The 115,343-nt window shown below is 45.6% G+C and carries 113 protein-coding genes and 3 pseudogenes (1 of these 116 running past the window's edge); 51 read left to right on the forward strand and 65 right to left on the reverse strand.

Annotated features, from left to right (window positions below; genetic code table 11):
• Both JGK07_RS09195 and JGK07_RS09200 read left to right on the forward strand, forming a co-directional pair.
• Window positions 1–180: hypothetical protein (locus tag JGK07_RS09195; protein WP_293212107.1), on the forward strand; the 180-nt coding region annotated here is incomplete at its 5' end.
• A gap of 282 nt (window positions 181–462) precedes the next feature.
• Entirely contained in the window at window positions 463–804 is a 342-nt protein-coding gene (locus tag JGK07_RS09200; RefSeq protein ID WP_293203199.1) for a low temperature-induced protein, read from the forward strand.
• A gap of 399 nt (window positions 805–1,203) precedes the next feature.
• On the opposite strand, the gene JGK07_RS09205 is transcribed toward JGK07_RS09200, so the two are convergent.
• Window positions 1,204–2,220, reverse strand: coding sequence for a sulfate/molybdate ABC transporter ATP-binding protein (locus tag JGK07_RS09205; RefSeq protein ID WP_293180814.1), 1,017 nt, complete (start codon window positions 2,218–2,220; stop codon window positions 1,204–1,206).
• A gap of 566 nt (window positions 2,221–2,786) precedes the next feature.
• Here JGK07_RS09205 and argC point away from each other — a divergent pair.
• Window positions 2,787–3,845, forward strand: coding sequence for an N-acetyl-gamma-glutamyl-phosphate reductase (gene argC / locus JGK07_RS09210; protein WP_293224711.1), 1,059 nt, complete (start codon window positions 2,787–2,789; stop codon window positions 3,843–3,845).
• 448 nt (window positions 3,846–4,293) lie between these two features.
• Here the strand turns inward: argC and eno are convergent, their stop codons facing one another.
• Complete coding sequence (eno, locus tag JGK07_RS09215) at window positions 4,294–5,583, reverse strand: phosphopyruvate hydratase (protein ID WP_363319160.1); 1,290 nt, start codon at window positions 5,581–5,583, stop codon at window positions 4,294–4,296.
• Between the two features lie 293 nt (window positions 5,584–5,876).
• Here eno and JGK07_RS09220 point away from each other — a divergent pair, with 293 nt between their 5' ends.
• Entirely contained in the window at window positions 5,877–6,794 is a 918-nt protein-coding gene (locus JGK07_RS09220) for a calcium-binding protein (protein WP_293217869.1), read from the forward strand.
• A gap of 140 nt (window positions 6,795–6,934) precedes the next feature.
• Here the strand turns inward: JGK07_RS09220 and JGK07_RS09225 are convergent, their stop codons facing one another.
• From JGK07_RS09225 to JGK07_RS09240, 4 genes are all read right to left on the reverse strand, one after another.
• Window positions 6,935–7,567, reverse strand: coding sequence for a hypothetical protein (locus tag JGK07_RS09225; RefSeq protein ID WP_293180826.1), 633 nt, complete (start codon window positions 7,565–7,567; stop codon window positions 6,935–6,937).
• A 339-nt stretch (window positions 7,568–7,906) separates the two neighbouring features.
• Window positions 7,907–8,557 (reverse strand): nucleoside triphosphate pyrophosphatase, encoded by a 651-nt coding sequence (locus JGK07_RS09230; RefSeq protein ID WP_293180829.1) that lies wholly within the window; start codon window positions 8,555–8,557, stop codon window positions 7,907–7,909.
• Between the two features lie 174 nt (window positions 8,558–8,731).
• Window positions 8,732–9,292, reverse strand: a complete 561-nt coding sequence (gene psbP, locus JGK07_RS09235) for a photosystem II reaction center PsbP (protein ID WP_293180832.1) — start codon at window positions 9,290–9,292, stop codon at window positions 8,732–8,734.
• Window positions 9,293–9,431: 139 nt separating this feature from the next.
• Window positions 9,432–9,644 (reverse strand): chlorophyll a/b-binding protein, encoded by a 213-nt coding sequence (locus JGK07_RS09240; protein ID WP_293154096.1) that lies wholly within the window; start codon window positions 9,642–9,644, stop codon window positions 9,432–9,434.
• Between the two features lie 314 nt (window positions 9,645–9,958).
• Here JGK07_RS09240 and JGK07_RS09245 point away from each other — a divergent pair, with 314 nt between their 5' ends.
• Window positions 9,959–10,585 (forward strand): hypothetical protein, encoded by a 627-nt coding sequence (locus JGK07_RS09245; protein ID WP_293290834.1) that lies wholly within the window; start codon window positions 9,959–9,961, stop codon window positions 10,583–10,585.
• Between the two features lie 153 nt (window positions 10,586–10,738).
• On the opposite strand, the gene larB is transcribed toward JGK07_RS09245, so the two are convergent.
• The 9 genes from larB to trmD form a co-directional block, all read right to left on the reverse strand.
• Entirely contained in the window at window positions 10,739–11,524 is a 786-nt protein-coding gene (larB, locus tag JGK07_RS09250; protein WP_293180839.1) for a nickel pincer cofactor biosynthesis protein LarB, read from the reverse strand.
• A 168-nt stretch (window positions 11,525–11,692) separates the two neighbouring features.
• The gene (locus JGK07_RS09255; protein WP_293241748.1) at window positions 11,693–13,465 is read right to left on the reverse strand and encodes an ABC transporter substrate-binding protein; all 1,773 of its coding nucleotides are present in this window, start codon (window positions 13,463–13,465) and stop codon (window positions 11,693–11,695) included.
• Window positions 13,466–13,586: 121 nt separating this feature from the next.
• Complete coding sequence (locus JGK07_RS09260; protein WP_293274530.1) at window positions 13,587–14,159, reverse strand: PIN domain-containing protein; 573 nt, start codon at window positions 14,157–14,159, stop codon at window positions 13,587–13,589.
• The gene (locus tag JGK07_RS09265) at window positions 14,137–14,685 is read right to left on the reverse strand and encodes a hypothetical protein (RefSeq protein ID WP_293241741.1); all 549 of its coding nucleotides are present in this window, start codon (window positions 14,683–14,685) and stop codon (window positions 14,137–14,139) included. The genes JGK07_RS09260 and JGK07_RS09265 overlap by 23 nt, the downstream gene beginning before the upstream one ends.
• Before the next feature lie 68 nt (window positions 14,686–14,753).
• Window positions 14,754–15,233: a 2-C-methyl-D-erythritol 2,4-cyclodiphosphate synthase gene (gene ispF, locus JGK07_RS09270; RefSeq protein ID WP_293224703.1), complete on the reverse strand. Its 480-nt coding sequence runs from the start codon at window positions 15,231–15,233 to the stop codon at window positions 14,754–14,756.
• A gap of 236 nt (window positions 15,234–15,469) precedes the next feature.
• A complete protein-coding gene (locus tag JGK07_RS09275; protein ID WP_293180854.1) occupies window positions 15,470–15,649 on the reverse strand; it encodes a hypothetical protein in 180 nt (59 codons plus the stop codon).
• A 1-nt stretch (window position 15,650) separates the two neighbouring features.
• A complete protein-coding gene (locus tag JGK07_RS09280; protein ID WP_293180857.1) occupies window positions 15,651–16,217 on the reverse strand; it encodes a zeta toxin family protein in 567 nt (188 codons plus the stop codon).
• Between the two features lie 244 nt (window positions 16,218–16,461).
• Complete coding sequence (locus JGK07_RS09285) at window positions 16,462–17,844, reverse strand: DUF1517 domain-containing protein (RefSeq protein WP_293180860.1); 1,383 nt, start codon at window positions 17,842–17,844, stop codon at window positions 16,462–16,464.
• Window positions 17,845–17,915: 71 nt separating this feature from the next.
• Window positions 17,916–18,590, reverse strand: coding sequence for a tRNA (guanosine(37)-N1)-methyltransferase TrmD (gene trmD, locus JGK07_RS09290; protein ID WP_293180863.1), 675 nt, complete (start codon window positions 18,588–18,590; stop codon window positions 17,916–17,918).
• 322 nt (window positions 18,591–18,912) lie between these two features.
• Between trmD and JGK07_RS09295 the strand changes: the two genes are divergently transcribed.
• Window positions 18,913–19,806, forward strand: coding sequence for a cyanophycinase (locus tag JGK07_RS09295; protein WP_293181166.1), 894 nt, complete (start codon window positions 18,913–18,915; stop codon window positions 19,804–19,806).
• A 340-nt stretch (window positions 19,807–20,146) separates the two neighbouring features.
• Window positions 20,147–22,858 carry a cyanophycin synthetase gene (gene cphA / locus JGK07_RS09300; RefSeq protein WP_293206473.1) on the forward strand — a complete coding sequence of 904 codons (2,712 nt, stop codon included), beginning with the start codon at window positions 20,147–20,149 and terminating at the stop codon, window positions 22,856–22,858.
• Between the two features lie 115 nt (window positions 22,859–22,973).
• Here cphA and JGK07_RS09305 read toward each other — a convergent pair whose 3' ends face one another.
• Together JGK07_RS09305 and JGK07_RS09310 are read right to left on the reverse strand one after the other, a co-directional pair.
• Window positions 22,974–23,192 (reverse strand): type II toxin-antitoxin system HicA family toxin, encoded by a 219-nt coding sequence (locus JGK07_RS09305; RefSeq protein ID WP_293180869.1) that lies wholly within the window; start codon window positions 23,190–23,192, stop codon window positions 22,974–22,976.
• Window positions 23,189–23,392, reverse strand: a complete 204-nt coding sequence (locus tag JGK07_RS09310) for a type II toxin-antitoxin system HicB family antitoxin (protein ID WP_293181169.1) — start codon at window positions 23,390–23,392, stop codon at window positions 23,189–23,191. The genes JGK07_RS09305 and JGK07_RS09310 overlap by 4 nt, the downstream gene beginning before the upstream one ends.
• Before the next feature lie 270 nt (window positions 23,393–23,662).
• On the opposite strand from JGK07_RS09310, the gene JGK07_RS09315 reads away from it, so the two are divergent.
• Window positions 23,663–24,682: a type IIL restriction-modification enzyme MmeI gene (locus JGK07_RS09315; RefSeq protein WP_293191109.1), complete on the forward strand. Its 1,020-nt coding sequence runs from the start codon at window positions 23,663–23,665 to the stop codon at window positions 24,680–24,682.
• Here the strand turns inward: JGK07_RS09315 and JGK07_RS09320 are convergent.
• Window positions 24,674–25,939: a transposase gene (locus JGK07_RS09320; protein ID WP_293191107.1), complete on the reverse strand. Its 1,266-nt coding sequence runs from the start codon at window positions 25,937–25,939 to the stop codon at window positions 24,674–24,676. The two genes, JGK07_RS09315 and JGK07_RS09320, sit on opposite strands and share 9 nt — an antisense overlap.
• 21 nt (window positions 25,940–25,960) lie before the next feature.
• Here JGK07_RS09320 and JGK07_RS09325 point away from each other — a divergent pair.
• From JGK07_RS09325 to JGK07_RS09345, 5 genes and pseudogenes are all read left to right on the forward strand, one after another.
• Window positions 25,961–26,109 (forward strand): annotated as a pseudogene (locus JGK07_RS09325) (transposase); the annotation flags it as partial.
• Between the two features lie 374 nt (window positions 26,110–26,483).
• The gene (locus tag JGK07_RS09330; protein WP_293191105.1) at window positions 26,484–26,669 is read left to right on the forward strand and encodes a hypothetical protein; all 186 of its coding nucleotides are present in this window, start codon (window positions 26,484–26,486) and stop codon (window positions 26,667–26,669) included.
• 50 nt (window positions 26,670–26,719) lie between these two features.
• The gene (locus tag JGK07_RS09335; protein ID WP_293180881.1) at window positions 26,720–26,944 is read left to right on the forward strand and encodes a DUF2281 domain-containing protein; all 225 of its coding nucleotides are present in this window, start codon (window positions 26,720–26,722) and stop codon (window positions 26,942–26,944) included.
• Window positions 26,944–27,326: pseudogene (locus tag JGK07_RS09340) on the forward strand (type II toxin-antitoxin system VapC family toxin). The gene JGK07_RS09335 and the pseudogene JGK07_RS09340 overlap by 1 nt, the downstream one beginning before the upstream one ends.
• The gene (locus tag JGK07_RS09345) at window positions 27,301–27,654 is read left to right on the forward strand and encodes a XisI protein (protein WP_293180884.1); all 354 of its coding nucleotides are present in this window, start codon (window positions 27,301–27,303) and stop codon (window positions 27,652–27,654) included. Before JGK07_RS09340 ends, JGK07_RS09345 begins: the two are co-directional and overlap by 26 nt.
• Window positions 27,655–27,702: 48 nt before the next feature.
• On the opposite strand, the gene JGK07_RS09350 is transcribed toward JGK07_RS09345, so the two are convergent.
• From JGK07_RS09350 to JGK07_RS09375, 6 genes are all read right to left on the reverse strand, one after another.
• On the reverse strand, window positions 27,703–28,089 hold the full coding sequence (locus JGK07_RS09350; RefSeq protein WP_293191103.1) for a DUF433 domain-containing protein: 387 nt from the start codon (window positions 28,087–28,089) through the stop codon (window positions 27,703–27,705).
• Window positions 28,090–28,212: 123 nt separating this feature from the next.
• Complete coding sequence (locus tag JGK07_RS09355; RefSeq protein WP_293191100.1) at window positions 28,213–29,241, reverse strand: nucleotidyl transferase AbiEii/AbiGii toxin family protein; 1,029 nt, start codon at window positions 29,239–29,241, stop codon at window positions 28,213–28,215.
• Window positions 29,242–29,262: 21 nt separating this feature from the next.
• Window positions 29,263–29,652 carry a hypothetical protein gene (locus JGK07_RS09360; RefSeq protein ID WP_293191098.1) on the reverse strand — a complete coding sequence of 130 codons (390 nt, stop codon included), beginning with the start codon at window positions 29,650–29,652 and terminating at the stop codon, window positions 29,263–29,265.
• Between the two features lie 4 nt (window positions 29,653–29,656).
• Complete coding sequence (locus JGK07_RS09365; RefSeq protein ID WP_293180893.1) at window positions 29,657–30,001, reverse strand: hypothetical protein; 345 nt, start codon at window positions 29,999–30,001, stop codon at window positions 29,657–29,659.
• Between the two features lie 170 nt (window positions 30,002–30,171).
• Window positions 30,172–31,380, reverse strand: a complete 1,209-nt coding sequence (gene cbiE, locus JGK07_RS09370; protein ID WP_293206467.1) for a precorrin-6y C5,15-methyltransferase (decarboxylating) subunit CbiE — start codon at window positions 31,378–31,380, stop codon at window positions 30,172–30,174.
• Between the two features lie 20 nt (window positions 31,381–31,400).
• The gene (locus JGK07_RS09375) at window positions 31,401–31,898 is read right to left on the reverse strand and encodes a GNAT family N-acetyltransferase (RefSeq protein WP_293180899.1); all 498 of its coding nucleotides are present in this window, start codon (window positions 31,896–31,898) and stop codon (window positions 31,401–31,403) included.
• Window positions 31,899–32,140: 242 nt separating this feature from the next.
• On the opposite strand from JGK07_RS09375, the gene JGK07_RS09380 reads away from it, so the two are divergent.
• A complete protein-coding gene (locus JGK07_RS09380) occupies window positions 32,141–32,881 on the forward strand; it encodes a hypothetical protein (RefSeq protein WP_293206465.1) in 741 nt (246 codons plus the stop codon).
• 225 nt (window positions 32,882–33,106) lie between these two features.
• Here JGK07_RS09380 and JGK07_RS09385 read toward each other — a convergent pair whose 3' ends face one another.
• The 7 genes from JGK07_RS09385 to JGK07_RS09415 form a co-directional block, all read right to left on the reverse strand.
• Window positions 33,107–33,454, reverse strand: coding sequence for a zinc ribbon domain-containing protein (locus tag JGK07_RS09385; protein ID WP_293241737.1), 348 nt, complete (start codon window positions 33,452–33,454; stop codon window positions 33,107–33,109).
• 55 nt (window positions 33,455–33,509) lie between these two features.
• Window positions 33,510–34,658, reverse strand: a complete 1,149-nt coding sequence (locus JGK07_RS09390; RefSeq protein WP_293241734.1) for a transposase — start codon at window positions 34,656–34,658, stop codon at window positions 33,510–33,512.
• 373 nt (window positions 34,659–35,031) lie between these two features.
• Window positions 35,032–36,024: a serine protease gene (locus JGK07_RS09395; protein ID WP_293196814.1), complete on the reverse strand. Its 993-nt coding sequence runs from the start codon at window positions 36,022–36,024 to the stop codon at window positions 35,032–35,034.
• Between the two features lie 32 nt (window positions 36,025–36,056).
• On the reverse strand, window positions 36,057–37,751 hold the full coding sequence (locus tag JGK07_RS09400; protein WP_293241731.1) for a serine protease: 1,695 nt from the start codon (window positions 37,749–37,751) through the stop codon (window positions 36,057–36,059).
• A 20-nt stretch (window positions 37,752–37,771) separates the two neighbouring features.
• Window positions 37,772–38,317 (reverse strand): COP23 domain-containing protein, encoded by a 546-nt coding sequence (locus JGK07_RS09405; protein ID WP_293196816.1) that lies wholly within the window; start codon window positions 38,315–38,317, stop codon window positions 37,772–37,774.
• Window positions 38,318–38,778: 461 nt separating this feature from the next.
• Window positions 38,779–39,879, reverse strand: a complete 1,101-nt coding sequence (locus JGK07_RS09410) for a serine/threonine-protein kinase (RefSeq protein WP_293196817.1) — start codon at window positions 39,877–39,879, stop codon at window positions 38,779–38,781.
• Between the two features lie 364 nt (window positions 39,880–40,243).
• Window positions 40,244–42,004: a serine/threonine-protein kinase gene (locus JGK07_RS09415; protein WP_293241728.1), complete on the reverse strand. Its 1,761-nt coding sequence runs from the start codon at window positions 42,002–42,004 to the stop codon at window positions 40,244–40,246.
• Between the two features lie 540 nt (window positions 42,005–42,544).
• Between JGK07_RS09415 and JGK07_RS09420 the strand changes: the two genes are divergently transcribed.
• The 3 genes from JGK07_RS09420 (at window position 42,545) to JGK07_RS09430 (ending at window position 44,906) form a co-directional block, all read left to right on the forward strand.
• Window positions 42,545–43,975 carry a form I ribulose bisphosphate carboxylase large subunit gene (locus JGK07_RS09420; protein ID WP_293154026.1) on the forward strand — a complete coding sequence of 477 codons (1,431 nt, stop codon included), beginning with the start codon at window positions 42,545–42,547 and terminating at the stop codon, window positions 43,973–43,975.
• Between the two features lie 135 nt (window positions 43,976–44,110).
• Window positions 44,111–44,524 carry a chaperonin family protein RbcX gene (locus tag JGK07_RS09425; protein WP_293154023.1) on the forward strand — a complete coding sequence of 138 codons (414 nt, stop codon included), beginning with the start codon at window positions 44,111–44,113 and terminating at the stop codon, window positions 44,522–44,524.
• A 46-nt stretch (window positions 44,525–44,570) separates the two neighbouring features.
• Window positions 44,571–44,906, forward strand: a complete 336-nt coding sequence (locus tag JGK07_RS09430) for a ribulose bisphosphate carboxylase small subunit (RefSeq protein ID WP_293154020.1) — start codon at window positions 44,571–44,573, stop codon at window positions 44,904–44,906.
• Between the two features lie 150 nt (window positions 44,907–45,056).
• Here JGK07_RS09430 and JGK07_RS09435 read toward each other — a convergent pair whose 3' ends face one another.
• From JGK07_RS09435 to JGK07_RS09445, 3 genes are all read right to left on the reverse strand, one after another.
• The gene (locus JGK07_RS09435) at window positions 45,057–45,692 is read right to left on the reverse strand and encodes a restriction endonuclease subunit R (RefSeq protein ID WP_293180908.1); all 636 of its coding nucleotides are present in this window, start codon (window positions 45,690–45,692) and stop codon (window positions 45,057–45,059) included.
• Window positions 45,693–45,839: 147 nt separating this feature from the next.
• Complete coding sequence (locus JGK07_RS09440) at window positions 45,840–46,073, reverse strand: hypothetical protein (RefSeq protein ID WP_293180911.1); 234 nt, start codon at window positions 46,071–46,073, stop codon at window positions 45,840–45,842.
• 10 nt (window positions 46,074–46,083) lie between these two features.
• On the reverse strand, window positions 46,084–47,307 hold the full coding sequence (locus JGK07_RS09445; protein ID WP_293180914.1) for a hypothetical protein: 1,224 nt from the start codon (window positions 47,305–47,307) through the stop codon (window positions 46,084–46,086).
• Window positions 47,308–47,561: 254 nt separating this feature from the next.
• Here JGK07_RS09445 and JGK07_RS09450 point away from each other — a divergent pair, with 254 nt between their 5' ends.
• On the forward strand, window positions 47,562–47,828 hold the full coding sequence (locus tag JGK07_RS09450; RefSeq protein ID WP_293180917.1) for a hypothetical protein: 267 nt from the start codon (window positions 47,562–47,564) through the stop codon (window positions 47,826–47,828).
• 84 nt (window positions 47,829–47,912) lie between these two features.
• Here JGK07_RS09450 and JGK07_RS09455 read toward each other — a convergent pair whose 3' ends face one another.
• From JGK07_RS09455 to JGK07_RS09470, 4 genes are all read right to left on the reverse strand, one after another.
• Window positions 47,913–48,287: a hypothetical protein gene (locus JGK07_RS09455; protein WP_293180920.1), complete on the reverse strand. Its 375-nt coding sequence runs from the start codon at window positions 48,285–48,287 to the stop codon at window positions 47,913–47,915.
• 289 nt (window positions 48,288–48,576) lie between these two features.
• Window positions 48,577–49,074, reverse strand: coding sequence for a 2TM domain-containing protein (locus JGK07_RS09460; protein ID WP_293180923.1), 498 nt, complete (start codon window positions 49,072–49,074; stop codon window positions 48,577–48,579).
• Window positions 49,061–49,276 carry a hypothetical protein gene (locus JGK07_RS09465; protein WP_293290836.1) on the reverse strand — a complete coding sequence of 72 codons (216 nt, stop codon included), beginning with the start codon at window positions 49,274–49,276 and terminating at the stop codon, window positions 49,061–49,063. Before JGK07_RS09465 ends, JGK07_RS09460 begins: the two co-directional genes overlap by 14 nt.
• Before the next feature lie 104 nt (window positions 49,277–49,380).
• Entirely contained in the window at window positions 49,381–50,979 is a 1,599-nt protein-coding gene (locus tag JGK07_RS09470; RefSeq protein ID WP_293224691.1) for a PQQ-binding-like beta-propeller repeat protein, read from the reverse strand.
• A 126-nt stretch (window positions 50,980–51,105) separates the two neighbouring features.
• On the opposite strand from JGK07_RS09470, the gene JGK07_RS09475 reads away from it, so the two are divergent.
• The 7 genes from JGK07_RS09475 (at window position 51,106) to JGK07_RS09505 (ending at window position 63,456) form a co-directional block, all read left to right on the forward strand.
• The gene (locus tag JGK07_RS09475; RefSeq protein WP_293290838.1) at window positions 51,106–53,184 is read left to right on the forward strand and encodes a thioredoxin domain-containing protein; all 2,079 of its coding nucleotides are present in this window, start codon (window positions 51,106–51,108) and stop codon (window positions 53,182–53,184) included.
• A 513-nt stretch (window positions 53,185–53,697) separates the two neighbouring features.
• On the forward strand, window positions 53,698–54,897 hold the full coding sequence (locus JGK07_RS09480) for a glycosyltransferase (RefSeq protein WP_293180935.1): 1,200 nt from the start codon (window positions 53,698–53,700) through the stop codon (window positions 54,895–54,897).
• A 224-nt stretch (window positions 54,898–55,121) separates the two neighbouring features.
• Complete coding sequence (locus JGK07_RS09485; RefSeq protein ID WP_293191067.1) at window positions 55,122–56,438, forward strand: glycosyltransferase; 1,317 nt, start codon at window positions 55,122–55,124, stop codon at window positions 56,436–56,438.
• 264 nt (window positions 56,439–56,702) lie between these two features.
• Window positions 56,703–57,935, forward strand: a complete 1,233-nt coding sequence (locus tag JGK07_RS09490) for a glycosyltransferase (protein ID WP_293274518.1) — start codon at window positions 56,703–56,705, stop codon at window positions 57,933–57,935.
• Complete coding sequence (locus JGK07_RS09495) at window positions 57,932–58,723, forward strand: ABC transporter permease (RefSeq protein ID WP_293180947.1); 792 nt, start codon at window positions 57,932–57,934, stop codon at window positions 58,721–58,723. The genes JGK07_RS09490 and JGK07_RS09495 overlap by 4 nt, the downstream gene beginning before the upstream one ends.
• Complete coding sequence (locus JGK07_RS09500) at window positions 58,724–60,796, forward strand: Wzt carbohydrate-binding domain-containing protein (protein WP_293180950.1); 2,073 nt, start codon at window positions 58,724–58,726, stop codon at window positions 60,794–60,796.
• A gap of 173 nt (window positions 60,797–60,969) precedes the next feature.
• Window positions 60,970–63,456 (forward strand): sulfotransferase, encoded by a 2,487-nt coding sequence (locus tag JGK07_RS09505; RefSeq protein ID WP_293191063.1) that lies wholly within the window; start codon window positions 60,970–60,972, stop codon window positions 63,454–63,456.
• A 287-nt stretch (window positions 63,457–63,743) separates the two neighbouring features.
• Here JGK07_RS09505 and JGK07_RS09510 read toward each other — a convergent pair whose 3' ends face one another.
• The 8 genes from JGK07_RS09510 to JGK07_RS09545 all read right to left on the reverse strand — a co-directional run bounded on the left by JGK07_RS09510 (window position 63,744) and on the right by JGK07_RS09545 (window position 69,631).
• On the reverse strand, window positions 63,744–64,964 hold the full coding sequence (locus tag JGK07_RS09510; RefSeq protein WP_293191061.1) for an NAD(P)/FAD-dependent oxidoreductase: 1,221 nt from the start codon (window positions 64,962–64,964) through the stop codon (window positions 63,744–63,746).
• A 7-nt stretch (window positions 64,965–64,971) separates the two neighbouring features.
• A complete protein-coding gene (locus tag JGK07_RS09515) occupies window positions 64,972–65,340 on the reverse strand; it encodes an aspartyl protease (RefSeq protein WP_293191059.1) in 369 nt (122 codons plus the stop codon).
• On the reverse strand, window positions 65,337–65,654 hold the full coding sequence (locus JGK07_RS09520) for a hypothetical protein (protein WP_293191057.1): 318 nt from the start codon (window positions 65,652–65,654) through the stop codon (window positions 65,337–65,339). Before JGK07_RS09520 ends, JGK07_RS09515 begins: the two co-directional genes overlap by 4 nt.
• A 69-nt stretch (window positions 65,655–65,723) precedes the next feature.
• On the reverse strand, window positions 65,724–67,631 hold the full coding sequence (gene dxs / locus JGK07_RS09525; RefSeq protein WP_293206449.1) for a 1-deoxy-D-xylulose-5-phosphate synthase: 1,908 nt from the start codon (window positions 67,629–67,631) through the stop codon (window positions 65,724–65,726).
• A gap of 464 nt (window positions 67,632–68,095) precedes the next feature.
• Complete coding sequence (locus JGK07_RS09530) at window positions 68,096–68,263, reverse strand: DUF4926 domain-containing protein (protein WP_293180968.1); 168 nt, start codon at window positions 68,261–68,263, stop codon at window positions 68,096–68,098.
• Between the two features lie 365 nt (window positions 68,264–68,628).
• Window positions 68,629–68,778, reverse strand: a complete 150-nt coding sequence (locus JGK07_RS09535; RefSeq protein WP_293180971.1) for an HNH endonuclease — start codon at window positions 68,776–68,778, stop codon at window positions 68,629–68,631.
• Window positions 68,779–68,807: 29 nt separating this feature from the next.
• Window positions 68,808–69,128, reverse strand: coding sequence for a hypothetical protein (locus JGK07_RS09540; protein WP_293180974.1), 321 nt, complete (start codon window positions 69,126–69,128; stop codon window positions 68,808–68,810).
• 194 nt (window positions 69,129–69,322) lie between these two features.
• The gene (locus tag JGK07_RS09545) at window positions 69,323–69,631 is read right to left on the reverse strand and encodes a hypothetical protein (protein ID WP_363319155.1); all 309 of its coding nucleotides are present in this window, start codon (window positions 69,629–69,631) and stop codon (window positions 69,323–69,325) included.
• Window positions 69,632–69,672: 41 nt separating this feature from the next.
• Between JGK07_RS09545 and JGK07_RS09550 the strand changes: the two genes are divergently transcribed.
• The 5 genes from JGK07_RS09550 (at window position 69,673) to JGK07_RS09570 (ending at window position 72,664) form a co-directional block, all read left to right on the forward strand.
• The gene (locus tag JGK07_RS09550; protein WP_293180977.1) at window positions 69,673–69,882 is read left to right on the forward strand and encodes a helix-turn-helix transcriptional regulator; all 210 of its coding nucleotides are present in this window, start codon (window positions 69,673–69,675) and stop codon (window positions 69,880–69,882) included.
• 13 nt (window positions 69,883–69,895) lie between these two features.
• A complete protein-coding gene (locus JGK07_RS09555) occupies window positions 69,896–70,108 on the forward strand; it encodes a helix-turn-helix transcriptional regulator (RefSeq protein ID WP_293180980.1) in 213 nt (70 codons plus the stop codon).
• A 10-nt stretch (window positions 70,109–70,118) separates the two neighbouring features.
• Window positions 70,119–70,274: a hypothetical protein gene (locus tag JGK07_RS09560; protein WP_293180983.1), complete on the forward strand. Its 156-nt coding sequence runs from the start codon at window positions 70,119–70,121 to the stop codon at window positions 70,272–70,274.
• Window positions 70,275–70,884: 610 nt separating this feature from the next.
• A complete protein-coding gene (locus JGK07_RS09565; protein WP_293180986.1) occupies window positions 70,885–72,519 on the forward strand; it encodes an MBL fold metallo-hydrolase in 1,635 nt (544 codons plus the stop codon).
• Window positions 72,509–72,664 (forward strand): hypothetical protein, encoded by a 156-nt coding sequence (locus JGK07_RS09570; RefSeq protein WP_293180989.1) that lies wholly within the window; start codon window positions 72,509–72,511, stop codon window positions 72,662–72,664. Before JGK07_RS09565 ends, JGK07_RS09570 begins: the two co-directional genes overlap by 11 nt.
• Window positions 72,665–72,797: 133 nt before the next feature.
• Here the strand turns inward: JGK07_RS09570 and JGK07_RS09575 are convergent, their stop codons facing one another.
• Window positions 72,798–73,109, reverse strand: a complete 312-nt coding sequence (locus JGK07_RS09575; RefSeq protein ID WP_265236321.1) for a DUF6679 family protein — start codon at window positions 73,107–73,109, stop codon at window positions 72,798–72,800.
• A gap of 242 nt (window positions 73,110–73,351) precedes the next feature.
• Here JGK07_RS09575 and JGK07_RS09580 point away from each other — a divergent pair, with 242 nt between their 5' ends.
• Window positions 73,352–73,546, forward strand: a complete 195-nt coding sequence (locus JGK07_RS09580) for a hypothetical protein (protein WP_293180997.1) — start codon at window positions 73,352–73,354, stop codon at window positions 73,544–73,546.
• A gap of 655 nt (window positions 73,547–74,201) precedes the next feature.
• Here JGK07_RS09580 and tatA read toward each other — a convergent pair.
• A complete protein-coding gene (gene tatA / locus JGK07_RS09585) occupies window positions 74,202–74,399 on the reverse strand; it encodes a twin-arginine translocase TatA/TatE family subunit (RefSeq protein ID WP_293181000.1) in 198 nt (65 codons plus the stop codon).
• A gap of 302 nt (window positions 74,400–74,701) precedes the next feature.
• Between tatA and JGK07_RS09590 the strand changes: the two genes are divergently transcribed.
• Window positions 74,702–75,439 carry a phycocyanobilin:ferredoxin oxidoreductase gene (locus JGK07_RS09590; protein ID WP_293155731.1) on the forward strand — a complete coding sequence of 246 codons (738 nt, stop codon included), beginning with the start codon at window positions 74,702–74,704 and terminating at the stop codon, window positions 75,437–75,439.
• Window positions 75,440–75,649: 210 nt separating this feature from the next.
• A pseudogene (locus JGK07_RS09595) lies at window positions 75,650–75,754 on the forward strand (ABC transporter ATP-binding protein); the annotation flags it as partial.
• Between the two features lie 186 nt (window positions 75,755–75,940).
• Here JGK07_RS09595 and JGK07_RS09600 read toward each other — a convergent pair.
• Together JGK07_RS09600 and JGK07_RS09605 are read right to left on the reverse strand one after the other, a co-directional pair.
• Window positions 75,941–76,852 carry a hypothetical protein gene (locus JGK07_RS09600; protein WP_293181003.1) on the reverse strand — a complete coding sequence of 304 codons (912 nt, stop codon included), beginning with the start codon at window positions 76,850–76,852 and terminating at the stop codon, window positions 75,941–75,943.
• 405 nt (window positions 76,853–77,257) lie between these two features.
• On the reverse strand, window positions 77,258–77,401 hold the full coding sequence (locus JGK07_RS09605; RefSeq protein ID WP_293181006.1) for a hypothetical protein: 144 nt from the start codon (window positions 77,399–77,401) through the stop codon (window positions 77,258–77,260).
• Between JGK07_RS09605 and JGK07_RS09610 the strand changes: the two genes are divergently transcribed.
• Entirely contained in the window at window positions 77,381–79,438 is a 2,058-nt protein-coding gene (locus tag JGK07_RS09610) for a DNA polymerase III subunit gamma/tau (protein ID WP_293181009.1), read from the forward strand. The genes JGK07_RS09605 and JGK07_RS09610 overlap by 21 nt on opposite strands.
• A gap of 324 nt (window positions 79,439–79,762) precedes the next feature.
• Here the strand turns inward: JGK07_RS09610 and JGK07_RS09615 are convergent, their stop codons facing one another.
• The 5 genes from JGK07_RS09615 to tig all read right to left on the reverse strand — a co-directional run bounded on the left by JGK07_RS09615 (window position 79,763) and on the right by tig (window position 84,922).
• Entirely contained in the window at window positions 79,763–80,542 is a 780-nt protein-coding gene (locus JGK07_RS09615) for a GNAT family N-acetyltransferase (RefSeq protein ID WP_293191047.1), read from the reverse strand.
• A gap of 19 nt (window positions 80,543–80,561) precedes the next feature.
• Window positions 80,562–80,852, reverse strand: coding sequence for a hypothetical protein (locus JGK07_RS09620; protein ID WP_293290841.1), 291 nt, complete (start codon window positions 80,850–80,852; stop codon window positions 80,562–80,564).
• Between the two features lie 78 nt (window positions 80,853–80,930).
• Window positions 80,931–82,274, reverse strand: coding sequence for an ATP-dependent protease ATP-binding subunit ClpX (gene clpX / locus JGK07_RS09625; protein WP_293155744.1), 1,344 nt, complete (start codon window positions 82,272–82,274; stop codon window positions 80,931–80,933).
• A 9-nt stretch (window positions 82,275–82,283) separates the two neighbouring features.
• Window positions 82,284–82,973 carry an ATP-dependent Clp endopeptidase proteolytic subunit ClpP gene (gene clpP, locus JGK07_RS09630; RefSeq protein ID WP_293181015.1) on the reverse strand — a complete coding sequence of 230 codons (690 nt, stop codon included), beginning with the start codon at window positions 82,971–82,973 and terminating at the stop codon, window positions 82,284–82,286.
• Between the two features lie 527 nt (window positions 82,974–83,500).
• Entirely contained in the window at window positions 83,501–84,922 is a 1,422-nt protein-coding gene (gene tig, locus JGK07_RS09635) for a trigger factor (RefSeq protein WP_293191043.1), read from the reverse strand.
• Window positions 84,923–86,035: 1,113 nt separating this feature from the next.
• On the opposite strand from tig, the gene JGK07_RS09640 reads away from it, so the two are divergent.
• From JGK07_RS09640 to JGK07_RS09665, 8 genes are all read left to right on the forward strand, one after another.
• A complete protein-coding gene (locus tag JGK07_RS09640) occupies window positions 86,036–87,082 on the forward strand; it encodes an aspartate-semialdehyde dehydrogenase (RefSeq protein WP_293181021.1) in 1,047 nt (348 codons plus the stop codon).
• A 239-nt stretch (window positions 87,083–87,321) separates the two neighbouring features.
• Window positions 87,322–88,215, forward strand: coding sequence for a 4-hydroxy-tetrahydrodipicolinate synthase (gene dapA / locus JGK07_RS09645; protein ID WP_293181024.1), 894 nt, complete (start codon window positions 87,322–87,324; stop codon window positions 88,213–88,215).
• A 317-nt stretch (window positions 88,216–88,532) separates the two neighbouring features.
• Window positions 88,533–90,428 carry a ribonuclease J gene (locus tag JGK07_RS09650; protein WP_293181027.1) on the forward strand — a complete coding sequence of 632 codons (1,896 nt, stop codon included), beginning with the start codon at window positions 88,533–88,535 and terminating at the stop codon, window positions 90,426–90,428.
• A gap of 252 nt (window positions 90,429–90,680) precedes the next feature.
• The gene (locus tag JGK07_RS33155; protein WP_363319154.1) at window positions 90,681–90,815 is read left to right on the forward strand and encodes a helix-turn-helix domain-containing protein; all 135 of its coding nucleotides are present in this window, start codon (window positions 90,681–90,683) and stop codon (window positions 90,813–90,815) included.
• Window positions 90,754–91,020: a hypothetical protein gene (locus JGK07_RS33160; protein WP_363319161.1), complete on the forward strand. Its 267-nt coding sequence runs from the start codon at window positions 90,754–90,756 to the stop codon at window positions 91,018–91,020. The genes JGK07_RS33155 and JGK07_RS33160 overlap by 62 nt, the downstream gene beginning before the upstream one ends.
• An 81-nt stretch (window positions 91,021–91,101) precedes the next feature.
• Window positions 91,102–91,812, forward strand: coding sequence for a transposase (locus tag JGK07_RS33165; protein WP_363319694.1), 711 nt, complete (start codon window positions 91,102–91,104; stop codon window positions 91,810–91,812).
• 582 nt (window positions 91,813–92,394) lie between these two features.
• Window positions 92,395–93,804, forward strand: coding sequence for an extracellular solute-binding protein (locus tag JGK07_RS09660; RefSeq protein ID WP_293181030.1), 1,410 nt, complete (start codon window positions 92,395–92,397; stop codon window positions 93,802–93,804).
• Between the two features lie 3 nt (window positions 93,805–93,807).
• Complete coding sequence (locus JGK07_RS09665) at window positions 93,808–96,060, forward strand: ATP-binding protein (RefSeq protein ID WP_293181033.1); 2,253 nt, start codon at window positions 93,808–93,810, stop codon at window positions 96,058–96,060.
• A 384-nt stretch (window positions 96,061–96,444) separates the two neighbouring features.
• On the opposite strand, the gene JGK07_RS09670 is transcribed toward JGK07_RS09665, so the two are convergent.
• From JGK07_RS09670 to JGK07_RS09680, 3 genes are all read right to left on the reverse strand, one after another.
• A complete protein-coding gene (locus JGK07_RS09670; RefSeq protein WP_293181036.1) occupies window positions 96,445–96,720 on the reverse strand; it encodes a MoaD/ThiS family protein in 276 nt (91 codons plus the stop codon).
• Window positions 96,721–96,815: 95 nt separating this feature from the next.
• Window positions 96,816–98,114, reverse strand: a complete 1,299-nt coding sequence (gene thrC / locus JGK07_RS09675) for a threonine synthase (RefSeq protein WP_293181039.1) — start codon at window positions 98,112–98,114, stop codon at window positions 96,816–96,818.
• 411 nt (window positions 98,115–98,525) lie between these two features.
• Window positions 98,526–98,786, reverse strand: a complete 261-nt coding sequence (locus tag JGK07_RS09680; protein WP_293181042.1) for a MoaD/ThiS family protein — start codon at window positions 98,784–98,786, stop codon at window positions 98,526–98,528.
• Between the two features lie 498 nt (window positions 98,787–99,284).
• Between JGK07_RS09680 and JGK07_RS09685 the strand changes: the two genes are divergently transcribed.
• Window positions 99,285–99,572: a hypothetical protein gene (locus tag JGK07_RS09685; RefSeq protein ID WP_293129162.1), complete on the forward strand. Its 288-nt coding sequence runs from the start codon at window positions 99,285–99,287 to the stop codon at window positions 99,570–99,572.
• 764 nt (window positions 99,573–100,336) lie between these two features.
• On the opposite strand, the gene JGK07_RS09690 is transcribed toward JGK07_RS09685, so the two are convergent.
• A complete protein-coding gene (locus JGK07_RS09690; protein ID WP_293241715.1) occupies window positions 100,337–101,713 on the reverse strand; it encodes a cytochrome P450 in 1,377 nt (458 codons plus the stop codon).
• An 89-nt stretch (window positions 101,714–101,802) separates the two neighbouring features.
• The gene (locus JGK07_RS09695; protein ID WP_293181050.1) at window positions 101,803–102,408 is read right to left on the reverse strand and encodes a hypothetical protein; all 606 of its coding nucleotides are present in this window, start codon (window positions 102,406–102,408) and stop codon (window positions 101,803–101,805) included.
• A gap of 816 nt (window positions 102,409–103,224) precedes the next feature.
• On the opposite strand from JGK07_RS09695, the gene JGK07_RS09700 reads away from it, so the two are divergent.
• The 5 genes from JGK07_RS09700 to JGK07_RS09720 all read left to right on the forward strand — a co-directional run bounded on the left by JGK07_RS09700 (window position 103,225) and on the right by JGK07_RS09720 (window position 108,294).
• Complete coding sequence (locus tag JGK07_RS09700; protein WP_293181053.1) at window positions 103,225–103,803, forward strand: COP23 domain-containing protein; 579 nt, start codon at window positions 103,225–103,227, stop codon at window positions 103,801–103,803.
• Between the two features lie 23 nt (window positions 103,804–103,826).
• Window positions 103,827–104,474, forward strand: a complete 648-nt coding sequence (locus tag JGK07_RS09705) for a serine protease (RefSeq protein ID WP_293217803.1) — start codon at window positions 103,827–103,829, stop codon at window positions 104,472–104,474.
• Window positions 104,475–104,476: 2 nt separating this feature from the next.
• Window positions 104,477–105,715, forward strand: coding sequence for a COP23 domain-containing protein (locus JGK07_RS09710; RefSeq protein ID WP_293241709.1), 1,239 nt, complete (start codon window positions 104,477–104,479; stop codon window positions 105,713–105,715).
• Window positions 105,716–105,750: 35 nt separating this feature from the next.
• Window positions 105,751–105,987 (forward strand): hypothetical protein, encoded by a 237-nt coding sequence (locus tag JGK07_RS09715; RefSeq protein WP_293201035.1) that lies wholly within the window; start codon window positions 105,751–105,753, stop codon window positions 105,985–105,987.
• Window positions 105,988–106,080: 93 nt separating this feature from the next.
• Window positions 106,081–108,294, forward strand: a complete 2,214-nt coding sequence (locus JGK07_RS09720) for a phosphoketolase (protein ID WP_293241706.1) — start codon at window positions 106,081–106,083, stop codon at window positions 108,292–108,294.
• A gap of 257 nt (window positions 108,295–108,551) precedes the next feature.
• Here the strand turns inward: JGK07_RS09720 and JGK07_RS09725 are convergent, their stop codons facing one another.
• The 3 genes from JGK07_RS09725 to JGK07_RS09735 all read right to left on the reverse strand — a co-directional run bounded on the left by JGK07_RS09725 (window position 108,552) and on the right by JGK07_RS09735 (window position 110,632).
• Window positions 108,552–109,640, reverse strand: a complete 1,089-nt coding sequence (locus JGK07_RS09725) for a tetratricopeptide repeat protein (RefSeq protein ID WP_293181068.1) — start codon at window positions 109,638–109,640, stop codon at window positions 108,552–108,554.
• Between the two features lie 320 nt (window positions 109,641–109,960).
• Window positions 109,961–110,215 (reverse strand): hypothetical protein, encoded by a 255-nt coding sequence (locus tag JGK07_RS09730; RefSeq protein ID WP_293181071.1) that lies wholly within the window; start codon window positions 110,213–110,215, stop codon window positions 109,961–109,963.
• 123 nt (window positions 110,216–110,338) lie between these two features.
• The gene (locus JGK07_RS09735) at window positions 110,339–110,632 is read right to left on the reverse strand and encodes a hypothetical protein (protein ID WP_293181074.1); all 294 of its coding nucleotides are present in this window, start codon (window positions 110,630–110,632) and stop codon (window positions 110,339–110,341) included.
• A 475-nt stretch (window positions 110,633–111,107) separates the two neighbouring features.
• Here JGK07_RS09735 and JGK07_RS09740 point away from each other — a divergent pair, with 475 nt between their 5' ends.
• Entirely contained in the window at window positions 111,108–112,040 is a 933-nt protein-coding gene (locus JGK07_RS09740; RefSeq protein WP_293181077.1) for a LysR family transcriptional regulator, read from the forward strand.
• A gap of 164 nt (window positions 112,041–112,204) precedes the next feature.
• On the opposite strand, the gene JGK07_RS09745 is transcribed toward JGK07_RS09740, so the two are convergent.
• Window positions 112,205–112,852, reverse strand: a complete 648-nt coding sequence (locus JGK07_RS09745) for a Uma2 family endonuclease (protein WP_293181080.1) — start codon at window positions 112,850–112,852, stop codon at window positions 112,205–112,207.
• A 132-nt stretch (window positions 112,853–112,984) separates the two neighbouring features.
• The gene (ispD, locus tag JGK07_RS09750; RefSeq protein ID WP_293181083.1) at window positions 112,985–113,677 is read right to left on the reverse strand and encodes a 2-C-methyl-D-erythritol 4-phosphate cytidylyltransferase; all 693 of its coding nucleotides are present in this window, start codon (window positions 113,675–113,677) and stop codon (window positions 112,985–112,987) included.
• 170 nt (window positions 113,678–113,847) lie between these two features.
• Between ispD and JGK07_RS09755 the strand changes: the two genes are divergently transcribed.
• Window positions 113,848–114,810, forward strand: coding sequence for a glycosyltransferase family 9 protein (locus JGK07_RS09755; RefSeq protein ID WP_293181175.1), 963 nt, complete (start codon window positions 113,848–113,850; stop codon window positions 114,808–114,810).
• Between the two features lie 382 nt (window positions 114,811–115,192).
• A protein-coding gene (locus tag JGK07_RS09760) for a hypothetical protein (RefSeq protein WP_293181086.1) crosses the window boundary here: on the forward strand, window positions 115,193–115,343 show its 5' portion. The gene runs 29 nt beyond the window's last position; only the first 151 of its 180 coding nucleotides appear in the window; its start codon is at window positions 115,193–115,195; the stop codon falls past the right edge of the window.

The following is a 115,343-nucleotide window of genomic DNA, read 5'->3' on the forward strand; positions in this document are numbered from 1 at the left end:
ACAACAGCCGTTTTATTGAGGAGCCCAATGATGGGAAACTATCACGTTCCGTTTTGGAGAGCAGTGGAGGGGGCGACTCCTTCACTGACTTTAATTATTCTGAGAAAAGTAGCCAGTAAGTTAGGTGTAAGCTTAAACCAACTGGGTAGACGGTCTTTGACGACTCCCAGCGAGAGTTAGACTTTGGGTATTACCTAAATCTACTTTGTCCGCAGAATCTCAGTGGCGTTGACTCCCTGAGAGTGTCAACTATCGGAAGACACAAAGCCCAAATATTCCCTGAGAAAGATTTCATAACCCCGTTATTTAAGCTAAATATTAATTAGCTCAAATTAACTGATTGCCACTGCTGATTCAAGTGGCTTTTATCAAACTTGAGTTAAAGATTGTGCAGAAATTGAGTTAAATTCAGCCTGTTAACAATCTCAACGATCAAAACTTCTAAATACGGAGAAATTTTGTATGTCTTTTATCAGCTTTAACCTCCCAGTCAAGCGTTTAGTTCGCAGTTTAATAGTTGTTTGTTTTTGTGCATTGATGTTTGTTTCCAATGCTTTCACAGCTTTTGCCGTTACCAGCAGCCCCACCAAAGGTGAAGCTCAACTTTTGGGGATTGAGAAAGAAGCTCAAAAAGCTGTTTTGAAAGACCCGATGTCTCTGGAAGAAACTCAGAAAAAAGCTAATGAAGGGATTAATGAAGTTCAGGGAGATGCTGACAGCGAGAAGATGAAAAATCCTTCTAATACAAGCGCGACATCCTTTGAGCAACAAGTCAAAAAGGCTGTCAGCAAAATCAAAGACTAATTGGGCAGCTAAGCTGTTGTGCATTTAAACTGTATGTCAAGAAATAATTCAAGTCTTGTGGGATGGGCTTCTAGCCCGTCCCGAATATGCAATTGAAATGCACGACAGGTCCTTATTTTTTTGTGTCCGATATCAATTTAGCTCTAGTTTGAAGAATTGAGATCAGAGTGTTTGATCGTTCGGAATGCGAGTCCGCATCGGGAGCATCTCAGTTTTGCATTTATATATAGTGCGAGCTTAAGAGCTCGCGTATTGTACAACTCGCGAGCTCTTAAGCTCGCACTATAATAAAAAAAATGCTTTTTACAAAAATGAGATGCTCCCGTCCGCATCCATTACGCTTGACTAAAGTCCTTACTACAAACCAATTTTATGGTGTTGTTCTCAGAGGATATGATATCAGATAGAATAATAAAGTGGAAATGACTTGGCATCTTTCGGCTTGACGAACACTCTTTGCTGCGGCTGCAACTGCAAGTTATCGAATCTTTCTCTTGTCAAATTAGCATTCAGCACTTGACCGTCATCTAAGGTTAATTCCACCTGAATTTCCCATCCCAAATGAATCAAGCGACTGATTCTTGCCGGCACTGTTGCACTATTTTCGGTAGTTTCAATTACTACGTCGTGAGGGCGCAAGAAAATTTCTGGGTTGGCTGAGTCAAAGCCGTTGTCTTGAAACATTCTCGAACTGCTGGGCAAGACATTCACAGGCCCGATAAAACTCATGACGAATGCACTAGCTGGATGGTCGTAAATTTCTGCGGGTGTGCCTACTTGTTCGATTTTACCTTTATTCATTACTGTAATTCGATCGGCAACTTCCATCGCTTCTTCTTGGTCGTGCGTCACAAAGACTGTGGTAACGTGCACTTCGTCGTGGAGTCTTCGCAACCAAGCGCGCAAATCTTTGCGGACTTTGGCATCGAGAGCTCCAAAAGGTTCGTCTAGCAGTAACACTTTTGGTTCCACAGCCAGGGCTCTGGCGAGGGCTACCCGCTGACGCTGGCCTCCTGAAAGTTGCGACGGGTATCTGTCGCCCAATCCTCCCAATTGGACTAAATTTAACAATTCTTCTACGCGGGATTTGACTTTCGTCGGTGGAGTTTTCTGAATTTCCATGCCGAAAGCAATATTTTTTCGCACTGTCATGTGCTTGAATAGCGCGTAGTGCTGAAACACAAATCCAATTTTGCGGTCTTGGACGCTAGTATTGGTGGCATCTTGGCCTGTCAGCCAGATTTTGCCGGAGTCGGGCATTTCTAAACCTGCAATCAGTCGCAGCAGGGTGGACTTGCCGGAACCAGACGGGCCCAGCAGTGCGACTAGAGAACCTGATTCAATTTTCAAGCTGACTCGATCGAGTGCTTGGAAACTGCCAAACTGTTTTGATACGTCTTCTACAACTATTCCCATAGGAAATTCGGCAACGGATGAGTGTAATGGATTTAACGGATGTTGAGCTTTGAGGTTCGAGGAAAGAGCGAAAAAAGTTAATCCCCGGTTTATGGATAGATTTATGTAAGATTTTATAGCACGATCGCACATCCGTTGCTTAATTTTAGGGTTTTGGCGATCGCACATCCGTTTTTAGATAGGAGATTTTAGATTTGAGATTGACTCTGGAAGATTCAATGCGAGTCTGAAATTTTGGCCTCTCCACCACAGCCCTGCGGGACTTTGTATTGGTTTTTGGGCGGAGTCAATCGATTTTAGATTTTAGATTTTAGATTTTAGATTGAGCCCACGGATAAATTCGGGGGAAGAGAGGATTTTCGATTTTCGATTTGGGATTGATTCCACGGATAAATCACGTGGCGGGTACCACCGTTGAAATTCTTGGTCAAACACCGGAAAATTTACAAAAATCCACGTCAATAACAAAACAACACAATTATTTACCACCAAAGTTGGCGTTTGGTACTACAATGCAGCAAAAGTTCAAGCGTTTTTGACTTCAAAGGCTGAGGGGATAAAGGAAAATGGGAGATGTTAGACCTGTGCCTGTAGGCATAGTTGGCGCTTCAGGTTATGGCGGCGTACAACTGGTGCGGCTGCTGGCGGATCACCCAGCGGCAGAAGTAGTGTATGTAGGCGGGGATAGCAGTGCGGGAAAACCTTTTTCCAGCCTTTATCCGCATCTGACTAACTGCATTGATTTGACTATTGAGGCGATCGACCTAGATAAAATAGCGGCAAAATGTGAAGTTGTGTTTCTGTCGCTGCCGAATGGTTTAGCTTGCCAAATGGCACCGACGCTGATTGAAGGCGGCTGCAAAGTTTTGGATTTGTCGGCTGACTACAGATTTGAAAATCTGGACACTTACAAAGCTTGGTACGGCGGCGAGCGATCGGACTCTGCTTTAGCTGCAACGGCTGTTTACGGTTTGCCAGAATTGTATCGCGATCGCATTAAAGACGCTCAATTAGTAGGCTGTGCCGGCTGCTACGTCACTGCTAGTTTATTAGCCCTGGCCCCCTTACTCAAACAAGGTCTGATCGAGCCAGAAACAGCAATTATCGACGCCAAATCAGGATCTTCGGGAGGGGGCCGCAAAGCCGAAGTTAATCTGTTGTTGGCAGAAGCTGACAATTCGATCGGCGCTTACGGGGTAGGCCGCCACCGCCACACCCCAGAAATTGAGCAAGTTTGCAGCCATTTGGCCGGACAAGATATCAAAGTCCAATTTACTCCCCACTTGATGCCGATGGTGCGGGGAATTCTGGCAACTGTTTACGCAAATTTGCGCGATCCGGGATTAGTGCGGGAAGATTTAATTACAATTTTCACCGCTTTTTACCGCAATTCTCCTTTGGTAAAAGTGTTACCGGCTGGGGTTTATCCGCAGTCAAAATGGGCTTGCGGCACGAATCTTTGTTACATCGGCGTGGAAGTCGATCCGCGCACTGATAGGGTAATTGTGATGTCGGCGATCGACAATTTAATTAAAGGTCAAGCCGGTCAAGGCATCCAGTGCATGAACTTGATGATGGGCTGGGAAGAAACTTTGGGTTTACCTCAATTGGCTTTCTATCCGTGATTATGGGGCATGGTAATTGGTAATGGGGATCAGTGTCAACTTAAGTTTGAAACCATTGATAAATCTCGTTTGTAGCTTAGTCTCGATCCCCCTAAATCCCCCTTAAGAAGGGGGACTTTGAATGCTTCTTGTCCCCCCCTTCTCAAGGGGGGCTAGGCAGGGTGGTTTTATTGTCGTCACACAAATTAGGTACGTAGTTGCGCTTAAGCGCTCTTTATAAGATTAGGAAAGAGCGCTTAAGCGCAACTACGTACCTTCGCCCAAGCGCGAGCCAATCTTTGAGCGATAATTTTGGTAGTTTCAGATTTCTTTTCCCGACAATAAAACCACCCTGCTTCTCAAGGGGGGCTAGGGGGGATCGAGCCTTGGTGGTAAACAGCCATGTGTGACTACGTTTGACCTGGTTGTTGACACCAATTCCCAATTCCCAATTACCCATTACCAAATTTTATTTGGGCCCGTAACCGATCGCACCAGCATAAATTGCCCGATCGCCCAATTCGTCCTCAATCCGCAATAAACGGTTATACTTAGCAACCCGTTCGCTGCGGCACAGAGAACCAGTCTTGATTTGACCGGCGCGAGTCGCTACGGCTAAATCAGCAATTGTAGTATCTTCAGTTTCACCCGAACGGTGGCTGATTACCGATCGATAGCTGTTGCGCTTCCCTAAGTCGATCGTATCCAAAGTCTCAGTCAAAGAACCAATTTGATTCAGCTTAATCAAAATCGAATTGCTAGCTTTCAAATCAATCCCTTTTTGCAAGCGCGTGCGATTAGTAACAAACAAATCGTCACCCACCAATTGAACTCTGCTACCCATTTTCTGAGTTAGCGCCACCCAACTATCCCAATCGTCTTCGTGCAAACCATCTTCAATGGAAACGATCGGATATTGTCCAACCAAACCATCCAAATAATCGATTAATTCTGCTGGCGAATGAGCCACACCGTCATAGGTGTACTTCCCATCTTTGTAAAATTCGCTAGCAGCAACATCCAAAGCCAAAGCAACTTGTTCACCCGGTTTGTAGCCAGCTTTTTCAATTGCCATCATTAACAAATCCAAAGCTTCCTGATTGGAACCCAAATTAGGAGCAAAACCGCCTTCATCGCCAACACCAGTCAGCAAATTTTTGTCTTTCAAGACTTTAGCCAGACTAGCAAATACTTCTGCACCCCAGCGCAAAGCTTCCTTAAAAGAAGGTGCTCCCACCGGTACAATCATAAACTCTTGAATGTCTACGTTGTTGTCGGCGTGGGAACCGCCGTTGATGACGTTCATCAAAGGCACTGGTAAAACGTTAGCCAAAGCGCCACCCAAGTAGCGGTAAAGGGGTATTTGTAAAGTCTCGGCGGCCGCCTTTGCTGTGGCTAGGGAGACTCCGAGAATGGCATTAGCGCCGAGGTTAGACTTGTTGGGGGAACCGTCCAAGTCAATCATAGTGCGATCGATTAATGGTTGGTCGATCGCATCCAGATTAGCCAAAGCGGGAGCAATTTTGTGTTCGACGTTAGCAACCGCTTTCAAAACTCCCTTACCACCGTAACGTTTTTTGTCATCGTCGCGGAGTTCGTGGGCTTCAAAAGAGCCTGTAGACGCGCCGCTGGGCACTTGGGCGAGTCCGACAACACCATTGGCTAGATACACTTCAGCTTCGATGGTAGGGCGGCCGCGGGAGTCGAGGATTTCTCTGGCTTTGATAGATTCGATCGCAGTGTCTTGCATATTAACGATTCCTGACTTTGCTCAAGGTTTGATGACATTTGGCAGTCTGTCGGTTCTCCCACACTGACTGCTGACGGGTAATAGAGTACGCGATCCCGAGAATTATTGGCGCAGAGTTCAAAATATTTGCGGATTTGGGCTACATCCAAGTGTCAATAAGCTGTACTTGTTGAATATAAGTGGTAAATTTTGACAGTCATTTGATTTGTTTAACCGCAAATACACGCACATTTGTTAATTGGAACATTTATTAAAATAAGACTGTCTAGAAAGTTCATATCAATCAATCAGGGAAAACTTAAATGTTAGAAACAAATCTCGGAACAGTTAAAGCCTCAGCTATCGACTCCGATCGAATTATTCCCGATCCACCAAACATCAGATTACTCACAGGGCCTTTGCCAAATCCTAGCGATCCCAACTTTTTCGACCTTACTCCCAACAACGATACAGTTCAATTAGCCAACGGAATTCTCCGCAACACTCCCGGAGGTTTGCGAGCCTTAGCAGGCGACGATTTTGTCCGAGGTTCCGGTGGTGCGGAACTGATGAATGGGAATGGGGGCGCAGATACTTTAATCGGAGGTTGTGGCAATGATACTATTCGCGGCGGTCAAGATTTTGACATACTGTACGGAGAATGTGGCAACGATATTCTCAGCGGCAATCAAGGCAATGATTACGCCTATGGAGGCACGGGAAATGATTTTGTTAGAGGTGGCCAAGGCAGTGATGCTTTAGTAGGAGAAAGTGGCAACGATACTCTAATCGGTGATGCTGGAATTGACAGACTTTGGGGAGGAGAAGGCGCAGATTTGTTTGTCCTAAGAAGAGAGTCGGGAGCAACTTCGGGGGAATTTGGTTCAGATCAACCACGTCCTGCTGGGACTTTTCCTGCTAACGTAGAGCAAGTGCCTGCGGATTTTATTCTTGACTACAATCCAGCGCAAGGTGATGTAATCGGATTGGCGGGAGGACTGACGCGAAATGATATTGTTTTAACGGAAAAGTTTTTAACAATTGGTGATGCGAGAGATTACGCGAGCAGTGGCCCTGTTCCTCCGGGAACGATTCAAACTGCTGATTTTAGATTTCTGGATACTAAGGCGACGGTGATTCGGGAAGCTAGCACCGGCAATATCTTGGGCTTGGTGAAAGATGTTTCGCCGAGTCAACTTCAATTTACCTCTGTGTCTGATAGTGCGATCGCCTTTGGATAGGATTTGTGAAAAAAACCCGGTTTATTAGATGGTCGCGAGTGCCCAGAAACCGGGTTTTTACGAAAATTGTTGGTGACAGCGTAGAAACTCAAAAAAACCCGGTTTCTTAGATTATGCACGGGTGGTCAGAAACCAGGTTTTTATGGACTCGTATCGAGAGGCTTTTTAAGTTTCAGCTTAACATTGGTTCCTTTTTTAAGGACAACTTCACCACCAGGACTAGACAAGACATAAGCCGTTGCTGCTGCACCCCCAGCTAAAGTACCATGCTTGAATTTCGCTTTATCACCAACGAATTTACCGGCCACTGCTCCAGCTAAAATAATGCCAGCATTCTGAACAAACTTGCCTTTGGTTTTGGTTTCTACCTGAGTATTTACTAAGGTAACATCAAGGGGAGCGGCTGCACCATTTGCGAGTTTAATGTCATCAAAAACTAGATGCAAACTCGCTTTTTTGCCTTTAGCTGCTTTGACGACATCTTCCAGATGTCCCTGAATCACGGCATCTTTAAGAGTTTTATCTCCTCCTTTGACTCGCAGAGTAAAACGCTCGTTGTTGCGGTTTTTACCCGTGGATAAATCTTGTTGGAGAATGGTATCAAAACTGGTTCCAGCAGGGATGGCCGCTGCCTGATTTTTTAGCTTACCGGAACTAGCGTTGCTTTGGTTAGCCGGAGCAGAAGTTTTGCCGATCGGCTCGTTTGACTTCTGACAAGCAACAGCGTTACTGAGTAATACGGCACTCAGTAGTAAGGGCATTAACTTTTTCATCGTTTTTTTCTTCAATTCAATAGGCTATAAGAATCAGATTATGCTAAAAATAGCCAACGCGAACATAAAAAAAGCGATATTTTACTAAATTTTTGGGCGATCGCCAAGGGAGCATCTCAGTTTTGCATTTATTATTATAGTGCGAGCTTAAGAGCTCGCGTATTGTACAATACGCGAGCTCTTAAGCTCGCACTCAAAGAAAAAACGCTTTTTACAAAAATGAGATGCTCCCATCGCCAACCATACATGACTACTTATTTTTGACAAATAAATGCTTCTATCGTATATACAGCAAACGATTTAGACTGCCTAACTACCGCGACAGGGGGTAAGTTCCGTTTAAGATTGCCAGAAATCTGCCACATCATATCCCATGTCGCGGAGCATTTGCCGCAGCAAAGGCAAACTCAAACCAATCACATTGGTATGACAACCTTCGATTTTTTCCACAAAAAAGCCGCCTTTGCCTTCGAGTGCAAAACAGCCAGCACAGGCGAGAGGTTCTCCCGTAGCGACATAAGCAGCAATTTGACGCGAGGTAACTTCCGCAAAATAAACTTTTGTAACTTGACAGCGAATGAGCGATCGATCCATTGCCACATCAAAGCTATCAAATCTCGTATCAATTAAAGCATGACCCGTATAAAGTTCGCCAACTTTACCGCGCATTTTTTGCCAGCGCGAGATTGCTTCGTCGGCATCCTTGGGTTTGCCGTGAATTTCACCATCAATGACCAAAATTGAATCGCATCCTAACACTACACACGATTTGGGATTGGGGATTTGCGGGTGAGAATTAGCCAGCAAAAAACTAGCTACAGCGTCAGCTTTTCCTTCTGCTAAAACCTGCACTAATTTAGTAGCATCCCTCATTTTTATTTGCCCTTCATCAAAGTCGCTGGGGCAAATCACAGCTTGAATGCCTGCATTGCTTAGCAGGCTGCGGCGCGCGGGAGAAGCTGAGGCTAATACAAAAGTTGGAGTTTTCATAAGTTAAGAAGTCAGTTGACAGTTGACAGTTGACAGTTGACAGTTGACAGTTGACAGTTATTATTTGTCATTAGTTATTTGTTACCAATAACCTTCCAGGCTCTACCTCCAATGACCAATGCCCAATGCCCAATGCCCAATGCCCAATGCCCACTGTCAAATTACTTTTTAACCCTAATAAACAGAGAAAGATTTAACAACTTTCTCAAAAGCTTCTTTGACTTTCGGCCAGCGTTCTTCGGTAGTGGAAACGTTCAGGGTAAATAGTTTGCCACGGCTGACTGCTACGCTAGCTAAGTTGTGCCGTTGTTGGTTTGGGAGTTTGACGGCGTATTCTAAAATGTAATAGTTTTTCGATCGCGATTCCCGACTTTCTGCATTGACTAATTCAGCTTCGCGGCCGGAATCAGCCGGGGCGATCCTCTTCGAGGGCTTCGCTAACGCACTTTTACTAAGCTTGTATCCCACATCCGTCGGCGTGCCCAAATCTGCGAGAGTTTTGTTCCCAGCCACTGGACTGATGACCACGCTGACATTCTCAGTTTGCTGGATCAAATCGCGGAACACCACATCGGGCCCGTTAGAAACTGCGATCGGCAACCAGCCGTTAGGATAAAGAAATTGATAGCCGTCGCCAGTATCAACGTAGCTTTTGAGTCCGGTAGCTACAGAGACACAACCGGTCAAGCTGAGAGAGAAAACCACCAGAAGTATTGCTGCAATTCGTTTGAGCATTATTTTTACAAGTACCGTAACACTAAAATATTTAATTTAAATTGTCTCATCAAACCTTGCAAAAATAGTTAAGCTATGGATCGCCAATTGTGTATTGTTGGCAAGCCATAGCCGTACAGTTTAATTTTAAACAAAGTTATTACAGGTTAGTTAGCCAGCTAATCAGTCCGTGCTTGGTAGAAACTTCTAAAGCCAAGAGAGAAACAAAACCAATCATGGCAAGTCGGCCGTTCAAGCGTTCTGCGTAGGGTGTAAAGCCTGTGCGGGCTTCATCGTCAATGTATACTTTGGGCTCGATCGCAAAATTGTTCATTTTACCGTCGTTGTCAAGTAGTAAGCCTCTGTCAGCCATGTCAGTGTCCTAAGTTGTTTTTGGTGTAATGTAAACTAATGTAACAGACTTATGAAGAGATGTAAAGGATTATGAGTTTTTTTTTCAAAGTCGCGACTCAGATACCAGTTTCCCCCAAAAATCCAACGGGCTGACAAGCTCGAAACCCCTATAGAATAAGTAATTCCCAACCTAAAATCTCAAATCTTAAATCTCCAATGGCATGACTGTAGACAGTAGACTCACGGCCCCGGAGGGGGGAGGATAGAGTTGAGAGGCGCAAAAATCGATGGTGTGGCAAATCCCAGTCTGGGTTTGACGAAAATAGTGGAAGAATGGAGGAAAAATTTATGCGGGCCAGTCTGGAAATGCGGTGGTTTTATAGCGGTGCGCTGCCAAAACCGATCGGGCAATGGTTTGGAAGCGAGAGTCTGGGCGGGTATCTATCCCCGCCTGAAGAGCGAGAAGATTTATATTTGCTGATACCTAGTTGCGACTACTTGGGAGTAAAACTGCGCGGGAAAAATTTACAAGTAAAGTGGCGGCAGGAAGAATTGGGGGTGATGCAGTTCGGCAACCGCTGGGAAGGCAAAGTCGAGAAATGGCTGAAGTGGATATGTGCCGACACGATGGCGCCACTACCGGCGGATATGATGGCGACTGGAAAGTGGGTAAAGGTGAAAAAAAAGCGAGCCCAGCGTCTTTACCAAGTTTCTGCCCCGGGCGTGCTGATGTCTGTGCCTGTCGAAGCCCCAATTCCCCAAGGCTGTATTGTAGAAATTACTCAGTTAAATGTTAACGGCACTGCGTCGTGGACTTTGGGATTTGAAGCGTTTGGTAGCGAAGGTTTTTTGACCGAAAGTCTGGAAACAGTAGCTAATTGGACGAGCAAAAGTTATCAGGCGCAAAAGTTGAAAGCTGAGGATTCTTCGGGTTATCCGATTTGGCTGGCTGGTAAGTAATATCAAATCCCTTTGAATCATACCGCCTGTATTCTTTAGTTCTCATCTGTTGGGACGAAAAATAAGACGGCGGTTGAAACCGCGTCTACACAAACTAAGTCCGCCTCCGCGGACTGAAGAAAATAACGCAATTTTAACCGCCCGGTCTTTCTTCTATTCGCCTTCTCCTATTCTCCCCACTTTGGCAGAAGTTCTGAGAATTTGACAAGCCAAAATCGCCGCCCCAAACCCATTATCAATATTAACCACACCCACACCAGCCGCACAAGAATTGAGCATAGTTAAAAGAGGAGCAATCCCGCCAAAACTCGCGCCGTAGCCTACACTCGTCGGCACAGCAATCACCGGACAATCCGCCAAACCTGCAACCACACTCGCCAAGGCACCTTCCATACCCGCAACCGCAATCAACACATCAGCATCATCAATTACGTGGCGATTACTTAGCAAGCGGTGAATGCCGGCAACTCCCACATCCCACAAACGCCGAACCCCAAAACCGCAGAGTTCCGCAGTCACAGCCGCTTCTTCCGCCACAGGCAAATCCGCTGTTCCAGCACTGATAATAGTCACTGTACCCGGATGCTGGGGAGTGGAGGATTTATCAGAAATTGCACAAATTCGAGCTGTTTGGTAGTAGCACAAGTCGGGTATTTTTTGCTGCAATTTCTCAAAAACCTCTGGTTCAATTCGCGTCGCCATCACCGCAGGATTTCGGCCGCGCATCGCCCCGATAATCTCAACAATTTGGTCTGGCGTTTTTCCGGGGCCCCAGATGACTTCGGGAAAACCGGTTCTTAAGGTGCGGTGGTGGTCAATTTTGGCAAAATCGCCGACTTGTTCAAAGTCAAAATGCTTTAATTTGTCCAAAGCTGCGATCGGGCTAACATCGCCCGCCGCCACAGATTCGAGTAACTTCTGTAAAATTTCAGGTTCCATGAACTAATGATATCTTCTGGGCTCAAACAACACTTAAGATGGGTTCGTAGTAAGGACTTCAGTCCTTCTTTCTGAGGACTAAAGTCCTCACTACTTAAGATGGGTTCGTAGTAAGGACTTTAGTCCTTCTTTCTGAGGACTAAAGTCCTCACTACGAACCAATAATGACTATTCTGCAATTTTCAGTTCATACAAATTCCAGAAAGCACCGCCGAGAGCACTATAGCGAATTCCCGAAACGCGATCGCGCACCGCCTCAAAAGTCAGCGGATTCACCATATAAATAAAAGGCACTTGTTCCGCGATAATCCGCTGCGTCTCCCCATACAGTTCCTTGCGCTTCGCCTCGTCAAGCTCCTGAGAAGCCTTCACATACAAGTCATCAATTTTCTGCTCCCAGTCGTAAACTTCCCGACCTTTAATCGGCGGTTCTCCAGCTTGCGGGCCCTGGTTGAAACTGTGCAAAGTCCCCTTGACTGACCAAATATTGTAACCGCTGTGCGGTTCAGTACCTCCGGTAAAACCGCCGAGGTAAGTATCCCAATTTTTAGTCAGGCGCAGCTTTTCCACATAAGTGTTAAAACTCAGGAACTGCGTATCAACTTCCATCCCCAGTTTACCCAAATCTTGCTTAATTTGCGTTCCCATTTGCTCCCGCACTTTTTTGCCTGCGGCCATCAACAAAGTAAACCGCACTTTGTTGCCCTCAGCATCCAACAATTCGCCGTTACTATTATACTTGAATCCTGCACTTAACAGTAACTCTTTCGCTTTTTCCAGATTGTAACTGTAAGTTTTTAATCCCTGTTCTGGAGACAAGTAGAACGGACTTTGCGCGGGTATCGGCGAATGTAGTGGTGCGCCCAGCCCGCGATAGATATTGTTAGTCATGGCGTCGCGGTTCATGCCATAGGCGATCGCCTGTCGAAACTCCTTACTCAAAAACCACTTAGACTTAATCGGGTCTACAAACGGCTGATTTTGAGCGTTACGCCCCTTATTCAGATTGAAACACATAAACACGCTGCCAGTGTCCGGGCCGCCGTTGAATATCGTATATTTGCCGCGTTTTTCCTCTCGTTTCAGCAGCGGAAACACCTCCGGCTGCACGTCCAGAGTATCCAAATCGCCCGATCGAAAATTCAGCAGTTGATTGTCAGTATTTTCGATAATTTGCCAAACAATTTGCTGGATGTAAGGTTGACTGTTATTCTCTGTATCTTTGCGCCAAAAATAGGGATTTCGTTCCAAAACAACGCGCTGGTTGGGAGTATAGCTCAGCATTCGGTATTGGCCGTTACCGACAATTTTTTTGGGGTCAGTATCCGTACCCCAAGCAGACAGGAATTTAGGCTTGCCGTCTGCCTCTGTCTGGGTGGCAGCTTCCTGCAAGATATGAGCTGGTAAAATCGGTATTCCCCCAGCAAATCTAATAAAAGGAGCAAAAGGTTCTGGCACTGAAAATTCAATGCGGCGGCTGTCAATTTTTTTGAGTTTTGGTAATTGACGGCTGATGCCAACTCTCAGATTATCTTTCAAGCCGCTAGGAATTTTTTCATTGAAATAAATCTTTTCATAGCTGAATATAATATCATCAGTTGTCATCGGTTCGCCGTCCGACCATTTCAATCCTTCTCGCAGGGTGAAGACAATCTTTTTGCCATCTTTAGAAACTTCCCAGGATTCAGCTAAACCGGGTTCTAGTTTCGATGTCACCCCGTTTTCGTTGAGCAATCCCTCGTACATATAGCCAAACACGCTGTATGCAGACTGATTTAGCGGGTAGTTGAAGGTGGCCGGGCCGCTGGGGGTGGGAACGACGAGTCTGTTTGCTAATTGCGATCGCACTGGAGTGCACGCAGAGAGAGTTAGGATAGCAATTGCAGCGAGACAAACAGCTAGCCATCGGCGCTTTGAATGTAAAATAGCGGAAATTTTCATAATTATTTACCAAAAAATATGGTTTCGCATCCGGGCTTATAGCGACAGCGCCCAAATCCCTCATATAAACAGCCCTGTCAACTGTCAACTGTCAACTGTCAACTGTATCACCTGCGTGCAATTATGATTGAGATTGTAGCCAACCTAGAAAGTTTTTAGTGACAGAGAAATACTTTGTAATCCCCGCCTCTCGCAAAACATCTTGAACTTTCGACAGACCAAATTCTTTGACGTTACCGCTGAGAAATACTTTGGTTTCTGTGGAATGCGATCGCGCATGACTGAGAATACAGTGTAAAATCAAATTGTCTGTTGGGTCTTTTTTGATAATAGGTCTGTTTAAACTTGCTTGAATAATCTCTGAATTTAATACAATCATTTCGGCATTTTCTGACATCAGAGAAATTGCTTCTCGCAACCGCAATTCAATTTCATCTATTCGTTCGAGATAGTAAACTAATGACTCTTCTAGGTAAAAAGATAGAGATGTGGCGTGTTCAGATGTCACATCTCGCTTTGTTTCGCTAATTTGACGGCTTAGCTGTTCCTTAAAAGAGTTTTGTCGCTTCAGCTCGTCCTCGAAAGCTGACCACGCCTCCATATAACAAACGGTGGGTATGACTAACTGAACTGATGAGGACAAATCTCTGAGCAACATAATTGCTTCAGCCTCACGTCCTGTAGCAATACTCATCAGAAAGTTGGTCTCGATATATATAATTGCCACCTAATTCCACTCCTGATTTTGTTGTTCCACCTGCGAGTAATGGCAGCAAACCGATGGCTGCTATTTGTTCTGATGCTGGCGGACTTTCTGATTTCCAGTTATAATCTAAGTCATGCAGCCACGATTCAATCAGCCCCTCAATGGTACGTTCAAAGATCCATTTACTGCCAAAACTCGGCATATAATAGCGACATATTTCACCAGTATTGAGAGTGCAAACAGGCTCCGATAAATTCACACCATCCCATTTAAAAATCAGAATTTGTTCCGCGTCAACAAACATAGCATAGGGAACAATCGCGTTTCTTTCAGACAGCTTAGCTAACACAGCTTTCAGCCAATCGATCGCGCGATTGACAATTTTCTGTTTTGCGTCTGCTTCTTGAGCTTGAATAATTTCAACCTCGATCAGCACGACTATGCGATCGTCCTTATCCAACGCGATGACATCCGCGTCTACAGGAAATTGTAATTCCCAGGTGTCAGTGTCCATGATTTCAGGCTTCCTAGCGATTTTGGATTAAAGAATTGACTCCACGATCAATTTTAGATTGTAGAGTTCTATTTTTTGCCCAGCAAAACTACAGCATAGGCTGCAATTCCTTCCTCTCTCCCCACGGGCCCTAACTTTTCGTTGGTAGTAGCTTTGATGGCAACTTGGTCTGGTTTTAATTGTAGGACAGCAGAAAGGCGATCGCACATTTGCTTAATATGCGGTTTCAGCTTCGGACGTTCGGCGACAACCACCGAGTCAATATTGCCAATTTCCCAGCCTTTATCTAATATTAACTGATTGACTTGTGCCAGCAACACGAGACTGTCTGCACCTTTCCATTTTGGGTCAGTTGGCGGGAAATACAGGCCGATATCTCCCAAACTGAGAGCTCCCAGCATCGCGTCCATGATAGCGTGGGTGAGTACGTCTGCGTCGCTGTGTCCTAATAAGCCTAATTCGTGGGCAATGTGGACGCCACCGAGGATCAAGGGGCGTTCTGGAACTAAGCAATGAATGTCGTAGCCGTTACCGATGCGGATGTTCATGTCATTCAGTTGACAGTTGACAGTTGACAGTTGACAGTTGACTTCGGAGGGGCCACCTTTACCTAGAAGTCCGAGGATTGGAGTAATGAATAATCTGATTTTAATTTTTCCAGATCGGGGTTTGGGCTTTAAACCAATTCTTTTTGGTGAATTTTAGGTGGCTAAAAAGCAGACAGTAGAGTATTATGTCATAGTCTGTGTGGATATGAGTAGGTTTTTTGGGCGACTGACTTGTTTTATGTTTCGGGCGATATTGGAGGAATGCGATCGGCTGTTAAAATTACTACTTTCCCATCTTCCCACACAGCAATAGATTCACCTAATTTGCGGTGTCTTTCAATAGCTGCTGCAACTGCCGCTTTCACTCCAACATTAATCTTTGTAGATAAAAGTTGTCTTGGTTTTGATTGTTTCATTTTATTTTTGAGTTATTTGATTCCAGCTTTCAATATTATAGATTATCTGTTCTTCCTCGATACTCCCTTCTGCTACTAACTGAGCCGTTTCGTGAGAGTTGTCATAGATAATCCAATTGTCGCACAGTGGCAAATACAGAGCTATCAAATTTCGCAGTCCTCTGTCATAGCGGCGGCGGATAACATCTTCTGGGATAGAATGACCGCCGCTAGCTACCCGTCGGGCTACTCTTGCTACGGCCAGTTCGGGCGATCGCAGCCAAAAGTAAATTAGGTTAATTGTATAATCTTTTGTTTTACAACTTCTGAGAAAAGTTGCAAAGCTACGGGCTGCTAGAGTAGTCTCAAAAGCAAAATCAGTTCCAGAATTAGATAGTGTTTGCAGTCTTTCTAGCATGATTCGTCCGGCGGTAATCGCTACCGACTCGGGATTGAATGGCGAAAGTGCAGCCGCAATCGCGTCTGCATTGACATATTCAAAACAGTCGAGAAAATTGGGCAATAAACTCATTGATGCAGTGGTTTTGCCGGAACCGTTAGCGCCACCAATTATGTAAAGATTCGGCATAAGTTTAGCATAAATTAATCAGGCAGGACTTAGGTTTTGTATGGTGCGTAGCTTGCACCTTATATCATTTTGACAAAAGATTGCTATACAATAAATAAAGTTGTGTTTGTTTGTCAAACTATTGTGGTCAGGTGCGTCGCTCTTAAATTGTCGATATGTAACTAGGAATTGTTCGTGGCGACACACCCTACGACCACTTTAAGCTGCGGTATATCTATCAATCAAAGATTGATGCAATGCTAGTCTAAGCAACCCGAATCAAATCTGGATAAGCACCCAACAAATCATCGCCTGTCAAACTATCCGTTTCCTGCTGCGGACTCCAAATCACCTCTAAAACCAGCAGATTCTCAGCAGGAGTCGCCGCCGATTTTTCTAACACTGCTTTCAACTTCGCAACATCGCGAATGTCTCCAAACAGCGGTCTGCTATTCTCTGTCCCTATCAAAAACGTGACTGTAATATACTCTCCAGGCTCTTCATCGCCAGCACTAACAGACTGTCTGCGACGGATATCGCCATTCACCATACTCAAAGTTTCCACACTTAATTTGCTGCGTTCTTGCATCGAAATTTGATTGAATATTTGCGTTGCTTGTTCTCGACTTTCGACTATCTGGGAATTCGCACAAACGTGAGTCCACTTTTCTCGATTTCGCAAAACAATCAAAACAGCTTCTTGCAAAAATTCCGCACGTTGATTAGCATTTTTTATGTCAGAACTTAACGTTAGTTCAGTTAGCTGACTGGGAACTTCGCGAGCTTCTGCCAACATGGCAATTTGCAACTTAGTGACCGCAAAAATTTGTTTTTTAGATTCTTTGGCAGGGTGTTGTCGATAATAGTAAATACAGTAAGCAATTAACGCAACGCAACCTCCAGCAACAAACAGCCAAAACACTACAATTTTCCAATCATCATCAGATTCCGAACTCGGAGGGTTATTCGAGTTATTGTCAGTGGTAATTGGTGCTGGTGCATTGACTGCTGGTTGTTGCTCTGAACCTATATTTGGCTGACTGTTATCTGGATTGTCTGAAGTTGGCGAATTGGGATCGCTGTCGCCCGAATTATTATTAGTGGTAACTGGTGCTGGATTGACGGCTGGTTGTTGATTTGAACCTGTGTTTTGCTGACTGTTACCGGAATTATAAGGAACTACATAACTCGGCCCTGAATTATAGGTGCGCTGCTGGATAATTACAGTTCTGTTATTGCTAGATTGTGGCGGAATCGGAGGGTTAGGTGCGGCGACAGGTGCAGGTGCGGCGGGCTTGTCAAAAGAGCCGCTGCGAACTCTTCCGCCAGTGTTGCTGCTGTTGCTGGGGCGGCTGGGATTGGAACTAGCAGCACTATTCGATCTGCTGTTACTGGAACTAGAAGAACTAGAAGAATTAGGTGAGGTATTGCTAGAACGGCTGGAACTGGAAGAAGAACTAGAAGAAGAACTAGAAGAACTCGATCGCCCGCCACTACTTCCTCCACTGCTGCCGCCGCTGCTTCTTGCCAAAGCTTCCTGGTTAATATTTAACCATTTGCCACCGCTGCTGGGAGTTAAATTTACAGTAACTTCACCCGCGAGCAAAAAGCCGATCGCCCAACAGCACAAAAGTTGATTTTTTAGCATAAATTCTCTGGGAAAAAATCCAGTGTTAAATCAAGAACGTCAACAGCCCACAGCCCACAGCCTACAGTTAATTAATCCGCTAGCAAATCCGGGCGGCGCGATCGAGTTCTTTCAATTTGCTGTTCCTTGCGCCAGCGAGCAATTTCTGCGTGATTACCAGACAGCAACACGTCGGGTACCTTCAATCCCCGAAAATCGGCCGGTCGAGTGTACTGCGGATAGTCCAAAAGTCCGTCTTCAAAACTCTCAAATTTCAGCGAATCTTCCTTGGCCACAGTTCCGCGCAACAATCGCAAAACCCCATTAATCAAAGCCAAAGCTGGAATTTCCCCGCCTGTGAGCACAAAATCGCCTAGAGACACCTCGCGAGTTACCAAGTGCAGCACTCGATCGTCCACACCCTCATAATGGCCGCAAATCAACACCAACTGATCGCACCCGGTGGCGAACTCCCGAAACATCGGCTGCTGCATCGGTTCGCCCTGGGGAGTCAGCAAAATCACCTCCCGTCTCGGCAAAACCGGTAGCGATTCCACCGCAGCAAAAATTGGTTCCGGCTTCATCAGCATCCCCACTCCGCCCCCGTAAGGTTCGTCATCGACTCGCTGGTGCTTGTCTGTGGTAAAATGGCGGGGATTGACAAAATTTACCTCAGCAATATTTTTAGCTAAGGCTTTGCCCATGAGTCCCGATGCTAGGGGAGCCAGGAAAAATTCTGGAAACAGGGTAACTACGTCAAATCGCACAATTATTGGAATTTATTGATACATCACCTCTAGTTTGACCCGGAGAGGCCGATCGGTTTTCAGTAATTGCTTTATTCTTTATAATTTCTTATAATTTCTGAGAATTTTTGCCACTTAAATTCTCTTCCTTTGTCCGCGAGCCGATTTTGTACAACAATCATCTGTTCTCAGGACGGTGACTTGTGTAAAATCGCCCTTAAACAACTGCGCGATCGCGCGATCGCACCTTACTCGCACCAAAAAATATTTACTCTTAAAAAGCCCCATTGTACTCACAGGCACGGCAAAATTTAATTTCACATCTCACAGAGGAAGACACACCATGCAGCAGTTGACATCTCAAGCCCTAGAACACAATCTTTCCCAGCGCACGAAAACCTCGATTATGGTCATCGGAGGAGCCGAAGACAAGGTTCACGGGCGAGAGATTCTGAATACCTTTTTTTGCCGTGCTGGGGGTACAAACGCTCGGCTGGCGATCGTTCCCTGCGCTTCCCGAGATCCCGAAGGAATTAGCAACCGCTATCGCACCATATTTGACGAAATGGGCGTGAGTGCCGTCAAAGTCATTGACATCCGCGAACGCGAACAAGGCGAAAACCCCGTCTGGAAAGATTACTTGGAAGACTGTACGGGCGTATTCATCACAGGTGGCGACCAACTGCGGCTCTGCGGGCTGCTGGCCGACACTCCGCTGATGGAAAAAATTCGTGAATATACTCTCTCGGGTAAGATTACCCTCGCCGGCACCAGTGCGGGTGCTGCGGTAATGGGATATCACATGATTGCAGGTGGCGGAAGCGGCGCGTCACCCAACCGCTCTTTGGTAGACATGGCAAACGGACTTAACATTATTCCCAATATCATCGTAGACCAGCATTTTCACAATCGTAACCGCATGGCTCGCTTGTTGTCGGCTGTGGCTTGTCATCCCGATCGCCTCGCTATTGGTATTGACGAAGATACCTGCGCTTTGTTTGAGGGAGACGATACTATGAAGGTTCTAGGTAAAGGCACGGTGACTATTGTTGATTCTAGGGAAAGTTTTTATACCAACGAGGCAATGGTAGCAGCGACAGAACCCTTAAGTCTGTTCAATATGCGCTTGCACGTCTTGTGTCACGGAGATTGCTACAATATGCCCCTAGGCAAACCAATGCCATCGGCAGCCTGTTCCGAGTCTGGCTGGCCTTTGGAATGCCGCACAGCAAACTAACGCAGGATATCAGAGTCATCGATCGGGCAGAAAGTATGCGGCATTTGGGCCCAATCAAAGATACAACAGAAGGATGTATTCCAAAGCAGCCACGCGCTGACACCAGAAGGTAGAATCACACTCTTATTCTACCTTCTGGCTTCTAGTTGGTTCCTGCCCTTTACCTGCACTTGTTTCTAGCCGATCGCTGGGGCATTAATTTTCTTTCGCTGGCGGCCTATAACTGGAAATTCAATGCAAAACTGTTCACAGCGAACAGTCGATCGAGCAATCTAGCTCCAAATTGAATAAATGCTGCAATTACCTATAAGATTTAGCGACCCATACCCCTCTGACAGTCATGAAAATACTTAAAATCCAGACGTTACGCGGCCCCAACTACTGGAGCATCAGACGCCACAAACTCGTCCTCATGCGTCTGGATTTAGAGGAGTTGGCAGATAAAACCACATCTGAAATTCCTGGCTTCTACGAAGGGTTGACCGCCACACTCCCGAGTTTGGACGACCATCACTGTTCCCCCGGCCATCAGGGAGGCTTCCTGCAACGGGTCAGAGAAGGCACAATGATGGGACACGTCATCGAACACGTAGCCCTAGAACTTCAGGAAATGGCAGGAATGCCGGTCGGGTTCGGTCGCACCCGCGAAACTGCCACACCAGGCATTTACCAGGTAGTAATCGAGTATCAAAACGAACAAGCAGGTCGCTATGCCACCCGGGCGGGCGTGCGGATGTGCCAGAGCATTGCCGATACTGGAAGCTATCCAGCAGCGGAATTAGCCCAAGATTTGAGAGATCTCAGAGAGTTTGCTTTGTCGGCGGCCCTGGGCCCGAGTACCGAAACACTGATCAAGGAAGCAGAAGCGCGGGGCATTCCCTGGATACCTTTGAGCGCCCGGTTTATGATTCAGCTCGGTTACGGGGTGCACCAAAAGCGGATTCAGGCAACTCTCAGCAACCGCACGGGAGTTTTGGGGGTAGAACTAGCCTGTGATAAGGAAGGTACCAAAAATATCCTCGGGGCTGCTGGCGTACCGGTTCCAAGAGGGACGGTGATTAATTATTTGGACGAACTGGAAGGAGCGATCGAAGATGTGGGCGGTTATCCGATCGTCCTCAAACCGCTAGACGGCAACCACGGCCGCGGAATTACGATCGACATCAACTCCTGGGAAGTAGCAGAAGAAGCCTACGATTTAGCCAGCAACGCATCAAAAACCAAGAGTGTGATTGTCGAGCGCTACTACACCGGCCGCGACCACAGAGTATTAGTAGTCAACGGACAAGTCGTAGCAGTCGCCGAACGAGTCCCCGCTAACGTTGTGGGAGATGGCAAGTCTACAGTAGAACAGCTCGTTGAAGAAGTAAACCGCGATCCGCAGCGGGGAGACGGACACGACAACGTGCTCACCCGAATTACGATCGACAAATTGACCCTCGATTTGCTGCAAAAACAAGGCTACGCGATGGACTCGGTATTGCCGGCCGGCGAAAGAGTATTCTTGCGCGCGACAGCAAACCTCAGTACCGGTGGCATTGCAGTCGATCGCACCGACGAAATCCACCCAGAAAACGTCTGGCTATTTTCCCGAGTCGCCAAAATCATCGGTTTGGACATTGCCGGCATTGACGTGGTAACAGACGATATTTCCGTACCGCTGCGCGATACGAACGGAGTCATCGTCGAAGTCAACGCAGCACCGGGTTTCAGAATGCACGTCGCCCCGAGCCAGGGTTTGCCCCGCAACGTCGCCGGCGCAGTATTCGATATGCTGTTCCCCTCGCCTCAACCCACCCGAGTGCCGATTTTAGCGGTGACGGGAACCAACGGTAAAACTACAACCACTCGCCTGCTGGCCCACATTGTCAAGCAAACGGGTCAAATTACTGGCTACACGACTACCGACGGGACTTACATCGGCGATTATTTAGTCGAAAGCGGAGATAATACTGGGCCGCAGAGCGCTCATTTGATTTTGTCCGATCCCACCGTGGAAGTGGCGGTGCTGGAAACGGCTAGAGGCGGAATTTTGCGATCGGGCTTGGGCTTCGATCAGTGCGATGTCGGCGTCGTCTTGAACGTCGCGGCGGATCACTTGGGAATCGGCGACATCGACACCGTGGAACAACTAGCCAAACTCAAGAGCGTCCTCGTCGAGTCAGTAATGCCCAAAGGCTATGCAGTTTTGAATGCAGACGACCCGCTTGTATCACAAATGGCGCAGCGTGTCAAGGCTCAAATTGCATATTTTTCAATGAACCCGGACAACGAATTGGTTGCCAAACACACCGCTGCGGGCGGGCTGGCAGCAATTTACGAAAACGGCTACTTGTCCATCCTCAAAGGCGATTGGACGCTGAGAATTGAGCAGGCTGTGAATGTGCCGCTGACGATGGGCGGGCGGGCGCCGTTTATGATTGCGAATGCTTTAGCGGCTTGTTTGGCGGCTTTTGCTCAGGGAGTGAAAATAGAGGATATTCGATCGGCTTTGTCCAGCTTTCAGGCCTCCGTCGGTCAAACTCCGGGACGGATGAACCTGTTTAATTTGGGCAGCTATCACGCCTTGCTCGACTACGCCCACAACCCGCACAGCTACAAAGCTTTGGGTAGTTTTGTGCAGAATTGGGAAGGAATGCGGATCGGGGTAGTTGGTGCGCCGGGGGATAGACGAGATGAAGATTTTGTCACTTTGGGCAAACTTTCTGCCGATATGTTCGATCGGATTATTGTCAAAGAAGATGTTGACAGGCGCGGGCGAGAACCCGGTGTGGTGGCCAAGTTAATTTGCCAAGGGATTGCAGAGGCGATCGCCGCACGCACCCCAGACAAGTCTAAAGTTGAATACGAGTTGATTCTCGACGAGACAATTGCTGTTAACAAGGCTTTAGATCGAGCACCAGCAGGCAGTTTGGTGGTGATTTTACCCGAAGGCGTCACGAAAGCTCTGGCTTTGATTGAAGCCCGGAAACCGATTAAGGAATCTGCGGTAAATGCTGCTATTGTCGATCGGGTTTCCGAGTCGCGCGACAGTTTGAAAACTTCGGTGTAAATCAAGGCTAAAGTCTTAAGTCTCATTTAATTAATAGGTTGGGTTAACGAAAGGAAACCCAACCTTTTTGCTTTAGAAATTACGTAATTCCTGATTTTTATGAAACCTGCTATACTTAAGAAAAACTTTGTAAATCTTCCTCAGATAGCTGAGCTATTTTCATTAAAGCTCTCAAGGTTCCAAGTTTCAAATCTTGATTTCGGTGAACAGGAATTGACAAAATTTGTTCTAGTTCCGGGTTTTCATAGATATGATGACTGCCAGTAACTCTTTTCAGAACCCAACCTTTCTGCTCTACTATTTTGCAAAGTCGCTTGCCCGAAATAGATTTCATACAGCAATTTCCACAACTCGATCTGTGGAGGCAATTGCTTCACGACTATTAGCAACTTCCAGCCAACCTTCGATCGCATCTTTTAAATTAATTATTACTTCTTCTATCGTGTCTCCTTCAGTAATGCAGCCGGGAAGCGCTGGAACTTCTGCCCAATAGCCACCTTCTTCTGCGGGATGTACGATCGCTCTAATTTTCATAGATTTATTGAGGTATTTTTCACGCACTAAAGCCATAAAAACCCGGTTCCTAGGCAAAATCTTCGTTGTGAACGATCGACTTTAAGGCAGAAGCCGGGTTTTTGAGTCCGCCTGTATCTAGGAATATCGTCAAACATATTATAGCAAATATCAATAGTAAAGCGTCCTAACCGCCAAGGCGGTTGCTATAAAGCAAAATCGCCAGATAAATCGCCAATCCGAACCGATCTAATTATAAAATAAGGAAAAAGCAAGCAGCAGGATTGAAGCATGAATGAGGTCGATCGCACCAGAGTCGAAACATTCATCAATCGGTGGGCAGGTTCTAGCGGCAATGAACGCGCCAACTACCAGTTGTTTTTTGCGGAAATGTGCGATGCGCTGGGAGTCGATCGCCCGATCGATAAAGGCAGAATTCCCAACGATCCTTACTGCTTTGATAAAGATCTCAAAATCTTTCATCCCAGTGGCAAAGTAACTTCGGGGTTTGTGGATTTTTACAAAGCCGAACACTTTTTAATCGAGGCAAAACAGGGCGGCACGACTGGTAAAAAAGGAACGGCAAAACGGGGAACGAATACCTATTTGCGAGAGATGGAAAAAGCGTTTGTGCAAGCAGTTGCTTATACTCGAACTTTCACCAGCAAACCGCCGTTTTTGTTAACTTGTGATATTGGCGATCATTTTGAATTGTGGATGGGGTTTAGCGGCGATTACGGCGGCTACGGGGCGCGGCGAGAAATTGCGCTGACAGAGTTGCGAAAGCCGGATGTTTTCGATCTGTTTGTCGATATATTTAGCAATCCGCAGCAGCGCAACCCAGAGAAGATTGCGGCGCGGGTAACGCGGGAAGTGGCGGCGGATTTGGCAGAGTTGGCGAAGCGGATGGAGGCAAATGTCGATCCGCAGCAAGTCCCCCAGTTTTTGATGCGCTGTATTTTCACCATGTTTGCTGAGGATGTGGGTTTGCTGAAGGAACATCTGTTTACCCAGGCGCTGGAAACGCGATGGATTCTCAATCCGAAGACGTTTAAGCCGGAGGTAGAGGCGCTGTGGGAGGCGATGAATCAGGGGACGAGTTTTGGCTTTCATGGCCAACTGTTGCGGTTTAATGGCGGATTGTTTGCGGAATCCCAGGCGTTTGCGCTGACAAAGACGCAGTTGGAAGTGTTGTTACAGGCGGCGAAGCGGGATTGGTGTAATGTGGAACCTGCGATTTTTGGGACTTTGGTGACGTTCTCCCCCGTTATACCGCTTCGGTTAACGGGGGCTTCAAAAGAATTATTCTAACTGAAACCCAGCTAACATTTCCTTTGCTTCTTGTTTCAATGGCTGAGTAATCTCTAAGCCTCCACAAGCAGAAACGATGAGTCCCACCGCTTTAAAATCCTCAATTGCTCTATGCAAAATATTTATTGCCGCATTAATATCACGGTCTAATTCAGTATGGCAATGAGGGCAAGAATGCCACCTAATTGATAAATCTTTTTTAACTTTAACTCCACACCCTGAGCAATCTTGAGATGTATTATTCGGGTTAACTTTAACAACACGAACGCCGCGTATTACCGCCACTGCTTCCAGTATCGTCATGAAACTTCCCCAAGCTGCATCTAAAATTGATTTCCCCCAGTGAGTACGAGCAAGTCCTTTTATATTCAGGTCTTCAACTGCAATTAAGTCATATTGTCTTACCAGGAAGTGTGCTGTTTTATAATGAAAATCTTTTCGCTGTCTCTGAATTCGTTGATGAATTTTGGCGACCTTATTAGCTTGCTTTTGATAGTTGGCGGAGCCTTTTTGTTGATTTGCTAACTTCCTTTGTTGTCTACCTAAATGATTTTGAGCTTTTCTTCTTGTTTGTTGAATCCGGACAATTTTACCGTCTGATGTCGCTAAAAATTTTTCTAAACCGACATCAATGCCAACTGCTGTTTTTATGGTATCTATTGGCATTAGTGTCGGTACACTGCCATCTTCTATGCTTAAGCAAACATACCAACCATCGGCTTTTTTAACAATGGTTGCCGTTTTGAGTGTAAATCCGTTAAGAATAGGACGATGTACAATTACTGGTATTTCTCCAATTCTGGGAATTCGTAATGTAGTTCCTGTTAAAAAACAAGCTGCTTTTGGGTGATTGACTCTAGAAAAACAAAACGAACGTAATTCACCTTTCTTTTTAAAGCGTGGTCTACCAGCACGTTTAAGGGTTTTATCCGGTGTTAACCAACGCCACCAAGCTTTTTCTAATCTTTGAATATTGATTTGCTGAACTTCAGAATAAATATCTTTGTACTCAGGAAATATTTTTTTGGTTTCCTTGAGTGCTGATTGCTGAGTGTAATAATTGGCGGTTTCAGGTATTTTGCCAATGGGCTCTGAGATAATTGAGCATCGGTCAATCCGGCAACGAGTACGATGTAGCCAGTCCAACCTTTGTCCTAAAGCATAATTCCAGTGCCGACGCAACAACTCCAACCAATTGTCCATGATGGCAATTTGTTCGGAGTTAGGCTTAATTCGGTACTGGTACGTTATCATCATGTCATTATCCTAAATCGTTTTCGGTTAATCCGCAAAGAATTTTCGGAATATCTCAGCAATTTCTACTATAAGCCTGTGTTCTGGACTGGCTCGTATTTTGTAGCTAGTTGTGGTGGCGTTACGATTGAACAGCTAAAAAATACGTTGAACAACAATCAGTACCAAATTAAATTGTGCTGCGCGTTTACTTAAAGAGTGGCAATTCCCCACCCGTTAAGCGAAGCGCTATCAAAAAGCCCTAGTCTCCACCCTCAAACAAATCCACGACGAACTCGATCGCGCCGTCTTTGCCGCCTATGATTGGGAAGCAACCCTCACCGACGACCAAATCCTCGAAAACCTCGTCACCCTCAACGCCCAACGCGCCGAAGAAGAACGCAACGGACTAATTCGCTGGCTGCGTCCCGACTACCAAGCCCCAGGCGAAACCTACGTCCAACCATCCCTTGCAGGTATCATAACCGAAACAGAAATCGCGATCGCCCCTACGGAACAACAACCTTTCCCCAAAACCCTGAAAGAGCAACTTTGGGCCATCCGCGACTTGTTCCGCACTCAAAGCGGCGAATGGACAGCCGCCCAAGTCACCGCCCATTTCAAAGGCGCAAATCGCAAACAAAAAGTGATTCTCGACTGTCTAGAAAGCCTCGAAGATTTGGGGATTTTGCTCAGTCATGCGGAAAATGGGATGATATTCTGGCATCTCGCAGAAGTTGGAAGCGATCGGTAAGTTTTGCTTGGCAATTGTTATCATAATTTTATCCAGCAAGAGGCGATCTAATGCTAGAAACCACCATCCTAGAAACCTTAGTCAAATTGCCAGATTCCCTGAAACAGGAAGTGCTGCACTATGTAGAATTCTTAGCTGCAAAATATGCAAATAATGAGGTGGCCGTAAATCCTCCTCAAAAGAAACGTCAAGCCGGGATGATGAAAGGCACATTTATCTTACCGCTTTCTGATGATTTTGATGCACCATTAGAGGATTTCCAGGAGTATATGTAATGAGTACATTGCTCCTCGATACTCACACTTTTATTTGGTTTTCAGAAAATGCTCCTAACCTATCAGTTGCATTGAAAGAGCAGATTGAATCCGCCGATAGAGTCTATTTGAGTATTGCCAGTCTTTGGGAAATTGCCATCAAAATCAGCATTGGTAAACTGACGCTGCAATCAGACTATGCAGCGAAGCTCAGTTACCTGCTGCTGGCATCTTGTTACTGCCAATTTCATTTGCGGATACTGTACGGGTTCGCAACCTACCATTTCATCATCGCGATCCATTCGATCGCATTTTAATTGCCCAATCCATTAATCATTCTTTAGTTTTAGTCAGCCGTGATGAAATGTTTGATGCTTATGCTGTTCAAAGACTATGGACATAAACTAGATTTTTATCGCCAGTGCATCGAAAAGTTACTGCTCGAATCGGGTGAAGACCCGCCGATTAATGGTCAGATAGAAGTAGAATTCGTTTTTGACAAAGAACGCGATCGCTATTTGGTTATCGATTTAGGATGGAATGAACATGACCGTATTTATAACTGCTTCATTCACTTAGATATCAAAGATGGAAAAATTTGGATTCAGCGCAATCAAACCGATCGAAGTTTTGCTGATGAATTAGTAGAAATGGGGATTGCCAAAGAAGAGATCGTGTTAGGAGTTCAGCCTCCGTATGCGCGACAGTATACAGGGTTTGGAGTTGCATAGGAAAGTGTTGCAGCAGTGTGATATGGTCGGTATCGAGAATATATTGAGTCATAGAGTTTCAGACTCAGGAAAATCGATATCGGTATTTCGATCGTGCCGATAGGCTGCAACATATTCCGTGACTTCATTCAACAACGGATTGCATCTCAAAAGAGGCGAAACATTCAACATCGGACGCGCCTCGTACCAAGCAATCCGATCGTCTATTTCTGGCTGATTATCCAGATAAAAGCTAATCGCATCAAAAACTTGAGCACCCGTCACGAGTTGCAGTAACTTCTGTGGGATTTCTTCAGGCTTTATTCCTGATTTCCAAAACACCACAATATCCCGTACAGTCAATTGAGTACCTGCAATAATCGGTTCCCCCTGCAAAACTTCAAGATTGCGGGTGACATAGCGAGAAATACTTGTAGACGATAGCAAACTGGTCATAACGACCTCATAAGACAATGTAAATCTGCCTTCATCTTAGCGTAGTGGACAGAAGATGCCCGCGTTCATTATTGTTTGATTCATTACGAACCTTTTTTATTATGTAATCGACCGGACATGATATTACGACAAAGATCCAGGAAACGGAGAAATAGTCTCGCAAAATGTCCTGACTGTGATTTTCCTACCTAAATCCTGAGCTAATAAATCGATACCGTCAATAACTCGATCTGGTTCTGCAATACTTAAAATATCGTAGCATTTTTCCCTATAATCTGGACGCTCTTGGAAATACTGAATCGCTCGATTTAGCGGTTTCATAACTTGATAAGCTGCTTCAGCTTTGTCGATCGCCTCTTGGGGAATCGGACTCGCTAACCTTTGAATTGCCAAGTCAATTAAATCTCTAGAGTTTACCCGATCGCTCGGCCATCTGTCTGCATTTGCTAACAGTTTTTCTGCTATAATATCGATTTGATTCAAGCAAGGAACAGGCGACCAATTAGGATAATTTGGTTCGCCAAACTGAATTCGCCCTTCACAAACCATCTCGAATTTAATTGTAGTATCATCCACAATAACTGGAAATCTGATGCCGTATTGGTTTGATTGAATATCGTTGGGGAGAAAAATGCGATTGCGATTAGCAAAAATCGCATCATAGCCAGCTTCTGCCACTTTTCGGCGCAGGAGACTGTAGCCACCATCCATCGGACACATAAAGTCAATATCTTGGCTTAACCGATATTCTCCATGTTCCATACTTACCAGGGTGCCGCCACCAAAATAAGCGCGACATTCCTGTAAAAACTCGACATTCAAGTGGCTGAGTACAGTTAATATCTTTTGATGAATTTCACGTTTAAACATGGGTTTAAAATTTACCAGTTTTTCTGTTTCTTGGGGCTGGCCAATGCTTAAGAGTTCCGCTACCAGCCAAGATTGATAATGTTGGCTAATTTGTTGAATAAAAATTATTTCCTCAGAGTTGGGTTCTCCCAAAACTCCCCAATAATGCCAGCCAGATTCGTAGCGACATAGCATTTCCGGGACACTCAGATTTTTGACATTAGCAATTTGCCAGCATATAGCCTGAAGAAATGGCATTTTTGCGGGGATTTTAAATACGGTTGCTATTTCTTTATCGTTCATCTTCTTTGCAAAACTCCTTCTCTATTCCATTTGCAAATACTCCAACACCAGCAGTCGCAAATAGTCTAGCATTCGGATATAAGACCGCATTTGAAGATAGCCCGATCGCGTCTCATCATAAAACTGAGCGATCGCAAAACGATCGAACACCCGAAGGTGATGTAAGTCTGCGATCGCTTCCTCGCGAATTTCAACCCCTGCGCTAGTCTCAATCTGACTAGCATAACCACGAATACTGACTGTCACTAACTCAAGCTCTTCCAGAAACGAAAACTCTTCCTCGGAACCAAGATATATCTGGGCTATCTCTTTACGCTCTGATTTAGTGTTTTGATAGTCAACCGTCAACTGTGCCAAAAGTTGCACAATCATATCCTGTTGCATTACTAACTTGTTTTGAACTTGTGTCATATTTCTATTCCTCATTGATGCCATAAGTCACGATTTTTTCAACACCATACCGATCGGATCGAACAATTAAAAACTCATTTCCCTTTCTGTAAACAGCGGCTCCATCCTGCCGATATCCCGTGCGAGGAACTCTTACAGCACCTCTAGTGTTGAAATTGTGTGCCTTACGCAGATATTTGAGTGGATCGAATCCTTTTCTTTGTGAATGGTCTAACACACTTTGGGCCACAGTTCGATAAGTTCCTCTATCCCATTCAGACAGATATTGCTGTAGTTCAATAACTTCAGTGTTGGAATAGTCTTCAAACAGTTGATCTAGATAAGGATCTACAGATGATTCGTCTGGCATTTTCACTTTCATTCCAGAGGATATTACTGATTATAGCTTTTTGGGAATAAGATCGATCGCCTTTTAGATTAAATCCGCTCTTCATCGGAATGATTCATCTCTCTGATCTCTTCCTCTGTGTTCTCTGCGTACTCTGTGGTTAAATCAATCCGATCCAATCAGAATTGATATTACCTCTTAACAACCGCCCACTGAGTCACCGGTGCAAGCGGTTTCCAACCCTGAAAAGAACCGATCGCACCAACCCGCTGAATCCCAATTCTAATCAGTTCCCCACCATGCAAAGAATGCCATTGCAAAATCTTAAGTTCGCTTTCAATCGTCACCGCATTCACAACTAATCGGCCACCTTCACCTAAAGCATTCCAACAAGTTTCTAGCAAAGCCTCTGCGGTGACACCGCCACCGATGAAAATAGCATTTGGTTGCGGCAAATTTGCCAAAGCATCCGGTGCTGATCCGGTGACGATTTTGAGCTCGGGAACACCCAAATTAGAGGCATTTTCAGCAATATATTCCAGTCTAGTTGGATGGCGCTCGATCGCGATCGCCCGACAACTCCGATGACTCCGCATCCACTCAATCGCGATCGAACCGCAGCCCGCGCCCACATCCCACAGCAACTCCCCCGGAATCGGCGCTAACGCCGACAGCGTAACGGCTCTAACCTCCCGTTTTGTCAACTGTCCATCGTGGCGATAGGCTGCATCCGGTAAGCCGGAGGTGCGGGAAACAATCAGAGTTTCGCGATCGGCTGTAACTGCAATGGCGATCGCATTCAAATCGGCTAAATCCGTCGCATTCCAAGCTGCTGCAACTCCCTCGATCCGCCGTTCCGCCTGCGATCCCATCCGCTCGAACACGGTCATCAAACTGCTGCCAAACCCCCGCTGTGTCAACAATTGGGCAACTTTTTCAGGCGTGTGTCGATCGGCACTCAAGACTAGCAACCGCGCACCGGGAGAGAAACTAAGGGCGATCGAGGCGATCGGGCGATTTGTTAAGCTGAAAGTCTCAACATCCGCCAGAGGCCAACCCAAACGGGCGCAAGCCAGACTAAAAGCCGATGCTGCGGGAATCACAGTCATTTCGGCGATCGGAATCCGGCGCGACAGCGTGACACCAATCCCGTGACACATCGGATCGCCACTTGCGAGCACGCAAACAGCCTCTGGGCGACGGCTGATGATCCTGTCAACTGTGGTTTGTAGTGGTGAAGCCCAAACTAATTTTTCGCGGGTGTCGTCGGTGGGTAGCATTGCGAGGTGACGCGCGCCACCGACAACGATTTTAGATCGATCGAGTAACGAAAGGGCGATCGAACTCAATCCCGAAAGTCCGTCTTCGCCAATTCCCACCACCGAAAGCCATTTGTGCATTGCGCCCTGACTGCTAATTACTACTTATCGATTCTAAAGAATAATATGGGATTTTCATTGACAATCCTTTCTTCTACTTGTCTCATCCCGAGTCTGGCTGCTAATTTGCATGATTCAATGTTTGGGCGATCGCAACTTGCAACCAGATAATCTAATCCAAGTCCATCAAAACCATACTCTAATATTTTCGTGGATGCTTCAGTAGCGTAGCCTTTTTTAATAGCTTTCGGCAACAGCGCATAAACCAACTGCGGCTGCGGTTCCTCAAAAAAATACCACAACCCCACAAATCCAATAACTTCGCGATCGTTCTTTCTCTCGATAAACCACAAGCCGAATTTCTTTTCTCCAAACAGTTGTTCGTTCTGTTCGATCATTTCTTCCACTGGATCTAGCGACCAAATTTGACCGTCGCACAAATATCTCCTGACATAGGAATCGGTAAAAATTGCGTGCAGCTTGTTGAGATCGTTCTCTACAATCGGTGTCAAAATCAATCTATCAGTTTCAAGTATCATTGGACTTCTATTTGTCAACAGTTCGCAAACTTATAAAACCTGATTCACCAAATATCTAGTCTACCATGATATTATATCCGATCGATTAACCATACAGTGCGATCTAGAAGCTCGCACTAGACAATATCGAAATTTTAATATATTTTATCGAACCCTATGCCAATTTTGTTTTTGGCATACAGAAATAGATCGATCGCCCTTAGAGGCAAGTAACTTTTGAGGAAAGTGCGATCGAAAGAACAATGAGAGACTGGCATCAGTTTGATCGAAAACAAAAAATAATCACCGTCGGCTACGGAACCTCAGTTGCGCTGGTACTGGTAGCAATTGGTTGTACCGCGTGGGATGCGATCGTGGTGACGGCAGGCATCTTTAAAACCACTCTCGGTATCTTTAAAACAACTCCTTGTCTGGCTTACAAATTTGAAGACGTTAACCCTTTAATTGCAGGTAAAAACGTTAAACTAAAAATCGGGGAAGGCAGCGGTTCAGATTGCGGAGTATCTGAGTTCGCATTGTTGGTAAAACCAGCAGTTTGGTCATCACAAGATACCAAAGTTATCCAACTTTCCCAAGATGGAACTGTGACGGGAATTGCGCCGGGAAAGTTTACCGTGTTGGCAAAAACAGGACAAAAAACACTCTTGATGTCGGGTGTTGTTTATCCGCCAGATTGGGATGTTCGGATTCAGCCAGAAGTGGCGACAGTGCGCGTGGGCGATCGCATTACCTTTGAAATGATCGCCTCTGATTCAAAAGGCAATTTGCTACCCCCATTAACTTTCGGGCTGCGGACTCCAGATTATCAGGAACCGGGGCCTGGTGCGCCAACCAAGCCTCCGAATTCGCGGCCGTTACTCGATCGCACCTTTCATCATATGGGCGCGCAACCGGGCACGTTTCGGGCGCTGCGCCCCGGAAAGATTGCGATTACGGGTAAAATGGGCGATCGGATAAAATCAGCCCAATTAACTATCAAATAAAACAACAAGTTTTGTTGCTTTTTTATGAATGTAGGCGACCGCATAATTTTGACAGTTGCTGCTTATACACCAATACGGTTTACTTAGAATAGTCCGAAGAGAGGAACGAAGCAATCTCCGTATCTATTTATCATAGGGTTTTACCCTCAGGGCGGTCTTAAGTAAACGGTATTAGATTATAAGCTGTCTAGCCTGTGACATACTTCCACGTCAAGCCTCGTGGTGCTATGACGTGGGCATCTTTGCAGCCCGATGAAGGGTATACAAAATTTCCTTCGCGGTACTATCATCTATATTTCCTACTACAGAAAGATTCCCGCTACGGCGTTTTATCCTTGGGAAAATGCCCAACCCAAGTTTCTTTAAATTAATCGCGGCGTTAACATCGCGATCGACCATTAAAGAATGTTGCTCATCCCAATAGTTTCGCATACCGCAATCGGTGAAAACAATTTCATTCCGATAGCACAAAACCATTGACGTATAAGCAGGTTTTTGCGGAACGACGGCTGACCCAGCTTTTTCGGCTATGTATTCCAGCGTCTTAAAAAACTGACCAAATGCAGCATCCAACCAAGACTTATTAAGTCCTGATTTAGCTGATTGACCGTTCGGGAGGTAATTACCTTCATCCAGAAAGCTTAACTTTATTCCGCTTTGTTAAGCCTTTTAAATTCAAATCCTCATGAAAAAAGAATTTAGCTCCAGATTTCACAAGTCTGTGAGCTGTTTTGTAGTGAAAGTCTTGGCGAGAACGCGCTATTTTTTGGTGCTGTCTCGCTTCTTTTTTGGCTAAGAAGCGTCGGCTTTTAGAACCGCGCTTCCGTTTGTTCCGCTTCCTTGAGATCTGGTATAACTTAGCTTGGTTTTTGCGAAGCGGTTTCAACGAAGGTAACTTTGTGCCTGACGACGTTGCTAAATAGACATCTTCATGCAGCACCGCATCCAACCCAATTGAGTTATCCCAGTTTGGGGTAACTTTATCAGGAATAAAGTGGGGTACTGAAGTGTCTTCAAGCATTATCTGGGTAAACCAACCGTCAGTCTTTCTAGTTACACTAATTTGCTTAACAGTGAATCCATCGGGGATTGGGCGGTGCATCCGAACTTTTATGACACCCAACTTCGGCAATCGGATATAAAGCCAATTCTTGCGAACCAACTTAATCCAGTCGTTATTAGCCGTAGAAAAAGTCATCGTCCGGTAATCCGCTTCAGTCTTAAACCGGGGTTTTCCCGATCGCCCACCTTTACTGTCTCCTACGATCAACCGTTCAAAAGCTTTGTCCACTCGCTTAGAGACATCTTGAAGAATAGTTGAATCTACTTGCTTGAAGTCCAGCAATTCACCACTATGAAAGACTTTTATTAAGTCTTTTTTAAGGATGGGTAGTTGTTGTTTTTGGGTGTAGTAGTTGGGCTTTTCGCGAGGCGTAGAGATACTAGCAATCAACGGACAAGCATTTATAGCAGTGCGGTTCATCTCCCACCAATCAAATCGATCGCCTAGCTGTCTATTGTACCAATAGCGACAAATCCTCAACCAATGATTGAGGGTTGACTTTTGACTGGTGTCGGGATAGAACTGATACTGATATGTTACTTTCATTGCGTTGCGACCTTTACGCATTTGCTTGTAATAAAAATACCAGGAAATACTATACAAAGTCAAGTAGTGATTTAATAAGTTATGTCGAGTAACGATGCTTGCAAATAAAGATTTGTTCATCTCGTCATCCACACCTTCATTGCTCGCCAGCATAGCGGGCGAGGACATGAAAATGTGGAATCCTCGATTCACGCGCCTCTCATCCCACACTAATCGAAGCGATATAGTGTGGGGATTCCCGTCTGTTTAGCTAAATTGTAGATTTTGGGGCGGGCTAGAAGCCTACCCCACAAGAGTTTTAAAACCCGGAGAAACCCCCTAACCCCGCTTAGGTCGGGGGGACAAGAGCCTTCTCAAAGTTTCCCTTTTTAAGGGGGATTTAGGGGGATCTGAATTTGAGGTGAAATGTTGAATATTTAATTAGTTAATTCCTACTTCCAACCCAACCACCGCAACAAAGGCACAACCAAATAATGACTGACTCCCAAACAAAGCCCGATCGCACTTCCCAACAAACCAAAAAAGGCGATCTGTCTCCCATTCACTTACACCAACCTTCTTGCTTACCCGTTTCAGGACACTTTAACATATCACCGTTATCTGAAGAAGATGTTGTGTTTATTGGGGATGGTTTTGGTGTAGTCTTAGCTGATTTAACTGGCTTTTTATCTTCGTCAAAATTCTTACCCTTAGCTAAGTTAGACTCTAAAAATAAACTGATAGGAATCCCCCAGTTATTACCTAAATTTGGATTGTTGATCGACTGGCACTTTCGGTCAGTTCTCTCCTTGCCCTCTGCCCCAGGCATCCCATGAATAGCGACTATGCTACCATTCTCATTAAATACTGGCCCACCACTCATCCCGCTCAAAGTTGAATTAGTATATTTAACTCTATAACCATTCTTATAATTATTATCTTTATCCTGAAGGTACAACGAATCATCCTTTTCGGATAATTGATTTATCTCACTTTCCGATGATATTTTTTTTAATATTGTTCCCTTAGTTAATTCATATTGAGGTTGAGGCTGACATTGTTGCCATCCTGATACCAATACAGATATAGATTCAGATAATCCTGTCGATAATTTAGCTGCTGTGTAATTTTGCGATTGAGTGGGCAACTCGATGAGTGCTAGATCAATGTCTCCCAATGTATCTGCAACTAATTGCTCCACTAATTGATCGTAATTTTTATCAGTAATTGTTAGATACACGTTTCCATCGTAACTTTTAATTTCGTACTGATTCTGAGGTTCTGGTGGAATTGCAACAACGTGCTTAGTTGTTAGTACGTAATATTTGTCTTGACTCCTAATGATTACCCCTGAACCATAACCACCGCCAGGTACTGCAATCAAAACAGTGGATTTTGTGGCTATTTCTTCTAATTGATTTTTGAAAATTACAGGTGTCGGCTTGAGCGGAGTGCTGATATTGTGATTAATATTGCTGACAAATTTTCCTAAAATAAAACTTAGCAAAACACAAAAGCCAATAATTAAACAGTATTTTAGTTGGTTAGATTTCATATTGGAGAAGTCGTAATAGGTGGATCATTTGATTAAAAAATAAACTCAATTATAATAATGCGAGAAGGTGCATTTTGAGATATTTTTTTAGATTTGTATAATGACCAAGATATTTGAGAATCATTCCCTGTATGTTTTTCGACCTCGCAATCATTACTGGGGGTTAGTTTAGGAAGAGGTTTCCCCTCTAGCCCTGTGGGAATTTCTTGTTTTATGAAAATGACAAATTCCTTGATTTCGTATTTTAACCAATAATCATCACATTTATCAAATTTTTCTTTTAAATACTTATCATAATATAACTTATAACTTTGATTTTTTTGACCATCATGAGATGAAATTTCTGCTTCCCAACCAATATCTTGAACTAAAGTAAACAAAATATTAGCTATAGGCTGCTGCTTGTCCTTGTTTTGTTCTGTATCTTTTAATTTCTGAATAAGACCGTTAAATAAATTACCCACTTTGACGCGCAAACCAGGTTTTTCTGTCTCTCTTGGCACTGTATCCTGACTATTTTTGTCTGGAGATTTATTATTTTGACTCGCCCCCGTAGCTCCTGTTGTATTTATTTTCCCAAACCGACCCAAAAAGAATAGAAGTAAAAAGATTACCACTACAGCATGAAGGAAATAAAATAAAATTTTGACCAATAAATCATTATCTTTTAATCTAGATAAAAACTCATTTACTGACGGAGAATTTTTATGCTTTTCGGCCGTAAATGTAACTTGATCCTTCTCTTCAGCAGATTTCTGAGGGTCAGGAGGTAGTGTCTTTTTTGATTGATTAGTTTGAGAATCTGATTGGGCAATATACCCGATGCGTACAAATTCCTGATTTAAAGGCGGTATTTCCTTAAACAGTTTCTTGGTATCTAGCTGGAGATAAAAGTCAATCGGAATTCCCCAACGCAAGGGTTTCATCGAATTAATCTCATCTTCATTTGAGTCTGAACCATCTGCACGCTTATATTGAGATGATGGCCCATCTTCACCTCTGCCATTGATACCTACTACTTCGCCTTGCTCATTCAAGATTGGGCCGCCACTCGTCCCTTCCACAACTTCATTGGTGTATCCAATACTATAATTATCAACTAAAGGTTTAGTCAGTACAGCCTTCACTTGACCCTTTTTCACGACAAACTCCGCAGGACAGGATATGGTAGTCAAAACCAGGTTACAAGGAAACCCACTAACATATATCAAATCTTCATGCTTTAAGGATTGTTTCTTAGCAATTACAGCCACTTCGTAGCGATAAGGGCTATAGAAATATAATAATGCTAAATCCGTTTTATTGAATTTTTGGGGGTGACGACGCGCCTTATGAATTAAACCGTCAGGGGTACGGATATAAAACTCAGGTTTTTTTGCTCTTCCTGTCGATTCCTTGGCTACATGATTAGCCGTCAAGACAAGATATTGATAGACTGACGGGTTGGCTGGTGTCGGCTCCATAGCCATCAAAACTCCAGAGCCACTCTCATTCAAAATTAAACCATTGTTTTTCCACTCTTGTGGGTTAATTGAATAAACTCTCAAGGAAATTAATTTTGCCCTCTCAGGAATCAAATCCTTTGAGAGCCCGTTTTCTGCCTCTGACGTAACACTTGTTACCGCAGTGGTAGCCTTGTCAAAAGACTGAGAAACCTGTGTAGGTGATAGCAATTGACAACCACCTATACAGGCTAAAGCGATAAATCTAACTAAAGTTAACTTCATTTAATCAGGATACCTGATACTTACCGAACGGAACAAACTTCTCGCGCAAAAACCGTTTGCCCTCCAAGCAGGGCATCGACAGAGATATATGTTTTTGTTGCAGCACAACGCCGTTCTCGGAGTGGCAATGGAGTATTATTTTTGTTTGTCAGTGCAAACAATTCTTCTAGCCTTGCCTTGGGGTCGTGCTCTGGTTTCACCGTGTAAAGGAAGTTGAGGCAGTCTTTACCCAGGCGGTCTGTTGTACAAATTACTTTTTGACCGTTCTGAATACCGTGAGTCAGGAACTGACCCCTGTTGCTCAAGTAGCTATTCATTCTGTTAGTGACTTCGTTGCATCGGCGCTCTCGCGTATAACCCACTTGCCCACCAAAATCAGAATCCCACCGGATCAATGCTTTTTCGGGCTTGCCGCTTTCGTTAACGACTGTTGTCCATACGGCATAGTTCATTTTACAGGAGAAAGTGCGGGGTGCTGCTTCAGCCGATTTAGTAAATGCCAAACCAAATGTTGATAGCACCGTAGCCATTGTTAAAATGGCTGAAGCTGTAGTTTTAATTTTCATCGATCAACCTCATAACGTGAACAATTAATTTTTTAGAAAACTTATACTGTATTATTGCAGTTTTCACCACAACTTGTCTACCGATCGGTGATAGTTCTTAACCCAATTTGAATCAAGATGACTAACTATCTGTAAGCTATTGCCCTGGAGGACGACAAAACAACGAGTTTTGGTCACACGTTGCCGAATCTGGGGTTATCGAACCTAGGGTTGGCGAAACTGGGGTTACATTAGTAATCTGTGAACTCTGCTCCCTGAAGTATAGAGAGAGATTGATTCCAACATCGACTAAAACAGCTAGTGCTGCGATTACTGTTGCTATGTGTGCTGCTTTTTCCAAAAAGCTGTTCGTACTATTCATCTCTAGGAAGGCGTGTTCTTAATTGTAAGTATCTTAGCGAAATTTTCCGTGCCAAGCCTGTGGCGCAAACACAAAAAGTCCCTATATCCACTAGCGAAGGCTAGGGTGTCCCTGGCGGACGCTTGAATATATCGTCATCACTAGGTTGGGGAGTAGGTTCAGGTGATTGAATATCCTGTTGTTTTTCTCTCTCCGGTTTCGGAGACTGCGGTGTGGAAAGCAGCCCAAGCACAAAAGCTAAGATCATAACCAAGGGCGTTGCGATCGCAAACCACAACCACATAGGCAGCTTGGATATTCCCCCTCCTCCATTTTGAACCGATGGAATGGTGGAACGTAAAATAGGGGCTACTACCGCAGTAGCCGTAAAACCTCCTGAATTTAAATCGTTTAGCACCTTCTCTGCTGATTGATAGCGACTTTTACAATTATGCTCCACCATCTTTTCCAAAATTTTCTTCAGCTTATTACTAGCATTGAATGAATGAGGCCACACAACCTTCCCTGTAGTAACATCTTTGAGTTTTTCAGGCTCCACTCCTGTCAAAGCTTCCAAAGCAGTCATCCCTAAAGCATAAATATCGCTGCAATATTCTGGGTAGCCTTGAATCTGCTCTAGCGGTGCATAACCTTCAGTATGAATCTGAGTTCCAGGAGAGGTGAGTTTAGTGACTTTCTGCTTAACTGCACCGAAATCTATGAGAACTATCTTGCCATCCCCATTTCTCTTAATGAGATTTTCTGGTTTGATATCCCGGTGAATATTTTGTTGTTGATGAATAAATATCAGGGAATTGAGTACATCCTCTAACAAACTGGCAACTCGATCCTCATTGAGCCTCGTATTGCGATTTAGTTCATCACGAAGGGTACATCCGTCAATGTATTCCTGCGCTAAGTACAACTCTTGACCCTCTGACAAGTATCCTATGTACTTGGGAATCAAATAATTTTTAGGGTTTTCCGTTAAATTCTTTAAAAATTTGGCTTCGCGCTCGAACAACTCCTTTGCCTTGGCAAAAGTTGTAGGGTTATTACTGACAAAGATGAACCGCTTCAGAGCGCATTGCCTACCCGAATCGTGCCAATCTTCGGCTAAGTAAGTTTCGCCAAAATTCCCATTGCCCAAAATATGGATGATTTTGAAACGTCCACCCCCTACTGATTGACCCATCGGTAGAGTTTGCCCTTGTCCTATCATTCTACCCTCCTCCAGAGATCCCGCTCAGCCTGCTCTCCTATAAAGCTTATATTAATCCCTGAATAGAGATATGACAACTCCCTAATCCTAAAATAATTTTCGGTCAGCCGACAGTATAATACGAAATCCGCGTTCGTTACTCCCTCGATCGCTCGGTGATTGAAATCACTTTTGACCTCCAAGTCTAATGTAGCAATGCGCCAGTCATAAGAGTTTGAGGTCGAAGCAAACAAAATTTAGTCTGCGAAGGCGGACTAATAAATAAAGGGTGTATTTAAGCCGGATTTAGTATAAAAAGCTGATATTTGCGTTTATATGTGGTTAAAAATCATAAAAAAATTCCAGCGGACACGCTCTAAATTGCCTACCGCCATCCCAACCACCGCAACACGGGCACAACTAAATAATGACTAACTCCCAAACAAAGCCCGATCGCACTTCCCAACAAACCAAAAAATGCAATTGAACTCCCAATCTGCAACCAGCCGAAGGGATAACCAGACGAAAGATCCAAAATTCCTAAAAAACTCCCTGGAAAAATGCTCAAAGCATTCAAAAATAGAAACATTCCCGTCGAACAAGCAGCCACCACCAAAGCGTGCGCTAATTGGTGACTCCGCAAACCCATGCCGATGGTTAAAGTGGCGATCGCAAATGCCCCCAAAATAATCCCCTGCACGCCGCTAAAAGCAGTCGCTTCCATCCAGCACAAACTCGCCAACAAATAGCCCTGAGCACCCATCAATCCCGACAGCCAATACTGTTTTTGCTGGCGAAAACTCCCCGCATCCGTCAAACCTATCGCAGTGCCCCAGCCCGCAAAAGCAAACAAGAGCACTTCCGGGCCGACATTAAAACTCATATAAGGAATTAATTGGTGCAAACCTTCATTCAAAAAACTCGCAAATTCCGGGCCAATAGGCGAAGCATAGGCCAAAACCAAACCGCCGATCGCCCCTGCGGATCCACCAACCCCACCGAGCACCATTTCCCAGCCCGTATCCAGAGAAGCTACTACAAGTTGGGCGATCGCGCCGAACACCAAAACCGTCAAACTTGCCGTTTTTTGCGCCGTCGCCACCACCACTTGCCGGCAAAATTCCACAATAGCTTGACTGACTGGGGCTAACGCAATTTTGCCCTTACTCTTAGCATAAATATCTTGCAAACGCGATCGAACATCCGCAGCCGAAGCCGGACGCTGCTGTATATTCGATCGCACCATATCATCCAACAAATTCGCAAAAGCCGGACTCACAGACACAATGTGGCGCCAGCGCAACTCCCCCGTCATCGGATCTTCAATTTCCGCCGGATACTTCCCCGTCAGCAAATGAATGCAAGTCCGCCCGAGGGCATAAAAATCCGTCGCCGGGACAACTTGGCCCCCAACAATTTGTTCCGGCGGGCTGTACCCAGGCGAAATCAACCGCGTCGAAGAAGCAGAATCTTTCCCCATTGGTTCGACACCGCCCATTTGTTTAACTCCCCCAAAGTCGATCGTCACCAATTGCAAACCGCCCAAACCCTTGCTCAGCAACACTTGGGGCGACTCCGGGTCTCGCAGCATCAAATTGGAGGGTTTAATGTCGCGGTGAATAATCTGACACCGATGCAACTCCTCTAAAATTTGCACAGCTTGACTCAGCCAGCTAAACACCCATTCCTGCGGACATCCCTGAGGGTGATCTTCAAGAATTTCTTCTAAAGTTTTGCCGTGAATCTTTTCCATTACCAAACAAGGTAAGCGCCTCCCTGTGGCATTTCCATCCCCGCCTCCCAAATTTTGGGTTTGGACGTGAAAATAACCGTCCGGCTCGACTCTTGGAACGCCGGGGTGCCGCAAAATTGCCAAAACCCAAGCTTCCTGCTCGAACAGTTTTAGCGCTTTCGGAGAAGTTTCGAGCAACAATTTGAGGACGCGCTCGGTTTGAGTTTCTGCGTCCCAAACTGTGTAGATAGCTGCAAAACCCCCGGTACCGAGCCCTTGTAGAGGTATGTAGCGATTTTTTAGCCGCAGCGGAGTCCCGCAACTCTGACAAAAATTGTTGCCCCAAGTCTGAGGGTAAGGCCTTGGGCAATCTGGATTGATGCAGTGGACGGCTTGTGAAGGGGGGTGAGGCACAACCAGAGTAAAGATGGGGCTAGATATCCATAGTAGACTTACGTGCAGCTAACGCAGAAACCCGGTTTGCCGCACAAGTCCTGTCCATATTATGTGCTATGCTGCCGACTTTTAGGTACGTTGTTGGGCTTCAGCCCTCTTCTAATATATGTAAAGAGGGCTGAAGCCCAACAACGTACCTTTGGAGTTCTATAAGTATTTATAACTAATTTTTTCCTACCCCCAACCCAAAATTTAATATCTAAAATTTAATCGATCTCCACCATGATTTAAGTATTTATGACTAATTTTTTCTCCTTCTCCAATCTAAAATCTAAAATTTAAAATCTAAAATCTCATCGATCCCCAACCCTTAGCCCTGCATCCTTCGCCACTTTTGTTTGATAAGATATGTTACATAAAATTTCCTAATGTAAAGCTAAATAAACAATACTTATGATGATTAAAAGAATATTAAAATTGTAACGCGCCACTTTATTGATATATTTCTAAGAGCCTGCGATCGGGCAAAAAAATTAAGCGAATACTAGGAAGCGAGATATGGCTTACGCGCAAACCCAAACTCAATCAAAGGCTGGGTATAAAGCCGGAGTTCAAGACTATAAACTAACGTATTACACACCGGACTACACGCCGAAAGATACAGATATTTTGGCAGCATTCCGCGTCACACCTCAGCCAGGAGTTCCCCCAGAAGAAGCTGGAGCTGCTGTGGCTGCTGAATCTTCCACCGGTACATGGACAACTGTGTGGACTGACCTCCTGACCGACCTCGACCGCTACAAAGGTCGCTGCTACGACATCGAGCCAGTTCCCGGTGAAGACAACCAATACATCTGCTTCATCGCTTATCCTTTGGATTTGTTTGAAGAAGGTTCCGTCACCAACTTGCTGACCTCTTTGGTTGGTAACGTTTTCGGTTTCAAAGCTCTGCGTGCTCTGCGGTTAGAAGACTTGCGGATTCCCATTGCTTACCTGAAAACATTCCAAGGCCCTCCTCACGGTATTACCGTTGAGCGCGACAAATTGAACAAGTACGGCCGTCCTTTGCTGGGTTGTACAATTAAGCCCAAATTGGGTCTGTCTGCTAAGAACTACGGCCGCGCCGTTTACGAAGTTCTACGCGGCGGTTTGGACTTCACCAAAGACGACGAAAACATCAACTCGCAACCGTTCATGCGTTGGCGCGATCGTTTCTTGTTCGTTCAAGAAGCTATTGAAAAAGCTCAAGCAGAAACTGGCGAAGTCAAGGGTCACTACCTCAACGTAACCGCCCCTACCTTTGAAGAAATGATGGAACGGGCTGAGTTCGCCAAAGAAATCAAAACCCCCATCATCATGCACGACTACCTAACCGGTGGTTTCACTGCAAACACCAGCTTGGCCAAATGGTGCCGTCGCAACGGTATTCTGTTGCACATTCACCGCGCTATGCACGCCGTGATCGATCGTCAAAAGAACCACGGTATCCACTTCCGCGTGCTTGCCAAGTGCTTGCGGATGTCCGGCGGCGACCACCTGCACTCCGGTACAGTTGTGGGCAAACTCGAAGGCGAAAAAGGCATCACGATGGGCTTCGTAGACTTGATGCGCGAAGACCACATCGAAGAAGACCGCAGCCGCGGTATTTACTTCACCCAAGATTGGGCCTCCATGCCTGGTGTCATGCCAGTTGCTTCCGGTGGTATCCACATCTGGCACATGCCAGCCTTGGTTGAAATCTTCGGCGACGACTCCTGCTTGCAGTTCGGCGGCGGCACCTTGGGCCACCCTTGGGGTAACGCACCTGGTGCAGCAGCTAACCGCGTTGCATTGGAAGCTTGCGTTCAAGCTCGTAACGAAGGCCGCAACTTGATGCGCGAAGGCGGAGACATCATTCGCGAAGCTTGCAAATGGAGCCCTGAATTGGCTGTTGCTTGCGAACTCTGGAAAGAAATCAAGTTTGAGTTCGAGGCAATGGATACCGTTTGATGATTTTTGGTTAGAGATTTTAAGTTTTAGGTCGCAAACTTGCTGTTAAGTCTTTATCTTTGAAGAAGATTTACAAGTAAGTTTGCATCCAAAATCTAAAATTCAAAACCTAAAATTTGAGGGAGCTGGGGTCAAATGGATCTCAAACAAGTTGCGAAAGACACCGCTAAGGTGCTGGCAAGTTACCTAACCTATCAATCCGTGCGGATTGTTGTAGCTCAGTTGAGCGAAACCAATCCTCCTCTGGCAATCTGGCTGAATGACTTTTCCACCAAGGGCAAAATCCAAGATGGAGAAGCTTACATTGAGGAACTGCTGAGGGAAAATCAAGATTTAGGATTTCGGATCATGACGGTGCGAGAATATCTGGCGCACGATGTGACGGAATTTTTGCCAGAAATGGTTTGTACTGGCATTCAACAGGCGAATATGGAACACAGACGCCAGCATTTGGAGCGAATTACGCAGCTTAATTGGTCTGTGGCTAGCAGCAATCCTGAAACATCCTCAATAGATTCTGAACCGAATCTGGATAATTTGTCGAGTTAATCGATCGCACTTGGCGAATCGAACACACACCTTAGAGATACAAAAAATGAAGACTTTACCTAAAGAGCGTCGTTACGAAACTCTGTCATATTTGCCCCCGCTGACAGACGCCCAAATTGCCAAGCAACTGCAATACATCTTGGATCAAGGCTATATTCCCGGCGTAGAATTCAACGAAACCTCTGCCGCTGAAATGCGCTACTGGACATTGTGGAAGTTGCCTTTGTTTGGTGCTCGCAGCGTCCAAGAAATCATGACTGAAGTTCAAGCTTGCCGCTCTGAAAACCCCACCTGCTACATCCGCGTCATGGGTTTTGACAACGTGAAGCAGTGCCAAGTGCTGAGCTTCATCGTGCACAAGCCTAACACCAGAGGCTACTAAGCTTTAACAACTCTATTTTGTAGAGAAAAAGCTAGCTAAAAATTGAGGCGTGGGAATTCTCCCCGCCTCATTTTTTTGTGCAGAAGACTCGGCGGTTGAAACCGCCTCTGTACATATAAAAGCTGCTTCCGCCGTTTCAAGATTGGATTGTTAGAGCTTGCAAATAGCTTTGAACACTTGCAGCAACACAACTGAAGATTCTGGTTCCATCAGATTTAGCAAAGGCATTAACTGATAGGTGGGCGGATTTCCACGACGGATATTGACAAACTGATATTCCATTCCATTGGTTGTCAAACCCCAGATTGCGTCTTGATATTTTAAATTTTGATAAGCATAGGTAAGCAATTGGGATAAACCCATAAATGCGTTGATTCCTGAATTTTTAGTTTCAATCACTAAAACCCAAAAAGATGTTTCACTTCTTAATGATTTTAATTTATTGACTGCCAAAATATCAAACCGCCCTTTAATGATTATGTCTTCATCTTCAATGCTAATTTCGGCAATGTCTTGTTCTAGACTAATTTTAATAGGTGGGCGGTAGAAGCCAGCTAATCGCATTAAGGGAAAAGTAGTCAGAGCTTGTACCAATCCTTCAGAAACGCGATCGGTAGAGATGTAGTCATCGAAGTCATCCCGGATTTGTATAAGTTCCTGCTGTTCGTGTTCTGTTATATCTTCAAGGGATAACAGCGAGGTAAATGAGCTGTTGTAGTGCTTTTGTAAGCCGAAAAGACGGTGGACTTCTCCTAATGTTAAGTTTTTGGCATTAATAACTGTCATAATCTTCAAACAAATTAAGTCTCTATTGTAATTATAACATATGCACAAAACTAGGTTTGTAGTAAGGACTTCAGTCCTTAAAACCGAGGCTGAAAGGACTAAAGTCCTCACTACGAACTTGAAAGGACTAAAGTCCTCACTACGAACCTAATCTATCTGCTCCACTACAACTCCATCAACTATTTCATAACCCCAGCTAGAATTTCTGGCTGCAAGTTGTTTAGCCATGTCGTATTCGCCCAAAATACAAAGCTCTATTAACTGCTGAAAACCTGAATTTTTCTCGCGCTGCAATCTTTCCTGACGCAGCTTTTCTCTTTCTGGATTAGAAGGATTTGGGCGCTCACTTCCCAGCGGATTGATATCGCTAATTCGTTTCATTTTAGCCTCATTAAAAAGGGATAGATTCTACAATTTCACCGTCAAAAATTTCATAGCCCCATTCTGGATTAGCAGCAATTTGTTTTTCAACTATACTTCGACCGAGAGAAGTTTGGTAAGCTTTTTGTAAAAACGAAATACTCGGGATTTCGTCTGTAGTTGGTGGCTGTTGTTGTTCGATTTTTGGCGGTTCAGGAATTGGTTCAGATGTGGATTGATTCAGGGCAAATTGCGGCGCGATCGCCCCTAATTTATTCATCACACTTTCTTTGGTAATTTGTGGTCTTTCGTTGAAGGAAGACGGTAAATATGCGGTTTCTACCCCTTGGTTTTTGGCTTTGAGCGCATCGTCCGCAATTCGATCGCACTTTCGCAAAAAACCCTCCCACAAATCCTTCCCCAAAACCGGGTTTCTCAAATCAGCACGAGCTTTAGATACCGCTGCTTCCAGCGGTTCGCCCTTGTGCACGTAATACTGAATTCGCTCCTCCTCAAACGCCGGATAAGGCACTTCCGGCTCAATTTCCCACTCCCGCTTAACTTTCTGACTTTCTCCTAAAGGAATTCCCGCGATAAACTCGTCCCAAAAAGTCGAAGTTAAGCCCTTTGTCATGCTATCAATAATTTTAAAAGCCCATCCCGAAGGATTGCCAAACCATAAGTTATGCTGTCTGGCATATTCTTCTAAAGCTCGCTGAAAGTTATGCAGTTCTTCTTGGGAATTCCAAGGCCCGCTAAATCGATAATTTGGATTGACTGCAACCGCTATTTGCTGCCGCGGTTGCCCGAAAAACTTGTCAGTTTTAACCGCACGCTCTGGGGTGTAAGTTTCGGCAAATATTTCTAGAGGAAGATTGTTGTTTTCGCGGCTTGTTTGTGTTATGCTATCGCCGGAAGTAGGTGTCAACAAGTTATTAAATTTTTCCTCGAAGGCGTCAATATCCGCCCAGAGTTCGAGAGTGTCGGTGTTGGGATTTGTGGATTTTGCTTTCAGGAGCGATCGCACTTTCAGCAGCCGTATCGCTAATTCCTGTTCTTCGCGATTTAAACCAGTAGCTTTTTCAATTTCGCTGCTGTTAGTTTTCACCCATTCGCCCGAGTTAGACTGTTGTGTTTGCCATTGCAACAATTGGCACAGAAAAATGCTCGCCGCGACTCCGCCAGTAATTTTGCCTAGTGTCGGATAGTAGATGGCGGGATTTCCGAGATTTCCTAAAAATATTCCTATTTTCATGTTTGATATTCCTAATTCCCTTAAATTGTAGGGTGCGCCATCAGCACCTTACCCTTAAATTGTAGGGTGCGCCATCAGCGCCGAGATCTCCACTAAAGTAGCATCAAAAAACTTAAGATTTTCTTTAAGCTTCTGTCTATTCCTGACTGAATGGAGTTTCTAGAGGAAAGACGGGGATCGCTTGTGCGATCGCCTGATTGACAGAACCGAGTTAAACGTAATAATAAATTATTTACTGTACATTTCCCCCCAAAATGAATCCAGAACGTCAAGAGGCTTATTTGAACTTGATCGAGCGAGTGCTTACCTGTCCCAACGGTCAAGAACCAGAGGTTTTAAGTTCCTGTTCCGATTTAATAGATGCGGGATTTGTGCAGATGCTAATCCAGATATCAGCTTCAATGGCCCGGGAAGGTGACGAAGATACTGCTAATTTTTTAGTGCAACTTGCTCGCTTGCTGGGGAAATCTTTGGGTTTGTCGCCGGATGTCGTGCCCGCTAGCTACAGCCGCGCACAGTGATAGATAAGCGTAGCTATCCCCTAGGCAATCGCCTCGTTGTATCATGTTTTGGGAAATCGGGGAATCTTAACTCCATCGATACCTTTACAACTGATATTCAAGAGGCTCGCAAAAATCATTTACCCCAGTTTTAAATACATAAATAATCACCGATGTCACCAAAATCTGCGGGCAAGTTTTGGCAGCAACTAAATCTCTAAAAGCAGCATTCAATTGTCCGTTTATCAACTCTTCTTTTACCTCAGATTTGCAAATAGCAACGCGGCATCTTTTTGCCAATCCATCCAACCAGTTTTCAGAGATATTCGGTTCTTGTCCAGCTTGAATTGCTAGAGAAATAGCTGCATCTTCGATGTTGCCTTCACAATCTTCGATTTCGTCTAGGGCTTTGAGGGCTGCGGGATATTCCGCTAATTGCGATCGAAATTGGGCAATTTCTTGTGAGGTAATAATCACCATAAGATTTTCTTGTGTTTTCGGCTCGCGGATATGTTTAGCAGTTAAAGTTGGTATTATAGCATTTTTTGGTTGAGGTTGGGATTGCGCGATCGAACTTAATTACATTTGCAATTAATTGTTGCCACTTCGCAATAGCCTGCCTGGAGGTTAAATCCTCATCTAAAAGCAGAAGTCAGGGCGATGAAGCCTGATGTTAAAATTGATTAGTTTCCTCTGTAATTGCGAAGTTTGTGAATCAATCGCAGACTTTAGCTGATAAATATGTCATTGACAAAAGAGTGACTGAATATCAAGACTGCAACCACTTCATAAACTTATCCGTCGCCGTACCTATCGACTCTCCCACCTGTTTCTTCAAACGCCACCGCCCAAAAGCTTGTTCGTAATCTTCCCCTTCAGTTTGATAAACATTCCAAGCATTCAGCGACAATCCCAATCCCCAGGTTAGTAAAATGAAGAGTGACCAAGAAAGCTCATGCGATCCTGCTAGATTAAACAAAACTAAAAAAGTATTGACAATGCCGTATTTTGTCAAGTTTTTTCGCAATTTGCCGCGACGGTAAGAGTTAAAAACCAGCTTTTCCTGAAATTCACCTCTAGTGGCTAACCATTGCTGTTCCGCCGCCACGATATCCTGTTCGGAAATGCCTAATTCCGCCCCAATCTCGAAAAGCTGCACTCGGGAAAGTTCGCCGTCATCTTGTCGCCGTGCGATCGCAAGCTGTAAAATACCTTGGGCATCCTCAGCACCGTAAATTTGATTTATTTGACTGTCATTGGTCGCCATATAATAAGTTTCCTATAATTCCTGATATCCTTTCCATGATAGAGACAAGCGCTGTTAAACGGTAGGTGGTGACATTGGCGGATTTCAACACCCGGAAACTGCCGAAAGTCGATCGAACGGGCAAGATGCCCGTTCCACAAGATAATTGATTAGTTGTGGAACAGGCATCTTGCCTGTTGCTGCTGTATTGTGGAACAGGCATCTTGCCTGTTGCTGCTGTATTGTGGAACAGGCATCTTGCCTGTTGCTGCTTATTGTGGAACAGGCATCTTGCCTGTTGCTGCTGTATTGTGGAAAATATCAATTCTAACCCAAAGTATACATCCAGCCATCCCGGGCGCAAATCCTCACAAGCCCATCCCAAACAACAGGTGTCGCCTCAAACGATAAACCCGGCTTAAATCTACCCGATTCTTTTACCTTCAAACGGTAAAACTCGCCCTTAGCATTTTTCAAAGCATTCTTATCCCCCGACTTCGCTCGTTCCCACTTCAACTCAAACAAATAAACACCATTATATCCCGCACTAATCAGTTTATTGCCATCCGTAAAAATCGGAGTCGAAATCGAAGAACCAATCTCCTTTTTAAACACGATTACCGGAGTATCGTAAGACTGATTTCGCCAAGGTACAGAATTCTTTTTACCTGTAATCGTATCTTGGGAACCGATGTACAAATTGCCATCGATCGCATTTGTGGCAAATAGCGCTGGAAATCCCCCAGGATTGTACTCATCATTCAACGCCACCGAACCGATTATCCCGCCTTCCCAGCCTGAAAGTCGGCGATTTCCGGTAGGTAAAAACCATTCGACGCTGGCATTCGGTTCTTTGTTCGGATTTAGTTTGAGGACTCCGCCGTTACCTGCAATGTATTGTTTTTCAATCGCACAAAACAGTTTACCCGATTTAGATATTACAGCACTTCCATCAATATCTGAACCAGTATAGAAATCCCATACTATCTTTTTTGTTTTAATACTTATCCCATAAATATGTCCAGAACCCGCAGCTATAAACAGTCTATCTTTGAGCCGAGAAGGTGATGATTCTGCTACCAAGTTACCGCCGTGCTTGCTGATATCTCCTGGCGCATAAAGCTGTACTTCCGACAAGATCTGCGGTTGCTTAATTCCTTGTTTAACTTTAGCTTTGCTGGCAGAACTATTGATAAAATAGCCGATCGCATTTTCCCCCGCATTGAACAACAGGCCATCGCCCAGATACAAAGCACTGCTATCGTTATCCTGACTGTAGCTGGGCGTTCTCCGGATGTCCAACTTCCACAGTTCCTTACCGGTTCTAAAAGATATTGCCCTAAAACTCGGGACAAGATTTTTGCCACCACCGCCACTGCGGCTGCCTTGCAAAATCACAATTCTGTTTTCGGCGTTGGCTGTTTTGTCGATATAAATTGTTGAACTTCCTTTAATTATATCATCAAATTCATAGCGCCAAACTTCTTTATTTGTCGCCATGTCTATTTTGTGCAAATAGTGGTCAAAAGCACCTATAATTAAATAAGTTTTATCCCGATCTCTGATAATTGTTGGCTGTCCAGTCCAACCGGCACCACTCCAAACTTGAGATTGCCTTCCCAAAAAAGTCCGGCCGCTTCCTAGCTCAAATTTCTTGATTAACTTCAAGCCTTTGGGGACACCTCTACCGTAAAACCTGCGCTGGTCATTTCCCAAAAAAGTCGGTACGAATAATTCTACTTCTTGAACTAATTTTTTTGCCTGTTTTTTGGAGTCACTATTGCTTTTTAATAGAGGCTTGTTAGATGGTTCTGCTTTTTCAGATGGTTCGGATTGGCACTGTTTGAGAATGACAGGAGGAACTACAACACTCAACAAAAAATGTCCGAGCCGTTGATTGAAATTTCGACGAGATGATAAACTCATTTTATATCGAGATAATCAGTAATAATATTAAAACATGATTGTCGCCAAAACTTAACTAAAACATCTCACGCTAAACTGCTAAATAACTGACAAACTTACTCAGCACAAGTTAAATTATCTTTGATTATGGTCAACCGTCTTGCTCAATCCCAAAGCCTTTACCTGCGGAAACACGCCGAAAACCCGATCGACTGGTGGCCCTGGTGCGACGAAGCCTTAGAAACGGCCCTGGGCCAAAATAAACCGATTTTTTTGTCAATTGGCTACTCTAGTTGCCACTGGTGTACAGTGATGGAAGGAGAAGCATTTTCCGATCGCGCGATCGCCGAATACATGAATTCGCAGTTTGTACCGATAAAAGTCGATCGCGAAGAACGCCCGGACATCGACAGCATATATATGCAAGCTTTGCAAATGATGACGGGCCAAGGCGGTTGGCCTCTCAACGTTTTTCTCACTCCCGACGAGCGAGTTCCCTTCTACGGTGGCACTTATTTCCCCGTAACTCCGCGCTACGGACGCCCCGGATTTTTAGAAGTGTTGCAATCTATTCGCCGCTTTTACGATACAGAAAAGCGCAAATTGCAAGCCTTCAAAGGAGAAATTTTAGACAACCTCCACCAGTCGGCGCTGCTGTCAGTAACAACCGCAGAATTAAATCGCGAAGTCTTCCAAAAAGGCTTAGAACTCAATACCGGAATTATTGCCCGGAGTAACCCCGGGCCGAGTTTTCCAATGATGCCCTATGCTGATTTAGCACTGCGGGGAACGCACTTTAATTTTGATGCAAAATATGACAGCAAACAAGTCTGCACTCAGCGCGGCTTAGACTTAGCCTTGGGCGGCATTTACGACCACGTAGCGGGGGGATTTCACCGCTACACGGTTGACGCAACTTGGACTGTGCCGCACTTTGAAAAAATGCTCTACGATAACGGTCAAATTGTTGAGTATTTAGCGAATTTGTGGAGTGCGGGAATTGAAGAGCCAGCTTTTGAAAGTGCGATCGCGCGGACAGTAGAATGGTTGAAGCGAGAAATGACTGCGCCGACTGGCTATTTCTACGCAGCACAGGATGCTGACAGTTTTACCCCCCCAACCCCCCCTTACCAAGGGGGGACAACGGGGGGGTCTGAGCCGGAAGAAGGAGCGTTTTATGTTTGGACTTACACCGAACTACAAACGCTGTTAACTGTCGAGGAATTTGCTGAAGTTCAAGAAGCGTTTGATATTAGTCGCAGTGGCAATTTTGAAGGCAAAAATGTATTGCAACGCCGACATCCGGGAAAACTGAATGCAACGGTAGAAACGGCTTTAGCTAAACTTTTTGCTCTGCGCTACGGCGGCCATCCAGATACTGTAAAAACCTTTCCGCCAGCCCGCAACAATCAGGAAGCAAAAAACGACAGTTGGCCGGGGAGAATTCCAGCAGTTACTGACACGAAAATGATTGCGGCTTGGGCTGTTTTTGGGAATTTTGAGTATTTGGAATTGGCTGTGAAAGCTGCTAATTTTATTTTAGACAATCAGTGGATTGACGGGCGGTTTCAGCGACTGAATTATGACGGACAATCGGCGGTGGCGGCGCAGTCGGAAGATTATGCTTTGTTTGTGAAAGCTTTGTTGGATTTGCATCAAGCGAGTTTGATGTTAGGAAACGGGGAATCTGTACAGCAATTGCCGAATTCTCAGTTTTGGTTGGAGAAAGCTGTGCGGGTGCAAGATGAGTTTGATGAGTTTTTGTGGAGCGTGGAGTTGGGGGGGTATTACAATACTGCTAAGGATGCTAGCGGGGATTTGTTGGTGCGGGAACGCAGTTATACTGACAATGCTACTCCGGCGGCGAATGGAGTTGCGATCGCCTCTTTGGTTCGCTTGGCGCTGCTGGGTCAAAATTTAGAATATCTCGATCGCGCCCAACAAGCTTTGCAAGCTTTCAGCAGTATTGTCCGAGATAGTCCCCAAGCTTGTCCGAGTCTACTTTCGGCTTTAGATTGGTACCAGCATTCTACCCTAATTCGCACGTCGCCCGACCAGATTTCTGGATTGATTTCGCGGTATTATCCGACTGCTGTCTGTCAGATTGAGGCTGATTTACCTGAAGGTGTTATCGGGTTAGTTTGTGAGTGTTTGACTTGCAAAGAACCTGCGAAAAGCCAAGAGATGCTGTTAGCAGAAATTCTGCACAGTCAAACGCGAGTATAGAAGGAGAAGGACTTCAGTCCTTACTACAAACTTTTAGAGGAGAAGGACTTCAGTCCTTACTACAAACCTTTAGAGAAAAAGAAGGACTAAAGTCCTTACTACAAACTGGTTCGTAATAAGGACTTTAGTCCTTTCAATGTTAGGTCTCAATTCGCCCAAATTTTGACTAAATATTCTATCGTCACCTCGACAGCATGGGCGATTAACACCTGCAATTGACATCAGCCCGGACGTGCGATCGCCTTCGGCGGTAAAAATTGTGTAGAAAAAAAACTTGACATCAGCCGACGATAGAAAGTAAAAATAAATAACAGCAATCACCAAAATGAGGCTTTATGTTTGATTCGCGATCGGTGAGCGACAAGTATGACATTGATAAATTGCTATCTCGTACAACAATTTTGGCTAAAAGACATCCGGTAAAATACGGAGAATAGATGTTTTTTTTGAACCTTGTTCAGCAATCTAAAATTCACAATTCTGCAATCTAAAATCTAAAATCTAAAATCTAAAATGGCAACAGCTATTCTCGACCTGGAAATCTCCCAACTACCGCCAGAAATAGCGGTTGAGGAGCGTTACAGCAAAGCCTTGGTTTTAATTAGACTGCACGGAAAACCGATCGGTCAAGCGACTTTACCCGCAGTCGGAGGTCGCATAGACGGCTCCCAATTGCGGGAAACACTGATGAATGCTGTGGGCGATAACCTGTGGAAAAATTGGCTCTACGAGACCCTGGAATGGGACGAACGCGGGCCAGTACAGGCAATGCCCACAGCCACTGTAGCGGTTTGCACGCGCGATCGCCCGGAAGATTTGCAGCGCTGTCTCGACGCGTTGATGCGGCTGCCCGACGACGGTCAGGAATACTTAGTAATTGACAATTGTCCCGCCACGGAGGCTACGAGGGAACTGGTCGAAAATTACCCAAAAGTCCGCTACGTGCGGGAAGACGTGGCGGGGTCTAGCACTGCCCGCAACCGCGCTGTGCTGGAAGCTAAGGGGGAAGTTATCGCTCTGACAGATGACGATGCAGTACCAGATCCGAACTGGTTGCGATCGCTCTTGCACAATTTCGGCGATCCGCGAGTTATGTGTGTCACCGGGTTGGTAATGCCTTTGGAACTCGAAACTGAAGCTCAAGAATGGTTCGAGCGTTACAGCCCCCACGGACGTGGATTTCAGCGAGTCATCTTCGACGGGGCGTACTGCAACCCGCTGATTGTAGCTCCTATAGGCGTTTCGGCGAGTATGGCTTTGCGGAAGAGCGCGATCGACTGCGTAGGTCTATTTGACGAAGCTTTGGGTGTGGGGACGCCTGCAAAATGCGGGGAAGATCACGAACTTTATGTCCGCATCCTGACTGCGGGCTATCGCATTATCTACGAACCGAGGGCTCTAAGCTGGCATCGTCACCGGCGCGATTGGGAAGATTTGCGCAAAACGATGTACTGCTACGGAATTGGAGTCTACGCTTTCTGGACGCGCACTTTGGTGAAAAATCGGGAGTTTAGCATACCGCTGTTAGCCTGGGGATGGCTGCGCTACAAACAACTGCCTGAGTTGATTGCTTCTTTGCGAAACAAACCGGACTCTATCCCAAAAGACTTGCTCTTAGCTCAACTTCGCGGCTGCATCGGCGGCCCGATGGCTTATTTTGCTTCTCGCAAACGGTTGCAAGAAATTAAAGGGAAGTCAGTAGTTAGTAGTTAGTAGTCAGTAGTCATTAGTCATTAGTCATTGGTCATTAGTCATTAGTCATTAGTCATTAGTCATTAGTCATTAGTCATAGTGCTGTCCCCGCTCGCGAACGTTATTAGCGCGAGCGTCCCCGCTCGCGAACGTTATTAGCTGAGATTCTTCCATCTTCCATCTTCCATCTTCCATCTTCCATCTTCCATCTTCCATCTTCCAATTCCTATTACCAATTACCAATTATGAACAGGGAAAATCTCACTGTTAGCGTAATTATTCCCAGTCACAACCGCAGTTATTCGCTGCGACGCGCTCTCGATGCCCTGCACTCGCAGACTTATCCGATCGACCTCATCGAAGTGACGGTAGTTGCAGATAGCTGCATTGACGATACTTTGGCAATGCTCAAAGACTACCAAGCTCCGTTTAAAATACAGGTTATTGAAGCAAAGTGTCGGGCTGCTTCGATCGCCCGGAATACCGGAGCAGCCTCCGCTACCGGAAAACTGCTGATATTTATAGACGACGATATCGAACCAACTCCGCCTTTAGTCGAAAGTCATGTACGCATTCACCAACAGCGTCCGGGCTGCGCGGTAATCGGCCCTTATCCTCCTAAATTGCAGGGAGGGACTAGATTCTTTGACGTAACAGTGCGGGCTTGGTGGGAAGAAAAATTTTATGAGATGAGCCAGCCTGCTCATCGTTACACTTATCAAGACTTGCTCACCGGCAACCTTTCTCTGGATGCAGAACTGTTTGCTAGCACCGGAGGCTTCGATTCAGGCTTCGGCCAAGGCACTGCCCATGAAGATTACGAGTTCGGCTTACGCTTGCTCAAAGCAAATATACCTTTTGCTGTGGCAGCGGATGCAGTCGGGTATCACTACGAACACGAAACTAACAACCTCGATCGCTCTTTTCGGCGCGCGCGTGCGGAAGGCCGCTCCGATGTCTTGCTGGGTCAGAGGCACCCAGAACTCAGACCTACTCTGCACGTAGGGGATTACGAAACTCCTTACTCTCTGGTCGATCGGATTTTGGTCGCCCTGGTTTTTTACTGGCCGGCCGCGCTAGATTTGCTGGTGTTGGGACTGAGACGATCGCTAGATTTACTAGAAGCTGTCCGGATGCGCGGTACTTGGCGGTGGCTGAACACTAAATTGCGCGGTTACTGGTACTTCCGTGGTGTGGTAGACGAATTGAAAACTCGATCGGGCATTTCTAGTTTTCTGCAAGAAGGCCCGGCCCGCGCGGATTTGGCAGAAAACGAAATAGAAATCGATTTGCAGCAAGGTTTGGAAGCAGCAGAACAAAGGATTGATGCCGAAAGACCCGCCGGTATTTACCTTTACTACGACAAGCTGACAATCGGTCACATCCCTCCCGAAGTTGGCGCCGAACCTTTACGGGGAGTTCACCTGCGAACGATTCTGGCGCTGCACTTAGCCGAACCGCTGGCGAGAGCGATGGCGGTTAACGGTATGCCACACAGTTCTGAGTCGATCGCAACACAACCTTTACTTGCTTTTGAAGATCGTGTTTTGGCAATTAAATAATTGCTAATTGGTAAGTTGTAAGGGGTAATAGGTAATGGGAATAGTGAAATTAATAGCTAGTGCTTCATGTTAATGGCTAGTAATTTTCCTAATCGCCAATCACAAATACTAAATACCTAATGCTCCATCCGATTTTGGATTGCCGATTTGAGATTACAATTGCCATCAATTTTTCAATCTAAAATCTAAAATCTAAAATCTAAAATCTAAAAGTGCCAGATTCCAAGTCGGATATTTAGTTAGGAGGAAATTATGGCAATAAAAATGCTTGAGATCGAGTTTACTGAACAGATAAATCCGATTAGGGGACTAGAAAAATATGAAGGCGTCCGCATCTTGGTTCGCTACCGAGGACGCCCGATCGGCTGGGGCTATGTTAATAACAATCCCTGGGAACAGACAATCTCGGCAGATCGAGTGCGACAAACAATTGTCGAGCAGATGGGCAAGACGTTGATTCAATTGAGTTTGGCAGAGCAGTTAGCCCCGATCGCAGAGTTCGATCGAGAATTGCCACCAATTAGCGTTGTCATCTGTACGCGCGATCGCACTGACTTACTCAAAGGCGCTCTGGAATCGCTGCTGGCCCTCGACTACCCCAATCGCGAAATTATCGTTGTAGACAACGCTCCCTCCAACAACAGAACTGCCGAATACGTCGCGGGATTACCTGTACGCTACGTCAAAGAGGAACGGCCAGGATTGGACTGGGCACGAAATCGCGGCATCGCGGAAGCCCGCCACGAAATTATTGCTTTTACCGACGACGACGCGCGACCCGATCGAGGTTGGCTGCGGTCAATTGCTGCTGGCTTTGCCGATCCCGAAGTCATGGCCGTCAGCGGTTTAGTCTCGGCTGCGGAACTGGAAACCATGCCCCAACAGCAATTTGAGCTGGTTTACGGCGGAATGCTGCAATATTTACACAAATTCAAAGTTGAAGGTAACAAACTTTCGGTGAAAGATTTGCTGTGGGCTTGCAATTACGGCGTTGGAGCAAATATGGCTTTCCGCCGCCAAATTTTTGAGGCTGTGGGCAACTTTGACGTGGCTCTTGATGTGGGGACGGCGACACGCGGCGCTGGCGATGTCGAGATGTTTCACCGGATTTTGGCGAAGGGATATACGACTTTTTACGATCCGAGCACTTTGGTGTGGCACTTGCACCGGCGCAGCGACAAAGCTTTGAGCCGACAGTTACAGGATAACGGGCGCAGTTTTGGGGCTTATTTGCTGACTTGCGATCGCAACCGTACCGTAGGGCGCGCCCAACTTGTGCACTTTGTCGTGTTTGAGTGGTTGGGTTGGTGGCTGCTGCGCCGCTTGCGGAATCCTGGCAAACTTCCCCGCAAATTCGTAGTCAGCGAATTGCTGGGGGCTTTGCAAAGTCCTTTTGCTTACCGAGAAGCTCAGTTGCAAGCGCGGCAGTTGGTGGCCCTTGCTGAAGAGGAATCGCAGGAAGTTGAACCGCAGGTAATAGCTGGGGGTGTCCAGTGAGAAATGCAGGACAACTGGTTTACAGGCGCCAAGTCGCTCATTTCTTTGATTTGCTGCGCGAGTTGGTCGATCGCGACATGAAACTACTCTACAAGCGATCGGCCCTGGGGATTGCTTGGACTTTGATCAATCCACTGTTGCAGTTGGCGGTTTTTTCTTTTGTGTTTCGATCGGTAATTCCAATCAACATTCCAAAATATTCTTCGTTTGCTTTCAGTGGTTTATTAATTTGGACTTGGACTCAAAGTGCCTTATTTCAAGCAACAGGACTAATCACCAGCAACCGCGCTTTAATTAGACAGCCAAATTTTCCGATCGCCATTTTGCCTGTAGTCACAACAGCAACAGGGCTAATTCACTTTTTACTGGCGCTCCCAGTCTTAATGATATTTCTGATAATTGACGGTTTGCAGCCGAATTCAGTGCTGTTTTTTTTGCCAGTGCTGCTGGTAATTCAGTTTTTTTTGACAGTCGGTTTGGCTTATCCCCTCGCTGCTTTGAACGTTACTTTCCGGGACACTCAGCACACTCTAGGCGTACTGTTGCAGATGCTTTTTTATCTGACTCCAATTTTCTACGACCTCAACAGCGTCCCGAAAGAATATCTGATATTTTATCAGTTGAATCCGATGGTGCCGTTGATTGAAGCTTACCGAGCTGTACTCCTCAGAGGCACGCAGCCTGATTGGATGGCATTATTAATTGTGAGTGTAGTAGTAGCTGCTCTTTTGCCGATCGGACTGGGAATTTTTAGACGGCAAAGCGATCGATTTGTGGAGGAATTGTAAATGCGTCAAGCAATTGTGATTAAAGGTTTAGGCAAGCGTTTCAACAGCTACAGTGCCGATCGACCTTTTACGATTATGGAGGCTGCTTTGTGGGGGTGGTGGCGGATGAAGCCACAAGCACATTTTTGGGCCTTGCGAGATGTGAGTTTTAGTGTTTCTCCTGGGGAAATGCTGGGAATTCTTGGCAAAAATGGAGCAGGAAAATCGACACTACTGCAACTGATTGGAGGTATCGGCCGTGCTGAGGAAGGAAGTATTAAAGTCAATGGCAAAATTGGCGGTTTGTTGGATTTGGGTGCAGGCTTTCACTCGGATTTAACAGGGCGAGAAAATGTGTTTGTGGGTGCGGTAGTAGCTGGTTTAACTCACCGGGAAGCGACGCGCCGCTTCTCTGATATTGTTGAATTTGCAGAATTAGAACAGTTTATTGACAGCCCCCTACGAACTTACAGTACGGGGATGCAAATGCGGCTGGCTTTTTCGGTAGCGGTACACACCGATCCGGAAGTGCTTTTAATTGATGAACATTTGTCGGTTGGTGATGTGGCTTTTCAAACTAAATGTTTGAACAAGATAGCCGAGTTTAAAACTAAAGGTTGTGCGATTGTTTTAATTTCTCACAATGCTGGACAAATTCAGAAATTGTGCGATCGAGCTTTGTGGCTGCGGGATGGTAAAATCCAGGCTTACGGAGAGCCGGAAGTTGTAGCCGGTCAGTATTTATCGGAAATGCGATCGGAAACAGAAAAGCGCACTCCCATGCGTCCTCCTGAAGTCACAAGTACAGGCTCGGAATTGCGTGTTAATGAAAACCGTTTCGGTTCTTTGGAAGTAGAAATTACGGATGTCAAAGTGTTGCCGGATGAGGAAATAGACAGCGGCGATACGATTACTATTGAAATTCATTACACGGTTCCCAAATCGATTGATGCTGCAATTTTTGGGGTGACAATCAGTCGGGAAGACGGTCAAAGTTGTTTTGAGACTAATACTAATCAAATGGGCCGGTTGATACCGCTGGCGAAAGGTAAAGGCAAAATCCGGCTGCACGTAGACAGGCTGGATTTAGGAAACGGGCAGTATTACGTGAATCCTGGGGTTTACGAGAAGAGCTGGGCCTACGCTTACGATTATCACTGGCACGTTTATCCGCTGTACGTGCGATCGACTGTACACCAAAAAACGATCCTTTGTCCGCCCTACCGCTGGGAGTTTGACGGCAAAATGGAGGTGCTGGATTTGCCAGAAACAACTGACAAAGTTCACGCTTTGAACAAAAATAATCCCAGCTACGCCAAGATTTCCACTCAGTTGAAAAATAAGCAGTCACCTGACTTTTTAATTCTGGGCGCTCAAAAGTGCAGCACCGAGGCTTTATACGGCTATCTAGAAAATCACTTGCAAAATATCAAAGAAGGTGCTAAGCAAGTACACTTTTTTGAATTGAATTTCGAGCGCGGTGTTGAGTGGTACAGCAAGCAGTTGACGCGGAGTGTTGCGGGTGACAAAGTGCTGCTGTGGGAGATGACTCCTTACTATATTTACCATCCGTTGGTGGCCGAGCGGGTTTACAAGTGTTTCCCGGATGTTAAGCTGATTGTGATGCTCCGCAACCCGGTACAAAGAGCGTGGATGCACTATCATTTAGAAGTGGCGATCGGCTGTGAAAAGCTGGATTTTGAAAAGGCGATCGCATCTGAACCAGACAGACTCAAAGGTGAGATCGAAAAATTCAAAGCCGATGAAGGCTATTACAGTTTCAACCACCAGCATTATTCCTACTTGTCGAGAGGAATTTATGTCGAACAAATCAAGAATTGGCTCGATTATTTTCCCAGGGAACAGTTGCTAATTATCAAAAGCGAAGATTTTCAAAAAAATCCGGGAGATGTGTTTTCAGAGGTGTTAGAATTCTTGGATGTTAAGGCGAGTGCTGTCAAAGAATATCAGGGTAATAGTGCCGAAGATTACAGTAATATGCCTCCGGAAATAGAACAAGAATTAACCAATTATTTTAAGCCTTACAATCAGGAGCTTTCTGATTTGTTGAAGGAAGATTTTAGTTGGAGTTAGGATGTTTGTGAAACCGCAGATGAACGCGGATTAACGCGGATTAATACGGTAAAACATAATTCCTGTAGGGGCGGGTTAACCAACCATATTTAATTTTTACCAACAATCTAGATAAACCCGCCCCCACTCCACGAAAAAAATTAGATCGCCAGTTTATTAATATAAAATCAACAATGCAACGAATATTTTTAGTAGGAGCTCCAAGAAGCGGTACTACAATTCTTCAGAGTTTATTAGCGGCTCATCCTGAAGTTATTTCTTTTCCTGAATCTAAGTTTTTTCACTATTTATTGTACGAGAAGTTTGCGGCAAAGTTGCCAAGCAGGATGGAAGCTTTTTTTAATGATGAGATTAATCGCCCTGAACTTTTGCAAGGTTTTGATGACAATCAAAGTGTGGAAGCTAAAGTTAGTTGGTTTGTCGGAGTTTTGGATGGTTTGGCTGCGGAACAGAACAAAAGCATTTGGTTGGAAAAAACGCCGGAACACATATATTTTATTGAGGATATAGAGCGCTTTTTGCCGGATTCTAAATTCATACATATTATGCGAAACAGCATGGATTGCATAGCTTCTATGTATGAGGCTACTCGGGATTTTAACGAATTGTGGGGCGGTGGTTGGGATTTAGATCGCTGTATCGAGGGATGGAAATATGCAGTATTAACTAGCCATAACTATCTTGATAAATCTAATCATATCTTGGTTAGATATGAAGATCTTGTAGAAAACAAAAAGTTAGTTCTAGAGGATATTTGTAATTTTATTGGAATTGAGTATGATGCTGGAATGCTGATTAATTATAAGGAAAAAGCAGCTAAGCTGAGTTTGAATTTACCTTGGCATCAAGGAATTGCCAGGGATATTCAAAGCACTAAGGTTCACAAATATCATCGAGTTTTTAAAGATAGTGAAATTAAAAATATTCTAACTCATATCGAGTGGGTAAATTCGAGAATTGCCTACAAGGTTACGGTGGAGGTGAGCGAATTAATTTCGGATATTAAGGTTCCACAAATATTCAATCGCGTTTGCTGTACAATCAAGTTAGCAGGTGTTGAACTCGAAGTTAGGGATTTGGAGCTTAATACTATACCAATCCTTTGGCTGCTCCTTCGACAATACAATAGCATGGCTGGGCTCTTATTTCTACGCAAGTCCCTTATTGAATTGCCAGTCTGTGACGGGATTGTGACGGGTACGGTGTTGGCAGATGCGATCGCAGCCCAGTTTGCTTGGCCAATACTTTCACGCTTCTTTCAAGACAATCCAGAAACTCCCCAACTGGAATGGACGCTATTTTTACAAGAAATCTGGAATCGTCCTAATTGGGTTGAGGCTAATTTTTACAATCCCGAAACCGTCGATGAAGCAGTCACAATCACTCTCGATGGAGACTTGATTGCTGTGGAAGTTAGCGAAGAATTGACTAATATAAAAGTTGAGCTTGCTGAAATTGACGTGCTGGTGACAGTAGGCGGTGTGGCGATCGCTATTGTAACCGTTGCCGTGGAAAATAATTTTGTTTCTGCTCAAAAAGTGCGATCGACAATTACTCGAAATATCGGTTTTGAGTTGTGCGTCGCCACCGTGCGAGAAGCTTTGTTGGGAAAACCGTTAGATAATAAGCAATCGTTGCGATCGCGCTTAACCTCTACTGCACAACAAAGGTCGAATCTGCCCGACTGGTTGAATGCAAAGGGTTCTAGGGGCATTTACCCCCAAGATGCGGTGATGTTCGGCAGGCGATGTGGTGCAACAGGAACCAGTATCAGCCGCCGCGCCGCACTCCCAGCCCAGGCGCTGCGCGAATTAGCGAAATCAGCAGCAATCGCAGGGGAAGTGATAATCCAAATTCCCAGAGAAAACGAGTTACCAAAGCAAGTATTTTACGCACCAGAAATCATTTGGCAAAAATCGCCTTACCGAGAAGTTTCTCACTCAGTGAAAACTCAAATATTTGACAATGATAGCATTACAGAAAAACTCTCGATTCTCGCCTACCGTCGCATTTCTCCCGATGGTTTAAATGCAATTACTCCGCAGGTTTTTGAACAACAGTTGCAGTATCTGAAAGAAAATGGTTATTACAGTGCTACTTGGGAAGATTGGCAAAATGCAAAACTAACTAAAACTCCTTTACCAGGTAAAGCTGTATTAATAACTTTTGACGGTGGCTATCTCGACTTTTTAACCTACGCTTTCCCTTTGCTAAAACGCTTTGACTTTACAGCCACTGTTTTTCTAGTAGCCGAGTCAATAGGAAAGACAAATAGTTGGGAAAAAGCCGAATTTGAACAAGTACAGTTAATGGAATGGCCGGAAATTAGACAATTGCGGGATGCAGGGATTGAATTTGGTTCCATGTCTGCCACCTATCAGCCTCTGACTTCATTGTCCCCCACCGAAATTGTGCGCGAAGCGGCGAAATCCCGCGCAACTTTGGAACGGGGATTAGGGAAATCTGTGAGAGTTTTTGCCTATCCCTACGGGAATGTCGATGAAATTGTAGCGCATTTAATCGGAGCAAGTGGGTATAGTTTCGGTGTATCATATAGATGGAGTACGAGCAATTTTCACGATTCTTTAATGTCGCTACCCCGCCTTCAAGTAACAGCAGAAAATTTCTGGGAATTGGTTCGTAGATGTGTATATTTGTAGGGTGCGTCAGCCAGAGATTTTTAAGACAATCAAAAACATTTCAACTGACGCACCCTACAAGTGAAATTGCTGCAACAAGGTGCGTCAGCCAGATATTTTCAACTCAACAAAAATCTTTCAACTGACGTACCCTACAAGTGAAATTGCTGCAACAAGGTGTGTCAGCCAGATATTTTCAACTCAATCAAAAATCTTTCAACTGACGCACCCTACAAGGGAAATTGCTGCAACAAGGTGCGTCAGCCAGATATTTTCAACTCAATCAAAAATCTTTCAACTGACGCACCCTACAAGTGAAATTGCTGCATCAATCCCTGAAATTTACGTCGCAAATAACCGCCAAATCCTCTGGAAATCTTCTCAAACTTATAATCAAATAAAATATCCATCACATCTTTAGTTTTCATGTACTTCAAATAAGAAATCATTTTATCTGTCAATTCATCATTCACATCATCAATATACTTTCTCACCGCCAACCTTTCCGAAATATTCCATTTGCGATCAAACTTGCGGTGCATTTCCGTCTCATAATCCCGAAAATCTGACATTTTCCCATCCAAATATTTTTCAATGTATTTCCCAGCGATTTCGGCACCATCCATTCCGTGTCTGATACCCTCACCGCCCAGAAAATTTACTGTCGAGACAGTATCGCCGATCGCAATTATGTTATCCTTCCAATAAATATCCTGCAAACCGCGACTGTATTTCAGCGTCGAACCGTGTTTGTCAATAATTTTATAACTTTTAGACTTCAGATATTCATCAATCAGCAAATCAATATACTGTTTAATCGGTGACAAATGCTTAACCGTTTTGGCATCTAAAAAAATGCGTCCCGCACCAACTTTCAGTCTATTTTGTTCCATAGGAAATATCCAAGAATAACCCTTCGGCATCCATTTATCACCCAAAAAGAAGATTAAATCATTGGCATATTTATTGTAAACTTCCGGTTCAACTTCAATTAAATATTCGATTCCGGTTCCCGACAAAAAATTAGGCTTATCGTTTTCTTTGTCGTACATAATTGCCCGCGAAAAGCCAGTAGCATCAACCAAGACTTTCGTGCTAACTTTGATAAGTTGCCCGTCAGATAACTGTTTAAATTCTACTGTAGTTTCGCCGTTGGCTTGCGAATGTCCGGTGTAGCGACAACCCAGCCAAACTTCACCGCCAAATCGCTCAACTTCGTCGGCTAAAAATGCTCTAAATTTTGCAAAGTTGAGTACAACTCCCAAACTTTCGGGAGATTCCCAAGTTTGACTAACTTTGCTAGTTTCAATAGTCAGTTTGTGCCAAAAACTGCCGATAACTGATTCGGGTAAATCGAATTGAGAGAGGGTTTCTAAAGGTGTGGCGGCGCTGGAAAAGTCATTTTTATTAAAATTGTCGTTTTGTTCTGCAAGCAAGACATTGCGGCCGGATTTGGCTAGAATTCTTGCACAGTGGCCTCCTGCTGGGCCGGCTCCTACTATTACTATATCAAAATTTTTTAAAGTCATCTTGCTATTAATTCGCTTCTAATGTCAAAACACCCGCCGAAATATCAACTACCAAGCGCCGATTTTTCAGCCATTGCCGGCCGATTAAAATTTCCGGTACTCCGTCACCTACGTGAACAGGAATATCGAATTCTTGATTGTCAATTCTGATTTTTCCTGCATAAAGGTCGAAATTAAATTCTCCCTTAGCTGTTCGCATTTTTTGTCGTCTAATATAAATCCAATCAAGTCCCTCTAAATCCTGAATATCCATTGCTAGCCAGCCCGAGAAACCTGTATCTAGCAGAGCATCAACAGGTAATTCTAAGCCGTTATCAGCAATCAATTCAATTTCAAAAAATAGCTCATCCTCATTACCAAATGTGCCTTGAATCATATCGTGCCACAAACCCCTGTAGGGTTGATGCGGAACATGAACGGGATAGCATTTGGGTGTTTCTGGCGGCACATTTTGGTGGCCACCATATCATCCTTGTCGATAAAATAGTCCCCGCTGTCGGGTTCAACTGCCATATACCAGTTGTAGTGGGTTTTAATCAATTCTGGTTTTAGGCGATCGAATGTTGGTTTGCAGCGCTGATAAAATGCTTCTCTTTCAGCGCGCCACTGCGCTTTCTTTTCTTCTGACCACTGAATTTCGGGGAATAACCTTCCGCGCCGTACTGTACGATTAGGCTTCACGTTAGTCATTGTTGATTCTCCTTTTGTGCAGTAAAGCTGAAGTAAGGTGGGCAGTGCCCACCCTACAATTCTAGCTAATTAGACGCTAACTGGTGACTTTTGGCGGCTAAATGTTGCTAAAATGCGATCGCACATTTGCGACGGATTCAATCCCAAAGTTGCAAAGGATTGCTCAGGCGTAGCATGATCCACCAATGTATCAGGTACACCCAAGCGCATTAATGGAACCAGGATATTGTTATCCATCAAAGCTTCGGCTACTGCTGAACCAAAGCCACCCATTAAACAGCCTTCTTCCATCGTGACAACTTTGCCGATTCGCTGTGCCAAAGGTAAGATTAATTCGGTGTCTAAAGGCTTGACAAAACGCGCATTAATCACAGTTGCTTCAATGCCATGTTCGCTCAACATCTCGGCGGTTTGCATTGCCGGATACACCATTGAACCGTAACCTAAGATTAGCACGTCATCGCCGTTGCGAAGGATTTCCGCTTTGCCGATCGGCAATTCTTCCCAACCTTCTTCCATCAGAGGCACGCCGTAACCGTTACCACGCGGGTAACGCATCGCGATCGGGCCTGTCGTGTGGTTGATGCCAGTGACTACCATCCGCTGCAATTCTGCCTCGTCTTTTGGCGCCATAATTGTCATATTTGGCAGACAGCGCAAGAAGGAAATATCGTACATTCCCTGGTGCGTGGGGCCGTCGGCGCCGACAATCCCAGCGCGATCCAAACAGAAGAACACTGGCAAGTTTTGGATGCAGACATCGTGAACTATTTGGTCATATCCCCGCTGCAAAAAGGTCGAGTAAATTACTACAACCGGGCGCATTCCTTCGCAGGCTAAACCAGCCGACAATGTGACAGCGTGCTGTTCGGCAATACCGACATCAATGTACTGTTTCGGGAGTTTTTCCTGAAGTTTGTCTAGACAAGTTCCCGTTGCCATTGCCGCAGTAATCCCAACAATTTTTGGATTATTTTCTGCTAGCTTAACCAGGGCGTGAGCAAAGACTTTCGAGTAAGCTGGAGGCTTGGGCTTAGTCGAAGGAATGCCCTTGCCAGTCGCTAAATTAAATGGGTTTTGGGCGTGATATCCTACTTGGTCTTTTTCGGCGATCGCATATCCTTTGCCCTTCACCGTCACAACGTGAACTAACACCGGCCCTTGGATGGTATGACCTTGTTTGAAAGTAGCAATTAACTCTTCCAAATTGTGTCCATCTACCGGGCCCATGTAGGTAAAGCCTAATTCTTCAATTACGGCTCCAACTTTGGACACGGCTAACCGTTTCATGCCTTCTTTAAGGCGTTCCATTTCTGGTGTAAATGTTTCGCCAACAAACGGAATTTGCTTGAATTGTTCCTCCAAGTTATCTTTGAGAAATTGCACCGGCTGCGAGAGTCGCATTTTGTTCAAATAGCGGGTAATTGCGCCGACATTGGGCGAGATTGACATCTCGTTGTCGTTGAGCACTACCATCACATTAGTTTTCGGCATATGGCCTGCGTGGTTGATCGCTTCGAGTGCCATACCCCCTGTCAGCGCACCGTCGCCAATGACTGCTACAGTTTTAAAGTTTTCGCCCTTGAGGTCGCGCGCCATCGCCATCCCTAAGGCTGCGGAGATGCTCGTGGAAGCGTGACCGGCGCCGAAGTGGTCAAATTTGCTCTCGCAGCGCTTGAGATAGCCTGCAACGCCGTCTTTTTGGCGCAGGGTGTGAAAATTGTTGTAGCGACCGGTGATCAACTTGTGTGGATAAGCTTGGTGGCCGACATCCCAGGTAACTTTGTCGCGATCGAGGTCGAGTGTTTGGTAGAGTGCTAAGGTGAGTTCCACTACACCCAATCCTGGGCCAAGGTGTCCGCCGCTAGCGGCTACTGTTTCTAAATGCTTTTCTCGAATTTGTCGGGCAATTTGTTCGAGTTGATGAATCGACAGGCCGTGTAATTGGTTTGGATGAGTCAGTTCGCTGAGATGCATATTTTAAAATCCCGCTCCTAAGAATTAGGACGAATCCTTAACAGATAATAGTTTGAGCCTGCGGCGTTCGGTACGCGCAAACTTAGAATATTTTACCTGTTATTTGAGAAAAACTGTTAGGCGTAAGATTTTTATTATTTTTGACCTGGTAATTATAATAAGTAAACCGCAAACAGTCAATATAAAAAATGCTTATTTTGTTAGTTGGTAACGGCTAATTATTAGCTGCACGGGGATTATTATCGATTTAAAACTGGTTTTTGTAATAAGGGCTGACTTTTTAACCATTGGGTTTCTGCAAGCGGACTGTGATGCAAAATCATTAACTGCGATTTTTTAAGAGCTTCTCGTGCGTAGGTACAACCTTGCAAATCGCTAAACTCAACTGGGAGCATCTCAGTTTTGCATTTAATAGTGCGAGCGTCCCCGCTCGCGTATTATAGGATACGCGAGCGGGGACAGCACTATAAGAAAAAAATGCTTTTTACAAAAATGAGATGCTCCCACTCAACTTCAACAAATTCTGCATCGTATTCATCAACTACTGTTCCCACTTGACCTCGATATAAGCCATGTTCGGGTAAGTCTTCTAGTAATGCAACGACATCAAGCAGTTTAATTATGAAATTCATTTTTAGATACCTTATTCATGGCACATAACATAGCAGAAGTCAAGTTGAATTGAGAGATTTTGCTTATTCTAATTGACGAGGATCTTCCGCAGGTGGATGCCAACCACCTTCTATAGCCTTTCTCAAAAAGGTGAGGTATGACTGACAGGTTATATAACCACTGAAACCAAGAGGGCCCAAGCCCAACAACGTACCTGATCTTTCTGAGAACCGCTATACCCAAAACCTGCGCGATCGCCGAATCGAATCCTCTTCATTTCATCATAACGTTCGTCATTAAGGTCAAGCCGATTGCAAGTTGCTCGATCTACTGAAGTTTTACTGACAATATTTAGACCATCTGCTGTCCAGATGAAATGTTCTGATCATTGCTGATGACGAGGATTAAATAAGAAAAATTCTTGCTGAGTTTCCTGGTCAATTCCCTTGGTGAAATTGTAGTGGCGTTCGTTGCAACGACGGCAAGCTAATGCTAAATTTTCACTGTCATCAGATCCGCCGAGAGATTTGGGCATGAGATGATCTATGGTAAAGCGATCGGGGCTTAGGTATTCTGGAGAGTGACAGTATTCGCAGAGGTATTTAGCTCGTTGTCGTATAAGTTGTGGAGTGCGATCGGACACCATTTGGCTTGGGTAGAAAGTTGGGCGTTAATCAAGGTAAAAATTCGGGATAGTTCGATGATGCCAGCTAATTCTGGAACTTCATCGGCAGTTAGTAAATCTAGTTTTTTTCTCTCTAGCAGTTCTTCCATGCGAGATTGAAGATCGTCGGTAAATCTGAATAAGTAAATGTTCCCAAACTCTACCATTTTGAGGCCTTGGGGCATCAAGGAGGAAGGTTTTACCATTAATTGAGTATTCATAGTAATTAAAGCTCGTAGATACTCTTGGAATATTGTAGCTTATAAGTTGCTAATTGAATTTGCAGAAGGAGCCATCTGATATCTTACACCATTCTTAATTACTTGTTTAGAAACAGGCAAGATGCCTGTTCCACAAGAAAATTTATCTTTTGTGGAACGGGCATCTTGCCCGTTCTTCACAATGGTGCAACATCTCAGATCGATCGCACTTCCGGCAATTTCTCAGCCCCAGTCGTATCAAAGACGATCGCGTGTTTAGTCGCAGGTAACAACCGCCGTAATATCTGAATATAGCCGTCAGCATCGCCGCGGCGGTGGAAGCGCGCCACAACCAATCGCTGCATATTTGGCAATTGCCGCACAATACAGCAGGGATGAGAGTTTAATTTGGGCTTTGATGTTGGTATCATAGGAAAATCGTGCCCCGCGTTTGCGGGGTTGGGTAGAAAAGCGATCGCCCTCAAGTTTTCGACGCTAGGTGGGCGATCGTTTTCAGTGTACATAGATATTATCCGGTATATATGCACCGAAGTCAAGCAAAAAAATGGGCTACGTGAGACTGCGGATTCGAGAACTAGCTGAGCAAAGAGGTTGGACGTTCAAAGAAGTTGCCGATCGATCCGGAGTCAATTACAACACGGTAAAAAGCTACGGGAGGCGCGATGCTTTGAACACAGTCGATTTGTCTGCTGTCTACAAAATTGCTCGCGCCTTAGACGTGACGATGGAAGATTTAGTCGAGATTTTGGAATAGTAAGGGCGCGCTAATGGGATACGTGAGGCTGCGGATTCGAGAACTAGCTGAGCAAAAGGGTTGGACGCTAAAGCAAGTTGCCGATCGATCGGGAGTGAATTACAACACTGTTAGAAGCTACGTTCAGCGCGATGCTTTGAACACGGCCGATATTTCTGCTGTCTACAAAATCGCCCGCGCTTTCGACGTGACAATGGAAGATTTAGTTGAGATTTTGGAAGATTGAGGGCTCAGAAATGGGGCGAGTCAGGCTGAAGATTCAAAAGTTGGCTCAAGAAAAGCGCCCGACACTGCAAGATGTGTCTCCTCGATCGGCACAAGGTTTGCTTAGAAAAATGTATCAAACTTTTACAAATAAACCGATCGCACTCATAAAGCCGCTATCTTCGTGACAAAAGCACTTCGTCAGCATGAGTCCGGTTCTCTAACTTTGGATTATTCGACTCTACACCGCCCCCAACACCCGAAAGATGAAGATTTGTAATGTTTTGTCAACATCTTAGGGTTGCTGAATTAAAATCTTCTCATAAAAAAGACGAGCTTCTAGCAGGCAAAATTATGAAAAAAAATTTAAAACTCAGCTTATGAGATGGAATTCGCTGCTCTGACAAGGTGCAATAACAATGTAACTAATGTAACTTTTGATGCAAGAACCACTAGCATTAACCTTGTTGAAGGTCACAGGCCAATTTCTGGCCGTGCCTTCTGAAAATCGCTTTCCTCGTCGATCGCATCAAATTTCAAGTGCAATTACTTTGCTTGCACGACGGGAACCGCAGGTATAGAGGAAAAATTTAAGTCCAAAGCTGACGCACCAGAACTTTGAGCGACGGTTTTTTGACCGGCAACGAGGACAGAAACACAGTCTTTTCCTCCATCAAACCTGGTTTTTGCGTCCAAGACTCAACTCGATTCGATCGAATGAATGCAGTCGCAGCCAACATTTAGTTAGATGTTGCGATACAGCAAGTTGCGCGCTTGTACAGGGAGCTAACGGCAGTGATGGATCTCGATTGTTTACCTTACGGCGCAGGCCACGCCCAGGAAGGGGTCTGTCTGCTAGTGCGAATGGGGCCGTACCGCATTTTACTCGACTGCGGTATAGAGGATGTCGCACCCCTGTCAGCGACAGTAGATCGATCGCCCCCAGTCGATTTCGTAGTGTGCACCCACGCCCACTCCGATCATGCCAGAGGTTTGCTCGCACTCCACCAGGCTTTCCCCCTGTTGCCAATTTACGCCAGCGAAGTCACAGCGCGACTGCTACCGCTTAACTGGCCGGCCCAGTCTCAGCAGCCAGAGTCGCATTTCTGTGAGGCTCTACCCTGGCAGTCGCCGATCGAACTACGCCGAGGACTGAGCGTGCAGTTGTTCCCGTCGGGCCATTTGCCCGGAGCGGCGACTGTACTCTTGACCTATGAAGCCCCCCATCGCACCTACACCCTGGTTTACACCGGCGACTTTTTTCTATCGAATTGTCGTTTGGTGGAAGGTTTGCCGCTGGGACAACTCCGGGGCATGAAGCCCGACGTGTTAATTTTGGAAGGTAGTTACGGCACAGCGCGCCACCCTCACCGCCGACAACTGGAAAATCAGTTAGCCGATCGCATCCACCGCGCGATCGCCGACGGATGCTCGGTACTGCTACCCGCACCCGCCCTCGGTTTGGGTCAAGAACTGCTGATGCTGCTCCGCAGCCACCACTACTTCACCGGGCGCGACTTGGATATTTGGGTAGACGGCACTGTCGCCGACGGGTGCGACGCTTATCTGGAACTGCTGCCCCATTTTCCCACCGCCGTTCAAAACTTTGCTCTCCACCAACCTTTGTTTTGGGACGAAAGGGTGAAACCTCGCGTGCGCCGGTTGTCTGCCGAACAGCGCTCCGAATTGGGGAAAACCCCGTGTATTGTAATTACTGACCAAATTTCCGATTTGGGTTTGTACGTTGCCGATCGCACAAATCCTTGGATTTTACTCGCACCTCAAAAACCCGGATATCCCGTCAGGGAATGGTTTGCCAACTGGCAGGAATCAGGAGTTCGGCTCATTGAAACTTATCTGCTAGCCGAACACTGCGACGGGCCGGGAACTACCCAGCTCATCCACAATTTGCGTCCGCAGCACGTAATTTTAGTGCACGGTTCCCCTGCATATTTGGCTGACTTGGCTAACTTGGACGAGCTGCGAAACCGCTACCAGTTGCACACTCCGGCGGTAGGGACTGTTGTCGAATTGCCGATCGGGGAAATGTTTTTGCAGCCCGCTATCCCCGAAACTAACTATGAGGGAGAACTCAGCGAATTGGGGACAGAGGTAGCAATTAGCTTGCCGAGTCCGATTACAGCCGATCCTCGGTGGGCAAATTTTGCCGATACAGGTTTAGTAGAAGCGCGCTGGCAAGGCGAAGAACTGGTACTGCGCGGCATCTCCCAGCGGGAACTGCTATTTCAAGGCAACGCCGTTCAGGCAAACCTCGAATGCTGTGGCAATTGCCAGCACTACCGCGGCCAGCGCTGTTGGAACCAGTCCAGTGCTTTGTTTGGCTTTAAAGTCACTCCCGACGGTTTCTGTCCGGTGTTTGAAGCGATACCGGAGTCTGAATTTTTCATAGATGAGGAATTAGATGCGGAATAAACCTATTGTTGTCATTGCGATCGACAGCTTAGCGCGCTTTCTGATGAGGCGATCGCAGTATTTGTTGTTCGTCGGTTCTGCGTCTGTGACTGCTCTGGTGGCTCAGAGGCGAAAACTGGCGATCGAACTCAAATTTCCATCCTAAATAGCTTATTTGGTGACAATCCAGCAGATTTTTCGGCAAAACCCGAGTTTTGCCCCATTCCTCGACAAAAAAGGGAGAAAAGTCGTTTTCTTTTCCCCCAACTATTTTTTGTGACTCAAGCTAAGGATCAAAACTATTCTAAATTCGAGTCCGGGTAGTGATTGCGAATTTGCTCGGCTTCGGGACAATCGTCAGTAACTAGGGGTTCGCAGTTAGTTCTCGACACCGAAGCCAACTTCTGGGACACAGCTCCAATACTTTCTAGACGCACCATTTCTTCCCAGGAGCTAATTTCGTCTTCTTCGTCGGTTTCGTAGCGCAGCGTGACTAGATCCCCTTCAATATCTAGGATACGAGCGCGCTCTATCCAACGTTGCTGATCTCGAAGAAAAATAGAAACCTCACGACCATCACAACAGAGTTGATAGATTTTGCGCTGTAGCATTTGTCAGTTCTCCTGCGCAGTGTAACTTGCTTAAAATATGGCCTGTTTACAGTAACGTACTTTGAGTTTTACATCGGAAGGCACAGCCCTATGGACTGGCCAGTTTGACGTTTTCCGAAACTTTGGCACCTATGGGGGTTACCATATTTCATTTTACCACTAAATCTATCTTGTACGCTATTTATCTAAGTGCAGATTTTCGGGCCGGCGGCATCCCTCGCAAGAGGCATTTACCAGAATAGATGCCAGAATCAGGACTTGATTCGGGCCAGCCACCCTCCAAGCGGACTGTGCTGCGAGTCGCTCTCAATTGCTCCTTATGTTTCCCAGAGACATTACTAGATAGCGGTTTAATTCACATTTGGCGATCGCACGGACATTGCGGAGGCTCTCATCGGGGACGATCGCAAGGGCGATCGCCACCATTCCTGTGCTAACAACGGTAAAATCTCAAATGTAATCATACCTTGACATCGAACCCACGCACTCGTATACGCCATCAGACTAGAACTAAAACTCCCTCCCTTGTGCCGTGGCGTTAGAAAACCTACAGGTATAGACTTAGGAATGAGAATTAAATAACTTACATTTTTTATTGTTCTTGTGGGATGGGCGTCCCGCCCGTCCAGAAAAGACGGGTTCTTCTGGCCCATCCCACTTTCAAGAGTGTAAATTATTTAATTCGCGATCCTTAGGAATATCGACGTTTGCCAGCTTTGAGTAATGGTAAAAAATACAACTGCCAGTTTCCCTAAAAAAGCCGAAAATCAAGCTAGGGAAATTTCAGTATATCTCTTCAAACAAACAGTTAGGCAACCGACAATCAGAAATACAAGCCTCAAAAAATACCCCCAAATATTATCGAAGGCTCGCCCAAAAATAGGGAAAAATTGCCAAAAACTGACGAACTATCTGCAAAAAACTACAACAAAAATTAGCTATAAATACAGTCCAAATCTGGGTATTTTTGAAGGCTATCGAGCTCATTGCCAGCGCCTTATTATTTGGAAATATGGACACTGCCCAATGAAACATTCTCTACATATACGATGACAGAGCGTTGCTGCTTCTATTTGCAGGAAGTTCAGCAAATTACTTTCCTAGGGTTTGCTCTTCCTCTTTGTCCTTGTCCTTCTGGGTAGATTCATCATCAGCTTGACCGACCCCTTCCTTAAAACTCCGCAGCGTTTTGCCCAAAGCATTTCCCAACTCAGGAATTTTCTTGGGGCCAAAAATTAGAATAGCGACTACCGCAACAATGCCCAATTCGGGCAATCCCAGACCAAACATACAAAATCTCCGCGCTTACCTACTTTGCTTTTTCCCTGCGAATTACCGCTAGTGCATTTATTTTAGCGGAGAGTTTCCGGAAATCTTACTCATTACTCGGGTTTTTATGGCAATTTATTGCCCTGTGCCACTGTGAATACCTAGACTAATGTCACAGGGCTTTCAATAAGAGGGCAGATTTTTTTGTAAAACTTACTCGATCGCACGTCGAACTGCTGATATCCTTAAAAGTATCTACCTTGTTTACTGCATCCTGCAACCGTAGAATGAAGTTTTATTAAGCGATCGCCCGATAAATAAGAATGTTAGAAACATCCAAGCCTTCCCTGCGCGACCAACAGCACTACCTTATCCGCGAATTAGCCGATCGGATAGAATCAGTATGGCGTCGATACCTCGACCTCGAACCCTACCACCTCCCCGCTGAGTTGGGATACGTGGAAGGGCGGCTGGAAGGAGAAAAACTGATCATAGAAAATCGCTGCTATCAAACTCCCCAATTCCGCAAAATACACCTGGAACTGGCTAAAGTTGGGCCACTGCTGGATATCCTCCACTGCGTGATGTTTCCCAGACCGAATTATGCTTTGCCGATGTTCGGCACAGACATCGTAGCAGGCAAAGGTCAAATTAGCGCCGCGATCGCAGACCTTTCTCCCCTCAATCCCGATCGAACTTTGTCGGAAACCTACCGCACTCGACTGCAAACTTTGCCCGTCAACCAGTTTTCTTGTCCCCGCCAAATTCCCGAATGGGGCGATATTTTCTCAGAGTTTTGCCTGTTTGTGCGCCCCGATTCACAGGAAGAAGAAAGCCGATTTCTAGACATAGTTGAATCCTACGTCGAAATTCACTGCAAACTCGCAGTCGCTTCGGAACCAGTTTCTGTAGCCGAAGAAGCAAAAATTCTCGACGCTCAAATTTACTACTGCACCCAGCAGCAGCAAAACGACAAAACCAGGCGCGTACTCGAAAAAGCTTTCGGTCAAGATTGGGCAGAACATTACATGACCGAGGTGCTGTTTGATTACCCTAAATAGCTAAAATCTGTTTACAATTGTTCCTACCTGGTTGGCAACTCCCCGCTCTCTCAAAGACGGAGATGCTCTAAAATTTCAGGATGTTCCGCTTCCTCACTCAGTCATTCATTAATTCAGCAACGCCGCAATTTATTACGGCGAAGTTGTGTTAATGAATTAGCATTCTGCGTCTGGTAAAACAACTTTGTTAACCTTAATTCGAGTTTGGCGATCGATATTTAGGGAGGTTTGGCAAAAGAACAGCCCTGCACTATTTTACTCGTCACCCACGACAACCGTATTTTAGACATAGCCGATCGCATTATTCCAATATAGCGCGAAAGATTGTAAGTGAGATATTCAACAATTCATTAACAATCCCCTCAATCGCCCAATCTAAAATCTCAAGCTATACCTCATGTACCTGAGAAATGCTATAGAAGACGGTCACCTCGCACAAGACACACAAACACCCGCTGCAACTGACCTTCTTTCAGCACAATTATTGTGATTTTGCTCAACTTATTTCCGAGATCCGGGACGTTTTGCTCCTACCTTCGCAGGGCTTTTTGTTCCACCTTTAGCTGCACTTTTAGAACTACTTTTAGCATTTTTTTGACCCTTGGCTCCTGCCAACTGGCTCTCATTTTCATTAGCCGGTCTGCCGGCAGGCGTTCTCGTAGTCCTAAAGGTAACATTCACCCCTTCATTCGACTGTTCCAACACCAACATCGGCGTCGGCTTCGCTTTTTGATCCCATTCAATGTGAACGATGCGACCTTGAATAGTCGGCTGCCAACTATCATGGTCATCTGAAGGACTCAGATAAGTTTCCAAACAATCAATAATTTGATTAATTGTCGCCGATGTTGCCTGAGTCGGCAGTTTCATCAGCTTAATTTGAATCCGAAACAGCACTCGCCTTTCTATTTTTACGGCTGGATCGCCAGTTTCGTATTCGATATCAAACATCGAATCTACTTGCCTGCCGCTGCCAGCAGTCCCGTTTTTATCTCCTACTGCACTCTGAGTCGGGCGCAGGGCAATACTAATTTTGTCTTTGACTTTTACTTTAATCTGGTTGACAATGGCAAAGTGAAAGACTTCTTCCGCCATCCGCATTCTCAGGTAGTCTAAATTAAAGTCTCGCGAGTGAATGAGGTCGGGGTTTTTTTCCATCTTTGATATGGTTTCCAGAGCCATTTTGTATTTTTTCTGGAGTTCTCTATTTCTAAACTCTTCAAATTTGAGCTTCTTACTCAAATCATCTAGTCTTAGCTTGGTAAATACCGCTAAACCGAGCAGCAATAATAACAGTAATCCCGACGCTCCCATCAAGATTTGGTCGGGGGACGGAGATCCTGGTTTAGCCTGTTTAGGTTTGGGAGAGGCTACTGCCAACCTTGGTTCTACAAGGATGATTTGGGTTGACATGGGCTTTTAAAGGGTAAATTTTGACGCTATATTTATACAGGATTCCAGAGTAGAGCTGGCAGTGTAACTCGATCGACCAACATTGACATCATTCCACCACCATCTTGCTATAACTGGATTTCTACAACTCGAACAGGCACCCTCTAATTAATACTTTATCTTTAACTGCAAGCAGGTTTCCGAAATATCGGAAAATCCCGCGCTGGCACCGGCAAAAAGAAATGGTGAATTGTCTGTGATAGATTATACCAATATAGATCAAAAAAAAAATGTTCCGCAGCCTCCGTTTCTAGAAAAAGAAAAATAAGTACACATAAATCAATACTAACTCTCTCCAGCGATCGCCAAAAACACTTCTGGAGAACAACCGATCGAGAAGCGGACTCTCCTATCGGGTGCTAATTACTACTGTTCGATCGCTCCCGCCCTGCCAGCCCACCGGGAGGCTGGCTGTGAGAATAGAGCTATCGCGCGATCGAACAACGTGTCCTTAGCTAAGATTACAGCTAATACCACAAATATTCGATCGTGACCTACGAACCCCTGCATCACAAGTATCGCCCTCAGACATTTGCCGAATTAGTCGGTCAAGAGGCGATCGCCCAAACTCTCACCAGCGCCATCCTGCAACAGCGCATAGCACCAGCATATCTATTCACCGGCCCCAGAGGCACCGGTAAAACCTCTAGTGCCAGAATTTTTGCCAAATCCCTCAACTGTATTTCTACCGGCGCCCCTACCCCGACACCCTGCGGCAAATGCAACGTTTGTCAAGAAATTGCCCGAGGTTCCACACTAGATGTCATCGAAATCGACGCCGCCAGTAACACCGGAGTAGACAACATCCGCGATTTGATCGAACGAGCGCAATTTGCCCCCGTACAATGCCGCTATAAAGTATATGTAATCGACGAAGTTCATATGCTCAGTACCCAGGCATTTAATGCCCTATTAAAAACCTTAGAAGAACCGCCCGATCGCGTCGTATTCGTCCTCGCCACAACCGACCCCCAAAGAGTATTACCAACCATCATTTCTCGGTGCCAAAAATTCGACTTCCGCCGGATTCCCCTCGACTCAATGACCTCTCATTTACACAAGATTGCCCAATTAGAAAATATCAATATTGCCAGCGATGCCGTACAAATGGTTGCTCAACTCGCCCAAGGAGGACTGCGAGATGCAGAAAGTTTGCTCGACCAACTCAGCTTATTTCCCGGTCAAATAACCATCGAAAAAGTTTGGGATTTAGTCGGCGCCGTCCCAGAAAATGACTTGATGGAACTACTACAGGCGATCGCAAACGATAACGCTACAGCATTAATAGACATGACCCGGCACCTCATGGATCGCGGACGGGAACCACTAATCGTGCTGCAAAGCCTCGCCAGCTTTTACCGAGATTTGCTAATAGCCAAAGCAGCACCACAACGGTCAAATTTAGTAGCTTTAACCGCCGCAACTTGGGAAAAACTCTGCGATTTTGCCCGCAATTGGGACGCCGAGTTAATTCTGGCAAGTCAGAAACACTTGCAAACCCACGAAGTACAAATTAAAAACACCACTCAGCCGCGATTGTGGCTGGAAGTAACGCTGTTGGGATTGTTGCCTTCAGCCATTAGAACTCAGCCACAACCAGCAGCCCAACCAGGTAGAAATATTGCTCAATCCCAAATTCACCCCCCCGAACCCCCCCAAGCTTTGGGGGGGAGTTCCACAGCTAATATCGAACAGCCTCCCGCAGCCAAACCTCAAAATCCGCCACCGACTTCGCAACCTATTGTCGATCGCACACAAAGCACACCTCCTGCCCCGATTCCCGAAGCGATACCAACTGCTGAAACGAGTCAAACCAATTATTCACCAACTAATTTAGGTAGCGAAATTGATTTAGATAAAGTGTGGCAACAGGTACTCGATCGCGTGCGGCCCCACGGGACTCAATCGCTACTCCGGCAACACGGACAGCTAGTAATGTTTAGCAATGATACGGCTTATGTTAAGATTAGTTCGCAGCCGTTGCTGAATATGGTTAAAGACAAAGTACCTAATATTGAAGAAGCTTTTTTGCAAGTGTTTAACAGTCGAGTAGCAGTAAAAGTAGTTTTAACAAATCCCGCTGCAACTAATAGTTCCCGCACCCAAGATTTGCCAAATTATAACGAACGTGTTGCCGAAACTCCTCGGAATTCTCCTGCTGCGATCGATGAGAATCAACAGGTGGAGCACCCGGGTAATTCTGAGATGGCAGGTAATTTTTTGGGGGACGGAGGAGAAGAGCAAAAACACTCTTGGGCGAACGAAAATACTGCTGCTAATGTGCCAAATGTTTCTGAACCGTTGCGGCAGATCAACACTTCTACAGACTCTCAGAATGAGTTAAATGCTCAGGCTGTAGCGGTACGGGCTGATGCTCAAGCTGTCGCGAATACGAGCAAGCAATGGGCTGATATGTTTGACGGGCAAGTAGTCGATTTGTCGGATGATTTAGAGATTTGGGAGTCGGAAACTTTTAGATTGGAATCTGAACCGGATTTTCCTGAGTTATCTTCTGATGTTGATGAGGATGATTTAATCGATTGGTAATCGATTGATTTTGGGAGTTCAATCAAGATGTTTGTAGTGAGGACTTTAGTCGGCCAATTTAGGGCTTGCTGAAAAAGTGTACGTACTGGAAAAACGAGGCTACACAGATTAACAAATAGTAGGTTTCTGGCTAAATTTCCCAAATTTAGCCATCAACGAACAAGGACAGTGCAAGGGTTTTGAGAATCTATAATCCTATAACTTGCACTTGTGAGAGTTTCAAAAGATTGAAGCCGTTATCTGGAAAACTTTCTACTTTTATTCAGCAAGCCCTAATTTAGATGCGGACTAAAGTCCTCACTACAAACCTATTTGACAGGTGTTTTACTGGGGCGGGAGGGAAATGTGGAGAATTTCGTCGTTGGCGCAGCCCTCGGAGCCGATCGCCGAAAATCCCGCCCTAGTGTAAACTCGAAATTCCTGCTCGTGTAGCGTCATCAAAAAAGCCACCGTAACACCCGCGTCAAAAGCCTCTCGCAACAACCGCGCCGTCAAAGCCCCTGCAATACCCCGCCGCCGAAAAGCAGCCGGCACACCAATTCCCGCGATTTCCGTCGTCTGGTTTTGCGGTGGCGTGCAGATTCCAGCGCCCGCAGGTTCGCCCGTTGCTGCGACGCGGGCGAGTACCGCAATCCCACCCGCCGCCAGAGTTTTCCGAAGACTGTCAACATCTTCAGGGCTGGGTGCAGCCTCTCCATAAGCCTCGTTTTGCGCCGCCACAGTACCCAAAAGTTCGTCATCGGAAACTGGCAGAATTAGCTCGATTTCCGGCGGAATCGGCAGCAATTTCTCCGATCCCGGAGTGCAAATCATCAGCGGTAAGCGTCCCTCAACGGTGAAACCAGCGGATATCAGGGCTTCTTCGACAGCGGGCGCGAGTTTCGTGACATACTCCAAACGTGGCTGTCGATCGCGGTCAGAGTACGCAGCAATTAGTGCGTTAACATCGGCGAGGGAGGGTGTGGCGCCATCTTCGGGAATCGCATAATTCAGATAAGGGTTGGTGGTGTGGGGGCTGAATGTAGCGAGGAAGGGGCCGATATGCTCGGTGTCGCGCTGCTGGCTGGCGGCAAAACGCAGGTATGCTTGAATGCGAGATTCCATAGATTTATTGCAAAAATAGTTAGGACGGGCAGGATGCCCATCCCACAAAAACTTTTTTTCTTCTTGTGGAACGGGCATCTTGCCCGTCCAAAAATAAGACGGGCAGGATGCCCATCCCACAATGCCCATCCCACAAAAACTTTTTTTCTTCTTGTGGAACGGGCATCTTGCCCGTCCGAAAATAAGACGGGCAGGATGCCCATCCCACAAAAACTTTTTTTTCTTGTGGAATGGGCATCTTGCCCGTCCGAAAATAAGACGGGCAGGATGCCCATCCCACAAAAACTTTTTTTTCTTGTGGAATGGGCATCTTGCCCGTCCGAAAATTTGATGAGAAGGAATTTTACAATTTTGTACGATACAATTGCTATCCTGAAAACCGATGCTTTTAAGCCGATTCTGGTTTTGGCAACGAAGACGGAAGCACCAACAATTCGGCAGTCGATCGCTTCTCAACCATTTCCTTAGTTATCGTACACCGCGTCACATCCTTGCGCGACGGCAACTCGTACATCACATCTAACATCAACTCTTCGACAATTCCCCGCAGTGCCCGCGCTCCTGTTTTGCGGCGGTATGCCTCTTGGGCGATCGCCCGAATCGCATCCGTCTTAAACTCCAACTGTACATTATCCATTTTTAGCAGCTTTTGATACTGCTTCACCAAAGCATTGCGGGGCTCCGTCAAAATCGCCATCAGCGTTTCCTCATCCAGCGGCTCTAACACCGCCGCCACCGGCACCCGCCCGATAAACTCTGGAATCATCCCATATTTTACCAAATCGTCCGGTTCCAGTTGCTTGAGCACATCAGCGGCCCGCTTTTCCTTCGGCTGAGCTTCTCCCGGCTGAATAAAACCCATTGACTTTTTACCCGTTCTCTGCTCGATCACTTTTTCCAAACCGACAAAAGCGCCACCGCAAATAAACATAATATTGCTGGTATCAATTTGGATGCAATCTTGATACGGGTGCTTGCGGCCGCCTTGGGGTGGTACATTGGCGATCGTCCCCTCCAGCATTTTCAGCAAAGCCTGCTGCACTCCTTCCCCAGAGACATCCCGAGTAATCGAAGGATTTTCGCTCTTGCGGGCAATTTTGTCAATTTCATCAATATAAATAATTCCGCGCTGCGCCTCTTCCACGTCCATATCTGCCACTTGCAGCAGCCGCAGCAAAATATTTTCCACATCTTCTCCGACATAGCCGGCTTCCGTCAGCGTCGTCGCGTCAGCTACCGCAAACGGCACGTCCAGCATATCAGCCAAAGTCTGAGCGAGGAGAGTTTTACCGCAGCCCGTCGGCCCGATTAACAAAATATTCGATTTTTGCAGTTCTACTTCTTCCGGCGGGTGCTTGCCGCTATTTTTGGCATGGATAAAACTGAGGCGCTTGTAGTGGTTGTAAACTGCCACCGAGAGGACTTTTTTCGCCTCCTCTTGACCGATCGCATTTTCGTCGAGATAATTTTTAATTTCCCTCGGCTTGGGAATTTGGCTCATCGAGATACTTTTGCCCGAGGTAGCGCGCCGTTTTTGCGTTGTTTCCTGCTTCGGAACCGCTGCTGCTGCGGGCACAGCACTCGAATCAAACAACTCCTCATCTAAAATTTCATTGCACAAATCAACGCATTCATCGCAGATATAAACCCCGGGGCCTGCGATTAACTTTCGCACTTGCTCTTGAGACTTGCCGCAAAACGAACATTTTAGATGGGAGTCGTACTTAGACATAACAGCCTCTTAATTCAGTGCAGTGACGTTTTCTCCCGCAGCCGGAAGGTTTTCTTTTGCGATAACTCGATCGACCAATCCGTAATCTTTGGCTTCATCGGCTGACATAAAAAAGTCGCGTTCTGTATCTGCCTCTAATTTGTCGATCGGTTGACCAGTATGGTGCGCTAACAATTGATTCAGCTTACGCTTATGATAAAGGATTTCTTTGGCTTGAATCTCAATATCTACTGCTTGACCTTGAGCGCCTCCGAGCGGCTGGTGGATCATAATCCGGGAACTCGGAAGAGACATCCGCTTTCCGTGGGCTCCCGCTGTCAGCAGAAATGCGCCCATACTTGCAGCCAAACCGTAACAAATCGTCACCACATCCGGGCGAATTTGCTGCATGGTATCATAAATTGCCATACCCGCCGTTACCGAGCCGCCGGGGGAATTGATGTACATTTGGACATCTTTTTCTGGGTCTTCGGCATCTAGATACAATAGCTGAGCTACGATCGAATCAGCCACTTCGTCAGTTACGGGAGTTCCTAAAAACACAATGCGCTCCCGCAGCAAGCGCGAGTAAATGTCAAATGCCCGCTCGCCCATCCCCGACTGTTCTAGTACCATCGGCACTACATTGCTGGGGCTGGAGCTGACATCAAAATCGTTATAGCTTGTAATTAGGTAATTGGAAGATTGAGATACCACCATAAGACACCAGTCAAGGATTCTAGACAATTTGCTGCTGATGAAAGCTTGAAATTAAGCCGCCAGCTTTTAACTATTATGCCTCTTCTGAAGCCAGATGGGGGGAATGGAGAGTTTTGAGCGATCGAGATTGATGGCTGCGATCGGCGTAACGCTGGTAGAGTGAATGAGTTAAAAGAGTTACTCACCAATCGTGGCTGTTTTTAGTATGCGCCAACCGAAACCCGGTTTCTGTTGCAAAAACTTGGTTTGACTGCGTGACCCTAAGAAACCGGGTTTCTAGCCCCCGCGCGCCATGTTATAGCAAGCATCAGGTGCGAGGCATTCGTATCAATTTAAGCTTAAGAGTTGATAAATATTCGTTTGCCCCCTAGGCTAAATCCCCCTTAAGAAGGGGGAATTTGAGTACCTCCGGATCTGGACCACACCATCCAACAACAATCTATAACTGCGTTTGACGTGCTTTTTAGCACAAATCTACGCGTTGTGCACCCTACGCTGGTAGTTTCTAGAAGCAAAACTAGAAGGTTTTACTCTTGGCCTACCACTTCCACGTCGATCGCGCTCGTGACTGCTTCAGCAGACTCTTCGGCGTCTGATTCTTCTGCTTCTTCCTCTGCTGCTGGAGTCAAAGAGCCTTCAGGTAGGAGTTCAATTGTCCCTTTTTCTTCCAACCATTTCAGGGTTTTTTGTTTTAGCAAGTCTTCTGCTACAAATTCCCGCAACTTTTCAGGGTCAAAATTCCCTTTGGGAAACTGCTTTCTGACTTTTGCTACTTCTGCTACTACTTCTGCTGGTTCAACAGATAAGGATTCCAGCTTGGCTACTTCTGCCAGAGCTAGAGTTTGTTTGAGCCTTTCTACTGCTTCCGGACGAGAGCGTTCCCGCATCGGCCCGATATTTTCTTCGGTAAACAGTTGGTTGATATCTATGCCATAATTTTTCAACTGCATGGCTTGTTGGTTGAGCAAATAATCGATTTCGCGATCGACCATTGTTGCGGGAATTTCCACATCTATGAGCTGAACCAGTGCTGCTGATATGGCTTTTTCCTTATTAACTGATAACTTGTTTTCTTGCTCTGTTTTAAACCGAGTTTCGAGGGATTCGCGCAGTTGTGCTAAAGTTTCAAACTCGCTAACTTCTTGGGCAAAGTCGTCGTCCAACTCCGGCAATTCCTTTTCCTTCAGTTCTTTCAGAGTAATCGTAAATACTGCTGGTTTTCCCGCCAATTCTTCACTGCTATATTCATCAGGGAACTGGACGGAAACTTCTCTAGTTTCTCCGGGGTTCATCCCGATCATGCCTTGAATAAAGCCCGGTACAAACTGATTCTCCGACAATTCTACTTGAAAGTCTTCGGCATCGCCGCCGGGAATTTCTGCGGGAGTTTCACCTTCGGCTGCTTCGGCAAATTTACCTGCGAAATCAACCAAAGCCATGTCTCCCAATTGAGCTGGCCGGCCTTCTACGGGGATTAAAGTCGCTTTGTCCGATCGATATTTTGCCAGTACCTCATCTACCTGAGCCTCATCATACTTAACTTCTTCTGCTTGAAGCTGCAAGCCGGTGTACTGACCCATTTTTACTTCGGGTTCTACATCAACCTTAGCCGAAAAAGTCAGAGGCTGTTCTGGATCGAACTTTCCTAGCAATTCTTCAAACTCAGTGCGGAGTTCAAAACTGCCAATTGCCGGAATTTTTTCTTGTTCGAGAGCTTTTTGCAGTGAATCATTAATCAAATTTTCCAAAGCTGTAGCTTTCAAGCGAGTCTGGCCCAGGCGCTGTAGCAAAACTTGGCGGGGAACTTTGCCTTTGCGGAACCCAGGAATATTGACCTCGCGAGCGAATTGTTTAATTACCTGCTCGTAAGCTTGTTTTGATTTTTCTGATGGCACTTCGATTTCCAAACCAATTTGACTGGCTGGAAGTTTTTCCTGGGTTACTTTCATCGGCTTTTGTGATATTTAACAATTTTGATAAAATACATACAAATCTGACTTTGCTTGCATTTTAAGTTTGTACGCTTTGACTTGTAGCGACATAACTACCAACACCTCTACCGGATGAGACTGTAAGTCGTTTCCGGCTACTTTTTTCGCTCTTGCCAAATAGTTTTGGTTTGAGGATACTAGGTTTTGCTGCTAGGAATGTGGAGGTTAAGTCCAGTGACGCTCCTACACCAATTGCAAGCGTTATGGTGTAGGCATCTGAGTCCTGTTAAGGATATCCAGATCTTCCTTCAAGGTACTCCAATTGTTTCCCTCTACGGCATTTTATAGTGAGGAACACGTCCCGCCCCACTCTTGGTTTCAAAAATGAAATTCCAAGCACCTTCGTGCCTTGAAAATTTTACTCGCAGGAGGCCGCCACAATTAAATGTGTCACTTCCCTACGAAACCCCCTATCTTCAGTTGTCAAGGTTCAGTATATTGGTAGCATTTTCGGCTGCCCAATAACTACAATCGTAGCATTCAAACCCTTACTGGGGAAAGTTTTGGTTCTATTTGCTCGTCTCCTGATTCACCCGCCCACTCCCAAGACCTGCGCTTGTTGGCAGGCGGGTGGAATCGTCATCTCGCTCGCCTTTCATCCCACAGTAAGTGGAGTATTACTATACTGTGGGGATTTCCGTCTGTCGAGCTAATAGCCGATGCACCATAGCATATATCGCCCTCGGATGTCAATCCGACCGGCATGAGCGGGCGATCGGATTGAATGGATGCGTTTGCTCAAATGCAGGTATCCCAAAACCAACTTGATGTGGATTGGGCGCGAGCAGATGGCAAAAGATGCTAAACTAAGATTGAGTACGATCGACCACCTCGGTTACTTGCACCCTTGCCATCTGCTCGCGCCCTGATGTCGCATAAAATTAATTTAGTTCGATCGGCTACTGTGCATTGAAATTGTATATTTCCTAAACCGATCAAAAATCCTCTCTCTCCCCCTCTCCCCCTCTCCCCCTCTCCCCCTCTCCAGATGCACAAAAGCTTATTCAGTATTGCAGTTATTTAAATTTTAGATTTCGATCGTTTAGACTCTAATTTGTGGAGGAAACTAATTTGTCTCAATCCTATCGAGTTGCCATTTTAGGAGCCACCGGCGCAGTCGGTGCCGAGTTACTAGAACTCCTGCACAGCCGGAGTTTTCCCATTTCAGACTTGAAGCTGCTGGCTTCGGAACGTTCAGCAGGCACAACTTTGCCCTTTGGCGGCGAGATGTTGCCGGTCGAAGCTGTATCGGAGCGATCGTTCGATAATGTAGATCTAGTGCTCGCCTCCGCCGGCGGTTCTATCTCTAAACTGTGGGCTCCGAAAGCAGTGGCAGCCGGGGCCGTGGTAATCGACAATTCCAGCGCTTTCCGTATGGATGCGACGGTACCTCTAGTTGTTCCCGAAGTCAATCCCCAAGCTGCGGCAACTCACCGAGGTATCATTGCTAATCCCAACTGCACCACGATTTTGATGGCAGTTGCCGTTTGGCCGCTGCACAAAGTTAAACCAGTCAAGCGCATAGTTGTAGCGACTTACCAGTCTGCCAGCGGCGCGGGCGCCAGGGCAATGGAGGAAATGAAAGATCAAGCCAGAGCAATTTTGGCAGGGGAAATTCCCAAAACCGATATTTTTCCCTACCCCTTGGCTTTTAACTTGTTTCCGCACAATACACCAATTAACGATTTAGGGTATTGTGAGGAAGAGATGAAAATGGTCAACGAAACTCGGAAGATTTTTGGTACTGACGAGATTAGAATTAGTGCGACTTGCGTCCGGGTTCCCGTACTCCGCGCCCATTCGGAGGCGATTAATCTGGAGTTTGCAGAGCCTTTTAGCCCGATCGACGCTAAGGAAATCTTAAAGGAGGCGATCGGCGTTAAGCTGGTAGAAGACTGGCAAGCTAATTATTTCCCGATGCCCGTCGAGGCCAGCGGTAAGGATGAAGTGCTAGTCGGCAGGATTCGCCAAGATATTTCTCACCCCTGCGGGTTGGAGATGTGGCTGAGCGGCGATCAAATTCGCAAAGGGGCTGCTTTAAATGCGGTGCAAATAGCTGAGTTGCTAGCAGACAAAGGTTTGCTGCAAATCCAACAAGCAGCGGCTATTTCTACTTAGGGCGAGTGGGCCCAAAAAATAGATGCAAGTCCCCTACGTCAGGAGTGGAGATCTCAAAATTTTAGAGCCTAGTTGAAGAACCCAGATTCATCTGTGGAGTCAATTTAACATCTAAAATTTAACATCTAAAATCGACTGAATCTGACAATAGGGCAATTGAAATGAAGATTTTAGATAAATCTTGCATCTGAAATCAAAAATTTAAAATCAAAAATCAACAGTCTAAAATCGGAGAAAGTGTGGTAAAGTTTGGACGGGTTCTGACTGCAATGATTACGCCGTTTAAGGAAGACGGCAGCGTTAACTATGCGGTAGCAGAACAATTGGCAATTCATTTAGCCGATCGCGGTACGGATAGCTTGGTAATGTGCGGAACTACGGGCGAATCTCCCACTATGAGCTGGGATGAAGAGTACCAATTATTTCAGGTGGTACAAAAGGCAGTAGCCGGTAAAGCTTTGGTAATCGCAGGAGCCGGGTCGAATTCGACCTCAGAAGCCATCGAAGCTACGCAAAAAGCAGCTAAACTCGGGTTAGACGGCTGTTTGCAGGTAGTTCCTTATTACAACAAGCCGCCGCAAGAAGGTTTGTACAATCATTTTCGGGCGATCGCGCAATCTGCTCCAGAATTGCCTATAATGTTATATAACATCCCCGGTCGCACTGGCCAGAATATGTTGCCCGAGACAGTAGCTCGATTGGCAGAAATCCCCAACATTGTGGCAGTCAAAGAAGCAAGTGGCAACCTAGATCAAGCAAGTCAAATTCGGTGCTTGACATCACCGGAATTTGCGATCTATTCTGGAGATGATTCCCTAACTTTGCCAATGTTGGCGGTAGGAGGATCTGGTGTAGTTAGCGTAGCCAGCCATCTGGTAGGAGAGCAACTGCAACAGATGATTAAAGCTTTCGAGGCCGGTCAAGTTCAAGTCGCTACCCAGATTCACTTGCAACTTTTTGACCTGTTTAAAGCTCTTTTTCTCACCACAAATCCCATTCCTGTTAAGGCAGCTCTTAAACTTCAAGGCTGGGATGTGGGTTCCACCCGTCCGCCCCTGTGCGCTCCGCCCGTTGAGGTAACTCAAAAGTTAAAGGACGTACTGAGTCAGCTAGCCGCAGTATCTGCTAGCTAGATAGGCGAGAACGAGTTTTCAGACAACTGAATATTAGTTGCGATCGGTCAGTAGTGCGAGCCTCGGAACTCGCGAACGTCATCAGTCATTAGTCATTAACTGTTAGTAAGTAACTGACTGTCAAGGATTAAAGACTGGGAATAAAAGACTCAAGACTGAAGACAACTGACTGTACGGGTTCGCAAAACCCGCAGGGGAGTTTTCCATCATAAATATGTGGAAAAAAATCGCCCTACTAACCAACAGCCGAAAAAAGACGACAGACAAAAGACAACAGACAACAGACTCATAACAAAAATAACTAACAAAGGATACGCATGATCAAAAATACAACTGCATCAGCTCTAAAAGTTATTCCCCTCGGCGGGCTGCACGAAATCGGTAAAAACACTTGTGTGTTCGAGTACGGCGACGAAATAATTCTTTTAGATGCAGGTTTAGCTTTCCCCACAGATGGAATGCACGGTGTAAATATTGTCCTCCCAGACATGACTTACCTGCGGGAAAACAACCACAAAATTAAAGGTATGATCGTGACTCACGGTCACGAAGATCACATCGGTGGCATCCCCTATCACCTCAAACAATTTGAAATTCCAGTCATCTACGGCCCGCGCTTGGCGATGGCTTTGCTCGCCGGAAAATTGGAAGAAGCCGGAGTGTCTCACCGCACTGAATTGCGGACTGTTCGCCCCCGGGATACGGTCAGAATTGGTAAGCATTTCTTAGTTGAATACATTCGCAACACTCACTCGATGGCCGACAGTTTCACTGTGGCAATTCACACTCCCGTCGGAATTATTATTCACACTGGAGACTTTAAAATTGACCACACTCCTGTAGACGGCGAGCATTTTGATTTGCAAAAGCTGGCGGAGTACGGCGAAAGAGGCGTGCTGTGCTTGATCAGCGATTCTACTAACTCGGAAGTTCCTGGTTTTACCGCTTCAGAACGTTCTGTAGCTCCGAATTTAGACAGAATTATCGCTCAAGCAACGGGACGAGTGATGCTGACGACTTTTGCTTCTTCGGTACACCGATTGCAAATTGTTTTGGAATTGGCTAAGAAAAACAATCGGTATGTCGGAGTGGTTGGCCGCTCGATGCTGAACGTCATCGCTCACTGCCGCAATCTCGGCTACATCAAATGCGAAGATAGTATTTTCAAACCGTTGAAAGAAATCCGCAATTTGCCAGATGACAAGGTTTTGATTTTAACTACAGGTTCCCAAGGCGAACCGATGGCGGCGATGACTCGCATTGCTAACGGCGAACATCATGAAGTGAAAATAAGAAAGGGCGATACAGTCATTTTCTCGGCTAATCCGATTCCTGGAAATACGATCGCAGTGGTAAATACGATCGATAAACTGATGATGCTGGGAGCAAACGTGGTTTACGGCCGCGACAAAGGAATTCACGTTTCCGGCCACGGTTGTCAAGAAGACCAAAAGTTAATGATTAACATGACTCGTCCCAAGTTCTTCTTACCCGTGCACGGAGAACACCGGATGCTGGTTCAGCACTCCAAGACTGCTCAAAGCATGGGCATTCCCGCGAGCAATATGGTGATTATTGACAACGGCGATGTGGTTGAGTTGACCGAAAATTCGATGCGACTCGGTACTAAAGTGCCTTCAGGAATTGAATTGGTAGACTCTTCGCGATCGGGCGTAGTCAAAGCAAACGTCCTCAAGGAACGTCAGCAGTTAGCCGGAGATGGCGCTGTAACGGTAGCGGCAGCTTTGAACTGGGAAGGCAAGTTAGTCGCTAAGCCAGAAGTCCACTTAAAAGGTGTAGTGACATCCGCCGATCGCGCGGAAACGATCGGACTAATCAATCAAACCATTGAAACAGTTTTGAGCGATCGCTGGTCGGAATTTGTCCTACCTGCTACTGCTGAATCGCCAGTTAATGTTGACTGGGTAGGAGTTCAAACCCAAATCGAAAAAGCAATTGGGCGAGTGCTGCGCCGGCAACTGCAAAGCAATCCGATGCTGGTATTCCTGATGCAAATTCCTGAAGAAGCAGTGCGATCGGAATTTGTGCAAAGAGCTCAGCTTTCGATTGAAGCACCTAAGCTAGCATCATCATCATCACCATCATCATCATCATCACCATCATTGCCATCCCCAGTACCAGTCCCGGCTAACGCAGTAACAGGTCGTCGTCGTCCTCGGACTGCTGCAAAAGTAGCTTCCGTTGTCTCCTAGTATTAGTAATCCCTGGCTTTGCGCCAGGGATTTGTTTTTCAACGGCAGATAATATCAAATCCGGTAGCATTGGAATTATAAGAGTGCGATCGTCTTAGCGATCGATCTATGTCGCTTTTCGATCCGCTCGCACTCTCACCAAAAGAATGGGTCTGAAGCCCCGTCCTTATAGGACGGCTTTAATTCTCTTTAATTTTATCGATTAGATCAATAATATATGGTATGGTCGAGTAAATCAAACAGCAAAAAATAATGAAAGCAAGGTATCAGTACAGAATCTATCCAACCGACCAACAACGACAGAGCTTGGCTCAATTGTTTGGCTGTGTTCGAGCTAGCCTGGAACGATGCTCTTGCACTTTGCAAGCAATCAGAAAGAAGATTTAAATCAGCAGAACTCCAGAAAATAGTAATTACTCAAGCCAAGCAATCCGAAGAAAGAGCCTGGCTAAGGGAAGTATCGGTAGTTCCTTTGCAGCAATCCGTAGCCGATTTGGAGACAGCTTTTAAGAACTTTTTCGATTCCTGCAAAGGCAAGAGAAAAGGACGTAAAGTTGGGTATCCCAAGTTCAAAAAGAGGACTAACAATTAATCTGCTAGATTTACTCTTCGCGGTTTCTCCAGGTCGGAGGACGGTGGTGTCTATTTAGCCAAGATTGGGATTGTCAAGCCGATTTGGTCGCAAAAGTTACCATCTGAGCCTAGCTCTGTCACGGTAATCAAGGATTGTACAAACCGCTATTTCCTGAGTTTTGTCGTAGAAGTTCAGCCAATTCAGTCTGAGGCTAAGAATCCAAGTATCGGGATTGATTTAGGGATTAAAACCTTTGCGGTGATGAGTAATGGCGAGAAAGCCGAAAGTCCTAGCTATAAAAAGTTAGACCAGAAAGTTCGCAAACTGCAACGCAAATTAGCCCGCCAACCAAAAGATTCTAGGAGAAGAAATGTAACTCGCATCAGAATTGCCAAGTTGCACAATCAAATTGCCGATACCCGTAAAGATTTCCTGCACAAATTGTCAACCAAAATAGTTAACGAAAACCAAGTGATTGTTTTGGAGGATTTGAACGTGTCGGGCATGGTCAAAAACCGGAAGCTTTCCAGGGCAATTAGTCGGCAAGGATGGAGAGAATTCCGAACACTTTGCGAGCGTCAGTCGGAGAAGTTTGGTAGGGAGTTCAAAGTAATTAGTAGATGGGAACCTACCAGTCAAGTGTGTGCAGACTGTGGGTTTAAATGGGGCAAGATTGATTTATCTATTCGTTCGGTTCTTTGTTTAAGTTGTGGCACCGAGCAAGATAGAGATGAGAATGCTGCTAAGAATATAGAACAAGTCGGGATGGGGAATCGCCACGACTTTAAACGGACGCGCTCGGGACTGTAAGACTACTTCGGTAGCTTTTCCCCGATGAAGCGTCAAGAATCACCGTTCCTTCAGGTCGGTGAGTATTTCAATCATCCAAATATATTATTCGGATGCCACCGGGAACGATCTAAATCCTATCGACCCTAAAAAGAAGGATTAGCTATTAAATTGGATCGATTTTTCATGGTATTTATTAAACAATGGGAGTGGTGGTAAAAGTTTTATTTTTACCACCACTCCCATTATTTAATTTTACTTAATTAAATGCTGAAACTTAAGCATTTATAGCAACCGCTTTCCTCAGTTATACCGTTTCAGTGTGAATGTTTTATAAAGCATCGAAAGTTAATTTTACCGAGCAACTAGGGCATCGGTTCAGTAAAAGAAATTGACACAAGTGGCATAGTATGTATGTTGATGTAGACCTTGGCAGGGCGATCGCATGAGGAAAAAAAAATGGTTGGCGATCGCGTCGCGATCTACTGTCGCCCTCATGCGATCGCCCCTACATAACACATATTTCGTTCTTTTTGTCAAAATATTCTACTGTACCGACGCCCTAGGGTAGACTATAAATAAGGTGTGACACCAATAAACTTTATGAAACGTAGAACATTTAATACACTACCTTTTTTTGCACTTGGACTCGGCTTCACAAGCTGCAATCCATTCCCATTTCATTCTGATTCCCCTCCTAGAGAGCGCGGTATTGAGTTGACTGGTGAAAATGATTCAAATTCCTTTGCTGCTCAAAATCAGCTTAACTGGATGGGGCACTGGTTAAGGGAAGATAAACGCGAGGTTTTGGTACGAGAAGTGGCACAAGAGTTCTCATTTTTACATCAGAATATCGCTCTCAAACTTAAATTTTGGCAACAACTGAATTTGGCGCATAAACCGGGGACAGCCAAAGCGATCGCATCTGCAATTCGATCGGGAAAGTTAGATTGGGATATTGTTTGGTTGGATGAAGATATTTACACCCTAGTTTCAGAAGAGTTAGGCAATCCTAAATGGGGAGAACAACATCTCGTCAACTTTGAAGAAGTTGCAGGATTTACAGAAACACAAAAACCTTTTATTATTCAAGATCCGAGCTATCGCAATCAAACCGGGGGATTTTTAGTCGGCCCTTATATAGAGGGATATTATCATGCGCTGTTTTATAATAAAAATGTTGCCGCTCAAATAGGCATTAAAATCAAATATGAAGGAATGACTTTTGATGACCTCCTCGGTTATGCTGAAGCTGTAAATCTCTACAATCGCCAAACTAAAAATAACATCGCCACATTTTATGAGAGCAAAGATTGGATGACACTAGAGATTCTGTTTCAAAATTTAGTCAAATCAGAAATTTTAGATTTTAAGGAAGCCAAATCGGAAGTCGGTTCATCTGAAAAGAATGCTGCCCTCTTCAAAACATTACAAGCATTAGAAACGCTAGGTAAGTTTAATCCATTGATTCCATCGCATCGAGAAAATAATTGGGCAAATACCCGACATCTCATGTTGGACGATCGCGCTCTCTTTTATGTCAATGGCACTTGGATGTACAGCCACTGGCACGGAATGGATGCTCAAAAAATGTCTAAGATTGTCCCTGTAGAACTGCCTTCTTTTCAAAAAACTAACCATTATTTAGGAGGTTATATCCCAACTTGGGGAGTCTTAAAAAACTCTAAAAATCGCGATAGCGCTATTAAATTGCTGATGAATTGGTGTACACCAAAAGTTGCAGAAAAATGGGTTCGCTATACCAGAAATCCGACGGGAATTAGGGGAAATCTCGCTGTTGCTGAATCTGGGATAGATAGTTTCGGAGAGTTTCAAAGTGATATCACTGCCCGGTATGGTGCCAATGTGCATTATTCTAACTACACGGGTTATCTATTTGGAGCCAAAAATCGCAATTTATCGAAGGTGCTTCATCAACAAATCAGAAATCTTCTAGCGGGTGAGATTACTGCTAAAAATTCCTACCAACAAATTTTATCGAAAATTCAATAAATCATGAAAAAGTTTTGGCAAAGCTTAGCATTTAAGATTGGGACAGCAGTCATTGGTGTTGAGATCGTTGCACTCACTTTAATGGGTTCTTACTATGTCAATCGATTTTCTAATGAGATTGATAAAACACTCACAACACAAATCCAATTGCCAGCAAAACTAATTGCTCAAGGGTTGCTAAATTATGAAGCAGTCAGAGATCGCGCTGTGATGGAAAACCTTGTGGGAGAAAAGTTATTAGATACATTAGCAATTGGAACTAACGGCAAAGTCTATTATTCGATGAATTCAGAGGATGTAGGCAAATCGGTTAAAGCGATCGCAGGCTTCAAGATTGAGGAAAACTTCGAGCAAACCTTTAAGGTGAAGCAAGTCATCGCAGTTTCCGATGGATTAATCCACATTGCACCGCTGCGTCTAGAAGATGGAAAATTGATTGGTTTTTTGTATATCAAAGCTGGAATCGAGCGAATTCAAAACCGCAAGAAAGACATTATTATTATATTTTTACTGGGGTCATCTGCTTGTATTGCTGCAACATCTGCTGCAATTTTATTGCTGTTTAATTCTACAATATTTAGCAGAATTAAAGAAATTTTACAGATTCTCAAACAAGTTGAATCCGGCAGTCTAGATGTGCGCTGCGATCGCAAAATTCAATCCGATGAAATAGGAGAGCTGCAATTGGGTGTGAACTCTACAATTGAGCGATTATCCGATTTGCTAAGTAACTTAGAACAGCGAGTTCGCGATCGCACTGAACAATTAGCAGGGGCTTTAAAGGAAAATAAAATTTTACTTGAAGAATCCCAACAGCGCGCGATCGAACTCAAACAAGCTAAAGAAGCTGCCGACAATGCCAATCAAGCCAAAAGCGAATTTCTCGCTAATATGAGTCACGAACTGAGAACTCCACTCAACGGCATTCTTGGTTATGCCCAAATCCTTCAACGTTCCAAGCACTTGGAGAAAAAACATAAAAAAGGATTGGGGATTATTTATCAATGCGGATATCACCTTTTAACTTTAATTAACGATATTTTAGACCTCTCTAAAATTGAAGCTCGCAAACTAGAACTCATTCCCACAGATTTCCATTTTCCCTCTTTTTTAGAAGCAGTTACCGAAATTTGTCGCGTCCGTGCCGAAGAAAAAGGAATTGACTTTATATACGTACCCGAATCTAACCTACCTGTCGGTATTCATGCTGATGAAAAGCGGCTGCGACAAGTCTTAATTAATTTGCTGGGAAACGCCATCAAATTTACAGAACAAGGTGGCGTGACTTTCGCGATTCAAGCACAGGCGATCGCATCAGATCCATCAACCTATCGCTGGCGCTTCCAAGTTAGCGATACAGGAGTTGGGATGACTCCAGAGCAATTAGACACAATTTTTCTACCCTTTGAACAAGTGGGAAATACGAAAAAACAAGCAGAAGGCACTGGCTTGGGACTGGCAATTAGTTGGAAAATTGTGGAGTTAATGGGCAGTCAAATTAAGGCACAAAGCCAACTGGGTAAAGGAAGTATTTTCTCTTTCGATATAGAAGTTCCAGAATCGCAAAGTTGGGCAACAATTTCTCGCACCTCTCAACAAGGTACGATCGCAGGATATCGAGGCACAAAACAGCGCATTTTAGCGGTGGATGATAAGTGGGAAAATCGTGCAGTATTAGTTAATCTTCTTGAACCAATTGGATTTGAAGTTATCGAAGCAAGCAATGGAAAAGAAGCGCTAGAAAAAGCCGTTACACAGCCACCCGATGCAGTGATTACAGACTTAATGATGCCTGTAATGCACGGCTTTGAATTGCTGCAACACCTGCGCCAATCGCCAACATTGAAACAAGTCGTTGCGATCGCCTCCTCAGCCAGTGTCTTTGAAGCCGATCAATTTCAAAGTTTGGATGCGGGTGCAGACGACTTTTTGCCCAAACCCATTGACGCAGAATTGTTGCTGGCTTTGCTACAAAAATATCTGAAGTTGGAATGGGTGTATGAAAATGTGGCGACACCAGAACCGACACCTCCTGTATCCGACATCCGAGAGTCGCAGCTACCCCCAGCCAACCTTCTAGCGCAACTGAACGATTTAGTCAAATGGGGGGATTTAGACGAACTTGCCGAAGTTGCCGCATATGTACAACAAACTCATCCGGAATGCGCTGCTTTCGCTCAACACTTGATTCAACTGGCACAAAATTGTCAGGTGAATGAGCTAAGACAAGTATTAGGAAAAGCTGTTAATGCGTAAATATTTGAGATTAGACTATTGACTGATTTTATGATGCAGATATAGCAATCATTGCAGGAGTCGTAAAAGTTTTACCCCTCCCAACCCTCCCCTTACTAAGGGGAGAAAGTAAGAAATTCACAAATGATTTAGGATTGCTATGGTCAGAATACTGAACAAGAAAACAAGAAGTTGCTCTTTCGTCCTCCGACTATCAGGGGGATGCGAGGGGGATCTCCGGGGAATTAACAGTGTTAACTGAACCGTATTGATTCATAAATCAGCTTTTTTAGTGTCAAATTTTCTCAAAAAAAATCAATCGATTTTAACCACAAATAAACGCAGATAGATTTAACAACTATCTGCGTTCATCTGTGTTTATCTGCTTAAATCTGCGGTCAAAAATCAACCACCAGCAACGGCTGGGACAATACTCACTTCATCACCATCTTTAAGAGCAGTTTCCGTACCTTCCAAAAACCGGATGTCTTCGCTGTTGACGTAGAAGTTGAGAAATCTTCGAGGCGATCCTTGTTCGTCGCACAGGCTTTTTTTGATGCCGGGACAATTTGTTTCTAACGCTTCAATCAGTTCGGAAATGTTTGCACCACCGCATTCTATTGTGGCTTGATTGTTAGTGAATTTTTGCAGTGGTGTGGGAATTAAAACTTTAACGGTCATGGTTAGTTGTTAATTGTGAGTTGTCAGTTGTGAGTTGTCAGTTGTTAATTGTTAGTTGTTGATTCCAATAACCAATAACCAACAACCAATAACTATTAAACAGAAGCTTGCTGCCATTCCAAACGTTCGAGTGTCCGGGCGCGTTCGAGGGCGCGCTCGAAGGCTTCCAGTTTTGGTTCGAGGGTGATGGGTTCGCCGATGTAACCTTGGACGGCTTCTTGGGTTTTCAAGCCGTTGCCGGTGATGTAGGCGACGGTGGTTTCTTCGGGGTCGATTTTACCTGCTTCTACGAGTTTTTTCAAGACTGCGATCGTCGTGCCGCCTGCGGTTTCGGTGAAGATGCCTTCGGTTTCTGCTAGCAGTTTCATGCCTTCGATGATTTCGGTGTCGCTGACGGATTCGATGTTTCCGCCTGTTTTGCGGGCGATGTCGAGGGCGTACATTCCGTCTGCTGGATTGCCGATCGCGATCGATTTAGCAATTGTATTCGGTTTGACTGGTGTTACGAAGTCGCGACCTTCGCGGTATGCTTGGGCGATCGGGGAACAGCCGTCAGCTTGAGCGCCGCTGAACCGGACTTTCTTGCCTTCAACCAAGCCGACTTCGGTGAATTCGTTGAAGCCTTTATAGATTTTGGTGAACAAAGAACCGGAAGCGAGGGGAGCAACTACGTGATCGGGCAATTTCCAACCTAGTTGTTCGATAACTTCGTAGCCGAGGGTTTTCGAGCCTTCGGAATAGTAGGGGCGCAAGTTGATGTTGACAAATCCCCAGCCGTGTGTATTGGCTACTTCGCAGCAGAGGCGGTTAACTTGGTCGTAGTTGCCGTGAACTGCCATCACAGTCGGATTGTAAATTAAGGTGCCTAGGACTTTGCCTGCTTCTAAGTCGGAGGGGATGAAGACTACGCAATCTAGTCCGGCGTGGGCGGCGATCGCAGCCGTGGAGTTAGCTAAGTTGCCAGTGCTGGCACAAGATACTGTTGTGAAACCCAATTCTCTCGCTCGGCTGAGGGCGACTGACACCACTCTGTCCTTAAAGCTCAGAGTGGGCATATTGACGGCATCATTTTTAATGTAAAGATTTTTGAGACCGAGGCGGCGCGCTAAGCGGTGGGATTTTACTAAAGGAGTCATCCCCGTGCCGACATCGATGACGTTTTCTGTAGCGACTGGTAAAAATTCGCGGTAGCGCCAGATTGAGTTGGGGCCTGCTTGGATGGTTTGGCGAGTGACGCGGCGGCGGATGGCGTCGTAGTCGTACTTGACTTCTAGCGGGCCAAAACAGCAATCGCAGACGTGCTTGGCTTGGAGTTCGTACTCTTCGCCGCATTCTTTACATTTGAGGGCTGTGAAGGTTGCTGCTGTGGATTGGGTTCTGGTCGCCTGGGTCATAGCTCAACTCTCTAGTTTTGCGATGTTTTCTTAAGTCTTAGGAAAGATTAGCACGCTCGATCTACCCCGTCAACTATACCCGATTTTTTTAGTCGGGATTAATTTTTGGCAGTTTCTTGCCCGAAATTGGAGGTTGACTGATAGTCCTCAATCTCTTTCTCAGAAAGGGTTTTAAGCTCTGCTGGGGAATGCTGGCCCAGAGGAAAATTATCTCAATTAACCGAACTCAAGAACAATTTTGCTGCAAAACTAATTTCAAAACTTTATAAAGTTTTTTGTGCTGGGTAAGTCCTAGACGCAACTCTCATATTTAAAGCAAAGGTACGTTGTTGCGATGCAAGCGCTCTTTCATAGATATAAAGAAAGAGCGCTGAAGCGCAACTACGTACCTTGAGGAAATCCAAAATTGTATTATCCACCGCTGACGGGGGGGATGAGTACAACTTCGTCGCCGTCTTGGAGGATGGTGTCGGGGGAGACGAATTCTAGGTTGACGCCGAAGCGGGTACGATCGCGCCACTGTTCTAATTGAGGGTATTGGCCGATCGAGCTTTCGAGCACTTCAGATACCGGGGTTTCGGGAGGAAGTTCTAGTGTAAGTTCCGAAACGCCGTAGGCTTCACTGAAGGCGGCGAATAGTTTAACGGTGATGGTAATCGAAGAGTTAGACACGGCTGTTTTGTGCGATCGACAGTTTGGCAATAATCAACTACACCATACAATTAATTGAGAATTACGCGCACCCAGGCTTAGAATTGAAAGCGGCAATCTTTAGTTAATTTTTAGCAGAGCTGGTAAAAATGACCGTTGATTGCAGCATAAAATCCGAACAGTCTTGTATGCCCATCGCTCTTACCAACCAGGCGTTAGAAGCAGTTGGCATCCACTTAAATGCAGCTAGCGAAGATTGAGTTAGCTGGTGTTGAGCCGAGGGCAAGACTACTTTTTGAGGAGGCGGTATCGATACTTCCCCGTAATTGTGGGAGAGTAGCAAAATATCGAACTAACTTTAGCGAGTAACAAAGCAGACTATGCTCTGCTAACTGGCTGATTCCCGACGAAAAATCTGGTTGTCCAGTCCAGCTTATAATTTCCAAAGCTTTGCTCCGCTTAGGAAGCGTGCCCTTCGATCTCAGAATATATAGTCAAGTTAACGCGATCGAGATATTTATGGCAAATAACGATTTTAAAGTGCTTCAAATTATTGAAGCTAAAGGCTGGTATGCCTTTGGGAGTACGAAGCAAAGCCAGCACGTTGAGAGGTGGGTAAGGCCTGTGGTGTGTTGGGTTTTAATAGAAGATAAAAAAAAGCGGCGGATTGTGACTGCTACCGCTAGCTATCAGATCCAGATTGATGACAAAGAAGTCGAGTTTTTTGCCCATGAAAGCGAAATTCAAGATATCGAGAGCCTCCCCAAGTCTGTCTCGGTATCGGAATTTCTCAAAACAGAAGATTGAGATCGGGTGCACAAGGAGATTGTTTAACAAGTTATTAATCATTCCTTAGTAATTCCTTAAACTTGCTGCCGGATGCTTTTTCAATTGGAGGCAAAATCACTCTAATTGAGGAGAGGAGGAGAATTTATACTTTTGCCTTGCCTTCGGTATCTCTAGCCAAAGGTCTTCGGTACCCCAAAAAATAAAGAGGCCGGAAGATTGCTGGCATTGCCAACACGCTTCCGACCTTTGCTGAATAACAGGGTATGCATATGTTTTTAAAGTATGGCAGGCAAGATTGCAATCACCCACAGTAATTCCTTAAACTTGCTGCCGGATCCTTTTTCAATTGGAGGCAAAACCACTCTAATTGAGGAGATGCCAGATGAGAAGATAGCGAGAATTTATATTTTTGAGTTGCCTTGTGCGTCTCTAGCCGAAGGTTTTCAGTACCCAAAAAATAAAGAGGCCGAAAGATTGCTGGCATTGCCAACACGCTTCCGACCTTTGCTGAATAACAGGGTATGCATATGTTTTTAAAGTATGGCAGGCAAGTCTTCTAGATATCAAGATTTTACTTTTTGGGTATGTTTGCAAGGCTTCTACTATTTTAGACTGGAATTTTGAAATTTGAGGGCGGTGATGGTTACAGGTGAAGGATTCTAGCTATTTTTATGTAGCACTCGCTACATAAAAAAGGCGGGTCGATCGCCCGATCGGCCTAAATTGTTTGCATTCAAAGAGCAAAAGTGCGATGGCTGCACCCCCGCTTGGGTGCTGCGAGTTCAAACCCCAGTAGCAACAGGTTCAGGCATCTGCTGCCGCATCCGTCGCCCCAGGAAGGCCATCCGCACACCGCCCGCCGGCCCTAAAGTCACCCCTCGGCGTTTGGCTTGTACGGGCTTTTTCTCGGCTAAGGTTAAGTCGAAATCGCGCAAAATGGTTGCGATCGCCAGTTTCATTTCCAACTGCGCCAGCGCTAAGCCGATACAACGGCGACTACCGCCCCCAAAGGGCAAATATTCGTAAGGCGAGAATTGCCTCTCCAAAAACCGTTCAGGCTTGAATTGCAGCGGTTCTGGATACAAATCTTCCCGGCGGTGGGTTAAATAAATTGAGCCGAAAACCACCGTACCCGGTTCGAGTTGATGGCCCATTAGTTCCACGGGTTCCCGCACTACTCGCGGAAATGTCAGCATTCCCACTGGGTAAATTCGCAGTGTCTCTTGACAAACTGCACTCAGGTAAGGCAAGCGGGAAATCTCCATTGGGTCGGGGTTTTCGCCCAAACTGTCCAATTCTGGCAGCAGTTTCTGGCGTACCGAGGGCAAACTGTGAATCCAGTAAAAGGCCCAAGCTAGCGCTGTTGCTGTGGTTTCGTGGCCAGCAAACAACAGCGTCATTAATTCGTCGCGCAATTCTTCATTCGTCATTGGTTCGCCGTTTTCGTCGCGGGCGGCCATCATTAAGCTGAGAATGTCGGTACGATCGGCATTTGGTTGCTGTTTGCGCTCTTCTATTTCGCCGTCCATCAGTTCGTGAATTTTTTGGCGCTGCTGTTTCATGCGTCCCCAAGGACTCCAAGGGCCCCAATCTTGCTGCAACCAGGGCAGAAATAGGATACTCGATCGCACCGGAGAGCCGGTCATATCGATAATTGAAGCCAGCAGCGGGGAAAGTTGCTGCAACCGCGGCCCTTCATTCAGTCCGAAGACTACTTGCAAAATTACCCGCATGGTGATTTCCTGCATGGCTGTGCGGGCGACAAAAGGTCGATCGACCTTCCACTTGCTAGCAACATCTTGGGTAATATCGCAAATTTGCTGGCCGTAGTTTCGCATCCGTTCCCCGTGAAAGGGTGGCATCAATAATTGACGTTGCCGTTTGTGCTTTTCTCCGGAGATTACAATCATCGATTGTTCCCCCAGGACTGGTTTGAGAATACCGTTGATATCGCCTGGAGCATCAAGCGCCTTGCTGTTGAGCATTTCCTGGATCGCTTGCGGGCTGTGGATCATCACGAAGGGTTCAAGGTTGCCCCATCGAGTCGTGAAAATCTCCCCGTACTTTTTGGCGTTGCCGTCCATGTATGTCAGCGGATCGCCAATCCATTGAATTAGCTGCAAGAAGCGGGGGGTTTTGGGGCCGTCAGGTAGGGTCATAAAAATTATGGCGCTGTTAGAGGACGCGGGTAACATCCATAGGAATCCCGCAGAAAGCGGGTTGTACGCTCTCCCATAATTTTAAGGGATTATTCTCGAACGGTACTCACAATGTCCTGTCCGAGCTCTGTAAAACGGACTGTTTTAATTTGCCAAGGAGCATAACTGGTTAGGGTTTGGCGCACGCCTCCGAACAAACCTAACATCTGACAGCTTGACAGATTTTGCAATTTCTGGCGCGAATTCCCTGAGGCCCGTAAATCTACGGTAGCGATGCCGAGGTCGCGATCGATTTTAAGCCGATAACCAACTAAACCCAGACTAGCGAAAATCTCCTGCTTTAATACTTCATTAACGGCCGATGACATTAACTGGTTATCTGGGCCTGTAACTGTTGCTGGCTTCAGACTTTGACAAAGATTGTCTACCTCATAAACCGTAACTGTAGCTGTGCTTTCTGGTACTTTGGTACTCGGTAAAACCGAGCTAACAGAGTTAGAGGGCTCCGGTGGGGCCGATCGACTATCAAGTTGATTGCCGGTTAGCTGTAGGTGCGGGAACTGACGGGTTCTTGCTGAGGGTTGGCTCTGGTTTTCGGCTGATTTAGCTGCTGCATCGTAGCTAGAACAACTGCTACCCCCGATCAAAATTAATCCAGTCGCTAAATACCCGAACTGTTTGCAGATAAGGTTCATAACTTTTTAATACTCAACTAAACGTCAGTGTAGGTCGGGCAGAATTTTGGTGGTAGCAAGCACTTAATCCCTAATTACACTCACTTAGAAGTATTTCCGCAGTATGAAGACGAAAATAAGTTCAGAGTTATTGTTTAATAGTCCGGACAGTTTTTAGATCGCAGCCTGAAACCCTTGATTTACCCGAAAGCGTATCGTGTGCCTCGTTAGCGTAGCCCTCGCAGAGGATCGCCATGAAACCCTGATTCTACGGTCGGCAATCAAAAATGTCCGAAATATTGCTTGCTAATACCTTTATTTTAGTGTTAGATTACACAAGAGGGGTATCTCCCCTCATTGGTGCAACCCTGCCGTCTTCGTATCTCCGCAGATCGACCTCGCGATTTAAATCACAAGTTAGATCAAATACCTTGTCAGTGGTGTGATGTACCCGATGCAAATTTAGCTATTCCAAGGTCTGAGGTAACAGCCTCTTTCCGGTTGGCGAAAGCTTGAGTTTGATAGTAGTAATGACGACAGAATTTAGAGTTGGCCACGTATTGTGGCATGGTTCAACAACCGCGCCGAAAGCACCGCGATAAGGAATGTACAAGTAGCGAACAACATACAGAAGATTTCAGCAAACTGAAGTACAAAAAAAACTGGTTTCCGTAAGGCTGCACCTGTGAGTGTCGGCCATGATTCCGAGTTTCTGATGTGCAGTCGATCGAGCTGAAATTTGCTGTGATTTGGATCTCTAATTAACTTGCGTATCAAGATTATTATCGCAGAATCAGGTGCTTTTTGTAACAAATTTACTAAAAATCGAGCGAAAACATGATCGAACAGCAATTAACAAAAGTTTTGGCGACAGCAGCGATCGCCCTGTGCGCTCTGACAGTGGCTTCTGCGCCAAGTTATGCCCGGCCGACAGTGGGGGAAAGCGGATTTTGGTGCAGCACCTCGACAGGTGCGCCGGTGACGCTGTACCAAAACCCTCAAGGTGCAGTAGAGCCTTGGATTGAGTGGACTTCTGATTATTTTTCCGGTTCGGGCTACGATCCGGCAACTCGGTGTCAATTGGTCAGCCAACGCCTCGAAAGCTATCGCCGCAACCGAATGCTGAGGTACATTACCGTTGGTCAGATGAACGGCCAAAATGTCATCTGCACGGCGAATCAAGTCAATGGTGTGTGCCAAAATTTGATTTATACCCTGCGGCCGGGCCAAGACCCGATCGGCTCTTTGTATAATTTGTTAGCTTGGCGTCAAGGACAGGTGGGGATGCCCTCTACGGAGGAAAGCAGCCAAATTCCTTACATTGATGTGAGAGAAAAGCTAGGGGAAAAACTAGGGGAAAATATGGGCGATCGGGCGCAACTGCCCCCTTTTTCTGGGCCCTCGGAACTGCGGTAAAGACTGGAAAATTGCCAATCTCATTGCCAATTCCCGGGGGTGACGTGGAAAACTTGGCGCGACAGGCGACGATACGCATCAAGACCTCGAAATCCTCGGGTTCTGGGGCGATCGTCCAGCGGCAGGGACAAATGTATACTGTGTTGACTAGCTGGCACGTTGTGGCTTTCGACAAGGGCGATCGCACAATTATCACGAGCGACGGCCAGATCCACCAACTGTTGGGAGTTCCGCAGCGACTGGGCGATACGGATCTGGCGATCGCTAAATTTCGCAGCGCGATCGAGTATAAAGTAGCGCCGATTGGCGCGCAGCAGCCAGCGGTGGGAGAGCCGCTGCTGGCGGCCGGATTCCCTGCGGAGACTGGGGCGTTGGCCGTAGCGCAGGGGTTCGTAGAACTGCTGCTGCCAAAATCTTTACCTGAAGGCTATAGCTTGGGCTATACAAATGAGGTTAAAATTGGCATGAGCGGCGGCCCGATTTTTAATGCCAAAGGTTTCTTGGTTGGGATTAACGGTCGAGGTAAGTATCGAGATCCCGGTTTTGGCGTCTATGCTTTTGAAGATGGAAGTGAACCGACGCCGGAATTATTGGAAAAGATGGTTAAATCTAGTTGGGGAATTCCTATCAGTACATATTTGCAGTTCGTCTCGTCTCATGTGGAGAGTTAGCGATGAATTCGTGGGGTTTGCGGTTTGATGCGCTGACAGTCATTTTGACCGGTGCAGTAACGGCGGCAGCAATTGTCGGCCCACAATATGCTGCTTGTGCTAAAACAGCCCAAGAAGTTGCGGAGCTAGCGATGTTCACAACTGTAGAAGTGAACAACACGCTGGGTTTTGCGGCTGGTGGCTCAGGAGTAATTATTGCTAAACAGGGGAATATTTACACTGTTCTGACGGCGAATCACGTAGTGGCAAGTCTCGCCCAAGAATACAGCATTCGCACTCATTCGGAAAAAAGCTATACAGCAATCAGAATACAGCGACTCCCGAAAAACGATCGCGATATAGACTTAGCTTTGATCCAGTTTCAGAGCCGAGATCGGTATCCAGTAGCACCGATCGGCGAATCGCAACGTGCTGTTGTCGGTTCTACTATTTACGTTGCTGGCTATCCGCTACCAGTCGCCTCTGGATCTGAAAGAAAACTCGAATTTACTGCTGGTATTATCTCTTCTCGCGTCGGTCGCGCATCGTCGGGGTACGGACTGCGCTATCAAGCTGTGACAAGGCGTGGGATGAGTGGCGGGCCTGTATTTGATGCTGATGGCAGGGTTGTGGGAATTCACGGCCAGGGTGATACTGTTGGTACGGTGCAGAGCCAGTGGAACGGTCAGACTGAGGAAATTAAAACTGGGTTGAATGCCGCAATCCCGATCGATGCTTTTACGGCGTTGCGATCGCAAACCTTACCTAACGGGTTTGATATTCTCAGCAATATTGCCATCAACCGCAGCTCTCCCCAAACTCAACCGAATCTCCAGCGGGGGGGATTTGTGTGCGATACCTCAACAGGAGAACCAGTGACTGTATATCAAAATCCCCAAGGGTTTAGAGAGCCTTGGATTCGCTGGAATTCTAATTTCTTTTCTAGTGCTGGCTACGATCCTCTGACTCGCTGTCAACAAGTGACTCAACGCCTAGATAATTATAACCGCAACAAACAGCTTAATTATGTCACTGTCGGTCTGGTAAACAATCAAAAAGCGATTTGCACGAGCAGCCGGATTAACGGGCCCTGCGAAGGTTTGATCTACACGTTGCGCCGCGATCAAGATCCAGCTCCTGCACTTAGCACTTTCTTCGTTTGGTTGGCGAATCAAAAGGCTAGACCGTCTCTTTTTGAAAGCGGCGCTCCGATTTATATTAATCTTGGGGAACGACTAGATGTAGATATTGCCGAACCCTAAAGAAACAGTTTGTAGTGCGGACTTCAGTCCGCTTTATGCTGCGGACTGAAGTCCGCACTACAAACCTTACTTATTGGAGTCAATCGATCGGACGCGATAGAAAGGTTGCGCTCAGAGTAAAAAAAGCAGATAGCCTTTCGGCTTCGCTCAAGGTAAAAAGAAGGAAGACGGAAGAAGGAAGAGGGAATAAAATTAATGGTTTCAGCAATCAACAAAGTTGTCACCGTTTTGGGGATTGCTATAAAAATTTGAGATATTTGACAGATTTATGATTCGACATAGCAGAAGTGATGATTTTTTGCAACACAAAAGCTATAAAATTACTGTTACTTAATCCAAGTCAAATTTTTCAGGTATAAAGAAGCATGACTGCAACTACGCCGAAGGCAACGTCAGCAATTCCTAGTTTTTGTGAAGGAATCCAGTATTTCTCGGAGAATGTGCCGGGTTTTGAGACTTACGGGAAAACACCTGCGATCGCCCAAGGAAGCAATTCGATCGCCGATCCAGCAGATCCAGCCGCCGTCTTTCAAACGATGCTCGGAGCAGACGCCCTGCGCTACTTAACGCTGCAAATCACAGCCAGCAAGGCATCGGGACATCCGGGGGGTTTTGCCAGCCAAGCTGAGGCCTACGCTGCGTTGGTGATGTTGGGACACAAGAACATTGTCACCGAAGTCGGGCACCACGCGCCAGGATTTTATAGTGCCATGTTTCTCGATCGATCTTTAGAAGACATGGGAATTACCAAAGTGCAGCAAGCGCGCGATAAATTCCGCGAAAAAGACGGTTTATTAGGACATCTTTCCGGCTTCATTCCCGGCCTTTTAGCACCAGCAGGCCCCCTCGGACAAGGACAGCATTTCGCAATGGCGGGCGCACTTTTGCACCCCGACAAACTGTTTGCTTTCACAATGGGCGACGGTGGGATGGGCGAACCCTATCCGATGAGCAGCATGGGACATTTTCACACTGCTTATCCGAAAGCTACTAACTTTTTGCCAGTGTTAGTTTGGAACGGATATTCCCAAGAACATCACAGTATGGTTTCGACTAAAACTAATGCTGAAATGATTGCTTATTGGCAAGGAAACGGTTTTAAAGAAGTCATCTTAGTTGACGCTAAGGAATTTGATGACAAAAATCAACCGGAAGCTTATGTTGACAGCACGGCTTTTTCCCTCGAACAGCGGATGGCATTTACCAAAGCTGTTTTAGAAGGAGTTGACAAAGCAGCCAAATCTGCTCTCGGCGGCAAATTAACTGTGTTTATTATCAAACAGTTAAAAGGTGCAGGCGTACACGCATTGGGTGCAAAATCTCACAACCTTTATCCGAAAGATACGCTGGATGCTCCGCACATTGTCAGCGCCTTAAAACAGCGGGCTTTGACTGCTGAGGCGTGGCAGTTGGTGCGGACAAATTGCGAACGTGCGGGTGGCGGGCCTGCTGCGAAAACCGTTGTTACTGAGTTTACATTGCCGCTAGCAGATTTGGGAGAATTGCCTTTAGAAGAATTTGCGGTTGGTGGAGAAGCGAAGATTTCGACAACTGCAATGGGACGTTTGGTGGGAACTGTCGGCGAGCGCGATCGCACTTTTCTTGTCACCAATGCAGACGGCAACGAAGCATCAGCAATTGCCAACATCAACCAAGCTCTCAAAATCATTCACCCGACGACGGATGATTTGTACAATCAATCGCCAAACGGTCAAGTTTACGAACCTTTGAGCGAAGATGCTTGCGCGGGTTTGGCAGTAGGATTGTCGCTATTTGGAGCGCGGAGTTTGTGGTGTTCCTACGAATCTTTTGCCATCAACGGTTTACCAATTTGGCAAACAGTAACGCAAGCAATGGCAGAATTGCGCCGTGCAACTCCGGCAACTGTCACCTTATTTACAGCGGGTGCATTGGAGCAAGGCCGCAACGGTTGGACGCACCAACGCCCGGAAATTGAGGCTTATTTTGCGGCGATGATGCGTAACGGAAATGTGTTTCCTTTGTTTCCACCGGATGCTAACAGCATTCAAGCTTGTTATGATTGGGCTTTGAGTGCCAGAAATAAGGGAGTTGTGATTACTGCGAGCAAGTCGCCGCTGCCAATTCGTACTACTTTTGCACAGACTCGCCAAGGTTTAGAAGATGGTGGAATTGTGTTGCACGAAACAACCGGAAATAAGAAAGTTGTGTTTGCTGTTGTCGGCGATATGACTTTAATGCCGGTGTTTGAAGCGGCGGCATCATTGGAGAAAGAAGGCTTGGGAGTGCGGATTGTTTCTGTTGTGAATCCCCGCCGTTTGTACCGTTCCAGCGATGTTGCTTGGAATACTTGTTCGGAAGCTGACGGTGGCTTTTTGAGCGATGAGAAATTTGCCGAAATGTTTGGTGGAGATGCCTTGATTGGCGTGACAGGCGGTGCTTCTGGGATGTTGGAGCCGGTGATGCTTCGCAGCAATTGCCCGCGCGATACTTTCGCATGGAAGCGGGGGGAAACCACTGCTAGCGCTGGTGAGTTGATGGCGTTTAATGGGTTGACGGCTGATGCTTTGACTAAAAGGGCGATCGGGCTAGTTGGTTAGGTTATAATTTTCAAGTCTCCCGGTTTGTTACCGGGAGATTCTTAAGGATTGAAAAGGTATGTTGTTGCGATGCAAGCGCTGTTTAATAATCCAAGAAAGAGCGCTTAAGCGCAACTACGTACCAAGAAAGGTATGTTGTTGCGATGCAAGCGCTCTTGAATAATCCAAGAAAGAGCGCTTAAGCGCTCTTGAATAATCCAAGAAAGAGCGCTTAAGCGCAACTACGTACCAAGAAATATGATAATTATATCCTGCGATTATTGTGGCAAAGACTGCCCGGACGACAATCGTTTAATGCCTTCCATCGCCGTAGTTTCTCCAGCTTTATCGCCGCCATCGCGGGCAATTTTCAAAGCTCGCTCGTAGGAGTTGAGAGCTTTAGGATATTGACGGAGACTTTCATAAATCGCGCCCATATTGTTAAACAAGCGTCCCATACTTGTCTTGTCACCGATAGCTTCAAACATCGGTATTGCTTGCTGAAAATAGATCAACGCTTGAGTATCTTTGCCTTGTTTGCGACAGGTAAGTGCCATGTTGTTGAGGAGGCGGGCGACGCCAGCCCTGTCTCCGATTTCCCGGCGAATTGCTAAGGCTTGATGGTAAAATTCCATCGCTCTGTTAAAGTCGCCGATGTTGTAATAGACGCCGCCCATGTTATTGAGGGTACGGCCTAAATCGCGCCGATCGCCCTCTGTGGTGCGAATCGTCCGCGCTTGCTGGTAAAATTCGATCGCCTTTGCGTAATTTACCTGCTCTGCGTACACTGCCGCGATGTTGTGAAAAGATTCTGCTATTTGAATTTGGTCGTTGGCAATTTTTGCAAGTTCCAAAGCTTCTTGGTGCAGTTTCATCGCTTCGTCAAAATTGTCCGCAAGTCGGTTGACGAAACCGATGAGATTGAGAGTGTGGGCAATGCGGGGCCCTTCGCCGATTTCTCGGTGAATGGCTAAAGCTTGTCGCAAAACTTCCAAAGCTTTGGACTGCGAACCCATTTCGGTGTAAACTTCCCCGATATTGTTGAGGGTTTCTCCGATTCCCGGTTTGTCGGCTAGTTGCTTGCGAATTGCCAAAACTTGCTCAAAAGTCTGGATTGCTTCTCGAAACAAACCCTCACGGTGCTGTTTGACTCCTGTTTCAAAGAGTTTGTCTGCTTCCGTTTTGGGATCTGTTGCTTGGGCACGCGGGGCGAAGCTATCCCGTAGGGAATCGCCCGATCGAGCTGGCCTGGCATTTATAATAGGGGCAAATGCCCGAGCGTCTGAAATTTCCAGCAAGCTGAGTGCGGGCGATACCACAATACTTATAGCTGCGAGATAGCTGAAGCGGTAAGAGTGGCAATACACCGATCGAGTCCTCCAAAAGCCCATTTATAAATAAGATAGACCTCTTTGGGGTGTTTCTGCCAAGTTTTTTTCTGTGTCGCTAGCCTCTGATACCAGTTTCAACAAAGAATGCAACTTTAACCAAGTTGCAAACTCATGCACAAGCAGTCAATTCCACTTCTTCAATCCAAAATCGAAAATGGCTTGGCTTGGCTTATGTCTTACCATAAAGAATTGGTTGAAAGCCCGCCCGATCGGGAGAAATTAAAATCAGACTATTCATTACTCCAATACTCGGACTTAAGGGTAGAGGTAGCTCTCAAACTGTCAACTGTCAACTGTCAACTGTCAACTGTTGAACAGACTGCCATAATCAGCGGCATATAGTTGAGAGCGGAGATGACAGCAAAGTTTTTGCTCGGTGGAAGCGATATTTTTTCTGGACTGTGCAAGATGATGTCCTGTTTGTCAACTGTAATCCAAGCAATTCCTGACAAGACTTGAACTTCTCGATGATTTTGAGGCAACCTATACACCTCGTTTTTCATGAGGATTATGCGATCTGGCGCTGCACATTCGGAATATCTTTGAAGCATAGCATCTCCTTTGGAATTAATTATCCAAAATCAACAATTTCCCCGAATTTTCTGGCGGGCTGGTTTATCAAAATCTTGGCTGCTCGCAAACAATCGAAACTCCCCCACACAAGCAATAATCTACTATTGGCAATAACGCCGATCGATCCAAGCGCGTATTTCGTCATCTGTCGCGGCGCTCTTAGAGCGACCAGTCGCGCGATCGCAACCGTGCCAGCAAGTGTTACCATTGCGATCGCAGGTTTGCCAAATTCTGACCTCGTTTTCGCCAGCAGCGGCGGTGAGCAAACCTTGCCAAAGTTGATTGATAGCTGAAAAGAGCGATCGGCTTTTTGGCTTTTTGGCATATTTAGCTGGCTCGTTAATCGAAATAAAGCTTGTGTTTTCGGGACACCGCCGTTTTTCGTAAGTAGACATAACAAACACCTTCAAATTGTTAATTAAACAAAAATTGCACAATCAAAAATCGCAGCTAAAAGGAAGCAATAACTTGCTCGCAATTACAGCACTTTTGATAGCTCTGCAACTCCTGTACAATTAAATCTTTTACCTGATAAATCCACCCTAGCTCTGGGCAAAACAACAATCAAGTCATTACTTGCATAGGTTGTATGAATAAAATCGATAGATAAATATACCAACCGCACCCGACAGTTAGTAGGACGTTATTAATTGCTGAAAACCTTGCCTTCGAGTCCTTTTTCCTGGGAGCATCTCAGTTTTTCAAGAAGCATTTTTTAAAGAGCGGACTAAAGTCCGTACTACGAACCTTTTTTGAGCGGAACACTGTAAATGCACAACTGAGATGCTTCTTTTTTCCTTCTTCCCTCTGTCAACTGTCAACTGTCAACTGTCAACTGTCAACTGTCAACTCTTCCTTCTAGGAAACGCTATGAATGACATCAACACACGGCGGATGAAACTCTCTCAGATTCAGGCTTTGATAGCAGTAGCCGACTGTGAAAACTTTAGCGAAGCGGCTTTGCAAATGGAACTGTCACAATCCGCAGTCAGCCACGCCATCGCCTCTTTAGAAACAGAATTGGGTGTGCAATTGTTCCATCGGGGGCGACACGGTGCTCAACTGACGCCGGTGGGGGAAAGAGTGGTGCTTCACGGGCGTCAAATTGTGCGATCGTTAGAAATGATGGTAAAAGAAGCGGATTTAGAAAAAGGTTTGCAGGGAGGCCAGGTGCGGATAGTGACGTTTCGCAGCGTCGCAACTCATATCCTACCGGGTATTATTGCTCAATTTCGCGATCGCTTTCCCAAGATTGCTGTCAGCATTACCGAAGTCTATTATACCCAGGCTGTGGAGGAAGCTTTGCGATCGGGCAAAGCAGACATCGGCTTTGTTTCTCTTCCCATCTCAGATGAATTTGAAAGTAGAGAAATTTTGCGGGATAAATACGTTGTGTTGTTGCCACCAACTGCTAAATTATCAAGTGGAAAAATTACTTGGGAAGAATTAGCAAATCATCCGCTGATTTTGCAGCCGCCGGAAACTGCTTGTTCTATACCGCTACGCAAATATTTAGCAACTTCGGATTTCCCCTTAAATATCGCTTACGAACTCAGCGAAGATTCAACTATCGTCAGTATGGTGATGGGCGGTTTGGGTGCTACAATTATGCCGCGTTTGGCGGCCGAACCGATACCTGCTGAGGTAAAAGTTTGCAGTTTACCAGCGGCTTTTGAAAGGGTAATTGGAGTGGCTGTTTTGAAGGATGCGCTGTTAATTCCGGCCGTGTTTGCGTTTTTGGATTTAGTTAAAAGTGCGACAGAGATTGAATATGATACTGATTTTCCGATTAATCCTTCATGATAAACCTAAGTTATTGGTTATTGCATAGATTTGGATTTTTTGACCGCAGATATCAGCGAATGAACAAGGATGAACGCGGATGGGATTTTATCTGCGTTTATCTGCGTTCCTCTGCGGTTAAAAAAAAATATAGCTCCATAATTACGAACAACCAATAATATGAATCAACCATCAGTGCTCTCTCTCACCCAGTTGCGTAAATTCACCTCCGCTTCTACCTCATCTACCTGTGCTGCCGCCAAAAATTCGTAGAGCTTGGACTTGGGGAGAATCGGAAAAGTGGGGCTAACAGATACTTCCAAATACTCATCATTCTCCAGCTTATAAATTCGCCATTCTCTACCATCGTACCGCCACAACTCCGGTACTCCCATACTGGCATAGAGAGCAGGCTTGTTAATATCAGTATGGGTGATATCTATTTCTACGACTAAATCGGGTGGCGGATCTGTTGCTAAATCTACTGTACGACCGGCTACGAGGGGCTGATTTTGGATGTAATAGGCATTATCGGGTTCTGCACCGCGCTCTAGATCCGATCGATCGAGGGTTGTCGAACCCATTGTTTTTATCTTTAAACCTAGTTCTCTCACCAAAATCCGAATCAAAAACTCGATTAAGCGTGCTGAGAATTCGTGTTCTTCTAAAGGCATGGTAATTTCTAAAGTCCCTCGATCGAATGTCAATGTAGCCGCTCGTTTATCGCCCAAAATCTGGAGCAGTTGTTGATAACCCTCCCAAGTAATATCTCTAAACACCACTCGCTGTTCGCCTCGGAGTAACGGTGGTGCGATCGGCGCAACAGAAATCATATTTTTTTACTTCCAGCTATGATATTTCTAGGATAACAGAAGGAACAGGCTTTCCGGCCTGTTCCACAATTAATAAAATTATTGATTGTGGAACGGGCCGGAAAGCCCGTTCTTAAAAATAGTCAACAAATTTTATTTACTCTTATCTGTTCTCTGCCGCAAAATAAATTCAGCTAGCGCTAAATCAACGGGCGTTGTAACTTTTAAATTTGTCTCTTCCCCCTCCACAATTTGCACTGGTAAACCGCATTTTTCAAACAAAGCTGCATCGTCTGTAACTTCCCAACCTTTCTCCCGCCCTTGTTGGTGACACTGCTTTAACAATTTCACTTCAAATCCTTGGGGAGTCTGGGCAGCCCACAAATGGCTTCTGTCCGGTGTGTCTCGCACGATTCTAGACTCATCCACCACCTTAATCGTATCCTTGACCGGGACGGCGACAATCAAGCCCGGACAGCTTAAGAGAGCTGCTGAAGATCGATCGAACAATTCAGGAGTTGCTAAACACCTGGCGCCGTCGTGAATCAACACGCGATCGGCATTTGGCGGCAAGGCCTGCAAACCGTTGTAAACTGACTCTTGCCTGGTAGCCCCTCCTTGAATCAGTTCCACGGGCTTGAGCAAAGCTAAATCGCCCAGAATTGCCTTAAAATCAGGAAAATCTTCAGGCTGGCCCATAATGCCGATCCAGCTAATCTGCTGCGAAGCTTCAGCGGCGGCCAAAGTCCAACTCAGCAAAGGTTTTTCCAGCAAAGTCAGCAGCAGTTTGTTCCGCTGACTACCCATCCGTCGCCCCGAACCCGCCGCAGGAATTAATAAGTGCATTAACTAACCCTTCTTCACCCAACTAGGTATATATTAAAAGCGTCCTGTAATTTTCAGTCAGTTGTTTTGCTGTCAGCCAGTAGCTTTTAACGTCTTAAAATACTATAAGCTGATAGCTGAAAGCCGATCGCTGAGAGCTACCTCGATAGATAATAGCCCGATCGTTTATGATGCGAATACTAGCACTTGTCCCAGGCGGGATTGGCGACCAAATTTTATTTTTCCCTACCCTTGATGACCTCAAGCAGTCTTATCCAGAGGCTCAGATTGATGTCATCGTGGAACCGAGGGCGAAGGGCGCTTACCGAGTCTGCAAGTCTGTCAAAGAAGTCTTGACGTACAATTTCAAAGATCGCAATGCGATGGCTGATTTGGGAAATTTACTGGGCGTAATTCGCGATCGCGAATACGAAGCAGTTGTTTCTCTCGGCCAGCGGTGGACTGTAGGACTTCTGCTGTGGCTGACAGGCATTCCCCAGAGAGTTGGGTATTCTGGAACCAACGGCGCTCGATTTCTCACCGATTCGGTACCTCTGAAAACAGACCAGTACGCGGCTTCAATGTACCACGATTTGCTCCAAGGATTCAACATTAACAATCCAAGTCCTGCGATCGCAATTAGTGTACCAAAACAGGATATTCAGTGGGCGGAAGCCGAACAGCAGCGGTTGGGAATCAAAGAAAGCGGTTACATTCTAATTCACGGCGGTTCGAGTCAGCTAGCTTTGTCTAAAGGTATTGACAAAATTTACCCAATAGACAACTGGCAGCAAATCATCAAAGACTGCCAGCAGCGGCAGCCAAATTTACCCGTTGTGGTGGTGAAAGGGCCCGAAGATGAAGCCTTCGTGAAAAAGTTAGTCGAACTCTGTCCGAGTGTAAAAGTTATCTCGCCGGATGATGTCGGCAAGTTGGCGGCCACCATTGCTGCTGCTAATTTGATGATGTGTACTGACAGTGCGCCGATGCACTTAGCTGTGGCGGTTCAAACTTATACAATAGCTTTGTTCGGCCCGACTGAACCTGCAAAATTGCTGCCCAAGAGCGATCGCTTTTTGGGAATTAAATCTCCTACTGGTAAAATGGCTGACATTTCTCCTCAAGAGGTTTTGAAGAAAGTTTGGGGAGGCTAATTTAAGAGGGCGGGTTTTGTACGGGAATTATCTGTTGTCTGGAAGTTGGCTTGCTTAACCCGCCCCTTGTATAGTCTTTATCAAAAAGATGAGGCAGAAGTTTAGATTTTAGATTTTAGATTGAGGGATTGAGGGATTGAGGGATTGAGGGATTGATTGGTCAATACTTCATCTTTAGCTCGCTCCACTATACAGCGGTTCTCAAAAAAGTGAGGTATGCCTTATGCCCTATGCCCTATGCCCTATGCCCTATGCCCTATGCCCTATGCCCTATGCCCTATGCCCTATGCCCTATCGTCCGCGAATCTTTCGCTCGCTCCACTATATACTGAAAAACTGCGATTATTCTCCACCGCGAAGAAGCTTTATTGAGTGCATCTCAATGCAAGCAAATATATCTGTAGGGGCGAAGCATGACCGCAATCAATATGGGATTATAACTAATAACTTATATCCGGTCATGCTTCGCCCTCTTCAAAAACCAGATGCACCCACTTTATTGATGGCTGAAGATACTTTCAAAAAGTCGAAAC

Origin of the sequence: Microcoleus sp. PH2017_24_DOB_U_A, from assembly GCF_020738205.1 — a bacterium.
Taxonomy (GTDB): Bacteria; Cyanobacteriota; Cyanobacteriia; order Cyanobacteriales; family Microcoleaceae; genus Microcoleus.

Excerpts from the sequence above, each read along its gene's own strand:
- JGK07_RS09315 (WP_293191109.1), top strand. The coding sequence starts at position 23,663 with ATGAATGAGGTCGATCGCACCAGAGTCGAAACATTCATCAATCGGTGG.
- JGK07_RS09410 (WP_293196817.1), bottom strand. The coding sequence starts at position 39,879 with ATGATAGGACAAGGGCAAACTCTACCGATGGGTCAATCAGTAGGGGGT.
- JGK07_RS09255 (WP_293241748.1), bottom strand. The coding sequence starts at position 13,465 with ATGAAAATTTCCGCTATTTTACATTCAAAGCGCCGATGGCTAGCTGTT.
- JGK07_RS09695 (WP_293181050.1), bottom strand. The coding sequence starts at position 102,408 with ATGAACCTTATCTGCAAACAGTTCGGGTATTTAGCGACTGGATTAATT.
- JGK07_RS09205 (WP_293180814.1), bottom strand. The coding sequence starts at position 2,220 with ATGGGAATAGTTGTAGAAGACGTATCAAAACAGTTTGGCAGTTTCCAA.
- JGK07_RS09435 (WP_293180908.1), bottom strand. The coding sequence starts at position 45,692 with ATGACAGTTATTAATGCCAAAAACTTAACATTAGGAGAAGTCCACCGT.
- JGK07_RS09455 (WP_293180920.1), bottom strand. The coding sequence starts at position 48,287 with ATGGTGATTATTACCTCACAAGAAATTGCCCAATTTCGATCGCAATTA.
- JGK07_RS09345 (WP_293180884.1), top strand. The coding sequence starts at position 27,301 with ATGCTGTTCAAAGACTATGGACATAAACTAGATTTTTATCGCCAGTGC.
- JGK07_RS09265 (WP_293241741.1), bottom strand. The coding sequence starts at position 14,685 with ATGGACACTGACACCTGGGAATTACAATTTCCTGTAGACGCGGATGTC.
- JGK07_RS09545 (WP_363319155.1), bottom strand. The coding sequence starts at position 69,631 with ATGTACACTGAAAACGATCGCCCACCTAGCGTCGAAAACTTGAGGGCG.
- cphA (WP_293206473.1), top strand. The coding sequence starts at position 20,147 with ATGAAAATACTTAAAATCCAGACGTTACGCGGCCCCAACTACTGGAGC.
- JGK07_RS09360 (WP_293191098.1), bottom strand. The coding sequence starts at position 29,652 with ATGACACAAGTTCAAAACAAGTTAGTAATGCAACAGGATATGATTGTG.
- JGK07_RS09660 (WP_293181030.1), top strand. The coding sequence starts at position 92,395 with ATGAAACGTAGAACATTTAATACACTACCTTTTTTTGCACTTGGACTC.
- JGK07_RS09375 (WP_293180899.1), bottom strand. The coding sequence starts at position 31,898 with ATGATACTTGAAACTGATAGATTGATTTTGACACCGATTGTAGAGAAC.
- JGK07_RS09665 (WP_293181033.1), top strand. The coding sequence starts at position 93,808 with ATGAAAAAGTTTTGGCAAAGCTTAGCATTTAAGATTGGGACAGCAGTC.
- JGK07_RS09480 (WP_293180935.1), top strand. The coding sequence starts at position 53,698 with ATGGCAACAGCTATTCTCGACCTGGAAATCTCCCAACTACCGCCAGAA.
- JGK07_RS09735 (WP_293181074.1), bottom strand. The coding sequence starts at position 110,632 with ATGTCTACTTACGAAAAACGGCGGTGTCCCGAAAACACAAGCTTTATT.
- JGK07_RS09280 (WP_293180857.1), bottom strand. The coding sequence starts at position 16,217 with ATGCCGAATCTTTACATAATTGGTGGCGCTAACGGTTCCGGCAAAACC.
- JGK07_RS09285 (WP_293180860.1), bottom strand. The coding sequence starts at position 17,844 with ATGCTAAAAAATCAACTTTTGTGCTGTTGGGCGATCGGCTTTTTGCTC.
- JGK07_RS09535 (WP_293180971.1), bottom strand. The coding sequence starts at position 68,778 with ATGCCCAAATCTCTCGGCGGATCTGATGACAGTGAAAATTTAGCATTA.
- psbP (WP_293180832.1), bottom strand. The coding sequence starts at position 9,292 with ATGCTCAAACGAATTGCAGCAATACTTCTGGTGGTTTTCTCTCTCAGC.
- JGK07_RS09275 (WP_293180854.1), bottom strand. The coding sequence starts at position 15,649 with ATGAAACAATCAAAACCAAGACAACTTTTATCTACAAAGATTAATGTT.
- JGK07_RS09420 (WP_293154026.1), top strand. The coding sequence starts at position 42,545 with ATGGCTTACGCGCAAACCCAAACTCAATCAAAGGCTGGGTATAAAGCC.
- JGK07_RS09200 (WP_293203199.1), top strand. The coding sequence starts at position 463 with ATGTCTTTTATCAGCTTTAACCTCCCAGTCAAGCGTTTAGTTCGCAGT.
- clpX (WP_293155744.1), bottom strand. The coding sequence starts at position 82,274 with ATGTCTAAGTACGACTCCCATCTAAAATGTTCGTTTTGCGGCAAGTCT.
- JGK07_RS09615 (WP_293191047.1), bottom strand. The coding sequence starts at position 80,542 with ATGGAATCTCGCATTCAAGCATACCTGCGTTTTGCCGCCAGCCAGCAG.
- JGK07_RS09500 (WP_293180950.1), top strand. The coding sequence starts at position 58,724 with ATGCGTCAAGCAATTGTGATTAAAGGTTTAGGCAAGCGTTTCAACAGC.
- JGK07_RS09720 (WP_293241706.1), top strand. The coding sequence starts at position 106,081 with ATGACTGCAACTACGCCGAAGGCAACGTCAGCAATTCCTAGTTTTTGT.
- JGK07_RS09430 (WP_293154020.1), top strand. The coding sequence starts at position 44,571 with ATGAAGACTTTACCTAAAGAGCGTCGTTACGAAACTCTGTCATATTTG.
- JGK07_RS09490 (WP_293274518.1), top strand. The coding sequence starts at position 56,703 with ATGCTTGAGATCGAGTTTACTGAACAGATAAATCCGATTAGGGGACTA.
- JGK07_RS09560 (WP_293180983.1), top strand. The coding sequence starts at position 70,119 with ATGGGGCGAGTCAGGCTGAAGATTCAAAAGTTGGCTCAAGAAAAGCGC.
- larB (WP_293180839.1), bottom strand. The coding sequence starts at position 11,524 with ATGGAACCTGAAATTTTACAGAAGTTACTCGAATCTGTGGCGGCGGGC.
- JGK07_RS09555 (WP_293180980.1), top strand. The coding sequence starts at position 69,896 with ATGGGATACGTGAGGCTGCGGATTCGAGAACTAGCTGAGCAAAAGGGT.
- JGK07_RS09745 (WP_293181080.1), bottom strand. The coding sequence starts at position 112,852 with ATGATTTCTGTTGCGCCGATCGCACCACCGTTACTCCGAGGCGAACAG.
- JGK07_RS09460 (WP_293180923.1), bottom strand. The coding sequence starts at position 49,074 with ATGGCGACCAATGACAGTCAAATAAATCAAATTTACGGTGCTGAGGAT.
- JGK07_RS09425 (WP_293154023.1), top strand. The coding sequence starts at position 44,111 with ATGGATCTCAAACAAGTTGCGAAAGACACCGCTAAGGTGCTGGCAAGT.
- JGK07_RS09730 (WP_293181071.1), bottom strand. The coding sequence starts at position 110,215 with ATGCTTCAAAGATATTCCGAATGTGCAGCGCCAGATCGCATAATCCTC.
- JGK07_RS09600 (WP_293181003.1), bottom strand. The coding sequence starts at position 76,852 with ATGTCAACCCAAATCATCCTTGTAGAACCAAGGTTGGCAGTAGCCTCT.
- JGK07_RS09350 (WP_293191103.1), bottom strand. The coding sequence starts at position 28,089 with ATGACCAGTTTGCTATCGTCTACAAGTATTTCTCGCTATGTCACCCGC.
- JGK07_RS09605 (WP_293181006.1), bottom strand. The coding sequence starts at position 77,401 with ATGCAGGGGTTCGTAGGTCACGATCGAATATTTGTGGTATTAGCTGTA.
- JGK07_RS09310 (WP_293181169.1), bottom strand. The coding sequence starts at position 23,392 with ATGAAAATTAGAGCGATCGTACATCCCGCAGAAGAAGGTGGCTATTGG.
- JGK07_RS33155 (WP_363319154.1), top strand. The coding sequence starts at position 90,681 with ATGAAAGCAAGGTATCAGTACAGAATCTATCCAACCGACCAACAACGA.
- thrC (WP_293181039.1), bottom strand. The coding sequence starts at position 98,114 with ATGACCCAGGCGACCAGAACCCAATCCACAGCAGCAACCTTCACAGCC.
- JGK07_RS09540 (WP_293180974.1), bottom strand. The coding sequence starts at position 69,128 with ATGAATACTCAATTAATGGTAAAACCTTCCTCCTTGATGCCCCAAGGC.
- JGK07_RS09485 (WP_293191067.1), top strand. The coding sequence starts at position 55,122 with ATGAACAGGGAAAATCTCACTGTTAGCGTAATTATTCCCAGTCACAAC.
- JGK07_RS09590 (WP_293155731.1), top strand. The coding sequence starts at position 74,702 with ATGTTAGAAACATCCAAGCCTTCCCTGCGCGACCAACAGCACTACCTT.
- JGK07_RS09510 (WP_293191061.1), bottom strand. The coding sequence starts at position 64,964 with ATGACTTTAAAAAATTTTGATATAGTAATAGTAGGAGCCGGCCCAGCA.
- JGK07_RS09320 (WP_293191107.1), bottom strand. The coding sequence starts at position 25,939 with ATGATGATAACGTACCAGTACCGAATTAAGCCTAACTCCGAACAAATT.
- JGK07_RS09405 (WP_293196816.1), bottom strand. The coding sequence starts at position 38,317 with ATGAAAATTAAAACTACAGCTTCAGCCATTTTAACAATGGCTACGGTG.
- JGK07_RS09505 (WP_293191063.1), top strand. The coding sequence starts at position 60,970 with ATGCAACGAATATTTTTAGTAGGAGCTCCAAGAAGCGGTACTACAATT.
- JGK07_RS09475 (WP_293290838.1), top strand. The coding sequence starts at position 51,106 with ATGGTCAACCGTCTTGCTCAATCCCAAAGCCTTTACCTGCGGAAACAC.
- JGK07_RS09450 (WP_293180917.1), top strand. The coding sequence starts at position 47,562 with ATGAATCCAGAACGTCAAGAGGCTTATTTGAACTTGATCGAGCGAGTG.
- JGK07_RS09400 (WP_293241731.1), bottom strand. The coding sequence starts at position 37,751 with ATGAAGTTAACTTTAGTTAGATTTATCGCTTTAGCCTGTATAGGTGGT.
- ispF (WP_293224703.1), bottom strand. The coding sequence starts at position 15,233 with ATGAACATCCGCATCGGTAACGGCTACGACATTCATTGCTTAGTTCCA.
- JGK07_RS09755 (WP_293181175.1), top strand. The coding sequence starts at position 113,848 with ATGCGAATACTAGCACTTGTCCCAGGCGGGATTGGCGACCAAATTTTA.
- JGK07_RS09445 (WP_293180914.1), bottom strand. The coding sequence starts at position 47,307 with ATGAAAATAGGAATATTTTTAGGAAATCTCGGAAATCCCGCCATCTAC.
- JGK07_RS09305 (WP_293180869.1), bottom strand. The coding sequence starts at position 23,192 with ATGAAATCTATTTCGGGCAAGCGACTTTGCAAAATAGTAGAGCAGAAA.
- JGK07_RS09355 (WP_293191100.1), bottom strand. The coding sequence starts at position 29,241 with ATGAACGATAAAGAAATAGCAACCGTATTTAAAATCCCCGCAAAAATG.
- JGK07_RS09520 (WP_293191057.1), bottom strand. The coding sequence starts at position 65,654 with ATGACTAACGTGAAGCCTAATCGTACAGTACGGCGCGGAAGGTTATTC.
- JGK07_RS09685 (WP_293129162.1), top strand. The coding sequence starts at position 99,285 with ATGGCAAATAACGATTTTAAAGTGCTTCAAATTATTGAAGCTAAAGGC.
- JGK07_RS09570 (WP_293180989.1), top strand. The coding sequence starts at position 72,509 with ATGCGGAATAAACCTATTGTTGTCATTGCGATCGACAGCTTAGCGCGC.
- JGK07_RS09580 (WP_293180997.1), top strand. The coding sequence starts at position 73,352 with ATGCCAGAATCAGGACTTGATTCGGGCCAGCCACCCTCCAAGCGGACT.
- JGK07_RS09565 (WP_293180986.1), top strand. The coding sequence starts at position 70,885 with ATGGATCTCGATTGTTTACCTTACGGCGCAGGCCACGCCCAGGAAGGG.
- JGK07_RS09710 (WP_293241709.1), top strand. The coding sequence starts at position 104,477 with ATGAATTCGTGGGGTTTGCGGTTTGATGCGCTGACAGTCATTTTGACC.
- JGK07_RS09335 (WP_293180881.1), top strand. The coding sequence starts at position 26,720 with ATGCTAGAAACCACCATCCTAGAAACCTTAGTCAAATTGCCAGATTCC.
- argC (WP_293224711.1), top strand. The coding sequence starts at position 2,787 with ATGGGAGATGTTAGACCTGTGCCTGTAGGCATAGTTGGCGCTTCAGGT.
- dxs (WP_293206449.1), bottom strand. The coding sequence starts at position 67,631 with ATGCATCTCAGCGAACTGACTCATCCAAACCAATTACACGGCCTGTCG.
- JGK07_RS09230 (WP_293180829.1), bottom strand. The coding sequence starts at position 8,557 with ATGAAAACTCCAACTTTTGTATTAGCCTCAGCTTCTCCCGCGCGCCGC.
- JGK07_RS09220 (WP_293217869.1), top strand. The coding sequence starts at position 5,877 with ATGTTAGAAACAAATCTCGGAACAGTTAAAGCCTCAGCTATCGACTCC.
- JGK07_RS09225 (WP_293180826.1), bottom strand. The coding sequence starts at position 7,567 with ATGAAAAAGTTAATGCCCTTACTACTGAGTGCCGTATTACTCAGTAAC.
- JGK07_RS09245 (WP_293290834.1), top strand. The coding sequence starts at position 9,959 with ATGGAGGAAAAATTTATGCGGGCCAGTCTGGAAATGCGGTGGTTTTAT.
- JGK07_RS09380 (WP_293206465.1), top strand. The coding sequence starts at position 32,141 with ATGAGAGACTGGCATCAGTTTGATCGAAAACAAAAAATAATCACCGTC.
- JGK07_RS09650 (WP_293181027.1), top strand. The coding sequence starts at position 88,533 with ATGATCAAAAATACAACTGCATCAGCTCTAAAAGTTATTCCCCTCGGC.
- cbiE (WP_293206467.1), bottom strand. The coding sequence starts at position 31,380 with ATGCACAAATGGCTTTCGGTGGTGGGAATTGGCGAAGACGGACTTTCG.
- tig (WP_293191043.1), bottom strand. The coding sequence starts at position 84,922 with ATGAAAGTAACCCAGGAAAAACTTCCAGCCAGTCAAATTGGTTTGGAA.
- JGK07_RS09470 (WP_293224691.1), bottom strand. The coding sequence starts at position 50,979 with ATGAGTTTATCATCTCGTCGAAATTTCAATCAACGGCTCGGACATTTT.
- JGK07_RS09390 (WP_293241734.1), bottom strand. The coding sequence starts at position 34,658 with ATGTCCTCGCCCGCTATGCTGGCGAGCAATGAAGGTGTGGATGACGAG.
- JGK07_RS09690 (WP_293241715.1), bottom strand. The coding sequence starts at position 101,713 with ATGACCCTACCTGACGGCCCCAAAACCCCCCGCTTCTTGCAGCTAATT.
- JGK07_RS09700 (WP_293181053.1), top strand. The coding sequence starts at position 103,225 with ATGATCGAACAGCAATTAACAAAAGTTTTGGCGACAGCAGCGATCGCC.
- JGK07_RS09440 (WP_293180911.1), bottom strand. The coding sequence starts at position 46,073 with ATGAAACGAATTAGCGATATCAATCCGCTGGGAAGTGAGCGCCCAAAT.
- JGK07_RS09530 (WP_293180968.1), bottom strand. The coding sequence starts at position 68,263 with ATGAATTTCATAATTAAACTGCTTGATGTCGTTGCATTACTAGAAGAC.
- JGK07_RS09550 (WP_293180977.1), top strand. The coding sequence starts at position 69,673 with ATGGGCTACGTGAGACTGCGGATTCGAGAACTAGCTGAGCAAAGAGGT.
- JGK07_RS09295 (WP_293181166.1), top strand. The coding sequence starts at position 18,913 with ATGCAGCAGTTGACATCTCAAGCCCTAGAACACAATCTTTCCCAGCGC.
- JGK07_RS09670 (WP_293181036.1), bottom strand. The coding sequence starts at position 96,720 with ATGACCGTTAAAGTTTTAATTCCCACACCACTGCAAAAATTCACTAAC.
- clpP (WP_293181015.1), bottom strand. The coding sequence starts at position 82,973 with ATGGTGGTATCTCAATCTTCCAATTACCTAATTACAAGCTATAACGAT.
- JGK07_RS09515 (WP_293191059.1), bottom strand. The coding sequence starts at position 65,340 with ATGATTCAAGGCACATTTGGTAATGAGGATGAGCTATTTTTTGAAATT.
- JGK07_RS09395 (WP_293196814.1), bottom strand. The coding sequence starts at position 36,024 with ATGAAATCTAACCAACTAAAATACTGTTTAATTATTGGCTTTTGTGTT.
- JGK07_RS09575 (WP_265236321.1), bottom strand. The coding sequence starts at position 73,109 with ATGCTACAGCGCAAAATCTATCAACTCTGTTGTGATGGTCGTGAGGTT.
- JGK07_RS09740 (WP_293181077.1), top strand. The coding sequence starts at position 111,108 with ATGAATGACATCAACACACGGCGGATGAAACTCTCTCAGATTCAGGCT.
- JGK07_RS09620 (WP_293290841.1), bottom strand. The coding sequence starts at position 80,852 with ATGCCCATTCCACAAGAAAAAAAAGTTTTTGTGGGATGGGCATCCTGC.
- JGK07_RS09365 (WP_293180893.1), bottom strand. The coding sequence starts at position 30,001 with ATGCCAGACGAATCATCTGTAGATCCTTATCTAGATCAACTGTTTGAA.
- JGK07_RS09240 (WP_293154096.1), bottom strand. The coding sequence starts at position 9,644 with ATGGCTGACAGAGGCTTACTACTTGACAACGACGGTAAAATGAACAAT.
- JGK07_RS09465 (WP_293290836.1), bottom strand. The coding sequence starts at position 49,276 with ATGCCTGTTCCACAATACAGCAGCAACAGGCAAGATGCCTGTTCCACA.
- JGK07_RS09715 (WP_293201035.1), top strand. The coding sequence starts at position 105,751 with ATGCTGCGGACTGAAGTCCGCACTACAAACCTTACTTATTGGAGTCAA.
- ispD (WP_293181083.1), bottom strand. The coding sequence starts at position 113,677 with ATGCACTTATTAATTCCTGCGGCGGGTTCGGGGCGACGGATGGGTAGT.
- JGK07_RS09260 (WP_293274530.1), bottom strand. The coding sequence starts at position 14,159 with ATGAGTATTGCTACAGGACGTGAGGCTGAAGCAATTATGTTGCTCAGA.
- tatA (WP_293181000.1), bottom strand. The coding sequence starts at position 74,399 with ATGTTTGGTCTGGGATTGCCCGAATTGGGCATTGTTGCGGTAGTCGCT.